Here is a 115343-nt window from a genome sequence, read left to right as displayed (position 1 = left end):
GGACAGCGCCAGGCCGTGGCCTGCCGCTACGTGCTGGCCGGCCACACCGTGCGCTTTGCCCTGGGCAGGTACGACCATTCCCGCGCCCTCACCATCGACCCGACGGTGCAGTTTTCGACCCTGACCGGCTCGCAGGCCGATAACTGGGGCTTCACGGCGACGTACGACAACGCGGGCAACATGTATTCGGGTGGCGTGGCGTTCGATATCGGCTACCCGACCACGGTGGGCGCGTTCCAGACCAACTTCGCCGGGTTGGCCGACATTGCCCTTATCAAGTACAACACCAGCGTGAGCGGCCCGGCAGCCCGGGTGTGGGCCACCTACCTAGGCGGCAGCAACACCGAGTTTCCGCACAGCCTGGTGGTGAACGGGCAGAACGAGCTGGTGCTGCTGGGCAGCACGTCGAGCCGCGACTACCCCACCACGGCCGGCGTGGTGCAAACCGGCTTTCGGGGCGGGCCGGCGGTGGCACCATTTGGGTCCACGAACCCGCTTTACTACATGCCCAACGGCTCCGACCTGATGCTGACGCGCCTGCGGGCCGACGGCGGGGCGCTGCTGGCCAGCACCTACCTGGGCGGCACCAGCAACGACGGCGTGATAAACGCCGGCACGAGCGTGACGCCGAATTACGGCGATGTTTTCCGCAGCGACGTGCTGCTGGATGGGGAAGGCAACGTGTACGTGGCGGCCTCGACCAACTCGGCCAACTTCCCGGGGCTGGCCGGCGGCTTCGGCCCGGCTTACCAGGGCGGCGCTTCGGATGCCGTGGTGTGCAAGCTATCGGCCGATTTGCGCACGGTGTTGTGGGCGGGCCTGCTGGGCGGCAGTGGGCAGGATGCGGCGTTTTCCATTCAGCGCGACGCGCAGGGCCGGGTATTTGTGTGCGGCGGCACTAATTCGGCCAATTTTCCGGCCTCGGCCGGCACCTACCACGCCACCGCCCTGGGCGGGCTGGCCGATGGCTTTGTGGCCCGCATCAGCCCCGATGGGCGCACGGTGGAGCGCGCGACTTACCTGGGCACCAACAGCCTCGACCTGGCCCAGCTGCTGCAGCTCGATGCGGCGGGCAACCCCTACGTGTTCGGCCAGAGCCTGGGTGCCTACCCCAACACGCTGGGCCTGGCCGGTACGGCCGGCGGCCCGCAGTTTATTCAGAAGCTCGACGCCGACCTGACCACCAGCCAGTTCAGCATCACCTTCGGCAACCGTAACGGCGGCGGGCCCAACCTGGTGCCCACGGCCTTTCTGGTCGACGACTGCGAGCGGGTGTACATCAGCGGCTGGGGCGGGGCCGACAACGCCGGCTACCTCAGCGGCAACACCTTCGGCTTACCCGTCACGCCCGGGGCCGTGCAGGCCCTCACCGACGGCTCAGACTTCTACCTAGCCGAGTTCGCCCCTGGTCTGACGCGGCTGGAGTACGCCACGTTTTTTGGCGAATTCGGCGGCGTGGGCGAGCACGTGGACGGCGGCACCTCACGCTTCGATAAACGGGGCGTGGTGTACCAGGCGGTATGTGCCAGCTGCCGGGGCACGCAGGGTTTTCCGCTGCCGCCGGGGGCGGGCACCTACACCATCCGCAACGGCAGCTCGAGCTGCAACAACGCGGCCTTTAAAATGAACTTTGAAATATTGCAGGCCGACCCCGGCCCGCGCCGCTTCGTGTGCCTGAATAATGGCCCCCTGGCTTTGGGCGGCACCCCGGCCGGCGGCACCTGGAGCGGCCCCGGCGTGCAGCCGGCCCCCGGCGGGGGCTTCCGCTTCGTGCCCACGGCGGTGGGGCCGGGGCAGTACGTCATCAGCTACGCGGTGGCCACCACGGGCATTTGCATAAGCACCCGCACGGTGCGCTACGTGGTGGCCCCGCCGGTAGTGCCCACCCTGGCCGCCGTGCCCGACCTGTGCACCACGCAGCCCTCGGTGGCGCTGGTGGCCACGCCGGCAGGCGGCACCTTCAGCGGGCCGGGCGTGAGCAACGGGCGCTTCGACCCGGCTGCGGCCGGCGCGGGCCTGCACACGCTCACCTACGCGGTAGTCGACTCGCTGGGCTGCGGCCTTATTACCCGGCAGGTGCAGGTAACGCGCCCGCCCACGGTGGTCGCTGGCCGCGACACCACGCTGTGCGCCGACCTGCGGCGGCCTTTCCAGCTGCTGGGGGCCAGCCCGGCCGGCGGCATCTGGAGCGGCCCTGGCGTAACGGCCGGCGGTTTCTTCAGCCCGCCCAACACCAACAACCGGGGCGGGGTGTTCATCCTCACCTACACCGTGCGCGACGGGCCCTGCCAGGCCGCGGCCACCCGCACGGTGGTGCTGGCCCCCGTATCGACCCAGAACGTGGGCCTGAACCTGCCCGTGTGCGCTACCCACCCCGAATACGTGGGCCTGGCCCCGTTCGAGGCAACGCTCACGCCGGTGCTGCTGGCCCCCAACGCCACGTACGAGTGGGATTTTGGCGATGGCAGCCCCCTGAGCACCGAGGCTACACCCACCCACCGCTACGCGCAGCCGGGCGTGTACCGCATCCGCCTCATGGCGCGCTACGGCAACTGCCAGGTGCTCACCGGCTTCGCGCCGATTGAGGTGGGCGAGGTGAAGGTTCCCAACATCATCACGCCCAACCGCGACTCGCTCAACGACACGTTTAAGCCGCGCTTCAGCTGCCAGCCCACTTCGCTGGAAGTGTATTCGCGCTGGGGCCAGCGGGTGTATCAGTCCGACGACTACCACAACGACTGGGACGCCCGCAACCTGCCCGATGGCATCTATTACTTCCTGCTCCGCGCCGCCGACGGCCGCTGCCAGAAAAGCTGGCTCGAAGTGCGGCGGTAGGATAGTTTGTCAATCGATAAGTCCGGTCATGCTGAGCTTGCCGAAGCATCTCTACCGCGTAAGTAATGAATTACTATTGCGGTAGAGATGCTTCGGCAAGCTCAGCATGACGTTCCAGCGGATTTCTCAACAACTTCACTACTACATCCGCATCTGCCCATGAAGCCACTGCTACTCGCTGCCGTTGCTGCTGCCTTGCTCGCCGGTCCTGCCCGCGCGCAAATGCCCACCCCGCCGCCACCGGCCGGGGCCACCCTGGAATTCGTGGCCAACCGGGGCCAGTGGGCCGCGCCCGTGCGCTACGCCGCCGAGCTGCCCAGCGGCCGGCTCTTCATCGAAGCCGACGGCCTGACCCTGGCCCTGCTGGCTGATGGCGGCCCAGGCCAGCACAACCACCGGGGCGCGGCCAGCCCCCAGCCCACGGCCGAGGCTGAGGCCCTGCGCGGCCACGCGCTACGCCTGCGCTTTGCTGGGGCCGGGCCGGCCACCATCGCCCCCGAAACCCGCACCGCCGAGCACCGTAGCTACTTCCTGGGCACCGACCCCGCCCACTGGGCCGCCGACGTGCCCGCCTACCGCGCCCTGCGCTACGACGGCCTGTGGCCCGGCATCAGCGCCCGCCTCTACGAGAGCAAGGAGCAGCAGCTGGAGTACGATTTCGTGCTGGCTCCCGGGGCCGATGCCGCCGCCATCGGCCTGCGCCACGAAGGGGCCGATGCCCTGGCGCTGGACGAGGCCGGCAACCTGGTGGTGCAAACCAGCGTGGGCACCGTGGTGGAGCACCCGCCCCAGGCCTGGCAAACCAATGCCGCCGGCCGCCGCCGGGCCGTGCCCTGCCGCTACGTGCTGGCGGGCAGCACCGTGCACTTTGCCCTGGGCCCGTACGACCACGGCCGCACCCTCACCATCGACCCGGTGGTGGTGTTTGCCAGCTACACCGGCTCGGCGGCCAACAACTGGGGCTTCACGGCCACCTACGACCCGGCGGGCAACCTCTACTCGGGCGGCATTGCCTTCGAAGTGGGCTACCCGACCACGCCGGGCGCGTTTCAAACCTCGTTTAAAGCCTTGGTCGACATTGCCATTATTAAGTTCGACACACACGTGAGCGGGCCGGCGGCGCGGGTGTGGGCCACCTACCTGGGCGGTAGCAGCGCCGACTTTCCGGCCAGCCTGGTGGTGAACAGCCGGGGCGAGCTGCTGGTGCTGGGCACTTCGGGCTCGGCCGACTACCCGGTGACGGCCAACGCGGCGCAGTTCCGGTTTGCCGGCGGCAAGGCCACCGACCCCTTCGGCTACGGCCCGCCCTACGACTCGCCCAACGGCTCCGACCTGGTGATTACCCGCCTCAACGCCACGGGCACGGCCCTGGTGGGCTCGACCTACCTGGGCGGCACCGGCAACGAGGGCCTGCTGCCGCTGGCTCCGACGACTTCGGCCGGCGGCACTACCCTCCAGCTGGCGCACAACTACGGCGACCCGTTCCGGGGCGATATTTTCGTGGACGCGGCCGACAACGTGTACGTGGCCTCGAACACGACTTCGGCCGACTTCCCGGTGGCCGCAGGCCTGGGCGGGACGTACCGCGGGGGCACTTCCGACGGCGTGGTGGTGAAGCTCGCGCCCGGCCTCGACGCGGTGCGCTGGGCCAGCTACCTGGGCGGCAGCGGGGCCGATGCCGCCTACTCGCTGCAAGTGGAGCCGACCAGCGGCGACGTGTACGTGGCCGGCGGCACGCTCAGCGCCAATTTCCCGACCACTACCGGCGCTTACCAGCCCACCCGGCCCGGCAACGTGGATGGCTTCGTGGCGCGCATTGCGGCCGGCGGCACCCGCCTGCTGCGGGCCACCTTCGTGGGCACGGCGGCCTACGACCAGGCCTATTTCCTGCAGCTCGGCACCGATGGCGGGGTGTACCTGCTGGGCCAGACGCGGGGCGCGTTTCCGGTGTCGGCGGGCCTCTACACCACACCCGGCGGTACGCAGTTTATTCAGAAGCTCGATGCTAATCTCGGGCAGGTGCAGCTCTCGACGGTGTTTGGCAGCCGCCTGCCGGCTAATGCGGGCCTCGTCAACCTCGACCCCACGGCCTTCCTCGTCGACCGCTGCGACCGGGTGTTCGTGTGCGGCTGGGGCGGCATGGTGAATGGCCGGGCCGACCCCACTTCCGGGGCCATGTGGCCTTACCTCGACGGCAACGGGACTACCGACGGCCTGCCCGTGACCAGCAACGCCGCCCAGGCCACCACCGACGGCTCAGACTTTTACGTGGCCCAGTTCGCGGCCGGCCTCGCCCGCCTCGACTACGCCACGTACTACGGCGACACCACGCCTAACAGCGAAGGCGAGCACGTGGACGGCGGCACGTCGCGCTTCGACCCGCGCGGCGTGGTGTACGAGGCGGTATGCTCGTGCTTTTCGAGCACCGGCTTTCCCATTCCGCCCGGGGCCAACACCTACTCGGTGGTGAACGGCAGCAGCACGCCGGGCTTCGCGGCCAACTGCAATAACGCGGCTTTCGTGCTCGATTTTCGCCCCGAAGTAGCCGACGCGGGAGCCGACCAGAACGTATGCGCCAACGCCGGCCCCCAGCCGCTGACCGGTAATCCTACCGGGGGCATCTGGACCGGGCCGGGCGTGAGCGGCAGCCTGGCCACGGGCTACGTCTTCACGCCCTCGGCGGCGCTGGTGGGCGCGCAAACCCTAACCTACACGGTGCCCAGCACGGGCTTGTGCACCACCATGGGCACGCGCCGCATCACGGTGGTAGCGCCGCCGCCGGTGGTTTTCACGCCGCTGCTGCAAAACCTGTACTGCACTGGTGCCCCCAACCCGGTCCCCGTCCGGCTGACGGCCACGCCCGCTGGCGGCACGTTCAGCGGGCCGGGCGTGAGCGGCAGCGCGGCGACCGGCTATTTCTTTACGCCCAGCTTGCCAACGGGCACCTACCAGCTGGCTTATGCGGTGACGGTGGGGGTGTGCACGGTGCAAACCAGCCAGACCGTGATGATTGCGCCGCTGCCCACCCCTACCGTGGCCAGCGATACCACCATTTGCTCCGGCAGCCCGGCGTTCGCGTTGCGCGGCAGCCCGGCGGGGGGCATCTTCAGCGGGCCGGGCGTGAGCGGCAGCGCGGCGGCGGGCTTCACGTTTGCCGCACCAGCCGGGCAGGCGGGGCCGTTCACGGTGAGCTACCGCTACACGAGCGCGGCGGGCTGCACCAGCCTGGCCGTGACCCGCCGCATTGCGGTGGCGGCCGTGCCGGTACTGGCCCCGACCCAGGTGCCGATGCCGTGCCCCGAAACGCAGCTCGCGCCCCTCACGGTGCAGTTCTCGTTGGGCGGCAATTCCGTCGGCTTCGTACTGAGCTGGGATTTTGGCGACGGCACGCAGTCGGCCGAAGTGAACCCGGTGCACTCCTACGCCACGCCCGGCACCTACCAGCCCCGGCTGCGGGTGCGCTATTTCCAGGCCCGCTGCGAAACGGCCGTGCAGCTGGCCCCTGTTACGGTGCTGGAGCGCAAAATCCCCAACATCATCACCCCCAACGGCGACGCGAAAAACCAGACGTTCCGGCTCGGGCCCGACTGCGCCGCGCACCTGCAGGTGTACTCGCGCTGGGGCCAGCTCGTGTTCGACAGCCCCGCCTACCACGACGACTGGAGCGCCCCCGGCCAGCCCGATGGCGTATACTATTACCTCCTCGCCTACCCCGACGGCCACCGCGTGAAGGGCTGGGTGGAGGTGCGACGTTAGAAGGAAGGCTCTTTTCCTCCGCTAGCGCCGGCGCGCCAGCGTCGCCAGCAGCCAGCGCACATCGGGCACGCCGGGCAGCAGGTCGGCCCAGGTGGCCCCGATAGCGCGGCGGTAGTAGCCGAACAGGTACAGCGTGGCGGCGGTGTAGGCCAGCGTCATGCTTAGGGCCGCCCCCACGATGCCCAGGCGCGGCACCAGCAGCAGGCAGCCGGGCACCGTGAGGGCTAGGCCCAGCAGCGTGGCGCGGTTGTTCACGCCGTAGCGGCCCACCCCAGCGAAATAGGTGCTGGCCTGCATGCCGGCCCCGTTCAGCAGAATGCCCGGAGCCAGGGCCAGAATCACGCCGTGCGCCGCCCCGAACTCGGGCCCGAAGAACGCAGCCAGCCACCCGGCCGGCACGGCGGCCAGCGCCAGCACCGCGCCCGCCGTGGCCAGCAGCGTGAGGCGGCTGCCGCGCAGCGCGGCGTGGGTTTGCCCGCGCTTGTCGGCCGCGTTCACCAGCGCCACGTACTGAATAAGGGCCGTACTGCGCGGAACCAGCCAAATAGCCTCGGCCAGGGCCACGCCCACCGAGAGCACGCCCAGCGCCGCCGGCCCCGCCAACGCCGCCACCGCGTAGTAGCTGAAGCGGTAGTTGGCAAAGGCCAGCAGGTTGCTCAGGTGCGCGCCCCGGCTGTGGCGGGCCAGCTCGCGCGCGCTGGCGCGGCCCCGGCGCGGGCTGGCCGCCCAGGCATCGGGCAGCCGCAGCAACAGTGCCGTGCTGATGCCCCACGGCAGCCCGTAGGCCAGGTAGTTGGCGTAGTAGTAGGCCTCGATGCGCAGCCAGTGCGCACCCGCGTAGGCCAGCGCCAGGGCCAGGGCCAGCAGCGCCGCCTGAACGGTGGTGAGCAGGTTGTAGGTTTGCTCGCGCTGCCGCCCCAGCAGCAGCATTATGTTGATGGAGAGCAGCACCTGAATTAACGCCACGGCTGCCAGGTGCAGCCCGTAGGCTGGCCCCACCGGCCGCAGCAAGGTGATAATGGCCGCCCCGCCCAGGCTCACGGCCGTGCCCCAGGCGTAGGCGGGCCGCAGCAGCAGCCACACGTTGCGGCGCGGCACCAGGTATATCAGCGACGAGCCGCCCACCAGCCCGGCCAGCAGCGCCAGCCCCGACACATCCGTCAGAAACAGGCTGACCTGCCCGCGCCCCGCCGCCCCCAGGTAGCGCGCCGTGAGCCACACCACCGCAAAGCCCAGCCCCGCCGTGAGGACCCGCGCCGTGAAGTGCCGAAGAATACGCTGAAGCATGAAGGGGGAAATTTGGGAGCGCAAGAACGGCACGCTGGTGTCGTCCGCCACGTGCCGCCCGCCATGCAGAGCATTCTCCCAAACCTAGCGAGCCAACACCGCCCGGTATAGCGCCCCAAAAGCCGCGCCCACCGCCGCCGGGGCGCACCGCGCCGCCGCATCGGCCCGCAGCCGGACCGGGTCGAAAACCACCGCTTTCGCCACTATCCGCGTCAGAGCCGATTCGAGCGCGGCCTCGTCATCGGGCGCTACCAGCAGGCCAAAAGTGTTTTCGGGCTCGAACAGCTCGGGTACGCCGCCGGTGCGGGTGGCCACCACCGGGCAGCCGCTGGCCCGCGCCTCCAGCAGCACGCAGCCAAAGGTTTCGGCCCGGCTGAAGGATACCAGCGCCGTGGCCCGGGCCATTTCGGCGGCCACCGCCACGTGCAGCAGCTTGCCCAGAAAGGCCACCGTGCCATCGGCCAGCAAGCCCAGCTCGGCAGCGTAGGCACGCAGCTTTGGTTCGTCGGGGCCGTAGCCGGCGATGCGCAGGCGCAGGCCGGGCCAGGCGGCCCGCAGCCGCGCCACCACCCGCAGCACGCCCGAAATATTCTTCACGCCGTCATGGAATGCCGAGACATGCAGCAGGGTGAATGGAGGAATGGGGGAATGGGGGAATGAGGGAATGGGTCGAAACAACTCGGTATCGACCACGTTGGCAATGACCACCGAACGGGCGTTCACGAAGCCCAGTACCGCCATGGCCCGCCGCAACCCATCTGACACGGTGTGCAACGCCGCTGCCCGCCGCACCACCGCCCGCGTGAGCACCCGCCGCAGCGCGGAAATACCCGCCGCCCGCTCGGGCAGGTACAGCGTCCAGTGCTCGGTGATGATGAACGGGATGCCGCGCGATACCCGCAGCGCCCAAGCAAACAAGCCCGTGCGCAGCAGCACGTGCACATGCACCAAATCGGGTTGCTGGCCGCTCCAGTGCCGCCGCAGCCGCCGGTAGCCGCGCCCCAGGCACCAGAAATACAGCAGCAGCTTCAGCGGCTTATCCAGTAGCGGCAGGCCGGTGGGCGCGGCGCGGTAGTAGTAGCGCAGCGTGGGTATTGGGCCAGTGAAGTCCTCTTCCGCATCAATGAGCCCCGGCAGCGGGCCCCGCGCCACGGTGGCAAACAGCAACGCGCCGTCCGCGCCGCCGTGGGCCGCGATGGCCGCTACGTGCCGAGCTACGAAGTCGCCATCCTGGTCGTCGTAGCGGTGCGGGTACCACTTGGGCAGGTGCAAAACGCGGGGCCTTCTTGACAAGGGCATCAGAATAATTGGCTCGGACAACGGCCCGCAAGGTACGGCCGCCAGCCGACGGCAGGCTCCAACGGGCTGCCCGGAAGTACTGACGGTTCGGTCGGCCCGCTGGTGGGCAAATTCCGGCGAGGTTGACTTGTCCGTGCCCTAGCGGGTAGCGGATGGCTGCACTACCAGCTCGGCGCTGCCGCTCAGCGGCAGGCCCCGGGTACTCAGGCCCTCGCCCGTTATCCGGAAGCGGCCCACGGCATCCGACGTATAGAAGGAGAGCTGGGCCTGCCCGGTAGCATCGGTTTGCACCATCGGGGCCCAGTAGAGGGTCGTGAAACGCGGGTCGGACGGAGCCGTGGACGCGGTGGCCGTTTCGTAGCGCGGCGCATAAAACTCGCGGGCCCGGTAGTAGCCCGGCACCTGCAGCGAGAGCACGCCGGTACGGGCCGCCGCAAACACGTCTTTCGGGTTAGTTGCGTACACCAAGCCCGTTTTGCGCGAATGTATTGCGACCACGCCGCCAGCGCCCTGGCTGCCGAACATGCCGGCCGCATTTTGCGTCAGCACGTCAATGGACTGGGTGTCGCTGATTGGAAATTCCGCGAATTCACTGGCCGTTACAATGTTGCCATCAATCAGATACAGCGCATCTTTTAGCTTGAAGCCCCCGGTAGATTGTTCCTGTATGGAGGCGATGTTGCGAATGTTGACGTGCTCGCCCGACACCGTAACGCCCGCCAGGCGTCCCTGCAGATAACTGGCTACCGTCTGGTTATTGCCGTTTTTAGCCAGCTCGCCCACTTGCAGCACCTTGGCGTTGCCCAGCGAATAAGGCCGCGCAACTCCATCATCGGCCTTGGTCCGGGTGCCGCGCACTTTCACATTGCCCAGCATAATGGTCGAGTGCGCGAGGCTTTTTTCGGCGGCGTGCTGCTGCTGGCTGGCGCGTACGTACGCGGCCAGTGCCGAGGGACCGGCCGGGCTCAGGAGCAGCGCATCGGGCAGCAGGGCCCCAACGGGCGGCGGGGCCAGCACCCGAATCAGCAGTTCCCGCTCGCCCTTCAGGGGTTGCGCCCGCACCATCACCTGGGTTGTGTCCAGGCCGTCGAGGCCCCGAAACTGGAAGCGCCCGCTGGCATTAGTCTGCATTTCGGCCTGGCGGGTGGGGTTGGATTGCAGGTAGGCCACGGTGCGCACGGCCGGCTGCCGGGCCGTTGTCATCACCTGCCCGCTCACGGTCAGGGCCTGTTCCGGCAGAAAATCCGGTCTTGCCAGTGGGCTGGCCAGCAAGGCCTTCCACACAAAGCGCCGCCAGCCCTGCGTAAGCAGCAAATCGTTGAGGGCCTGACGGATTTCCGGGGTTTGCGGCTCGCGGAAATAGTAACCGGGCGCTTCCACCGGCCCGGCCAGGTCGGAGCTCAGCAGCAGGTGCGATGCAATGGTGGGGCCATCGGCGGGAGCTGCCCCGGCAGCCACGGCCACCGAAAACTGCCCGGCTACCGGCTGGCCGGCGGCATCGGTGGCCGTCAGGCGCAGTTGCACGGCCTCGCGCGGGGCGTACGTTGTCTTGTTGGGGGTGAGGGTCAGCCGGACGCCGGGCGGGTTGGGCACAAACACCAGCCGTTCGCACTCCGCCGTGCCCTGCTCATCGAACAAGGTGAGGTGCGCGAGCCCCGGCTGGAACTTCGCCTTAGCTAGCCGCACGGCCACGGGCGTGACCCCCACGCCGGGCACCGAAACTGCAAAGCTCACCTGCCCGCGCACCTGAGCCAGCAGCATAGCTGGCCCCGCCGGGGCCGCTCCTGGCGCGGGGTGCCGCCGAATAGTGACCAGGAAATCGGTATCCGTCTCGCTCACGCGCAGCGCGTAGCCGGTGGGCTGGCTGGCGGGCAGAGGGTATTCGGCCCGTGCGCCGCCGGGCCCGCCCACCACCGCCCGGTAGTGCTGGCCGGCGGCGGGGGCCAGCCGGAAAGTGCCCATGCCCAAATGGCGGCTCTGGAAGCGGGCCACTTCACGGCCCTGCGCATCGAGCACCACGCCCTGCACGGCCACCCCGTGCCCCAGCCCGTCGACGGCGCGGAAGCCCACTTCGCTCTCTAGCTCGTCAACCAGGCTACCGCCCTCGGGGAAGAATTGCAGGTCGGTTTTAGCCGTTGGGGCCGGGCCGGCCGGAAGCTCGCCCTGCGCATCAAGCACGGCCAGGGGCCGGCTAAAGAAAAAATCGGGGCCGGCGTTGCGCATCCAGTTGGTGTAGGCACGGAGCTGGTAGGTGCCGGCGGCCAGCGTATCGGGCAGGGCCAGGTCGCCGGGGGCCACGCCGGCCAGCAGGTGCAACGTGCGCCGCGCCACGATGCGACGCTGGGGCGACACCAGCTCCACGTACAGGATTTTGCTCAGCGTGTCGGGCCGGTGCGAGTCGGCTTCGGCCAGGTAGGCTTTAAACCAGACGGTTTCGCCGCTGGCGTAGTAGGGCCGGTCGAGGTGCAGGTAGGCCTTTTCGGGCAGGGTAGTGGCGTAAAAGCCCAGCAGGCTTTTGATGATGCGGCGGAAGGGACTTTCCTCCGGAGGCACTCGAAAAGCAGCAAGCGTGAGCAGGCCGGCTATAAGGGCCAGCCCGCCCAGTAGGCGGTTCACTTTGGGAAAGGACATTTTGCAGGGAGTAGAATGGACGCTTAAAGATAGAGGCCTTCACCAATTTTGGCTGGATTAAGACCTGAACGGGGCTAACGTTGTATAATTGTTTCCTTTCCACTTTTCCGCCGGCCTCATGCTCCGTTCCTTTTTTGCCCCCGTCCTGCTGCTGGCCGCCCTGCTGCTGCATCTGCCGGCCCAGAGCCAAATCCGGCTCGATGGGCAGGTGCGCGACGCACGCACGCAACAGCCCCTGGCTTTCGCCACCGTGTTTCTGGCCAACACCACGTACGGCACCACCACCGACTCGACCGGCCATTTCGCGCTGGCCGGCCTGCCGGCGGGGCAATACGAGCTCATGGTGTCCTACGTTGGCTACGACCTCTACAAGAGTCTGTTCGACCTGCGGCAGTCGGTTACGCTCACGCCCGGCCTCCAGCCCGCCGCCCAGCTGGCTGAAGTAGTGGTTCGGCCGGCCCAAAACCGGCCGGCCGACTACCGGCAGTTTCTGCGGGAGTTCCTTGGGGCCAGCGCCCTATCGCAGCAGTGCCGCATCGAAAACCCCGCCGAGGTAGTGGTAGTGGTCGACCAGCGTCGCCAGGAGCTGGTGGCCGTGGCTCCCCGGCATTTGTCAGTTATCAACCAGGCCCTGGGCTACCGCATCACCTATCACCACTTCGATTTTCGGGTCGACTACACCAGCCGACGTATCACGTTTGTGGCCGCACCGATGTTCGAAGCGTTGAAAAGCACCAATGCCGGGCAGCAGCAGCGCTGGGAGGCCAACCGGCGCAAAGCCTACGCCGGCTCGCTGCCGCACTTCCTGCGCAGTGTGCGCGAAGACCGGCTCGCGCAGGAAGGATTTCGGGTGCAAACCATGGTCAGCGCACCCAACTCGGCGCCCATCCAACAGCGGATAAAGCAAGCCGGCGATTCGCTGGCGGCCGTTCTTACGCCCGCCCCCGGCATCGTGGCCCTCGTTTATCAGCCGGCCCTAAGCGCCGCGCAAATCAGCCAGACCGGGGCTGAAGCTGGCCAGGTGAGGCTCCAGAGTCATTTCGACCTGCGCGTTACCTATCAGGGCGAGCACCCCGATGCCCAGTACGCGGCCCTCGTATTGGAAGCCCGCCGCAGCGAGCTGCTGAACGTGGCCAAAAGCCAGTGGCAGGCGAACAAAGCTGAAATTACCCCGGGCCGGAACCAGCTTTACGAGCCCGTGCTGGAAGTATCGGAGCTGCACCTGCTGGGGCCGGCCGCCCTCATTCAGCCCAACGGCTACCTGACCAACCCGCTGAGCGTAAAAGTGGACGGCTACTGGGCTTTTGAAAAGGTCGGTGAAGCCCTGCCTTTCGACTACGTTCCCGCCCTGACGCGCTAAAGCCAACGGCACCGCTACCGGCGCTGCCAGCGCTACCCCAAAACAAAGCCGACCCTGAAAATCAGGGCCGGCTTTGTTTTGGCTTTCGCAGTTAGCCGGGATTAGCCACTAACCGTTAATCATTACCCGTTAGAACGAGTAGCGCAGGCCCAATTGGCCCTGCCAGCGCGAGGCCAGCTGGTCGATGGAGTAGGTAGCAGGCGTGCCGTAGGTGAAGGCCGGACGGTTGAACGTAGCGGCGCTGTAGCTGCTGGCAATGTTGCCCGCCGCATCGGCGAAGGCCACCTGCGTAAGGCCGGTACCCAGCGTCGAGTTGAAGGTGTTCGGCACGAAGTACTGACGGCCCCAGCTCTTGTTCAGCAGGTTGCCCACGTTGATGAGGTCGAGCGAAATCTGTAGGGTGTGGCCGCCCGAAGTCGTGACGCCAGCGGCGTTGGGCTCGATGCTGCCGAGCTTGGCTTCCACCATGAAGCGAACGTCGGCCTGGTTGTTCCAGGGCGTGCGGCCGGCGTTGCGCTCGGCATACTGGCCGCGGCGGGTGCTCAGGTACGAGTCGTTGCCCACAAACTGGCTGAAGGCGTTGTACTGCGCGCCGCTGGCATCGGTTACGAAGCCGCTGGGGTTGGCAGTGGTTTTAGGCACGGCCGTTACGAAGGTGATGTCGCTCGGGCCATTGGGAATGTAGGCCAGCTGCACGTTTGCCTGGCCATTGCTCAGGAAGTTGTTGTTGTACACCCAGGTGTAGGGCGAGCCGCTGGCGTAGGTCAGCACCGAGGTGAAGTAGCCGGTGAAGCGCTGGGCGAAGGTTTTGTGCAGGTTGATGGAGGCCACTACGCGGTGGCGCAGGTCGAAGTTGGAGAAGGCCAGGGCGGGGTTGTTCACGTTCAGGGCCGGGTTCAATTCCCAGTTGCTCTGGGGCGAGTTCCGGATGCCGTTGCTGATGTCGTAGCTGCGGCCGTAGGTATAGGCCACCGAGGCATCAATCAGGTTATTAAGCGTCTGGCCCACCGAACCGGTCAGCTGGTAGCGGTAGCCTTTCTGGGTGTTGGTCAGGAAGAAAGCGTTCGAGAAACCGCTGTTCACCTTGGAGCTGCCGCCGGCGGGGGCCGAGTAGCGCGGGCTTTCCGTGGGGCCCTGGCCCAGGTACGTCACGTTGTCGGTGAGGTTGATGTTCTCAAACTTCACGTCCTGCAAGGTCTTGGTGTAGAGGCCCTCCACCGAAAAGCGGGTGCCGGTTTTCAGCTTGTAGTCGAGGGCCAGCGACGAGCGCCACACCTGCGGCATCTTAAAGTCGTTGTCAATCAGGTTCACCTCGGTGGTACCGGACTTCAGGTTGTTGGGGTTGTAGGCGGCGGTGGGCAGCTGGCTGTAAATCTTGTTGGGGTCCGCGTTCAGGGTGTACACCGTGCCCGCGCCGCCGTTGGTACCCCGGATGTTGTTCACGTCCACCGAGTTGAAGTTCACCGCGTTGTTGTAGTAGGCGTAGCCGAACCAGGCAAACGGCACCCGGCCCGTGAACACGCCCGTACCGCCGCGCAGCACCACCGAGCCATCGCCCTTCACGTCGTAGTTGAAGCCCAGGCGCGGCGAAATCTGTACCTGCCCCAGGTAGCTGTTGTTGAGGTCTTTCCAGGCCGTGTGCGAGTACGTCTGGTTCAGGGTGTTGGCGTCGTTCTGCGGGTTATTCACCAGGCCGGTGTTCAGGGCGGGCTTGTTGGGCAGCGAGGAAATGTCGAAGCGAATGCCAGGCGTGATTTTCAGCTTGTCGGTCACGTTCCACTCGTCCTGCAGGTAGGCGCTGAAGAAGTTGATGTTGAACGCCGCCGACGGGTTGTTGTAGTTGTAGGCGTAGGAGTTGTCGCCCCGGGTGCCGTTGTTGTAAGTGCCGCGAATCCGGTTGGGCTTGTCGGCGATGAAGTCGGCCACGTTGTTGTATTCGATGCGGCCGTTCCAGGAGTTGATAAAGCCGTAGTCGATGTGGTACAGCTCGTTGTGCGTGCCCAGCGTGAGGGCGTGCGCGCCCTTGTAGAAGGTGAAGTTGTCGGTGATTTCGAACGTCTTCTGGCGGGTGTTGAAGATGCTGGCTTCACGGTCCGAGCCCAGCAGAATCTGGTTCGAGCCCACAAAGTTCTTGGCGGCGTCGGTGCCCACGTTGTTAATCTGCACGGCCGGAAACAGCGTGCTCTGGCCGCCGAGCAGGTCGCGGTAGTCGTGGATGTTGGTGTAGCCCAGAATCAGGTTGTTGGCAAACTGGCTGCTGAAGTTGCTCTTCACCTCCAGCACCGTCGAGTTCTGAATGTTGTTCTGGTTGTAGTCCTGCGAGCCAAACTTGAACAGACTGCCCGAGCGCTCCAGGTTGGTGGCCGTCGAGTTGATAAAATTGTGGCGTAGCGCGATGCTGGTCTTGTCGTTCACGTTCCAGTCGAGGCGGGCAAATACCTTGTTCGAGTTCGCGTGGATGTTGTAGTCGCCGTACTCGCCCACGTTGTAGCCGTAGGAATTCTGCAGCTTGTTGGTAATCTGCTGGGCCAGGTCCACCGACACTGGCGAGCCGGCCGTGCCAGCGCCATAGAATTGGGGCTCCTGGCGGCGGGCAATTTCGGCGTTGGTAAAGAAGAACAGCTTGTTCTTGATAATCGGACCACCCACCCGGAAGCCGGTCTGGTAGTCGTGGTAGGCCGTCCCGATTTTGCTGCGCGTCTCATCAATGCTGCGGCCGGTCACGTTCTGGTTGCGGCCGTAGCCATACACCGAGCCGTGGAAGTCGTTGGTGCCGGAGCGCGTCACGGCGTTAATCGAGCCGCCGGTGAAGTTGCCCAGCTTCACATCAAACGGGGCCACCGATGCCTGGATTTCCTGAATGGCATCGAGCGAAATGGGGTTGGCGCGGGCCGAGCCGCCGGGCAGGCCGCTGGTGCCGCTCTGGCCACCCAGCGAGGGCGAGAAGCCAATGGCGTCGTTGTTCACGGCCCCATCCAGGGTAATGTTGTTGTAGCGAAAGCTGGAGCCGGCAAACGAGTTGCCCGAGTTGCGCGGGTCGAGGCGCGTGAAGTCCTGAATGCTGCGCGAAATGGTGGGCAGCTGCTGCAGCGCTTCGCGGCCCACGGTGGTGCCGGCCCCGGTTTTGGTGGCCTGGGTGTTGCCCACCACCACTACTTCGTTCAGCTGCTGGGCCTCGGTGGCCAGCACAAAGTTCAGCTTGGTGGTGTTGCCCAGGGTCAGGAATACGTTGTCCACGGTCTGGGTTTTGAAGCCCACGTAGGTCACGGTTACCTCGTAGGGCCCGCCGGGGGCCAGGTTCGGAATCGTGAAGCGGCCATCGGGCTCGGTGCCGGTGCCGCGCTTGGTGCCGGTGGGCACGTTGGTGGCTACCACCGTCACGCCAATCAGCTCTTCCCCCTTGTCGGAGGTCACCTTGCCGGTCAGGGCCGAAGTCGTCACCTGCGCCTGGGCCCACGGCGACCACGCCAGCAGACTCAGCAAGAGAAGAATACGAGTAAAACGAGTAGGAACGAGCATAAAAGCGAGGGGGTTGATTGCGGGTGCAAAGTTCTGGGCCCCTAACGGCGGCCGGTCCTCCGGGGCCGTTGCCGAATTGTTGTATTTCGCGCCGGCTTATAACATTTCCGTAACATAGGCCCACTACGTGCCGTCAGGCTCCTTTCCCTCGGCTCATCAGCCCCCCAATCAGCATTAACATTTTATGAACGTCTGGTGAAGCATGAGCCCGGTCCTTACATTTGAACCGTTGCCCGCCGGCAACTTCGCCCCTGCGCTACCGTCGTCTGGGGCCGGCTGCCGGCCCTGGCCACTGCCTTTCCGCCCACGGCAGCGTCGTGCGGCTTTTCGCCCCCCCCCCCCGACCCCGGCCGGTATGACCATACGTTTGATGGAGGCCCGCCACTGGCCCCAGGTACGCGCTATTCACGAGGCCGGCATAGCTACCGGCAATGCCCGCTTTGCTACCCAGGTAACCCGGGGCCAAAGCTGGAACAAAGCCCACCTGCCCCATAGCCGCTTAGTGGCTCAGCACGCCGGCGGCGGCCTCCTGGGCTGGGCTGCACTGGCACCGTCCTCCAACGGGGGCAACCCGGCGGGCGTGGCCGAAATCCACCTTTACGTGGCCCCCGCGGCCCAGGGCCTGGGCGTGGGCCGGGCGCTGCTGGCCGGGCTGGTGGCCGCCTCCGAGGCCCACGGCATCTGGACGCTGCAGGCCACCATTTTCCCCGAGAACCAAGCCATGCAGCGCCTGTGCCGGGGAGGCGGCTTCCGGGTAGTGGGCCGGCACGCGCGCATCGGGCAGGTGCACGGCCTTTGGCGCGACACGCTGGTGCTGGAGCGCCGCAGCTCCGTGGTGGGCACCTTCAACAACAGCCTGCTGCCCGTATCGCAGCCGCGGCCGGCTGGCCCGCCTCACAGCGCCCGAAACCCGATGGGCAGCGTCACGCTCACCCACACGGGCCGGCCCTGAATCCGGCCGGGCGTCCACCAGGGCATGATGCGCACCAGCCGCAGGGCTTCCTCGTCGAGGCCGTAGCCGAGGCCACGCACCACATGCGGGTCGTGCAAGTGGCCCTCGGGGTCGACCACAAAGGCTACGTGCACCTTACCCGATACGCTGCGGTCGAGGGCCGCCGCCGGGTAGTTGATTTTCCGACCCAGAAACGTGAGCATGGCCGTGGTACCGCCCGGGAAGGCGGGCATCTCATCGGCGGCAAAGTACACCGTGGGCGCGGCCGAGGCCAGGGCCGGAGGAGCCGGCGCATGGTCGCCATCCGCTCGGCCAACTGGTAAAATGGAGGCCGTTTGCGCGGCGGTCGGGCCGGCCAGCATTACCAGCCCACCAACAAAAGCGTAAAAGTGAAGCATCATGCGGAAAGGGTAAAAAGCGCCTACACAAAGCTAAACCCTTGCCGATGCCAGCCGATGCGGGCGGCATTACGCTTGCATGAGCCCTGGATTACCATCTGTCTCGGGTTGGCATCCTGTCCGGATTTTATGTTCTTCGGCCCGGCGCGCCGCCCGCCCCAACGCAAAAGAGCCGGCCCCGGGGGGTCGGCTCTGTACTTGTGCAATGAGCGCAATTAGCAAAATCAACGGGGGACCCATGCTAACCGGCGCGGGCAGCCGCTACTACTGCGCCACCACGAAGCGCACCGATTGGGTGGTCTCCCCGGTCGATACCGTGGCCACGTACAGGCCAGCCTTCAGGCCAGCGGGCAGCGCAATAATTTGCGGGCCGGCGGCCAGCTTCTGGCCAACGGCTACCGTAGCTACCAGGCGGCCGGTGGCATCGAGCACGCGCACCGTAGCGGTGGTGGCACGGGCAACCGTGAAGGAGAGTTTGGCTGCGCCCGCGGTGGGGTTGGGGTACACGCCTAGCTCCAGCGACTTATCGGCGGCTTCCTTGGTGGCCAGCGTGGCCCCGGCGCGGTTGTAGCAGGTAATCTGGGGGTCGAAGTTGGTCCAGCCCGCCGTCCAGTCGGCACCGGGGGTACCGGCCGGGGCGAAGGCCCCACGGTAGGTGGTCGGCGTGAAGAAGGTGCCCACCAGCTTGGCATCGGTGAAGGCTGCGCCGGTGGCCAGGGGCGAAGTAGTCTGCGGCACAAAGGTCGGAGCCGTCAGGTTGAAATTATTGGCGTTCAGGTTCAGGGACGCCACCGTGGACGTGGTGTCGTTGTTAGCCCCCAGAAACTGCTTCACGTTGTAGGTGCTGCCGTTTACGCGGGTGGCCACTTTACCGGCGCCGAAGCCGGCGAACACGTTGTTTTTCAGCACCAGCGAGCCATTGGCGGCATTCACGGCGCTGTTGGTGGCCGAGAAGGGCGTGGTGCCCTCGTCGAGCAGCAGGCCCACCGGGTAGCCGGCCACCACCGAGTTGAACACGCTCAGGGCCGTGTTGCGGCGCAGGTGCATGCCGCGCTTGTAGTTGGTGTTGAGCGTGCCGGTAGTAGGAGCAATGAAGTTGCTCATGTTCGAGAAGATGGCCGAGGTCTGGGGCGAGTTGTTCGTACCCTGGGCGTCGTTGTCGCTCTCGAAGCCGTTGGAGCCGGAAGCGTCGGCCACGTTGGGGTCGCGCAGGGCCACGCCAAACTGCACCTTGCCGTGGAAGCCGTTGTCGGTGTCCCACTCATCGTCGATACCCCGGAAGGCAATGAGGTACTTGGCATTCACCGAGCCGCCGAACCACTCGTACGAGTCGTCGCCGGAATACGACACCTGAATGTGGTCGATGGTGGTGCCGGCCCCTACGCCGCCCAGCGTCAGGCCGTTGATTTCGTTGTCGGTGGTGAAAGCCACGCCGGGAAACTCGATGCGCACATACTGCAGCGTACCCGAGTTGTCGTTGTCGTCGGTGCCGCCGAAGAAGGCATCCGGCGTCAGGCCGCCCTCAATTTTGGGCAGGGGCTGCGTCGCCGTGCCGGGAATGTTCTGGGTGGCGCGGCCCAGCAGAATCAATCCACCCCAGTCGCCACGGGCCCGCGAGCCGGCCGGCTGGTTCGAGGTAAACACGATGGGCAGCGCCGCCGTGCCGCGGGCCTCGATGCGGGCCCCCTGCTTGATGGTGAGCGTGCCCTTCGAAGCCTGGTCACCCTTGATAATGGTGCCGGGCTGGATGGTGAGCGTCGCGCCGCTCTCCACAAACACAAAGCCTTGCAGCAGATAGATGTTGTTGCTGGTCCAGGTAGTGTTCGTGGTGATGCTACCCGACACCACAATGGGGGCCGGAGCCGTTGGGCAAGCCGTTTGGGCCTGGGCCAGCGGCGCGGCAGCCGCCACCGCCGCCAGGGCCATAAAAGAGGAGAGTACGAGCTTTTTCATAGTTTACGGGGTTGAAAAGTCAGGGATTGAAGGAATGGTGAATACCACTGCAAAGGTCCGGGCAGCCCCGGCTTGGGTGGTCCCCCCGGGGGTTACCATTGGGTTAGAGCCACGTTATTTTATCGTGTTGCCGCCCTGGCCCGTCTAAAACTTGTAGGTGAGGCCGGCCGTGGAATACTGGCCCCGGCGGAAACGTCCGAAGGCCCCGGTATCGGCACTGCTGATGCTGCCGCTGCGGTCCGAATCGTAGTACAGGCGGGTGTACTGGTTCAGCAGGTCCTGAATGCCCAGGCGCAGGTCGAGGTGCGGGCCAAAGCCTTTGGTCAGGGCCAGGTCGATAACGTGGCGCGGCATTTCGAAGATGGAGTAGTTCTGGCTGTTGCTGCTGGCGAACTGAATGCGCGGCCCAATCACGTTGTACTGGGCCGATACCTGCCAGCGGCGGTCATCATCCTGGTAAAAAACCCCGGTATTCACTACGTAGGGCGACTGGCCCTGCAGCGACCGGTTGTTGTCGACCGAGGTACCGCCCCCGTCCACCAGCGTCACGCGGCTCTTGATGGCCGAGGCGTTCAGCACGAAGGAGATGTGCTGCAGGAAAGCGTTTTCGGTCAGGCCCACCAGGCCTTTGCGGGCTTCCACTTCCACCCCCACGTCGTAGGCCCGGTCGGCGTTGCGGTAGCCCAGCTCCAGGGTCGAGCCGGTGGTCAGGTTGGTTACTTGCTCGATGGCATCGGTAAAGCGCTTGTAGAATACGCCCACCGACAGCAGCTCCGACTTCGACGGGTAGAACTCGTAGCGCAGGTCGGCGTTGTAGATTTTGGCCGTGCGCAGCTTGGGGTTGCCCACAATGTTGGCGTTGCTACTAAAGTCGTAGTAAGAATACTCCGCGATTTCGCGAAACTCGGGCCGGTTCACCGTTTGGCTGCCGGCCAGGCGCAGCAGGCTGCGGTCGTTGAAGTTGTAGGTCGCATTCAGCGAGGGCAGGAAGAAGTAGCGCTTCTCTTCGTAGGCATCCAGGCGCGAGCTACCCGAGCGCAAAAACTTGCGGTTGTACTCCATGCGCACACCGCCCGAAACGTTGAATTTGTCCGAAACCGGGGCCACGGCGCTCAGGTAGCCCGCCGCCAGGGTATTGTCGGCGCGGTAGCTGTCCTCGTCGCTGGTGCCTTCCTTCAGCAGGAAGCCGGTTTTGGGGTCCAGGTTCTGGGGCTGAAATATCTGCTCGATGGGCAGCTTCAGCAGGTCCTGGCGGAAGTTGTCGTTCGTCGAGGGCACGTAGGAGAAGTAGCGGCTCACGTAGTTCCGCTCCTTGTATTCGGTGTAGAAGCCCGCGCGCAGCTTGTACTGGTTGGCGCGGGTCGAGTCGCGGCCGGTCAGGCGCTTCTCAAGCTGCCCGCTGGCCATGTAGGTATTTTCATTCAGCTTCGAGAAGTAGGTCGAGTTATCCTGCTGCGAGCCCACCTGGCTCACCTCTACCTGGAAAGGGTCGGCCGCCTGGCCCGTGCTGGGCACGTCGCGGCCGGTGCGGTAGCGGCGGTAGTCGGGCTCGTTGCGGAATACGTAGTTGTAGCCGGTGTTCCAGGTGAGGGTGGTGCTGTTGGCGGCCCCCAGGTCGTGGGTACCCCCCAGCTGCCCCGAGTAGATGGTGCGACTCTGGTAGTGCAGGGCGTAGTTGTCGCGCTCGCGGCCGTTGCCACCCTGGGCATAGTCGATACCCGTCCGGTGCACCACTTCGTCGGTGCCGTACTGGTTCAGGAAGTTGCGGAAGTCGATGCGGTTGTGGTCGTTCAGGCGGGCCTGCCAGTTATGAATCACCCCCAGGCGGCTGGCCGTTACCGCCCGCAAGTCGTTGTAGTTGTAGATGTAAGAGCCACTGCCGGTTTCCAGGCGCTGGCGCAGCACATCGTACTGCTCGTGGCTGTTGGAGTAGGAGGCCGACGTCACGTTGCTGAGGTACAGACTACCAATTTCGAACTTGCGGGTTAGGCCCAGCGAAGCCCGCAAGTCGGGCCGGGCCGTACTCAGCAGCGGCTTCCACTCGTTGCGCAACTCGCTGGCGGCCGGCTGTAGCTGGTCGCGCGAGAGCGCATTGCGGCTGTCGAAGGGCTGGTCGCCAATCACGCCGGGCACTTTCCGCAGGCCGTTGTCAAAGCCCAGAAAGTCGGTCCCGCTCTGGCGGCTCTGCTGGTAGCCATCCTTAAACGTGGTACCCGAGCGGCCCCAGCCCGATACCGTGAAGCTGGTCGTGTTTTCGAGCACCGAGCTCTTGGTATACACTTTCACTACGCCGCCGCCGAACTCGCCGGGCAGCTCGGGTGCGCCCGATTTGAAAATCAGAATCCGGTCGATGACTGACGAAGGCAAAATGTCAAACGAAAACGAGCGGGTATCCACCTCGGCGCTCGGCGTGAGGGCATCGTTCAGCAGCACCGTGTTGTAGCGCTCGGCCAGGCCGCGAATCACAATAAAGTTGTTGTTCTGCACCGTCACGCCCGGAATGCGCTTCACTACCTCGGCGGCATCGCGGTCCAGGGTTTTCACAATCTGGTCGTTGCTCATGCCGCTCACCACCACCTCGCTCTTTTTCAGGTCCTGAATCAGGGCCACTTCGGTGCCGGTCTGCTTCACGCCGGTCACCGTTACCTCGGTCAGGCTGGTGGCGCTTTCCTCCATCGTGCCATTCAGCGTGGTGGTTTCGCCGCTTTTGATGACAATGCCCGGAAAGGTGAGCGGCTTGTAGCCCACGTACGTCATCGTGATGCTGTACGTGCCCGCATCCAGGGGCAGGCTGTAGGTACCGTCCACGTTCACGGGTGCGGCCATGGTACTGCCCGTTACCAACACTGTCGCGCCGATAATGGCTTCGCTGGACTTTTTATCGGTTACTTTTCCCACCAGCGTCCCCTGCTGCCCAAAGGCTAACACATTGGCCCACAAAAGCAAAAAACCCAGGAAAGAATAGCGCATAGACAAGGTGTTGGTTTGGTGAAGCAAAATTACCGGGCGGGTATTATGACAAAATCGCCTGCGCATTGTCGTATTGTTACGCTCCTCAACCCGGGTTTCGGCACTACCTGAAAGCCCCTACTTTTGCGGCCTTTTTGGCGGGGCGGCCCCCGGTGCCGGCGGCAGGCAGCCCGCGCGTGCGACCTTTGCGCTACCTCATCCGAACTCATTCCCTCCCCCATGCTGCTTTCCATGACCGGCTTCGGCCAGGCCCACCGCGAAACCGATACCTACGCCGCCACCGTCGAGCTCCGCTCCGTCAATTCCAAAACCATGGACCTGACGCTGCGCCTGCCGCGCTTCCTGATGCCCCACGAGCTCGAAATCCGCAACACCGTTACCAAAGCACTGTTGCGCGGCAAAGTCAACCTCAACCTCGAATTTGCCCGCCCCGCCGCCACCCGCGCCGCCGCCAGCCTCAACCGCGAAGCCCTGCTCGCCGCCTACCACGAGCTGCAGGCCGTGGCCCAGGGCCTGGGCCTGGTCGCCACCGAGGCCACCTTGCTGGCGGCCCTGCGCCTGCCCGGCGTCATCCCCAGCGCCACCGAGCTGCGCGAGGCCGAACCCGCCGCCGAAGAAATTACCTGGCCCGAGCTGCAGCCCCTGCTCACCGAGGCCCTGGCTGCCATGCAACAGTTCCGCCACGACGAAGGCCAGACCCTGACCACCGAAATTCTGGGCTACATCGCCACCATCCGCCAGCAGCTGGCCCACGTCGAGCAGCACGACCCGGCCCGTATCGAGCACGTGCGCCAGCGCCTGGCCGGCCATCTCGCCGAGCTCACCAGCCACGAGCAGTTCAACGCCACCCGCTTCGAGCAGGAGGTGTTATACTATATAGAGAAGCTCGATATTGCCGAGGAGAAAGTGCGTCTGGCGGCTCACCTGGCGTACTTCGAGCAGGCAATCCACCAGCCCGACGAGGCCGTAGGTAAGAAACTGGGCTTCCTGGCCCAGGAAATAGGCCGCGAAATCAACACCATCGGCTCTAAGGCCAACGATGCTACCGTGCAGCATCTGGTGGTAGGTATGAAGGAAGAATTGGAAAAGATTAAAGAGCAGCTCAACAATATTTTATAACCGCCTGCTTCCCGTTAGGGAAAGTAGGCACCATTCGCCGTGAAATTCCCGCCGTTCATCGAAAATCCAGGCAGTAAAATTGCATTAAAACAATAAATCTGATTGCGAAACAATTTTTATTTCAAACCCATCACCTCCGAATTCATATTATGGCACGTTTTTGATTAGTTATCCAACCTACCGATTATTAAGCCATTATTACTCCGTAATCGGATGGTAACTTGGCCAGGGAAAAATAATTCGCAATATTTGTAACCAGAAAGTTGGATTATTGAATATTGTATCTAACTTGGCTACCCGAAAACAGCTTTTACTACCCCACTTCTTATCCCCATTAGTATGAAATCTACACTACTACTTTGCATTTTGGGCCTCTTTCTGACGGCTGCCCGGCCGTTGTCCGAGATTGAGCTGGTGAAGAAGCGCGTACTCAGCGAGCGGGTTGAAATTCTGATTCCCAAGGGTTTCGAAGTAATGACCGAGCAGCAGATGGACTTCGCCTATGCCAAGGCGCAGAGCCGCCCCAGCGTTATCTTCACCAACAACAACCTCATCAGCCTGGCCTTCAATTACAGCGACAACGACGCCGACCAGGACATGGTGGACGTGTACGCGGCTTCATTTGGCAAGACTTACCACAAGCAGTACAAAGAAGCCACCTGGTTCGGCGACGGTGTGAAAAACATTAACAACCGCAAGGTTGGCTACCTCGAATTCATGAAGCCCGAAATGGGCCACGAAGTATACACGCTGGTGTTTTTCACCGATGTAGAAGGCAAGCTGATGATTTGCACCTTTAACTGCGCCGACCGCCAGAAGCCCGAGTGGGAGCCCATCGCTAAGCAAATCATGCTCTCGCTGAAAGCCAAAGGCTAAGCCACAGAAGCAACTCTACACAGGAAAGCGGTAGTTGAACTTCGGTTCGGCTACCGCTTTTTTATGTGTATTTACTCGTACGGCTATGCCTCTCCCCTATCGCTGGGCCGGGGCCGCGCCCAGCTCGTTCAGGAAATCGCGCACCAGCCCGTAGGCCCCATTGAAGCCGACCAACGACAGGGCTTTGGGCCGGTCGTTCACGTCGTGGTAGGCGGCGCTGCCGCCGCGCGTATAGAGGAAGAAGGCGGGCACCCCGGCCTCAGAAAACGGGAAATGGTCGGAGTTGGCGGCGCGGCCGCGTGCCCCCAAGGCGGACAGGTAATGGTGCGCGTCGTTGAGGGCGGTGAGGCGATGGTAAGCGCTTTCGAATACGCGGCCATTGACGACGGTAGCCCCTTTTTCGCCGGTACCGAGCAGGTCCAGGTTCATCAGAAACTTGATGCGCCGGAGCGGCACGAGTGGGTGCTTCACAAAGTATTCGGAGCCGACCAGGCCGGCCTCTTCGGCCCCGAAAAGCAGGAAGACGACGGAATAGGCGGGGCGGTTTTCGGGCCGGGCATAGTGGGCGGCCAGCTCCAGCAGCAGGGCCACGCCGCTGGCGTTGTCGTTGGCCCCGGGGAAGTACACGTGCGGGCCCATCATGCCCAGGTGGTCGTAGTGAGCTGATACGACCAGGAACGAATCGGGGCGCACGGTGCCGCGCACCACGGCGGCCAAGTTCTGCGTTTGGTAGCGGCGCAAAAGCAGGGCCCCTACGCGCACGGTAGCCCACACGGTGCGGCCCTTGGGAGTATCGGTGGCAGTATCCCCGAAAATGGCTTTATCGAGCCACAGCGGCACTTTGCTGGCCAGCACCTCCACGCGGGGCTGGGGGGCCTGCTCGGCGGCCAGCGAGGCCGTGAGCTTGGGCACCACGGTAATCCAGGCGGCGGCGTTATTGAGACGCTCGCGCAGGGCCGGAAACTGGGCGAGGCGAGCCGCATCGGCGGCGCGCAGCAGCAGCACGCGCTGCGGCCAGGCGGTGCGCAGGTAGCGGGCCCGCACGGTGGGTTGGGTGAACACCAGCGTATCGAGCAGGAGCAGGCGGGCTTTCACGTTGCCGGCGGCCGAGTTGGGGGCCGCGATGCAGGCCGTGCCGGCGGGCCAGCCCCACCCCTGCCCCCCACCCTCGGCCCGGATGGAAGCCGCCACGCCCCCCGGGAAGGTATTCACATCCAGGGCAAATGGTTGGGTGTAGCTGGGAGCCAGCGGTTCGAGTTTCAGGTCCTCAAAGCGCTGGCGGAGATAGGCGGCGGCCAGGTGCTCGCCTTGCAGCACGTAGCCCCGGCCGTGCATTTTAGACGAAGCCAGCGTTTTGATGGTGCGCTTCGCCCGCATTTGGTTCTGGGCCTGCGCCGGGGCGGGCAATAGCGCCGCGGCGGCCAGCAGCAGGGCCGCAACGGACGCAACCGGTGGGTAGCGGCGAGCAATGCGGGCGGCCCAAACCGGGGCCAGCCCCACGGCCAGCGCCGCGCCCAGGCCGTCGCTCAGCAGGTCCGACCATTCGCCGTGGCGGCCGAGGCGCATGGTCATCTGCAGCATTTCGATGAGGGCCCCAAACAGCAGGCTGCCCACGAGCACTACCGCGCCGACGTGGGCCGCCAGCCAGGGCCAACGACGCTGGCGGCGCATCGAAAACCCGCTCAGGCCGGCCAGCACGAAGAACACGCCCGCGTGGGCGGCCGTGTCGAACGACAACAGCTCCCACACGGGCGTGCGCGGCATTTCATCGGAAGGGGTGAGCGTGAGCACCAGCACCAGAGCGGCCCATAGCAGCGGCAAGGCCGCGTAGGGGCGCGGGGCGGGCGCGGGCGGCGGCAACTTGGGCGGGGTCGGCGAAAGCATAAACATCGCGGCGCACAAGCCAAAGCCGTGCTACAATTTACGCGCCCACCAGCTCGCCATAGGTTTCGGCCGTGAGAAGGTCGGCGAGCTCCTCGGGGTTGGCGATGGCGATTTTTACCATCCAGCCGTCGCCGTAGGGGTCGGAGTTTACGGTTTCGGGGGCGTCGGCCAGCTTTTGGTTCACTTCGAGCACGGTGCCGGTGATGGGGCTGAACAGGTCGGAAACAGTTTTCACGGCTTCTACCGTGCCGAATACGTCGTGCCGGGCCACCTCCTTATCGAGGGTATCGATATCGACGTACACAATGTCGCCCAGCTCTTTCTGCGCGTGGTCGGTGATGCCCACGTAGGCGACGTCGCCTTCAACGCGAATCCATTCGTGGTCTTTGGTGTAGTGCAGGGTGGCGGGCAGGTTCATAAAGAGTTAAGCGTTAGGAGTTGGGGGTTAAGAGTTGGCGTGGTGGCCATCGGCTCAGACTCAAAAGTAAGAACCAAATAACGGGACACGGCCAAAATACCTGGCTAACGTTTGACCTTCCAACTCTTAACGCTTAACTTATAACTCTTAACTCCTACTGCGTGAGGCTGTAGCGCAGCTGCATGCCGCCTTCGGAAGCCGTGTTGCGGAAGGCATTGCTGATGCGCGGCGTGGTCACGGTCTGGCTGTAGTAGAGCTGCAGGTTGAGGCGGGTATTGAGCAGGTAGTCGATGGTGGGGCGCAGCTGGAAGGTTTTGTTGCCGTTGGTAATCTGCCCCAGGGCATTGCCTTCGAAAGGGGCCGCGCCCTGGGTATTGCCGGCCTCGACGATGTTGATGATGCTACGCTGAATGGTGATGTTGTCGCGGATGCTGAGGTCGAGGCGGGCGGTGAGGTTGTTTTTGAGCACCCGCTGCTCGCCGCCGACGCGGAAGGGCAGCTTCAGGCTGTTGGTGGCGTAGCCGAAGCCCACCACGATTTCGTTGGTGTAGAGCTCGGTCACCTGGGCGTTGGTCACGTTCAGCACCACGGTGCGGTCGGTGCGGTATTCGAGGCGGCCGGTGGCCCGGCTAATCGTCTGGAAATTGACCCCGATGAGCGGGGCCAGCCGCTCGGCAATGCTTACCTGGCCCACCACGTAATACGGGATGAACTGGCGGTTGCTAGCGCTAATCTGGTCAGGGAAATTGGGCTCGACCGGGTAGGTCGTAGCCGTATTGTAGCTGCCGATGCTGTAGGTAGAAGCGTAGGCGTGGTTGAGCGTGAACGACGAGAAGTAGCGCTTAATGAGGGGCAGGTCGGCAAAGCCATTGTAGTCGACGCGCCAGTTGGGCAGCGGCAGCATGCTGAAGGGGTTGAACTTCTTGGCCGTGTAGCCGTCGGAGGAGCGGCCATGATAGGCATCGGTAAAACTCTGAATCAGGACATCCTGCGAGTTAAAGGTATAGCCAGGCGTAGCAGCCGTACTGTTTGGGTTGGCGGCAACGAGCTTGTCGCGCACGATGGCGCGGTTCTTCACGAATTGGTTGAATGCTTTCGACATTTCACCATTGGCCCCAAGGTCGCCAAACAGCGTCTGGATGGTGACGGTAGAGGTCTGGAACGAGCCGCTGCCCAGCAGCGGGTGTTGGGCTAAAATATGGCGGCCCTGCGTGTCAAACTTCGGCTGCAAAGTTACCGAGTCGAGCAGGTTGCGGTAGTACACCTGCTGGTTGCGGGCCAGCTGCCGGCGCGCATCCACCTGAATGTTGAAGCCGCGAATGGGTTCCAGGGCGGTGCGCAGGGTCAGGTTTTCGGTGAGCAGGTTGCTCAGGGCCGTGTTCAGGTACTCGCTGCTTTGGGTGTACCAACCGCGGCTGTCGGCAATATCATACAGCTGGTTCAGGTCGTACTGCCGGCCCACGATGAAGGGCAGGCCCGGGGCCGTGAAGCCCCTATCGAAGCCGAAGAGGGCGGTTTTGGGCAGGTAGCCGGGCAGCAGCGTACCGTTGGCCCGCACGTAGGTGAAGTTGATGGAGCGGGCCGTCATCAGCCCGCGCAGCACGGCTTTCACGAAGCGGTATTTCTCGCGGGTCGTATCGGCGGCGGCGGGCTTGCGGTTGCGGCTTTCGAGGTCGTCGGGGCGGGCAGGATTCAACAGGTCGACGGCGACGCTGCGCGGCCGGCCGGTGGGCGGCGGGGCGTTGTTGATGATGTTGAGAAACTTCACCTTGTTGTAAAGCTTCACCAGGTCAATCTTGCCGTTGGCGCTTAATTCGGCGTTGTTCTGCACGGTATTACCTAGGTTCACGTCCACGGTAGCTTGGTCGTGCTCGGGGTCGCCGTTGGGCACCGGGTTCACAGGCACGTTCATCAGGGTCGACGAGGCCTGCCAGTTGTAGGTAGCCGCGTAGCGGGCATCGGCGCTCAGCCAGTCGGTGAGCGGGAATTTATCGAGCGGCAGGCGGTAAGTCAACGCCGCCACCTGGTTGAAGTTGACGGTGCGGCCGCCGCGCAGCAGGTTGCGCTGCAAATCGTTGCGGTTGTCGATGGCTTCCTGGCTCACGCCGATGGTACGTCCCCGGCCTTCGTCGACCACGCCCCGGTTATTGGCGGTGTAGTCGAAAATCAGGCTCTTGGTCAGGTCCCACTTCAGGTCGTAGATGCGGCTGATGTAGAACGATTTCTGGATAATCGGCGCGATGCCGGACGTGCTGGGCAGCTCGCCGGGGTTCAGCACCCGCTGCAGGAACCGCTCGTTGTAGCGCCGGTCGATGTCGGTGCGGAACGAGAAGCGCGAGGGCAGCGGCGTGAAGTTAATCTGCTGGAAAATCTTCAGGTAGGGATTGTCGAGGGCCTTGATTTTGGCGAACGGCTCGTAGTTCTTGGGCGTGGTCTGGTACACGTAGGCCACGGCGGCGGTGTACGACTTGGTGTAGTCGCGGTCGGTGCGAATGTCGGAGTGCAGGCGGTCGGTGAGCGAGAAGCTCAGGGCCAGGTTTTCCACGTCCCAGGGTTTGGGCACGCTGGGCTGGGCCCCGGGCTTGGGCAGGCCGCGCTCCTTGCGCACGTTCAGCACCGAAATGCTGCGGCTGGTAGTCTGGTCGATGACCTTGCGGCGGTACTCGGCCTGGGCGGCGGTATTTACTTCGCCCGAGATGGGGTCCTTGAACTTCTGCAGGCTTTGCTCGAGTTTGGTGTCGGGGTCGAGCGGGTCGTAGAGGGGCGAGCGGGTTTCGCGGCCCACCTGCAGCAGCACCGGCACGCGCAGGCCCAGCTGCGGCGGCAGAAACTTATCCACGGCCACGGTGGTGTTCAAATCGCCCCGAAATACGTCGTCGATGGAGCGCTGCTGCACCTTGTCCTGCAGGCCGCCGAAGCCCACGCTCGTGAAGCTGCCGGTAGCCGTCACGTTGGCCACGTCGGCCAGCTTCACGTTCAGGCGGGCGGTGGCGGCGTAGCCGGCCTGTTGCTCGAAGTCAAACACCCGGAACTCATCGGCCCACAGGCTCACCGTTTTGGGCGAGGCCGACGGGTCGGAGCCGCCGGTTGGGTTCAGAATACCCAGCATCACGCCCTGCACGGCCGAGAAATCGGGGTTGCCCACAACGGTGATACTGGCCCCGTTGGGCAGGTTCACGGTGTAGGGCGTGAGCAGGTTGAGCCCGCCCGGCTGCTGGTTGCGCTTGGCCTTGGCGTCGATAAAGTCCTGGAAGGACACGTCAATGCGGTTTTCCTCGGGCCACACGGCGTCGGGCGTGGTGCCGGTGGTGGTCAGCTTCAGGGGCAGCGAGTATTCGTAGTAGTTCTGGGTGTAGTCGGTGCCGATGCGCAAAAAGGCGCGGGTTTCGCCGTCCTTGGTAGAGGGGTCGTCGGTATCGCCGTGCAGGTACAGGCGCAGGCGCTTGTAGCGCAGCAGGTTGATGGTGATGTTCTTGTAGGCGGCCTTGGCGAAGCCGTCGCGCAGGTTCAGCACGCTCAGGCGCAGGCTCTGCTCGTTTTGCAGGCGCGAGGTGCTGCTGCTGCCGTACTCCTGGTCGCGCTTGATGCCGGGCGGCGACACGTAGGGGATGCCCCCGCCGGCGGCCACGCCGTTCTCCTCCACGCTCACCGTGGAAATGCTGAAGGCATCGGCATCGGTTAGCGAGCCCTGGGGCGGCACGTTGCCCTGGCGCGAGTCGACGAGCGGGTACAGAAAGCGGCGCCACTGGTTGGCCACGAACTGGGGCTGCACCAGGCGCACCACCACCGGCTCCTGCCAGCCGGTCATGTACATGCGCAGAAAGCGGATGGACTTGAAGCCGAATGGCTGGCCGTTGTTGCCGCGAATGGCGTTGTAGCGCTCCCGAATCGGAATGCGGAACTGGTACCAGTTCACGCGCTCCCCCGAGCCTTCGATGGGCGTGGTCGTCACCTTATCGATGATGTAGTTCGAGCCGATTTCGAGCCCGCCGGGCTTCAGGCTCATCTTGTACTCGTAGTAGCGCTCCACGTCCTGCACCACGTTGTCGCGGTTCAGGTCCTCCTTGTCGGGGTAGGCCGTCGAGCTCAGCTGGCTGTTCTCCGGGGAGTTGCCGTCGTAGCCATTGTAGTTCTTGTAGCGGCCCAGCAGCTTGGTGTTGGCCGCGTCGTAGCTGGGGTCGAGGTGGTGGCGGAAGTTGTCGGCCGAGGGGTCGGGCAGGCCCACATAGGGCGCACCATACTGCGCCTGCTGGCGCTCGTTGTTGTCGCTCACCCCGTCGAGGCCCACGTCCTGGGCCGCCCGGGCCCCGGGGGCAGCATTGAAGGCATCGGTGAGGAACTGCTGCTTCGTGACGCGGCCGAAGGCCGTCGGGTTGGTGTTGTTGGCCACGTCTACCGGGTCGTTGGTCGTGGGCAGGCCGTTCTCGAACTCGTGCTGGTTCTGGTCCTTCAGCACGTCCTCGCTCACGTTGCCCAGGTTGATGACCAGGTCACCCCCGGTGGTATTGAACTTGGGCGTGGGGTTGTCGGGGTCGAGCACCACGCCGTTGGGCGTGCTGATGAACGGGTCGAGCATCCAGAATTCCAGGTACTCAATGTTGGCGTTGTCGAAATCGGTATCGAAGGTGATGGCTCGGCTCACGCCGCCGAACTTGTCCTGCGGCCGCTCGCCGGCAGCAAACTTCTTGCCGGCCGCGTCGATGCGGGGGTTGTAGTTGTAGGGCCCGCGCTCCTGCGGGTAGTAGGCCATGTCGAAGGTGTACTCGTAGCCGTTGCCCGTCGAGCCCAGGTCTTTGTTGGGGAACACCTCGTCGCGCTTCACCCCGCGCACGTAGTGGTTGATGAGGTCGGCCGCGCCGATGTTGGCCGGCACATTGGGGCCGCCGGTGTAGTAGCTCTGGTCGATGGTGTACCAGGCCAGGCGCGCGCGCTGGTAGGCGTAGGCCAGGCCCACGGCGTTGCTGCCGCCAATGGGCAGCGGTGTGCTGGCCAGTCGCCAGGCCGGAATGCTGGCCAGGCCACCCAGGGTGTAGGGCGTGCGCGCATTCTCAAAGTCGTCGATGTAGCTCACCCCGTTTTCGCCGTTGCCCAGCTGCGAGCGGCCCGGCAGCAGCTTGGCAAACTCCCCGCTGAAGGCAAAAGTCGAAATCTCCTTGGTCGACACGAACGGCAGCATGTCGAGGTACTTAGTCAGCACCCGGCTGTCCTTGCGGATGCTGCCGTCGAGGCCCACGATGGTGTTGTTGCCGGGCTCGTCGCCCACGTTCACGCGGTTGATGCCCGGGGCCTGGTTTTCGAGCAGGTGCAGGGCGGTCGCGCCCAGCGTTACGTCGCGGTTCAGGCGGTAGTCGAGGCGGGCCCCCAGCAGCTTGCGGGGCTGCACCTGCACCAGGGCATTTTTCTCGAATTCGACCCGCAGCTCGTTGGCCGAGTTCAGGTAGGCCGGGTTCAGGATTTTCACTTTGGCCTGGTCGTAGAACACCTGGTAGTCGGTGCCCTCGGTGAGCAGCGTTGAGCCCGAGCGCACCCGCACCGAGCCCTGGGCAATGCCAATGCCGGGCAGGTTGATTTCATCGGATGCCGCCCCACCCTGGAAGCGCCCGCGCAGGTAGAACTTATCCTTTTCCTGGCGCTGCTGGGCGTCGCTCTGGGTCTGGTTATACAGCTCCGAGTACACGTATTTCTGCAGCAGCTGGCGCTCCACGGCCGGGTTGCCGCCCTTGCGGCCGGTGGTATCGAACTGCGTGCGCAGGTAGGAGCCGAAGGGCTGCACGTTGGGGAAAATGATTTTGCCCAGTTCGGGGTCAATCGTCACGCCCGGGAAAAAGTCGAAGTTGCCGTCCGGATTACGGTCGTTATTGGGGTTCACGTGGTCGAGGTTGAGCACCTCAATCAGCGGGCGGTTTTGCAGCAGGGCCCCTTCTTTCAGCGACACCAAATCGACACCCGTCGCGTCGTCCTTGTAAATGATTTGCAGCTGGAAGTTGTCGCGGCTCAGCTGCGAGGCATTCAGGGGATAGATGTTTTTCATCATCAGGTCCCAGGTCGGCGTGTTGCGGGTGCTCACGCCCAGGTTCAGCGGGTCGAGCCGGCCGGGCTGCGCCAGCACGTTCACGCCGGGGTTGCTGGCCCGCAGCATTTTCAGAAACACCACCTGGTCGGCGGGCAGCGAGCCGTAGTCGTCCGAGGTTTCCCCCACTTTGTAGGTTTGGCCGTTGTAGAGGTAGGTGTAGCTCACGCCTAGCACCTGGTCGGGCAGCAGGGGCGTATTCAAGCTCAGGTAGCCGAGTTGGGCATTGAAGGTAAATTCGCGGCCATCGAGCTTGCGGGCCCGCACCCGCTCAAAGTCCACGTTCTTAACCAAGCCCGGGTTAAGGCTTTGCAAAAAGCCGTCGACCTGCAGGTTGTCGCGGGCCGCGACCCCGCCGGCCAGCAGCGCCGCGTATTCCCGGTTGGCCGCGTTATCGGCCGGGGTTTGCGGGGTAGCGGGCCGCAGGGGCAGAAACTCGTTCCGATACACGCGCACGGGCTCGGCCAAGTCCATTAGCGTCACCACGTTGCGCAGGCTTTCGGTGGTGCGGTTATCGTTGGTCACGTACACCTCCAGGCGCGTGATGGTTATGCCGTTGCTCTGGATGGTGGGCAGGTTGCGCAGGGCCTGGTCGTACTTTTCGCGAAAAAACTGCGACAGAAAGAAGTGCCGGTCCCGCTCGTACTGGCTGGCTTTCAGCTCGTACTGCCGGCTTTGCGCGCCATTCTGGATGCGCACCTCGTCGGCGGTGCCGCGCACGGTGGCGGCCACGGCCGTCACGCCCAAGCGGCCAAACTGCAGTTGGGTTTTGATGCCGAACAGGTTCTGGCCGCCCTGCACCAGCGAGTTGCCCAACGGCAGGCTCACGTTGCCCAGGTCCACCTTGCGCACGATGTCGTTGTCGTCGCCGGCGAAGTCGAACTTCATTTGGTTGTCGAAGTCGAACGAAGCCTTGGTGTCGTAGTTGAACACCAGCTTGAGCCGGGTGCCAATCTGCCCGGTCAGGTTCACGTTGATGTTCTGCTCGAACAAAAAGTCGCCCACACTCTGCTGGCGCAGGGTCAGGGCCGGGTTCTCGTTGCGGTTGAAGCGGGCCCCGAACTTAAGCGTGACCGCGCCCGCCGGCCGAATGTCGACGTAACTGCCCCCAAAAATGCGGTTGGCAATGGGCCCGAGGTAAATCTTCGGAATCAGGCGCTGGGCCTGGGGCGAGCCCGGCTTGGCCGCCGCCCCCGTGATGCCGCCCTTGGCCTTCTGCCGGTAGTAGTCGCCGATGGCCTGGCGGCGCTGAAACGCCTCGTACTCCTTGTAGCTCACCACGCTCGGGTCGCGGTAGTCCACGTCCTTGCCCACTTTTTCCTGCACCTCGAACTGCTTCAGGCTGTCATCGACGGCCACGCTCAGCTTCACGTTTTTGGGCAGCGGCAAAATCAGGGGCGACTCCCGCCGCGTCTGGCCCAGGGGGCTGCCCGGCCGGTCGCGCAACCGCACACGGGGGCGGCGGCTAGGCTGGTAGGGGCCGAGGGTGTCGGTGCGCGGGGTATCGAGGGCCAGGGTGCGCTGGGCGCGCAGCCACGCCCGGCTCAGGCGCGCCCCCGCCAACGGCGAAGCCGGGGCCCACCACGCCAGCAACGACGCCATGACAATTACCGATGCGGGAAGTAACTTCTGACCAGATTTCAAGCAGATAAGTGTAAGAACACGCGCTCCTTAGGCAGCGCGCATCAGGCACAGCATTTTCAATTTCAGCAGCAAGCCGCCCCGAACCAGCCCAAACCCGACGCGAAGAAAAAACTTCGCGGCACGGCTTAGTGCGACTTCAAAGCAAACTTAATCAATTCCTCCACGGTCAACTCGCTGCCGTGCTTGTGCTGAATCTGGTCCAGCAGCTTTTCAGCGGCGGCGCGCGCGAAGCCGAGGGTCACCAAGGCTTGCAACGCTTCGGCGCGGCGCGTATTGTGCTGGCGGGCGAGCGGCACAGTATCCACGCCGGCTTTGGTCAGCAGCTCGTCCTTGCGGAACTTGTCTTTCAGCTCCAGAATCACGCGCTGGGCAGTTTTTGGCCCCACGCCCTTAATGGCCTGAATAGCACGCACGTTCTCGTTCACGATGGCCTCGCGAATTTCACCCACGCTCAGGCTGCTCACCATCACGATACCCGTGCCCGGCCCGATGCCCGACACCGAAATCAACTGCATGAACAGCGCCTTCTCGCTGGGGTCCAGAAAGCCGTACAGTGTCTGCCCGTCTTCCTTGATGTGCTGGTAGGTGTAGATTTTGGTGGCCGCGCCCTCGGCCGGCAGCTTGGAGTAGGTGGCCAGCGAGATGCGGACTTCGTAGCCCACGCCGAGGATGTCGACAATGGCGAGGGTAGCGTCTTTGTAAGCAAGTTTACCGTCGAGGTAGGCAATCATAGAGCAGGGAAAAGAGAGAAGCGAAAAGCTGCGGGGCTAACACCGTTTCGCAGGATTTCATCTCCCAAATCTACTGGCTTTTCAGGCAAATTTTTTGGGTGAAACCGGGAAGGCTGGCCGGGCAAAAAAGAACGTCATGCTGAGCGAAGCCGAAGCATCTCTACCGCGCGAGTAAGTAGTTACTGCTGCGGTAGAGATGCTTCGGCTTCGCTCAGCATGACTTGCTGCTGTTCCTTAGCGCTTTACAGCGCCTTGCCGCCCTGCTGGGCATCCACCACCGCAATGGCGGCCATGTTCACGATGTCGCGCACGCTCGCCCCGAGCTGCAAAATGTGCACCGGCTTGCGCATGCCCATTAGCACCGGCCCGATAACCTCGGTACCGCTGATTTCCTGGAGCACCTTGTAGGCGATGTTGCCCGACTCTACGTTGGGAAAAATCAGGGTGTTGGCCCCTTTCTCGGCCAGCGGCGAGAAGCCGTAGTGCTCCTGCAGCAGCTGCGGACTCAGGGCCACGTTGGCCTGCATCTCGCCGTCGATAAGCAGGTCGGGGAAGCGGGCTTTGGCCAGCTCGGTGGCGCGGCGCGTCTTCTCGGGCAGCGGGCCGGCGTTCGAACCGAAGTTGGAGTAGCTGATAACCGCCACGCGCGGCACCGCGTCGAAGAAGCGCACGGCGCGCGCCGTGAGGCCGATAATCTCGACCATTTCCTCAGCTGTCGGGTTGATGTTCACCGTGGTATCGGCAAAAAAGTACGGCCCCTTCTTGTGCTGAATGATGTACATCGACGAGACGCGCTTCACGCCGTCCTCGGTGCCAATGACCTGCAGCGACGGGATAATGCTTTTGCCGTAGTCCTTGGTGAGGCCGGTAATGCAGGCGTCGGCCTCGCCGGTCTCCACCATCATGGCGGCGTAGTAGTTGCGCTCGCGCATCAGGCGGCGGCCTTCGTACAGGGTCATGCCCCGGCGCTGGCGCTTCTGGTACAGCAGGTTGGCGTACTCGTCGCGCTTGGCGTCCTGCTTCAGAATGTTGATGATTTCACAACCTTCGAGGTCGAGGCTGTTTTCGCGGGCAATGGCCTCAATCTTCTCCTGCGGCCCCAGCAGAATGGGCGTGCAGATTCCTTCATCGTGCAGAATCTGCGCGGCTTTGAGGATTTTGTAGGTGTCGGCCTCGGCAAACACCACGCGCTTGGGGTTGGCGCGGGCCGCCGAAGTGATGCGGTTCATCAGCTTCTGGTTCACGCCGAGGCGGGCGCGGAGCTGGTCCTCGTAGGCCGTCCAGTCGGTGATGGGCAGGCGGGCCACGCCGCTTTCCATGGCCGCGCGGGCCACCGCCGGGCTGATACTGGTAATCAGACGCGGGTCGAGGGGCTTGGGAATGAGGTAATTGCGCCCGAAGCCCAGCGTGTTGTCGCCGTAGGCTTTGTTCACGCTTTCGGGCACGGGCTCCTTGCTCAGCTCGGCCAGGGCGCGCACGGCGGCCAGCTTCATGGCTTCGTTGATTTCGGTGGCGCGCACGTCGAGCGCCCCCCGGAAAATGTAGGGGAAGCCCAGCACATTGTTCACCTGGTTGGGGTGGTCGGAGCGGCCGGTGGCCATTACCAAGTCGTCGCGGGTGGCCATGGCCAGCTGGTAGCTTACCTCGGGGTCGGGGTTGGCCAGGGCGAACACGATGGGGTTGTCGGCCATCAGCAGCAGCAGGCCGGCGGGCAGCACGTTGGCCGCCGACAGGCCCAGGAATACGTCGGCCCCGGTCATGGCTTCCTCCAGCGTGGTTACGGCGCGGCGGGTGGAAAACTGCATCTGAATGGGGGCCAAGTCGGTGCGCTGCTCGTTGATGACGCCGTCTTTGTCGAACACCACCACGTTGTCCTTATTCAGGCCCAAGGCCAGATACAGGCGCAGGCACGACACGGCCGCCGCGCCCGCGCCGCTCACCACCAGCTTCACTTCGTCAATCTTCTTGCCCACTACTTCCAGCGCGTTCAGCAGCGCTGCCGACGTGATGATGGCCGTGCCGTGCTGGTCGTCGTGCATCAGCGGGATGTTCATCTTCTCGCGCAGCTCCGTCTCGATGCGGAAGCACTCCGGGGCCTTGATGTCCTCCAGGTTGATGCCGCCAAACGTGGGCTCCAGCGCCTTCACGATGCGAATAAACTCGTCGGGGTCGGTGGCATCAATCTCGATATCGAAGCAGTCGATACCCGCAAACTTCTTGAACAGCACGCCCTTGCCTTCCATTACCGGCTTGCTGGCCGCCGGGCCAATGTTGCCCAAGCCCAGCACCGCCGTGCCGTTCGAAATCACGGCTACCAGGTTGCCCTTGGCAGTGTACTTATACACGTCATCGGGATTGGCGGCAATAGCCTTGCAGGGCTCGGCCACGCCCGGCGAGTAGGCCAGCGCGAGGTCGAGCTGGGTGCTCATGGGCTTGGTGGGCACCACTTCGAGCTTGCCGGCGGGCTCCTGCGAGTGGTAGTTGAGGGCGTCTTGCTTGTTTATCTTGAGCATGGGAATTCTGGTCGGGGAAACGGCGCGGCACGCGGGCATTGCGTCCGCAAGGTCCGGCTAATTCTGTCGAAATTAACCGTCGAGGCCGAATTTGGCGCAAAAAAGCCCCGCGCCGGAGTGGGCGCGGGGCATTACCACCCGGGTTTTCGGCGGCCGCTATTCCAGCTTCAGGTTCTCGAACGTGCCCGTTACTTTCACATTGCACAGCAGCGGAACGGGCGCGGGGTGCGACTCGCGCGGGTCGTGCACGCCGTCCATGGCCATCTCGAACGAGCCGGTCAGCAACCGGCGCTGGCTGTCGTAGGCCGTAATCACCACCTTGCCCACCATCGTGTTAGTGGTACTGAAAAAGAGCCGGCTTTTGAAGGAACCAGGGGCGTTGAGAATAGTATACGCGTACCGGGTTTCGACTACCGCGCCGGGGCTGTTCTGCCGGTCCTGCAGCCGGTACGAACCCGGCAGCATCGCCGGAAGCGCTGAAGCCGGTATCGTAAAACCGATGAAATCGCTGCCCTCGGGCACATCGAAGCCCAACGAGAGCGCCATAGCGTCCAGCTTGCCGGTCAGGCGCATCGACTGCTGCGTGTAGGTCAGGCCCGAGTCGGAGCCACTGCTGGCCGGGAAGGTGAAGGTGCGGGTCATTTCCGCCTGTGCTGCCGGCGCGGGGGCGACGGGCTGCGGGTCTTCTTTTTTAGAGCAGGCCGTGAGGACCGCGGCAGCCAGGCAGAGCGTAATCAGTTTGTTCATGAAGTTGGAAGGAATGATTGGGAAGGTACTTGCTAGTCCTTTTCCAACTCCTGTGCCAGACTATTCCCTTTTAGTTCCTGCTTCAGTATTTATTTTTTGAGCTATCGTAATGTCCATGCTCATCATTTCTCAGCTCTGCGGCACCAGCAGCTTCTGGCCCAGCTTCACATCGTCCGATTTCAGGTGGTTGAGCTCGCGCAACACCTGCACACTCACGTTGAAGCGGCGCGAGATGTTGAACAGCGTGTCGCCCTGCTGCACGCGGTGCACCTGCGGCGCGGCCGTGTTCATTTCGGCATGGTGGCCGAGACGAGCCCCGGCCAGCGCCACTTTCGCCGCCTCCGGATGAGAAGCGGCCGTTTCGCGGCGCGGCTTCGGGCGCGCGGCTTCAGAACCAGTCGCTTCGCCGGCCGTGGGAGCCTGAAAAATTAGCTTCTGCCCGGGCACCACCGTTTCCGATTCCAGCTCATTCCAGGCTATTAACTGAGCCACGCTCAAGCCCCGCTCACGGGCTAGCTTGGTGAGGTAGTCGCCCTTACGCACGGTGTACACGCCTTGTGTCGGCTTCAGGGCCGGGATTTCGTCAGCCGTTGCCGCCACTGCTGTTTCGCTGGCTTTCGGCTCGACAACCCGGGTTTTGGCCACGCTTATTTCGGCCGCAGCTGGTGCGGTAGCTTGGGCGCGTACTTCGGCCTTCGCGACTTCGCGGGACTGCGCCTGAGCCAGCTGGCGGGCGGCGGCGCGGGCCTGGACCTCGGCGGCGGCCTGTTGCACTGCCTGGCGCTGCCGGATAGCCACGAGGCGCAGCTCCTGCTGCTTCTCTTGTTTGATGAGCTCCTGCAAGCGGGCAACCTCGTGGGCATTGGCCGTAGCCTGCTCGCGGCGGGCCAGTACTTCTTCATCCACCACCGGCGCGGTGGGTGCGGCCGCCAAAGCCACCGTTTCGGGCACCGGCACGGCTTCGCGGGCCGGGGTGCGCGGGGCAGTGGTGGCGGGCAGCGGCACAAACACCAGCAGCTCGCGGCCGGGTTTCAGGGAGCGGTTTTTGGGTAGCTCGTTCCAGCGGCGCAGTTGGGCGGGGCTTACCTCGAACCGTTCGGCCAGGCTGGCCACGGTTTCGCCCCGGCGCACGGTGTGCGCCACCCGGCGAAAGTGCGGGGCGCTGGTTTCGGCGGCGGCGCGGGGGCCGGCGGTGGCGGCCAGCAGCGCGCGGCTGGGCCAGGGTTCCACGCCCTCCAGGCGGGGCGGCAGGAACGTAAGTGGGCGGGGCAGCTCGGCGGCGGGCTCGCAGTAGGCCAGCAGGGTGGCGCGGTCTACATCGCCCAGGTGCTCGGCGGCAGCGGCCGGAAAGCGCACCACGTAGGGCCGGTAGCCGGCGGGTAGCGCGGCGCGGCGCAGCTCGGGGTTGAAGCGGCTGAGGTAGAGCGAATCGGAGTAGCCGCAGGCCCGGCTCAGGCGGCGCAGGTCGAAGGCCTGGCCGCGTAGGCCCAGCGTATCCAGGGCTTCGGCGTACTGGTAGCGCAGCGTGGGCGTGCGCAGGCCGTGGGCTTCGGCGTACTTCATGCTGTACATAATGGCCGTGAAAGTGGGCACGTAGTTGCGCGTTTCGGCCGGCATGTAGGGATATAGGTCCCAGAAGGTCTTTTTGCCGGTGCGGCGCATCACGCGCTGCACGCTGCCCGCGCCCCAGTTATAGGCCGCCAGCACTAGCTCCCAGTCGTGGAAGATGCCATATAGATAGCGCAGGTGCTTGCAGGCGGCCTCGGTGGCTTTTTCGGGGTGCATGCGCTCGTCAATCCATTCATCGCGCTTCAGGCGCAGGTCGCCGGCCGTGGGGCCCATAAACTGCCAAAGGCCGGTAGCGCCCACCGGCGACTTGGCCGTGGGTATCAGGGCCGACTCCACCACGGCCAGGTACTTGAGGTCGGTGGGCAGGTTGTACTGGGCCAGGTACTTCTCGAAAATCGGGAAGTAGAAGTTCTCACGCTCCAACACGCGTTGCAGGTAGCTGCGGTTGCGGGCCGTGAACAAGGTCACGTAGGCCATTACCGAGTTGTTGAACTGGTGCGGCACCTCGGTTTCAAAACAGCCCACGCGGTCGCACACCAGGTCGCGCATGGTAGGCGGGGTGCGCAGCCACTCCAGCCGGGCCGAGTCGATGCTCGGTACGGGCACGGCCACCAGTGAGTCGGGCTGCAGTTCCAGCCGCACGCGAATCGTGTCGCCCAGTAGGGCCGGCAGCGCCCGGGTCACGGTATCGGGGCGGGGGGCGTGCTGGGCCTGAGCCCGGGCCACGGGCGGCAGGCCCAGCACCACCAGGGCCAGCCACAGCGCCCGGCCGCGCAGCGTTTTTACTTGCTTAATCCCTTGCTTCATAGCACTAAGGTAGGCGATGGATAAAGAACTTGTAGAGATAAGAGTACGCATTTATTCCGAAAACGTGACGTTCAGTCCCTTGCTTTTGCGAAGCTGCTGGCCGCCCCCCTACCCAACTGCCCCGCGCCGCCGGTACTCCCAACCCCACCCGCGCCGCTTTCCTGCCAACGAAAAAAGCCCGCAACACGAGGTGCTGCGGGCTCTTCAAGATTTTGAGGGAAGCTATTTTTTCTGCGTTTTCACGGTTTTACCCGAGGTCTTATCCTTCACTTCGGTTTCGTTTTTCTTCTCCTCGCGCTTGGTGGCGGGGTCGGTGTGCTTGGGGGTGTTGGTGGTATTGGCCATGATAGGGAAGTAAGGTTGATGGATGGATATGCCGCATACGGCATCTGGTTTCAGAAGGCCAATAAAATCCGCTTTTCTCCTCTTTCAATCCTGGTTTTGCCCCGTGCCCTTACCGAACGCCGGACGGCCCGGCTTTTTTATCCGCGCCTCCTCAGTCTGCAGGTTGATGTGGAGTAACCGCACCGCGCCCGGTGCCGCGTTTACCCCGCCGCCAGTACGGATGAGGGCCGCCCGAACAGGGTCGCGCTTCTGCCTCCTCGGCCCTGTGAGCGGCACCGCAGCTGAGACCCTAATAGCCCCGACCGGCCGCAGTAGCCAGACCCTGCGTAGTCAGTTGCGCAATCGTATTCATTAGTGACTAACCATAATTGAAAAAAGTTAGTCATGCATAACAATATTTCTTTGATATGTCAATATATCCTTTGAAATTGCCGGCCTACTCAGGTATCATTTTTTGTAAATTTTTTATTAAGCTGGCCACTTATCAAAAATATTGACAAAAAATACTGCTCTGAACACCCATCCTTTCATTCATCCCAATCCAATTCCCACAAATGAAAACAACCTTATTCCTTTCCGGCCTTGCGCTGGTTACTGCCACTGCCGCCCGGGCGCAGGTACTGCCCGACCGCTACCGCAGCGACATCACCAGCACCGTGACCACCACTACCGGGGTGGCCTTCAGCACCAATATTCCGCAGGTGAGCACTACCACCCTGCTCGGGTTCAAGCTCGCCAATGAGCAGACCTATGGGGCCGTGCACACGACCCTGCGAATGGACATCTACCAACCCCAGGGCGACACGCTTTCCCGGCGGCCGGTCATCATTTTCTGCTTCGGCGGGGGCTTCGTAAACGGCAGCCGCACCGATGCCGACATGGTGGCCCTGGCCCGCTCCTTTGCTCAGCGCGGCTTCGTGACGGCCAGTATCGACTACCGCCTGGGCATGAACCTGACGGACCCCGAAAAGGCTAAGCGCGCCGTATACCGTGCTTTGCAGGATGGCCGCTCGGCGGTGCGCTTCTTCCGCAACAACGCCCGTACTTACCGCGTCGACCCCAACCAGGTGTTCATCTCGGGGCACAGCGCCGGGGCCTTCATCGCCTGCAACAACGCCTACGTCGACCGCGAAGCCGAGCGGCCCGCCGCCACCTTCGCCGTCAACGGCTTGGCCGACCTGGGCGCGCTGGATGCCATCGGCGACAACCGCACCGACGCCCGCGGCCAGGCCGTGAGCGGCAAGGCCAATGCCGTGCTCAGCTTCGCCGGGGCCGTCGTCGACCCCAACCACATCGAAGGGCCCAACGACGTGCCCGTGGCCTTATTCGCCAGCACGAACGACCCCGTGGTGCCCTATTACACCGGCAAGCCGTTTGCGTTTCTCGACATCGTGCCCGGCTTCAACCTGCCCGTGGTGTACGGCAGCAGCCCCATCAACGCCCGCGCCAACACCGTGGGCGCACCGCACCTGCTCTACACGTACTACTTCCGGGGGCACGACGTGCACTTCAGCCGGCTCACCTTCCCGCAGTTCATTTACTCCGACATCGCGCCCCGGGGCGGCGATTTCTTCTATAACTACCGCCTCAAGCCCGCCACGGCCACCATCGGCGGCCCAGCCACGGTGTGCAGCAGCGCCCTCACCCAAACCTACGGCGTGGGCCCCGGCTACGGCTACTGCGATTGGCAGGCCACCGGCGGCACCATCGTGGCCCGCAACGCGGCCGCCAACAGCGTAACCGTAGCCTGGAGCGCCAGCGCCAGCACCCGCCGCCTCACGGCCACGCCCTACAGCCGCCAGCTGGCCCGGGGCTTACCAGTGAGCCTGACCGTGAGCCTGGGCAGCTGCCCAACCCTGCGAGCCGACAACTCGCTGGCCGATGGCACCGAGGCACCGGTTGCCGGCGTATTTGGGGCCTATCCCAATCCCACCACCGGCCTGCTGCACGTGCAGCTGAACGGGAAGCTGCGCGGGGCCGTTTCCGTGCGCCTACTCGATAAGTTTGGCACCGTGCGCGCCCGCGCCGAGCTAACCGACGCGGCCGCCACGCCCGAGCAGCTACTCGACCTGAGCAAGCTGCCCGCCGGCGTGTACTACGTGCAGGTAACCACTGCCCAGCAAGTACTGACGCAGCGCGTAGTGAAAGAATAGCGCGGCCGGGCGGCTTTGTGAAAGAAGCCGCCCGACCAGCATGGTCTGATTTAGGAAGCCAGCGGTAGGCCGCCGCCGGTTTTATGGATGAGTGACAACTTGAAGAGGACCGATGCGGTGTGCATCGGTCCTCTTCATTTTTTAGCCCCTCGTACATTAGGCCTCCACTCCCACCGTACGGCGGATGCCCAGCTTTTTCATCCGCGCCTCCAGCGTTTTCGGGTTGATATCGAGCAGTAGCGCCGCACCCTGCGCCCCGCTCACCCGGCCGCCGGTGCGGGTGAGGGCGGCCAAAATATGGTCGCGTTCCTGCTCCTTCAGGGTTTTGAGCGGCGCGAAGCTGCTGGCGGAATCAGTTGGTCGTGCCAGCGCCAGCGGCACGGCCCCAAAGCCCGCAAACTCCAGAAAGGAGCCCTGGCTGACGATGATGGCCTGCTCGAGCACGTGCTCGAGCTCGCGGATATTGCCGGGCCAGGAGTAAGCCTGTAAGGCCGCCAGGTCGGTGGGCCGCACCTGCCGGCTGGGTTTGCCCAGGCGCTTGCTCAGGCGCTGGATGAAGTGGCGCAGCAGGGGCTCAACGTCCTCGCGGCGCTCGCGCAAGGGGGCCAGCTCGATGGGGAAAACGTTGAGGCGGTAATACAAGTCGGCCCGGAAGCGGCCGGCGGCTACTTCATCGGCCAGCACGCGGTTGGTGGCGGCAATCACGCGGGCATCGGAGTGCAGCACTTTAGTGCCGCCCAGGCGCTCAAATTCCTTTTCCTGGAGTACACGCAGCAGCTTGGCTTGCAAGTCAAGTGGCAGCTCCCCGATTTCATCGAGGAAAATACTGCCGCCATTGGCCAGCTCAAACTTGCCGATACGGCGCTCGACCGCTCCCGTGAAGGCTCCTTTCTCGTGACCAAACAGCTCACTTTCGATGAGCTGGGCGGGCAGCGCGGCACAATTGAGCTTGATGAGAGCGCGGGCGTGGCGGGGCGAAGCGTTGTGCAGCTCGCGGGCCACCAGCTCCTTGCCGGTCCCGGTTTCGCCCGATATCAGGACCGTCGTATCGGTGGGGGCCACCAGGCCGATGCGGCGCTCGACCAGCTGCAGGGCCGGACTGTTGCCGATGAACGTGCCCGAATCGTCCCCGAAGCGGGCCGAGGTGTTGATTTCATCGACCAGATACGTCCGCTCCTGCTCGACCCGGGCCTTTAGCTCCTCAATCTGCTCGAAAGCAAAGAGGTTTTCCAGGGCCAGGGCAATCTGCGGCGACAGTGCGACAACCGTGGCCAAATCCTCGGGCCGGAAGCCGGTGGGATTGGGCGAGGCCAGATTAAGCACGGCCGCGCCATCGGCCCGCTGCCAGATGGGGGCGATGAGCAGGGCCCGGGTGCCGTATTCATCGTACACGCGGCGCATGAGCGGGTAGCGCCGGGCCAACTCGCGAAAGTCATCACCCAAATAAATCTGTGGGGTTTGCAGCACATCGTTCATCTGCTGGTACATCGCCGAAGCATCGAACTGATTCAGGCCCCGCTGCCGGTTCGGGTCGAGGGCTAATAAGGGGGCATCGAGCCCGGCACCCTGGCGCGAAAATTCGGCAAAGCCCTCGAACGGCTCCTGCCGCCCGGCCCGCTGCACCCGCAGGCCGAAGTAGTCGAACTGCACCACCTGGCTCAGGGCCTCGGCCACGGCCCGGAACAACGGCTCGCGCTGCTTGATGCTGAGCAGGGCGTTGGTGATGTTGAGCTGCAGGGTGCGCTCCTGCTCGCGGCGGGCTACTTCCTCGAAGGCCAGAGTGTTGGTCACGGCCACGGCAATGAGGGAGCCGATTTTTTCCAGCAGCTGCTCGTCGGCGGGCGCGAGGCTGGGGTTACGCCGCGAGGCCAGCGTGAGAAAACCCGTGAGGCGGCCACCTAGGTGCAGCGGCACGGCCGTGAGGTGCGTCACGCCCAGCTTTTCGAACTTGTTGTAGGGCGCGTAATGCGGATAGTTCGCCATGTACTCCTTCGGCGTGAACTGCCGCACCCGGGGGTCGGCCACGAGCACTTCGAGGGGCGTCCCGGCGATGGGCGAGAACTGCTCCAGGCCATCGGGCACGGGCGGCGCTTCGTCCGCGCCGTAGTAGTCGCGCAGAAATAAGCGCTTGTACTGCAGCGTTTCATCGAAGACGTTGATACCGATGAGGTCGAACGGGAATATCAGCCGCAGTTTCGTCGTGACCACCTTGAAAAGTTGGTCCTTATCGCGGATGGTGGCGATAGCCTCGTTGAGGTGCAGCAGCAGGGTTTCGTCGGTTGTAGGCACCAGTTCAACACAATTTTCCCGAAATATCAGGAGTTAAATTACAGGGATTCCTGATATTGAAGGAATAAAGCAATGATTATGTTTTCTACAGTTAGGCCCTTCTATAACGGGTTTTCATCCTAATAATCTGTTAATCAATGAAAAGAGATGAAATTTATTTCTCTCATTGGTGCTGGCACGTCTTTCGGTAAGAGCGGGGTACACCCTATGCCTCTTGGCCTTATGTTTTCTTCTCAATCTCTGAAGGGCTTTGCCGGTTTGTCGCTGTTCGGCGGCTTGCTGCTGGCCCGGCCGGCGCTGGCGCAAAACCAGCCCAGCGTGCCGGCTGCCGCCCAGGCTATTGGCCTAGCCAGCGACTCCCTGACCCTCGGCGCGACGCTGCAAGCCGTGCTCGACGCCAACCCCAGCATCACCAACCTCACCGAGCTGTCGAATGCTTCGACCAGCCGCCTGAGCCAGACGCGGGCCGGCTTCCTGCCCCAGGTGACGGGCACGGCTACCTACACCCGCATCGACCCGGTGGTGAAGCTGCCCTTTAATGGCGAAACGCTGCAGTTTGCGCCCAACAATAACTACGACTTTCACCTCACGGCGCAGTACCTGCTGTTCGACTTCGGCAAGAACGACGCGATAGTGAAAGTAGCCGAATCGCAGGTGCAAACGGCGCAGGACAACATCACGGTGGCCCGGCGCGACCTGGCCTTCAACGCCGCGCAGGTCTACTATAACATCCTGTTTATGCGCGAGAGCATTCGGGTGCAGGACCAGCAGATTGCTTCGCTGCAAGCCCACCGCAACGAAATGAACAAGCGCGTGCAGGCCGGCGTGAGCACCCGCTTCGATGTAACGACCACCGATGTGCGCATTACCCAGGCCCAAAGCACCAAGCTCGACCTGCAAAACCAGCTGCGCAACCAGCAGGTGCAGCTGGCCCGGCTGCTGCACAAGCCCGCGCAGGCCGACGTTCCGGTGAAAGGCCGCCTCACCTACGACCCGCAGCCCGTGAATGTGGAGGCCGAGGTGACGAAAGCCAGCAACAACCGCCCCGAAGTGAAGCTGGCCCGCGACGCCGAAAATACGGCCGCGCTACAAGCCCGCCTCATCGAAAAAGGCAACATGCCCAGCTTGGGCGCGGGGGCGCAGGTAGGTGCCAAAAACGGCTACATCCTGCCCGATATCAACCGCATCCGCTTCAACACAGTGGGCGTGGTGCAGCTGTCGGTGCCAATTTACGACGGCAACAAAAACAAGAAGCAGCGCGTGGAGGCCGAAGCCAACGCCCGCGCCGCCGTGGCCCGCACCGCCGACACGCAGGAGCAAATTAGGGCCGATGTGCACCAGGCCGTGAACAACATGGATTTCAGCCAGGCCCGCCACGCCAATGCCCAGCAGCAAGTAGCCCAGGCCACCGAGGCCCTGAGCAAAGCCCGCGACCGCTACCGCTACGGCGTAGGCCAGAACCTCGACGTGCTGGATGCCGAAACCCAGCTCTCGCAAGCCCGCCTGGCCCTGGTGCAGGCCGAGTACAACTACACGCTGGGCCAGTACCAGCTGCGCCGTGCCACCGGCGAGCAGATTTGGCAGTAAGTCTTTTCAATGGTTAATGATTAACGGTTAATGGTCAGTGACTGGCTACCTTTTTAACAGCTCCTCTCGCCTAACCTCGCTTTATTAATCATTAACCGTTAATCATTAACCACTAGAAATGACCATCCTTTGTCCGCTTGATTTCTCGGCCGCTTCGGCTGGCTTGGTGGCCTACGCGGCGGCCTTGGCCGTGGCGTACGGGGCCGAGCTGCGGCTGCTGCACGTATCGGAGCCGCAGGAGGACCCCACCGGCCAGCGGCCCGATGCCACCGTGTTTGCGCCCTGCAAAGCCCGGATGCTGGCCTTGCAGGCCCAGGCCCAGCAAGCGGGCGTGGCCCACGTGCACACCGGCATGGTGCGCGGCGAGGCGGCCCCGGAAATTGTGGCCGAAGCCGCTCGCCAACAGGCTGATTTAATTGTTATTGGCGCGCATGGCCAAACGGGCCTCACCCGCTTTCTGATGGGAACCACCGCCGAAATTGTGCTTCGCACCGCCCGGTGCGCCACTTTATTAGTACGCGCCCCGCTTCAATCCGAAACTGCAGTGACCCAGGCTTAATCCCTACCGCTGCCCTATTTTTTTCGTAAAACACCGCCCCGAATACTTACTACAATGGCTCAGACTCAAACCGCCCCCGACGCCCACAGCGCCCCCGCTCCCTACCCCAACGCGGCCTCAACCGAAGCCGAGCCGATGGAGGAGCCCAAAAAGCGCAACCCGCTAGTCCTGATTATCGTGGCCTTGATTCTGCTGGCCGGCGGCTACTACGGCTTCACGCGCTACCAGTTTGCCAAAGCCCACGAAAGCACCGACGATGCCCAGGTAGAAGGCGACGTGTACCCGGTGCTGCCCCGCGTGGGCGGCCCCGTACTCGAAGTGAAAGTGGACGACAACCAGTCCGTGAAAAAGGGCCAGGTCCTCGTGACCCTCGACCAGGCCGACTACCAGCAGCGCGTGAACGCCGCCGAAGCCGCCCTCTTCGCCGCCCAGGCCCAGGTAACAGCCGCCCGCGCCGGCGTGGGCACCGCCCAGGCCAACGTGCGCACCGCCCAAACCGGCATCGGCGTGAGCCAGGCCAACCAGGAGCGCCTCCAGAAAGACCTCAAGCGCAGCACCTTCCTGCGCAAGCAGGACATCATCCCGCAGAGCGAGTACGACGCCGTGCAGGCCAACCTGAAGGCCACCGCCGCCCAGCGCGCCACCGCCACCGACCAGGTGAGCGTGGCCCGCCAGCAGGTGGCCGTGGCCGCCCAGCAAATTGCCGTGGCCCAGGCCGTGGTGAAACAGCGCCAGGCCGACCTCGACAATGCCAAGCTGCAGCTTAGCTACACCAGCATCTTAGCGCCGCAGGACGGCATCATCAGCAAGAAGAACGTGCAGCCCGGCCAGGTAGTAGCGCCCGGCCAGCAGCTCTTCGGCATCGTGGGCAGCGCCCGCACCTGGGTGGTGGCCAACTTCAAGGAAACCCAGCTCGAAGACATGAAAGTGGGCCAGCCCGTGAAACTGGAAGTGGATGCCTACCCGAAAGAGGAGTTCCTGGGCCACATCGAGTCGCTGTCGGCCGCCACCGGTGCCCGTTTTGCCCTGCTGCCGCCCGACAATGCCAGCGGCAACTTCGTGAAAGTAACCCAGCGCGTCCCCGTCAAAATCGCCCTCGATAAGGAAGACGCTCAGCACCCGCTCCGCGCCGGCATGAGCGTGAATGCGGTGGTGCAGGTGAAGTAATTTTTCTACGTCTGTCATCCTGAGCGCAGCGAAGGACCTTACCAGGTCTGGGCAGTAATACCAAGCGGCGTGAACGGAATATGGTCCTTCACTGCGCTCAGGATGACAGACCTAAAAACAACACATGGAAACTGGTTTTAGAAAATGGATTATCGTGGTTACGGTAGTCCTCTGCGTGCTGCTGGAGCTCATTGATACCAGCATCGTGAACGTGGCCCTGACCCAGATGATGGGCAACCTCTCGGCCACGCAGCAGGAAGTGAGCTGGGTGGTGGCCTCCTACGGCATCGCCAACGTAATTGTGATTCCGATGACCGGCTTCTTGGCCGAGCAGTTCGGGCGCAAAAACTACTTTTTCTTCTCGGTGATTCTCTTCACCCTGGCCTCCATGGCCTGCGGGCAGAGCACTAATTTGTGGGAGCTGGTGGCGTTTCGCTTCATCCAGGGCATCGGCGGGGGCGCGCTGATGGCCACCTCGCAGGCTATTCTGATTGATACCTTCCCCCCACGGCAGCTGCCGCTGGGCCAGGCGTTGTTTGGCATGGGCGTCATTATCGGGCCCACCATCGGCCCCACGCTGGGCGGCTACATCGTGGACAACTACGACTGGCCCTGGATTTTCTACGTGAACGTGCCGGTGGGCATCCTGGCCGCACTCTTTACCTGGCTGTTCATCCGCGACCCGGAGCGCATCAAAAACGCCATTCCCCGGCCCCTGCGCGAGATTGACTGGGCCGGTATCGGCCTGCTGATTCTGGGCGTGGGCTCGCTGCAATTCGTGCTGGAGCAGGGCGAAAGCAACGACTGGTTCGACGACAACACCATTATCCTGTTCACGGTGCTGTCAGTTATTGGCCTCGTCGGCTTCATCTGGCGCGAGCTCACGGCGGCCCAGCCCATCGTCGATTTGCGCGTGCTCACCAAGAGCCGCAACCTGGCAGTGGGTGCGTTCCTGTCATTCGTGCTCGGCTTCGGTTTGTTTGCTTCGGTGTTCGTGTTTCCCATTTTCACGCAGCGCATCCTGGGCTTCACGGCGGCCCAAACGGGCTTCCTGCTGCTGCCGGGCGCGCTGGCTTCGGGCTTCATGATGCCCATGATTGGCAAGGCGCTGCAAGCCGGCGTACCCCAGAAATACATGATTCCGGCGGGCTTCACCATCTTCTTCCTCTTCACCTTCTGGATTGCCACGCGCATTACGCCCACGGCCGGCGAGAGCGACTTTTTCTGGCCGCTCATCCTGCGGGGCGTGGGCCTGGGCCTGATTTTCCTGCCTATCACCACCATGAGCCTGGCCGGGCTGGCGGGTAAAGACGCGGGCCAGGCCGCCGGCCTCACCGGCATGATTCGCCAGCTCGGCGGCTCGTTCGGGGTGGCCATCGTGGGTACCTATCTCGAACGCAGCATTGCCTACAACCGGGTCGCGCTGCTGCCCCACATCTCGCTTTACGACCCGGCTACGGTGCAACGCATTCAGGCCTTCACCCAGAACTTCGTGGCGCGGGGCTTCCCGCTGGAGCAGGCCCGCCGGCAGGCCTACGCCGCCCTCGAAGGCATCCTGATGAAGCAGGTTTCAATTATCACCTACGGCCAGGTATTTACGGGGCTCGGGTTTTTCTTCCTGGCCTGCCTGCCGCTGGTATTTCTCATCAAGCGCAATAAGCCCGGCCTGAAGATGGACATGAACGCGGCCCACTAATTGCCGGCCCGGATTCCGTCATCCGCCTGTTTCGTTAAGGAGCCCCGACACGCACCGTGTCGGGGCTCCTTTTTTGGTAGCTTCGCCAACTTATGACTCTTCGCCTTTTCAGCCGCTACGCGCTGGCTCTGCTATTTGTGGGCGCGGGCCTGCTGCATTTTGTGCGTCCGGCCACGTACCTGGCCATCATGCCGCCCCAGTTGCCCCAGCCGCTGCTGCTGGTGTACATCAGTGGTTTTTTCGAGCTGCTGGGCGGGCTGGGCCTGCTACCGGCCCGCTCGCGGCGGCTGGCCGGCTGGGGACTGCTGGCGCTGCTGGTGGCCGTGTTTCCGGCCAACGTGTACATGGCCCTCATTCACGAGCAGCTGCACATTCCGGGCTGGCTGGCCTGGGGGCGGCTGCCGCTGCAATTGCCGCTCATGTGGTGGGTGTGGCGGGTGATGCACCAGCGGTAGCGCCACTCTATATTGCGGCCGCATTTGCTCCTCCTTTTCCTTTCCCCATGTTTTTTATTCGTTGCGCAGCCGTCCTGGCCGGGCTGTTGCCCCTGCTATCGGCGCAGGCCCAAACCACTCCTACCACGCCACCAGTTCCGGGTTTCTCCTCGAGGGGCGTCGCCCACGATTCGCTTCAGAGCCAGGCTGCCCGCATTCGCGCTCAAGCCCTGGCCCGGGCCGCTGGGTTCGAATCGAGCCAAGGCAACTTCGGCGGCCCCCACCGCCGCACAAAAACCTACGCCGGTGTGCCGCAAGGGGTCGTGAACGCCATCGGCTTCAAAACCACTTCCCCCCTAGTTGAACGGCATGTCATCCGGCACCGCTACGGCATGGAGCTGGAGAAGCGCGTGTACTACGACCCCAAAGGCCACGTCATTCTCACCGAGCAATTCGAGAACCAGCAACTTGTTCGCCTATTGATGACGCACTACGATGCCGCGATGAACCTGCCCGTGGCGGAGTGGCTATTGGTGCGCGGCGATTACCTGCGCTACACCACGGCGGCGGTGTCGCTGGCTTACAGAAGCGACCGCCGCACGCAGTACTTCTTCCGGCCCCGCCCCACGCCCACTACTACCGGCGGCTTGTAGCACCGCCTACTACTCCCAACGCACATCCAGCAGGCGCAGCTGCACACTGCGCTGGCCGCGGTACTCATTCATCTCAACCGTATAGCAGGCGCTGAACGGCTGGCCTTCCTCAATCTGGGGCAGGTAGTCGGCCAGGCCGAAGCCGATGGCATCCAGCGCCGGTCCCTGGGCATCGGCCGAGGCGAGGCGCAGCTTGAGGTGGCCGACCCCCACCACGCGGGCGCTGTGGGGCACGGCAATCAGCCGCTGCGAAGCAAATACCGGGTTGGGATTACCCGGGCCGAAAGGCTCCATGCGGTTCAGCTCGGCAAAAAACGCCTCGGTGATGCGGCCAATGGGCAGCACGGCCGAAATCTCAACGGGCCGCACCAGGTGCTCGGTGGTGAGGGTATCGGCCACCACCTGCTCGAACTGCCGCTGGAATTCGGGCACGTTCTCCACCTTCAGGGTGAGGCCGGCGGCGGCGCGGTGCCCACCAAACTGGTCGAGCAGCGCCGAGCAGGACTCCAGAGCCGTGTGCACATCGAACCCCGCCACCGAGCGGGCCGAGCCGGTAGCCTTGCCATCGCGCTGGGTGAGGATGACGGTGGGGCGGTAATACTGGTCGAGGCAGCGCGAGGCCACGATGCCGAGCACGCCCTGGTGCCAGTCGGCCTTGTAGAGCACGGTGGCGCGGGCGTTTTGCAGCACCGGGTCGCCGGCAATCATGTCGAGGGCTTCCTGGGTGGTGTGCTGGTCCGAGCCGCGCCGCTGCTGGTTCATCTGGTCCACCACTTCGGCGGTATAGCGGGCCTCCTGCTGGTCGGGGGCCAGCAGCATGGCCACGGCCCGGCGGGCATCGCCCATGCGCCCCGCCGCGTTGATGCGCGGCGCAAAGCCAAATATCAGGCTGCTGATGCCCAACGCGCCTTCGCGCAGCGTGGCCAGCTCGCGCAGGGCAGCCAGGCCCGGGCGCAGCAGGTGGTCGTCCTCATTAAAGCGGCGCAGGCCGTAGGAGGCCAGCACCCGGTTTTCGCCAGTGATGGGCACAATGTCGGCCGCGATGCTCACCGTCACCAAATCCAGCAAATCGTGCAGCGGCTCGCTGGGTAGGCCCAGGTGTTCGCCCAGCGCCTGCATCAGCTTGAAGCCTACGCCGCAGCCCGACAGCTCCTTGTACGGGTATTCGCAATCGGCCCGCTTGGGGTCGAGCACGGCCACGGCAGCCGGCAGCTCCTCGCCGGGCAAGTGGTGGTCGCAGATGATAAAATCGACGCTCCGGCTGGCGGCGTAAGCCACCTGCTCCACGGCCTTGATGCCGCAGTCGAGGGCAACAATAAGCGCGAAACCATTGTCAGCCGCCGTATCAATCGCCTTGTGCGAGATGCCATAGCCCTCGGTGTAGCGGTCGGGAATGTAGTCGCGCAGCCGCTCCACGCCAAACAGCGGCGTGAGGTAGCTCATCACGGTAGCTACCGAGGTAATGCCGTCGACATCGTAGTCGCCCAGCACCATTACTTTTTCGCCGGCCTGCAGGGCGTGGGCCAGACGAGCCACGGCGCGGTCCATGTCGCGCATCAGCAGCGGGTTGGGCAGCTGGCGCAGGTCGGGGTGGAAAAAAGCTGCCGCCGCTTCGGGTGTGGTCAGGCCCCGCTGCACCAGCAGGGCCGCAATCTCCGGAGCAATAAAGAGGGCCTCGGTGAGAGTTTGAGCCTGGGTAGGGTTGGCTTGGGGGATATAATTCCAGCGCTTGGTCGCGGATATGGGCATCGGATACTTCGTCAAAATGGTGTCAAAAGTACGACCAATCCCCGCCCCGCGCCGGCCGCCGTACCTTCGGGGCCTACTTCTGCCCTGTCCGCTGCTCATGCGCAAGCTTCGCGAATTTTATAATCAATACCGCCAGTACATCGGTACCGACGTGCTCATGTACGGCACGTTTATTCTGGTATTGGCCCTGATGTTTGTGATTTTTGGGTAAGGGCGGTTTACTGAGAAAAAAAACGTCATGCTGAGCTTGCCGAAGCATCTCTACCGCGCAAGTAATTAATTGCATTGCGCGGTAGAGATGCTTCGGCAAGCTCAGCATGACGTTCTTATGACTACCACCTACCTCCTACTGCACGCCGTCGCCCCGCAGCTTGCGGAAGCGCTTGCGGGCCTCGGCCACGTAAATACTGCCGGGAAATTTGGTAATCACCTGGTTGTACAGCGCCTGGGCCTGGGCCTTGTCCTTCACATCTTCTTCCTGAATGCGGGCCAGCAGAAACAGTGCGTCATCGCTCAGCACGTCGGTTTTGGGGTTGTTGGTAATGCGCTCCAGCGTGGCCATGGCCCCGGCAAAGTCGCCGGTGCGGCGCAGCAGCTGGGCCTTGAGGTAGTACGTATCATCGGCCAGCGAATGGCCGGGGAAGCGCTCCAGCAGCGCATCTAGGCCCTTAATGGCTTCCGGAATTTTATTCTGAAACACCAGCTGCTCCACGGAAGCATAAGCCTTTAGGCCCAGGCCAAGGGTATCCTCCACGGTGTTGTCCTGAATCAGCAGCGAGAGCTGCATGGCGTCGTTAGCAATTTCGCGGGTGGTGGCTTCTTTCAGAATGTCGAGGTGGCTCTGGGCCAGCTTGAAATCGCCGGCGTAATAGCTCAGGCGGGCGTTGCGCAGCTTGGCCTCGTAGCCCAGCGGCGAGTCCTTGTGCGACTTCTCGACCTGCGAATACAGCAGCGTGGCCTCCCAGGGCTCCCCTTTCAGGATGTACAGGTCGCCCTGCGTCACCTTGGCTTCGTCCACCACCTCATCGCTGGCGCGGGGCATGTCGATGACTTCCTGGAGCAGCGTCATGGCCCGGGCGCGCTCATTCAGCTGGAAGGCGTAGAGGTTAGCCAAGCTGCGGATAATGGGCGCAGTGCCGGGGTTGCGGCCCAACTCGGCCAGCAGCTGGTCGTACTCGGTTACCAGGGCGCGCACCTTGGCGGGGTCTACCGGGTAAGTTTCGCGCACCTGGGCCTCGCGGGCCTGCAGCAGGCGCTGGCGGGCAGTCGTATAGTATGGGCCGCTACGGTACTCCTTGGCCACATAATCGAAGCCTTCGATGGCCGTTTCATAGTCCTTGTTCTGCTGGGCGATGGCGGCCAGCTCCAGCACGCGCACGCCGCCGCTGCGGGCGCGGCGGTCGAGCGCGCGGGCCTGCACCAGCGCCCCGGTAAAATCGTGCCGCTGCGTTTGCAGCCACAGCAGCAGCTCGCTGTAGGCGGCCTGGTCGGGGTGGTCCTGCACGGCACTCAATAACAGCTTTTCCAGCGCGTCGAAGTCTTTTTCGTCGTGCAGCGCATTCTGGAGCATGTTGCGCACGAAGGGCAGCTGCCGGTCGTCCTGGGCCACGAGGCGCAGGGTTTCGGCCAATACCTGGGGCTGGTTCTGCATCTGGGTATAGAGCCGGATGAGCTGCGGGGCGTACTCGGTATCGTTGTGGGCCAGGGCCCGGCCGCGCAGGTAAGTTTTTTCGGTCCAGGCGGGCAGCTCGCGGCGGCTGAACTCGGTGGCTACCGGCAGCACCTGCGCGGGCGCGAGCTGGGCCACCACTTTCTGCCACTGCTTGTCGGCGGCCGAGGCGTCGCCGGCCGTCTGGTATACCGCACCCAGCGTTACGCCCAGCGTGGCATCGTCGGGGCGCAGCTTTAGCGCTTTTTTGGCCAGCTTTTCGGCCTCCTTGTGGCGCTTCAGCGCCTGCAACGACTCCAGATACACCGGAAACACCGCTAGGCTCACCTGCTCTTCAACGGGCAGCTTTTCAAACAGGAATACGACTTTGTCGTGCTCGCCCCGGCGGGCGTAGTCCAGGGCCAGGCTGGTGCCGCTGGCGGGCAGCCCGGTTCCGGTTCGCCCAGGCTGTGCCAGGGCCGGCAGGGTTAGCGTAAGGGCAGCAGCGAGGAATAAGGAGGAAGGACGCATAAGCTTCAACTGTCAGGGCACCCGGTTAAAACCACGGGCGGGCGGTGGGTTGCAGGGGGGTAAACGTACGGATTAGCCCGCTTCGTTCATCGGGCTTTGCGGGCCGGGCCTTCTCTTCCATCCGGCCAACGCGCGGGCTCGCAGAGGCCCCCGCTACCGGCAACAAAAAAGGGCCGCCCCCGAAGGTACGGCCCTTTTCAAACGCTGGCTGCGCGCGGCTTAGAAGAACTTGGCGCGGTTGTCCTGCACGTTGGCGTGGGCCTTGATGGCTTCGTAAATCTTGCCGTCCTGCTGCTGGGCGCGCTGCTGCGCCAGCTGCGTACGCACGGCCTTTAGGTCGGTGGCGGCGGCGGCGGGCGCAATGCTCACCGGCTCCACCACCAGTACGCCCTGCTCGCCCTGGAGGGCGGCCGAGTGCTGGCCGGGCTTCAGCGCGAAGGCTTTGCCCACGGCCAGGGGCTCGAAGCCCACGTTAGCCAGGCTGCCCTGGCCGAGCATCACATCGGGAGCAGTACCCACTTGGGCGGTGGGGCCATACTTGGCCGCCATTTCTTCCAGCGTGCCGGTTTTGGGCAGCTTGGCCATAATCTGCTGAGCCTTTTCCTCGTTGCGTACCAGCGACGAAAGCTCGGGGCGCAGGTTGGCCACGGTGGCCGTGCCCTTGGTGCGCTCGTCGGTGAGGGCAGCAATCACAAACTGGTCGCCCACGGTGAATACATCTGACACCTCGCCCACTTTGGCAGTGGTGCCGTTGGCACCGTGGCCGAAGGCCCAACGCACTACCTCACGGGCATTTTGCAGGCCATTCACGGCGTTGGCGTTGGCATCGAGATTTTTGGCTTCCTGCTTTTGCAGGGTTTTGTCTTTAGCCAGCTCAGCGCGGAAGCTGGCCAGGTCGGTGATTTTGGCGCGCAGCTCGTTGGCGCGGGTGTTGGCCGCGTCGTAGGTGGCTTCGCTCGGGGTGATGGTCTTCTTCACCTCGGCTACCTGATAGGTTTGCTTAGTGGGCGCGGCCGTTACCTTGATGACGTGGTAGCCGAACGAAGTTTCCACTACGTTGGGCAGCAGGCCGGGGGCCGTGGCCGCGAAAATAGCTTTCTCGAACTCGGGCACCATGCGGCCCTGGCCGAACCAGCCGAGGTCGCCGCCCAGGTCCTTGGTACCGTCGGTACCGAACTGACGAGCCAGCGCGGCAAAGTCAGCCCCGTTCTTGATTTTGTTCAGGATATCCTGGGCCTTGGCTTTCGCGGCGGCCTTCGCTTCGGGCGTGGTGCCGTCGGCCTTGATGAGGATGTGGCTGGCGCGAGCCGCCGACTGCTTGCCGGTGCTCACGCCCGTTACCTTGTACAGCGTCGAAGAACCAGCTTCGGCATAGGGGCCGTAGATTTTACCCTGGGCCAGCGGCAGCTGCTTGCGGAGTTGCTCGGGCAGGTCGGCCGGCGTGCGGAAGCTCTTGTTCCAGGGCTGCTCCGAGTTAGCTGATACAAATAGAGAATCAACGGGGGCCGAGGCAAACTGGGTGGCCAACTCGGACATCGAGGCCTTCACGTTGGCGCTGTCCTCCTTCGAGGCCACTACCGGCACGGTCACGTACTCAATCGAGCGGCCGGCTTCCACCTTGTACTTGCTCTGGTTTTTATCGAGGTAAGCCTGCAGCTGGGCGTCGGTCACCTTCACGGCCGAGTCGGAAATGCTGCCGTAGGGCACGAACAGGTACTTCACCGTCGCCTTGGTGTTCTGGCTGTCGTTGAAGCGCTTGGCTTCGGCCGTGGTCACGTACACCGAGTTTTTCAGCAGGGCATTGTACTTGTTGGCGAGGCGCTCGGCGGGCAGGCCGGCTTCGAAATTGCGCCAGGCAATCTGATTCTCGGGGGGCAGCTTGTCGAGGTTTTTCAAATACTCAATCAGACGGGCCCGGTCGAACTGGCCGGTCGCCTTGTCGGTGAACGCCTGGCGGATGCCCGGAGCCACGTTGTCGCCCTGCACCATGTCCACGAGTTCATCGTCGCTCACGGTCAGCCCCAGCTTTTCCCACTCGGGCTGGAAAGCCAGCTTGTAGAGGGTCTGGTTCCAGGCCTGGTCGCGCAGGTAGCTCATGGCCTGGTCGTCGGGCTGGCGCTGCTGCTGGGCCACAAAAGCCTGCTTGGCCTGCTCCAGGGCGGCGTTGTAGTCATTGAGCTCTACTTTCTGGCCGGCTACTTCGCCCACCACGTTGTCGTTGCGGCCAAAGAGGCGATTTTTACCGCCCACCAAGTCGCCGCCCACAATGAAGAGCAGCATCCCGACGGCCACGGTACCTACCGCCCAGCCAGATTTTTCCCGAATCGTGTTAATTAAAGCCATTTACTTATGTAGAGAATCGAATCCGTGTTGGTCAAAAGAGGCGCAAAATAACCAGAATTTGGCCGGCAATCAAAGCATTACCCGATTTAAGTGGCCTGTTGGTGGCACCCATTACCAACAAAAACGTCATGCAGAGCGCAGCGAAGCATCTTTACTGCGGCAGTAAACAAATTTCACTATTGCGGTAAAGATGCTTCGCTGCGCTCTGCACGACGTTCTCTTGAAACCAGATACCTTCTCGCCTAGCGGCGCTTTTTAGTCGATTTAGCCGGGGTGCGGGCCTGCTTCTTGCTGGCCAGCTTGGCTTCCTGCTCGGCTACTTTGGCGGCCAGCCGCTCCTGCTGCCGCCAGTACAGCAGCGGCATCCAGCAGGCCATCGCCACCATAAAAATCCAGTAATTACGCATCAGGTCGTTGAGCAGCAACGTCTGGTAGATGCCGATGACCATGGCCACCACACCCACGGCAAACAACACGGTGCGCAGCAGGTCTTTGTCGAGTTTCATGGGAAGAAGAAAAAGCGGCCGGGCTACAGCCCCGCCCCCGTTTTGGCCAAAATACCGGTCGGCCGCTTGATGCTGTAGCGCGAAAAGTTCTGGTTGGCCGTCAGGCCGTAGCCGTCGATGTACTCAGTGGGCGTTTCCACCTTCACAAACATTGCCGTATCGGTGTAAACCAGCTGCTTGTTCTTATCGAAGAACATTTCCTCGGTGTGCAGGCGCTGCTGCTCGGGCACGTTGGTCACCCGCACGTCGCCGCGCATGGTGTAGAGGTTCTTGGCCTTTTCGTACTTGCCGTATTTAGCAGCCAGGGTATTGATAACGGTTTTCTTGCCATCGGCCGAGTAAAACGTCACCACCATGCCCTTCGGGTAAATCATATCGCTGTTTTCAAACTGCTGCTCCAGCGGAGCCGTCAGCTGAAATTTGAGCTTGGCCGAGTCGCTCACCAGCGTGCGCACGTTGGTGGTTTCCATCAGCGGGCCGGTGTATACCTGGGGCGGACCGACGGCAGCCTTTTTGTCGCAGGCTACGAGCACCAGCCCCGCCAGCAGGGCCGCGCCAAGTCTAAAGCCGCGCAGGATTCCAAAATCGAGCAAATCGGTGGAGCCGTTAAGTGAGTAAGTAGCCGCAGGCAGTGAATATTGCTGAACCAAAGTACCCAGACAGTCAACGATTTACCTGCCCACGCACTACCGATGCCTCAGTACTAAAACCGCTGACTATTGCAGGCGACGCTTAATGAACCAGCGGTTATTGAGCGTCACGCCCAACTGCCCGCGAATGTAGCTTTCCTGCACGTTGCTGGCTCCGCTGCTTAGCACGTCGGTGTTGCCCCGCTGGCCGTAGGTGAAGCCCAGGCTAAGGGTGGTCGACTCCACGGCAGAAGCCGTGGGCATTGGAAACGCGAAGCCCCAGCTCACCGACCGGTCGTAGAGGGTTTTGCCGCCGGGCTGGTAGGGAAGCTGGGCCATGCTCACGCCGGCCCGATACGTCACACGTTGGAAGTAATGCTCCACCGAGCCCGGGTCGGGCGAAATCTCACCACCCAAGCCGATGCGCATGGTGTTGCTCAGGGCCGGGCCGTTGTTGTTGAAGCCCGTAAACTTTGACCACTGCTGCTGGGCCACATCCAGGTTCAGGCTCCAGTTCTTGTCGTTGTCAAAGCTCACGCCCAACTGGGCCAGGCCGGGCACGTAGGTGCTGCCCCGGCCGTTGCTCAGCAACGTGGGCGCGCTGGTGAGGCTACCCGAGACGGCATCTTCCCGCTCCTGGGTGTTGGTTTGCTGGCCGCGCAGGTTGTGGCCGAAGCTGTATACGCCACCCAAATTCATACTCAGGGCTTTGCCCACCTTTTTCCGGTAGTGTGCCCCGGCCCGGAAGGCAAAGTCGGAATAGCGCGTGTGCTGGCGGTCCACCGATTTTGTCAGGGGGTCAAAGTTGTTCACAATTCGTACGGTGGTGCCCGTGGTTTCATCCACGGTGCCAAACAGGTACGAAGCCGTGAGGCCCAACGTAAAGTCCTTGGCAATGCGCACGCCCTGGCCAAAATAGGCTTCCGACACCCCACCATAGCCCTTGTACTGCTTCAGCGACTGCGAGCCGGCCTCGCCGGCCACGTCCTGCAAAATATTCGATTCGTAATCGACTGCGCTCAACGGTTTCAGGCCCACCGCCGCCGCCCACCGCGAAGCCAGCGGTACCGACAGGGCAAAGTAGCCCAGTGTGCCGCTGCCGCTGCGGCTCGAAGACGCGGCGTTTTTCACCGTCTTGTACTGCCCGGTATAGCCTGCCTCGAAAGTGGTGCGACTAGTATAGTAGAGCAAAGCGGGATTTAACTCGTTCACATTTATCGAGTTAGGAGCAGCTAGCCCGGTGCCGCCCATGCCCATCTGGCGTACCCCGCCGGTATTGGCGTTGAACTCGCCGAGGCCGATGCGCGAGTAGGGCGAGTTGCCCAGGCCCTGAGCTTGCGCGCCGCCAGCCGCCATTGTAGCTACGCCCACCAATACCACCGCCAGCACCCGGCCTTCCATCACTTTATTTGTCAACATGATACGCTAAAATCCGATTTAGTCCGAGCAGTACCAGCTCAGGAACGACAAAGATACGCTTTGGGAGCCGGGCTGCCAGAAAGACGGCATCGCCCCCGGTCAGCACCACCCCCAGGCCCGGGTGCCGCCGCTGATAGTGAGCCAGTAAGCCTTCTATTTCGGCTACCGTGCCGTTCACCACGCCACTCAGCAGGCTCCCGGTAGTGGAGTCGCCCACCAGCGGAATCGTTGCATCGGCCATGGGCAGCTCCAGCAGCGGCAGCCGCCCCGTGAAGGCGTGCAGCGCCCGCAGCCGCATGGCCAGCCCCGGCGCGATACTGCCACCGTGGTACGTTTCGTCGGCCGTAACGAAGTCAAATTTGAGGGCGGTGCCCGCGTCAATGACAAGCGTATCGCGGCCCGGCCGCAGCTTGGCCGCACCCACGGCTGCCGCCAGCCGGTCGGCCCCCAGGCTGTGGGGCGTGGCGTAGGCATTGCGCAGCGGCACCAGGGTAGTAGCCGGGCTGAAAGCCAGGATTTCGCCCGGCACCAGGTCGCGCAGGTCTTCGACCACCAGCACGGCGGCTTCGGCCACCGAGGCGACCACCACATGTTGCGGCTGCCAGCGCTGCACCAATTCCCGCACCTGCGCCGCCGTGAGGCCAGTGGCCATTTCGCGCAGCAGCGGGCCATCGAAAGCGCCGGCCTTCACGGCCGTGTTGCCGATGTCGAGGGCGAGGGTATGCATATTTATTGTGCTGGCTTGGCTGGTTAAAAAAGAACGTCATGCTGAGCTTGTCGAAGCATGTCTACCGCGCAACTAATTAGATTTAGTATTGCGGTAGAGATGCTTCGACAAGCTCAGCATGACGTTCTGGAACTCATTATCGAAACCGAACTTACAGGAAGTACTTCATTCGAATCACCTCCTGCTCGCTCAGAAAGCGCCACTTGCCACGGGGCAGGTCCTTCTTGGTGAGGCCAGCGTACTGCACGCGGTCTAGGGCCACGACCTCGTAGCCGAGGTGCTCGAAAATGCGGCGCACAATACGGTTGCGGCCAATGTGGATTTCAATGCCCACGAAGTGCGGGTTGCCCGCTACTACGGCCACATCGTCAACTACGGCCTTGCCGTCTTCCAGCTCCAAGCCTTCGGCAATCTTGCGCAGGTCTTCTTCGGCCAAAGGCTGGCTTAGCTCGACCTGGTAGATTTTCTTGTTCTTGTGCGAGGGGTGCGAGAGCTTCTGGGCCACTTCGCCATCGTTGGTGAAGAGCAGCAGGCCCGTGGTGTTGCGGTCGAGGCGGCCCACCGGGAAGATGCGCTCCTTCGAGGCACCGGCCACCAAATCCATCACCGTGCGGCGACCCTCGGGGTCTTCCGTGGTCGTGATGAAATCCTTGGGCTTGTTCAGCAGCACGTACACCGACTTCTCGCGGTTGAGGTTGGTTTTGCCGTACTGCACCGTGTCTTCGGGCTGCACTTTATAACCCATCTCGGTCACCACTTCGCCATTTACCTTGATTTCGCCGGCGGCAATCAGCGCATCGGCCTCGCGGCGCGAGCAGATGCCGGCGTTGGCAATGTAGCGGTTCAGGCGCGTCTCGTCGGTGCCTATTTCTTCCAGTTCCTCGCGGCGACGCTTGTTGCCCCGGGTTTTGTCCTGCTCGTAGTGCTTCAGGTTTTTGTAGTCGGGCGCTTCGCCGGGCTTCTCGCCGTACTTGGGCTTGTCGGCGCGGTTGTCGAGCACGGGGCGGGCCGGGCGCGGCTTGTCGGGGGTTGCCCCGTAGCCTGTGCCCGAGCGGCGCACACTGCGCTCCTGGGCTTTCAGGGCCTCACGGCGCTCGGCAAAGCTACCGGGGGCCGGCGTCCAGCGCTCGTTCGAGCTGCGTTTTTCGTAGCCGCCGGGGCGCTCACCGGTGCTGCGGCTGGCGGGTGCACCATCGCGCCGGCCAAAGGCACCGGGCGTGAACTTGTGGCCAAACGCCGCTTTATCGGCGCGATAGTCGGCATTGCCGGCTTCGGCGCGCTCGGTATTAAAGCTCCGGCGCTCGTCGCGCTCCGGCCGCTCGCTTCGCTCCTCGCGGGCCTGCGGCGGATTGGCTTCAAACGGCCGGGCAGCCCGGATGGGACGGTTCGGGCCGCGCTCCTCGTTGCGGTCGGCACCGCGCTCGAAGCTTTCGGTTTCGCGGGGCGTGCTGCGGCCGAAGCTGCCACCGGGACGCGGGGCGCGGTCGTCGGCCGATTCGTTGGGGTTGTCTTTCTGAAACTTGCGGTTACGCTCGCCGGGCATGCCACGGGGCACTGCCTTTTCGCCGTCGCGGCGGTAGGGCTGGCCATTCCAGTTCTCTTTGGGCTGGTACTCGCGGATAGGGCGGGCATCGGCCGACTGGCTGCGCTGCTCACCACGGTCGCTGTCGAAGCTGCGGCGCTCGGGGCGGGGCTCGGCGGTGCGGCCGTAGCTTGTGCCGGTGCGCTGCTCCTTGCCGCCAAAGCGCGGCTTATCCGACGCGGACCTTTGGTTGTCGTCGCGGCGCTCGAAGGGCCGGTCGCCGCCGGGACGGAAACCACTGCCGCCCGGCCGCGACCCACCGAAGCTACTACCGCCCTCGCGCTGGCCACCGCCGTAGCTGCTGCCATAAGGGCGCTTTTCGCCACCTTCAAACTTCTTACCACCAAAGCCTCCGCTTGGGGCAGGACGCCCAAACGAGCCATTAGCAGGCCGCCCGAAGGCACCGTTGCTGGCCGGGCGGCCGTTGCCGTAGGCTGGGCGGTCGCCGTTGCGGGGGCCGCGCTCGCTGCCGTAGCCGCCGCGGTCACTGCCGCTGCGGTCGTTACCGCCGCGCTCGTTGCTATTGCTGCGGCCGGCGTTGTTGCCGAAGCCACCGGGGCCACCCGTGCTGCGGCCGCCGCGACGGTCCGCTTTATCTTCTGAAAAATGTTTCTTGCCCATGGGGAGAAGTGTTGCGTGCCGTATCGCTACGGTACTGGTTTGGTTAAAACGAATCGGTACCGGGCAGTCGGTAGTCAGAGGGAGACAACACGGATGCTGCCAAAATCATTCTGACCACCGGCTGCCCGGTACCGAGGTATTGGGATGGCGCGCGCTTAGTCGCGGCGGGCCATTTTGGCTTCGATGGTATGCTGGGTGTGGGGCACGGCCCGCAGGCGCTCCTTCGGAATGAGCTTGCCCGTACCGATACACACGCCGTAAGTACCGTTCTTAATGCGAATCTGGGCGTTTTCGAGCTGCTGAATAAATTTCATCTGGCGCGAAGCCAGCTGGTTCATGCTCTCCTTCTCGGCCGTTTCGGCCCCATCCTCCAGCACTTTGGCCGACGATGCGGTGGTATCCGTACCCGAGTCGTTGCTGCGGTTCAGCGTCTCTTTAATGAACGACAACTCCTTCCGGGCGGCCGTCAGCTTGTCCTGAATAATCTGGTCGAACTCGTTGAGGTCTTCCCGCGAATAGCGAATGTTGTCTTCGTTCATTGAAAAAGAAAAAAGGAAATGGTAAGGAAAGGCAGACAATAATGCGGCCCCAACGCTTGCGGCTGCTGAATAGTTTGGCAGGGTTCGAAAGCTCGCCAACCCCCTTTTAGCTAGCCGATATGCGCTGGTTTTGCGGGTGCAAATCTACGCCCTAATACCCGCTTTTCTGGCCCGCTGCTAAAAGCCTAACATTTGGATGGCTGCCACGGCCGCTTCCACGCCTTTGTTGCCGTGCTTGCCGCCGGCCCGGTCCCAGGCCTGTTCCAGCGTGTTAGTCGTCACAAGCCCGAAAATAACGGGTTTATTGAACTTCAGCCCCACCTGCGTAATGCCCTGCGCCACGGCGTGGCAGATGTAGTCGTCGTGCTTGGTTTCGCCCTGGATAACCACTCCCAGGCAAATCACGGCATCAATCTCGTCGTGCTGGGCCAGAAACTGCGCCCCGAGCGTCAACTCGAAGCTACCGGGCACGGTGTTGCGAAAAATATTGTCGGCCACGGCCCCGTGCTTGAGCAAGGTGTCGTAGGCCCCGGCGCTGAGCACGTCGGTGATGTCGCGGTTCCATTCGGCCACCACCAGTCCAAATTTCCGCTCGCTGATGTCGATGAATGCGGAAGCGTCGTATTCGCTCAGGTTTTGCAGGGAAGTTGCCATAATTGATTATTCGGTAAAAAACAGTCATCCTGAGCGCAGCGAGAGACCTTATCACGGTTGAACGGTGGTCCGTTCGGCTGCAATAAGGTCCTTCGCCGTGCTCAGGACGACCACATGGTTCGAGCTGCTTATTTCTCCAGCTTGGCCTTGTACTGGCGGGCTTCGGCTACTTCCTGCGAGGCAGGGTATTCGGTGATAATGCGCTCGTAGGCTTTCAGGGCTCCTTCCTCATCCTTAGCTACTTCGCGGGCGGTGGCTTCCTTTAGCAGGTAGCTGGGCGAGAAGTACTCGTTGGCGTTGTGGTCGGCGGCTTTGGCGTAGAGGTCGGCGGCTTCCTTGGGCTTGTTTAGCTCCAGCTGGGCGTCACCCATCAGGGCGTAGGCACGGCTCTGCACCAGGTAATCGTCCGAGGTGAAATCTTCGAGGTAGTCGAGGGCGGCTTTGTAGTCCCCTTTTTTCAGCGAAGCCACCCCGGCATAGAAGTTAGCCAGGTTTCCGGCTTTGGTGTTGCTGTACTCGTTGGCAACCGTTACCAGGCCCGGGGCCTTGCCGTCGCCCTTAATGGCTTTCGTCAGCGAGTCAGCCTCCCAGTTGTTCACCGCCCGGAACATGCTGGCCTGGGCCTTCGAGTCTTGCTGGTTGCGCCAGGTATAGAAGCCAAATGCGCCCACTACGGCCAGCACCACCACGGCCAGAATACCCAGCAGCAGGTTGCGGTTGCTGCGCACAAAATCCTCGGTTTCGACCAAGCGAGCGGCCAGCGCATCCGGGTCTTCCAGCAACGGGTTTTCAGGCGCGAGGTTCTCGGCCGGTGCCAGCGGGTCGGCCGGCACGTTCTGGGTTACTTGCTGCCCCTGGCGGGCCTGCTGGCTTTTGCCAGTGTAGGGAATCTTCGACATAGTAAAGAAGCTGCTAGCCATTAGCTGTCAGCTACTAGCTTTTTATTAAAAATCAGGATTATCAGATTCTGTAAAGCTAACAGCTAAAAGCTGCCAGCTCACAGCGGTTCCGGTTTAGTCGTGGATGTAAGGGTAGTCGGCCTGCACGTACACGTCCTTGAACAGCTCGTCGGGCGTGGGGTAGGGCGAACGCTCGGCAAAGTCAACCGACTCCTGCACCGCCGCCTTGATGCGCTCGTCGATGGCTTCGAGGTCGGCTTCGGTGGCGAAGTTATTGGTCAGCAGCGTGTGGCGCACGCCTTCAATCGCGTCGCGGTGGCGGTAGTCTTCCAGCTCCTCCTTGGTGCGGTACTTGGCCGGGTCGCTCATCGAGTGGCCCTTGTAGCGGTAGGTCTTGAACTCGAGCAGCGTCGGGCCTTCGCCGGCGCGGGCACGCTCGGCGGCGCGGGCCACGGCCTCGTGCACGTCTTCTACGCGCATGCCATTCACTGGCTCCGAGGGCATATCGTAGCTAAGGCCGATTTTGTAGAGCTCGGTGACGTTCGAGGTCCGCTGCACCGACGTGCCCATGGCGTAGCCGTTGTTTTCAATCACGAAAATGACCGGCAGCTTCCACAGCATGGCCATATTAAAGGCCTCGTGCAATGCGCCCTGGCGTACCGCGCCGTCGCCCATGTAGCAGATGCAAAGCTTGCCCGTCTTGTTATACTTCTCGGCGAAGGCAATGCCCGCGCCCATCGGCACCTGGGCACCCACAATGCCGTGGCCGCCCATGAACCCCACTTCCTTATCGAACATGTGCATCGAGCCCCCCTTGCCTTTCGAGCAGCCGGTAGCTTTAGCAAACAGTTCAGCCATCACAGCATTGGGCGAGGTGCCCAGTGCCAGCGGGTGGGCATGGTCGCGGTAGGCGGTGATGTACTTGTCGCCCTTCTCCAGCGCCGATACCGCGCCCGCCACGCAAGCCTCCTGGCCGATGTATAGGTGGCAGAAGCCTTTAATTTTTTGCTGACCATACAACTGCCCGGCCTTGTCCTCAAACTTGCGCATGAGCTGCATTTGCTCATACCAGGTGAGGTAGGTTTCCTTGGAAAACGATGCGGCGGGCTGGGCCGGAGCCGGCGTTCCCGAGGCCTTCTTGCCTGGCAGCAGCGATTCGGATGGCACCACGGTTACCACTTCGTCGGCCGCATGCTGCCCTGCCGAACCAGGTTTTGCCTGGCCATTAGCAGCGTTAGCGGCGGTGGGTTTAGCCTCCTTGCCGTTGGATGCCTTTGAGGCGGCTGGTTTTTTAGAAGCAGCTTTTACTTTCGTATCCGCCATAGCACTGTTAAGGAAAGAAATAATTCGCGTTGGGAGGGCGAAATTACGTAAAACTGCTGGCAAATCCGCACCTTATGACTCTTGACTCTCTCCAGCTGCTTTTTTTTAAAAATTACGACGACGCGGCACTGCATCTATCCTCGGGCCTCAATTGCTTTATTGGCGATAATGGCAGCGGCAAAACCAACCTCCTCGACGCAATCCATTATTTATCACTCACCAAAAGCGCCATCTCCGCTTCTGATGCGCTTTGCATTAAGCAAGGAGCTGATTTCTTTGTAGTTAAGGGCTCTTTTACCAACGATTCTCCTGTAAGCCAAGAAGTTATTCAGGTGAGTTTGCGGCAGGGCCAAAAGAAGACCGTTACGCACGACAAGCAGCCTTATGAGCGCATGGCCGACCACATTGGCCGTTACCCCGCCGTGCTCATTTCGCCCTACGACACCGACCTCATTCGACAGGGCAGTGAGGAACGCCGCAAATACTTTGATAGCCTAATGGCGCAACTCGACCACGAGTTTTTGGAGACACTTATTTCTTATAATGCGCTGCTGCGGCAGCGCAATGCCGTTCTCAAACAAGGTGTCGGGGCCCACGGCTTTGACCGCGATTACCTGCTGGCCCTTGATGAACAGCTTGCGCCCTTGGGCCAGCAAATCACATCGCAACGGGCGGCCTTCCTTGCCGATTACGTTCCCATTTTTCAGCAGCACTATCGCCAACTGGCCGACGGCCGCGAACAAGTTATTCTTACCTACAAAAGCCAACTACTCGGTGTTGACTTTGCGCAGCTGCTCCGGGCCAACGAGCGGCGCGACTTCGTATTACAGCGCAGCACTACCGGCTCGCATCGCGACGACTTTGTTTTTCTAATGGATGAGATGCCGGTGAAGTCGCACGCTTCGCAAGGGCAGCAAAAGTCGTTTGCCATCGCCCTTAAGCTGGCCCAGTTCGAACTGCTCGCTGCCAGGCAGCAACACAAACCCCTGCTCCTACTCGACGATATTTTCGACCGGCTCGATGATAAGCGCATTGCCCGCCTATTGGAACTTGTAGCCGATGAAACTTTCGGCCAGGTTTTCTTAACCGATACTAACCTTGAGCGGACCGACCAGGCCCTATCTCGGGTTACCATTCCCATCCGTCGGTTCCGCGTTAGCAACGGCACGGTAGCGGCAGTTTAGCCGCTTGCCAGAGGCCTTTCGGCCGTCGGCCGGTGTACCTTTGCCTCTACTACGCCAGGGCCTCCCTTGCTCGGCGGCCGTTTCCATTCCTCTGTGAAAAAGCCTTCCGCCCCTACTCGCTCCGGCGATATCATTCCGCTTAAAGAAGGACTCGAAGCCTTGGTGCGCGCTTACCGCTTGCAGGGGAAATTAAATGAGGTAACGGTAGTATCGAGCTGGGAACGGGTGATGGGCAAAGCCGTTGCGCTTAAAACCCAGGAAGTCTACGTGAACAAAGGTCGTTTATTTGTTCGGCTCTCTTCCGCTCCACTCAAGCACGAGCTGCTCATGGCCAAAACGCGCGTTGCTGAGCTCATTAATGCCGAAGTGGGAGAAGTGGTGGTGAAGGAAGTCATCTTCCTGTAGGCATTCAATTCACCCCTCTTCGATTTTGTGGGCTGCCTTCTCTCCGGCACCAGGCACCATCTATGTTGGCATCATGGTTCTGATTCCAAAGGACTGAATTGCCTGGACATTCAGGTTAGCAGCTGTAGTGGGTATGCCCTATTATCAGGCCCAGTTCTCTTGACTTCCTTGCGCTCAAGGCTGCTGATTTCGGTCACGTTTTGGCGACGCTTGAATCCACTCTGCAGTCAACAACGGTGGTCTATCCCCCTGCCTGCTTTATAGGGTTGCACTACTGTTCTGTATCCTGGTAGCACTTGCTATTGCTTGGCAAAACAAAAATGTTTCACGTGGAACATTTTTGTTACTTCGGTCCATACACTTTCAACAGGAGCTCATTATAGGCCTCTAGCAAGGCTATGTACTTCCCCTGAAGCAATAAAAGCTGCCGGGAAGGGTCAGCATCAGATGATTGAGGAATTGTTACACGAGGTGTAACAGTAGAATTCGTAACGTTACGGACTGAGTTTGTTACAAAAGGAATAACTGACTGCTGTAACGTTGTAAAATCATTGGAAAAGTCGTGATTAATTATTTCACCAACTCTTTTTACAAAGCTGTAATCAATTGTTTCTTCCTTGAATTTACGATAGATGGTGGGCCGTGTAATACCCAGCTCGTCCACGATACGTGTAATCGAGATACCGCTGTTTTTGATGGCTTCCTGAAGTATTTCGCCCTGATGTGACATAAAATATGGCTTAGCGTAACGCTGATGCAAATATGTACAGAACGTATTCGTAAAACAAATTTGTAGCAATAAAATATGCTCGTTTACATTATTTCTTTGGACACAATTACAATAATTGTAGTGTAACGGACAATTTGTAACGGGGAATGTGTATCATTACATAGCGTTACATTTTGATTGTTTTACAATATTGCAGACAAACGCATTACGCCTAAATAAAAGCAGAAAGCCAACAAGAAGGATTTTGTACTATCGTCTGTCGCGCAAGAGGGCTAACAAACGGTCAGGATAGTCGGTAGTAATGCCGGCTAATCCCATAGGTAGCAAGCGTTCAAAATCGGACGGCTCGTTTACAGTCCAAGGCACGAGCCGCAAGCCGGGATATAGCGTACGGAGTTCGCTGACGGCAGTAGTTGTTACAGTACGCTGGTCGGGCCCGAGAGTGGTTGGGACGAAACCAAGCTCCCGCAGGCTTGGTAACCAAGCCTGCTCCTTCTCGATTAACAGACACGTGCGGAGCGACGGACGAACGAGATGGGCGCGACGAAGGATGCGCGGGTCGAAACAGAGAAGCGTTGTGCGAGCTAACACCTCGGCTTGGTCTAGCTCGGCCAGCACCAAATCGAGGAATTCGGCCGGAGCCGGGTGAAAGAGAAAATCGTCATTTGGCAGGCTTTTCACCTCAATAGAATAGGCTGGGAGGCGGCGACCGGGCTGCTCGGAGGCCCAGGCTTCGGTAGCTGCCAGCACAGCACGAAGCAAGGGCTTCAGCGCCGGCTGAGCTTGCTGCTCGGGGAAGTCAGGATGGAGGTGGCCGCAATCAAATTCGCGAATCTGACGATAGGGCATGTGGTAGAGATTATAGGTCAAGCCGGTATCAGGCGCAATAAGCTCGCCGGCTGGGCCTCGGCAGATGAGCGGATTGAGCCAAGGCTCGTGCGATATCACCACCTGGCGGTCGGCGGAGATAACCACATCCATTTCCAGCACGTCGACACCGAGCTCCAGGGCATGCAGAAAGGCAGGCAGGGTATTTTCGGGGCGCAAGCCACGGCAACCACGGTGGCCATGGACTTCGAGCCGCCGCGGGGGCAAAGCGGTATTATCGGGCATATAGATGGCAGGTGTTATTGAGAGACAACAGAAGTGTGGTGTACGGACAGCTTGAAGCGAAGGCAACCAGAATAACCTAATTGGGCATTTGAGTGCATTAGAGGGGAGAAAACCAGTGCTTTCAGGCCATTGCAGCCCTTGTGAAGCCTGTGAGGAGCAAGGCAAGGCCAGATTATGGCAATAAGCGTAAAGCCTGCGATTTGGGGTAATTTTACCCTTTCACCCGTCAGAAACCCTTTATGAAAAAACTGCTGCTTTTTGCGTTGCTACTGGCCCTAGTGGGCGGGGGCTATTATTACTACCGCATGATAAAGGCTGGACCAAGCGGCGCATTAGTAGCGGCCGCCGCGGCCGTGCAAACGCATGACATGGCCAGTTTCGAAAAATACGTCGACGTGAATAGCGTAACCAGCCACCTGGTGGATGACGTGGCGCAGCAGAGCTCCGCCCTGGCTTCACTGCTGCCCGGAGGAAGCCTTATGATGGGAGGTGCACTGAAACTGCTGAAACCTGCGCTGGCTAAAGCAGCCCACAACGAAGTAGAGCGCTACGTTGAGACCGGCTCGCTGGAAGCGGCGGCCGCTGCTGCTCCGAAGCGCCTGGTGAATATTTCCCTGACTGGCCTCGCTGGCAAAGTATTGAGCCCGGATAGTCAATTTAAAGGAGTGAAGTATACCCGTGAGGAGGGTGATAACGCATTCGTGGGCCTGGAAGTAACGCAGCCGCGCTACGATACCACAATGGTAGTAGAAGTGAAAATGCGCCGCCAGGGTGACCATTGGCAGATGACTCAGATTACGAACAGTGGTGAACTGCTGCGACGCGTGGCACAGTTGGAAAAGAAGCGCCTACTTAAGTAACAAGCTGCCATCCGGACAACAAAAAACCCCGACCAGGCTGGTCGAGGTTTTTTGTTTAATAAAGCGGCGCGTGGGTCGCTTAGCTACGGCCCGAGAACAGGAAATAAATGATGGAGCCACCAAAGGGGAAGAACCAGATGACAAGTCCCCAGATGATTTTCTTGCCAATGGACCAATCCTGCTTGATGAGGCTGATGAACGCAAACACAGCGAACAACAGGTACAGCACACCGAAGATGGTGAGCGAGCCATCGGCCCGGCGGCCGCTTCCACAGGCAGTAAGCAAGGTGGAGGCAAAAACGCTCAGCAGGAGGGCCAGCGAGGGGATTCGATTGCGAAGGGAGGAGAGAAGTTGCATTTCAGGTTGGGGTAAGAAGGTGAATAGGCCCCTGTACGCAAACCTGCTCAAATAGATGTAGCGAAGACTTGTTAATTAATTACAATATGCTGGTAATCAAAGTTTTGACTGCACAAACGCGCCTATTTGCTGAATAAATACTGGCCCGGCAGCCGGTATGAGCGCCAATAGCAGCACAACCCCATAGAGCGCGCCGTAGAAGTGGGCATCGTGGTTGATGTTGTCGCCCCGGCGGCGGCCCATGTACCAGGAGTAAGCCAGATACAGGAAGCCGAAGAGGAAAGGTTGGATAGGAAATGGAATGGGGAAAATGATGATGCCGCCCCCGTTATTGTTGACGGGAAACAGCAGGATACTGGCAAACAGCACCGACGACACGCCGCCTGAAGCCCCAAGGCTGCGGTAGCCGCGGTCGTCGCGGTGCTGGAAGTAGGTGGGCAAATCGGAGATGATAATACCACCCAGATAGAGCAACAGGAAGAGCGCGAGGCCCGGGCCATCGCCAAAGCCCGCCTTCAGGGTTTCCAGCACCACGGGGCTGAAGGAGTAGAAGGCGAACATGTTGAAAAGGAGGTGGGCCCAGTCGGCGTGCAGAAAGCCGGAGGTGAGCAGCCGGTACCACTGGCCTGGCGAGCGAGCCATGACGTAGGGCTGCATTATCCAAGAGTCCATGAGCTCTTGCCTGGACCAGGCGTAAGCGGAAATGAGGACCGTGAGGCCGATAAGGATGTAGATAGGATTGAGCACGGATAATGGGGATGTGGCACAAGCTTCAGCATGTGCATTGTGAGAGGGGCACAAGCTAAAGCCTGTGCTACGCGGCAAACGGAGCGCCTAGCTCTCGCGGTCCATGAGTTGCAGGGCGAGGCGATGCAGGGGCTCCTTGCGCCCATTAGAGGCCGCTACGCGCTCCAAGTGCTGAAGCGCATCCTGGAAGTAAGAATTGATAAGGGCTTCCGTCTGGGGGCGAATTTCGAGCTCATCGTAGATAGCGCGCACGGCCTGCACTTTGGCCTCGGCATCGGGCACAGGCTGGCCGATGTGCTGAACCAGGATTCCCTGCTGAGCGGCGCTGGCCTGGGCCTGAGCGGAGAGCAGGAGGAACGTTTTCTTGTCGGAGATAATGTCGCCGCCCACGCGCTTGCCAAAGGTGGCAGCGTCGCCATACACGTCGAGCAGGTCGTCGCGCAGTTGGAAGGCCAGGCCGATGTCGGTGCCGAACTGGCGCAGGTGCTCGGCATCTTCTTCGGAAGCACCGGCGAGGCGAGCCCCCAGCTCCAGGCAGAAGCCGAGGAGCACGGCGGTTTTCAGGCGAATCATGTCCAGGTACTGGGCGATGCTGACCCGGGCTTCGGTCTCGAAATTCATGTCCCACTGCTGACCCTCGCAGACCTCGGCGGCCGTCTGGCTGAAGCGGGCGAGGATGCGCGGGAGCAACGCGGGCGGCACGTCTAAGAACAGCTCGTAAGCGCGCACCAGCATCACATCGCCGGAGAGGATGGCGACGTTGGGGTTCCACTTTTCGTGCACCGTGGCCTGGCCCCGGCGCAGGGGGGCCTGGTCCATCAGGTCGTCGTGGAGCAGGGTGAAGTTGTGGAAGACTTCGGTAGCCAGGGCGGGCTTGATGATGCCGCCGAGGTCATCGGTGAAGAGGTGGGCCCCGAGCAGCGTGAGCAGCGGGCGGATGCGCTTGCCGCCCAGGCCCATGATGTAGCGAATGGGGGCGTAGAGGGTTTCCGGGGCCTGGCCGTAGTCGAGCTGGGCGAGGGCGGCGGTGATGCTAGCGGGGAAGTCGGCTGGGGTCATAGGTGGTGCAAAGAACGGGCTTACTTGTCATCCTGAACGCAGCAAAGCGGAGTGAAGGACCTTATCGAAGTAGAACGATTTACAGTAGATGATTACTGCTTGCTGTTCTAGCCTGATAAGGTCCTTCACTCCGCTTCACTGCGTTCAGGATGACAAAACTTGATTGATTATCGCCGCTTCCCTTTGAAGCCGCCGCCACCCTTGCTTCCGCCCTTGCCACCGCTGCCGCTATGGTCGCGGTAGCCGCGGGGTTCGTTGCCGCGCTGCTTGCGCTCGTCGGCTTCGCGGCGCTTCTCGGCATCGGGGCGGTCGTCGACCAACTCGAAGTCGATGGTACGGTCGAGCAGGTTGGCGGATTTTACGACCACCATCATCTCGTCGCCGAACTGAATGATGCGCTTGTTGCGGCGGCCCACGATGCGGTAGTTGTCCTTGTCGAGCTCGTACTCGTCGCCGGGAATGTCGCTGATGCGGACCATGCCCTCGCACTTGTTCTCCTCGATTTCGATGTACATGCCACGCTCCGTCAGGCCCGACACCACGCCCTTGAACGTGTTACCGATTTCATCGGCCATGTATTCGACCTGCTTGAACTTGATGCTGGCGCGCTCGGCGTTGGCCGCCAGTTTTTCGCGGGCTGAGGAGTGCTTGCACTCTTCTTCGACGGGGTCGACGGGTACGTTCTTGCCGCCGAGCAGGTAGTGCTCGAGCAGGCGGTGGGCCATCATGTCGGGGTAGCGGCGGATGGGCGAGGTGAAGTGCGAATAGTGCTCGAAGGCCAGGCCGAAGTGGCCGAGCGGCTCGGTGGTGTAAATAGCCTTGCTCATGGTGCGAATGGCCAGGCCCTGAAGCACGTTTTGCTCGGGCTTGCCCATTACTTCGGAGCTAAGGTTATTGAGTTCGGTGCTGATTTTCTTCGGGTTTTCGAGCTTGAGCTTGTAGCCGAATTTCTGGGCGAAGAGGGCGAAGGTTTGGAGGCGTTCGGGCTCGGGCGCGTCGTGGGTGCGGTACACCATGGTGAAGCGCGGCTTGGTCTTTTTGAGGTTGAACACGAACTCGGCCACCTTGCGATTGGCCAGCAGCATAAACTCCTCAATCATCTTGTGGGCGTCCTTACGCTCCTTCACGTACACGCCGAGGGGCTTGCCATTCTCGTCGAGCCGGAACTTCACTTCCTGGGTTTCGAAGGTGATGGCCCCTTGCTTGAAGCGCAGCGCACACAGCTTGTGCGCCATGTCGTTCATGATATTTATCTCCTCGGCGTACTCGCCATCCTTGCTTTCGATGCGCTCCTGGGCATCCTCGTAGCTGAAGCGGCGGTCGGAGTGAATGATGGTTTTGCCGAACCACGACTCGTAGAGCTTACCGGCTTCATCAAGCTCGAACACGGCCGAGAACGTCAGCTTATCCTCGTTCGGCCGCAGCGAGCAGAGGCCGTTGGATAGGCGCTCGGGCAGCATCGGAATCACGCGGTCCACCAGGTAGACGGAGGTGGCGCGGTGCTTGCCCTCGCGCTCGAGCTCGGTTCCAGGGCGTACGTAGTGGGTCACGTCGGCAATGTGGACACCGATTTCCCAATGGCCGTTTTCCAGCTTCTGAATGCTCAGGGCATCATCAAAATCCTTGGCGTCGGCGGGGTCGATGGTGAAGGTAGTGATGGCGCGGAAGTCGCGGCGGCGGGCAATCTCATCGGGCTGGATAATCTCGCTGATGCCCTCGGATTCGGTCTGCACTTCCTCGGGGAATTCAAACGGCAAGCCGAACTCGGCCATGATGGCATTTATCTCGGCCTCGTTGCCGCCGGCCTGCCCGAAGTTGCGGACGACCTCGCCGGTCGGCTGCCGGTTCGGGTCGGTCGGAAACTCGGTGATGCGGACCAGCACCTTGTCGCCGTTGTGCGAGTCGTGCAGCATATGCGGCGGCACGAACACATCGAAATACACCTTGCGGTTGTCGGCCTTCACGAAACCGAGCGTGCCTTGAATCTGGATGCGGCCCACCACTTCGGGGCGCACCCGCTTGAGCACTTCCACCACGTCGCCCATGGGCCGGCCGTCGCGGGAACCGCTGCGCAGGCGCACCCGCACCACATCGCCCTGCAGGGCAAACTTGAGCTGGTCGGTGAATACGCGGATGTCGTCGCCGCCATCTACGCCCTCGGGCACGACGAAGGCGAAGTTGGGCGTAGCCAAATCGACGGTACCAATGATGGTGTTGGAGGGGGCGCGCTCGGGGCGGTCGTCGCCATCCACGTAGTCGAATCCGGCCTCACGGCGGCGGTGCACAATGGGGTCGCGGCCGAACTGGTCCTGTACCGAAAGGTTGCGGGGGGGCTTAACCGCCGAGTCACCCTTTTTAGTTGATTTCTTGGCGCTGGACGGCATCAACGCCGCCGCGACAGCGTCGGTATCAGCGAGGCGGTATTCGTCGTTTTGAAGCAGCGTAATGAGGCCGTTTTTGCGCAGCACCTTGATGTGGGCAAAAATCTCTTCGCGCTGGCTTTTAGCCGTGACACCGAGGCGGCGCGAGAGCTGGCGGTAGGCGATGACTTTGGTGGGGTTGTCGGCAAATACTTGCAGGACCTGGTCCTGGGTGATGGCCGTGGCTTCGGGCTTTTCGCGCTTGGCGCGGGGAGCCTTGGGGTTTTCTTCGGGGGTATTCATGTAAAAAAGTAGCCGCCGAAAAGTTGATTGGTCGCAGGCGGCGAGAGCGGAAAATGAGGTTGGCGGCGGAGCCGCGCCGTTTAGTGAAACGCGAGCAGGGCCAGTAGGTTGTTTGTTAGGGTTTGGTAGGGTTTGGGTCGCGTTAGCCCATTATGCTAAGCGCACCCGAAGCATCTTTGCGACGCAAGTAATCAAATCGGCAGCAACGAAGGGGTAGAGATACTTCGGCTACGCTCAGCATGACAGGCTGCTAGTCCCTCTAAGTATTACGCCCGACTGGCTACAGCCGCTTCAATGTCGGCCAGACTATCCTTGGGAATAGCAGCCAGCAGACCCTGCGTGTATTCATGCTGCGGGTTGGCATAGATAGCCGCCGCCGGGCCGCTCTCCACGATGCGGCCTTGGTGCATGACCAGCAGCCGGTCGCTCATAAACCGGGCCACCGACAGGTCGTGGGTGATGAATAAATAGGTGATACCGAACTCACGTTTGAGGTCGTTGAGCAGGTTCAGCACCTGCGCCTGCACCGAGACGTCGAGGGCCGAAACCGACTCGTCGCAGACAATCAATTTGGGTTGCAAAGCCAGCGCCCGGGCAATGCAGATGCGCTGCCGCTGCCCGCCGCTGAACTCGTGCGGGTAGCGCTGAAAATGCTCGTCGCGCAGCCCCACCGTGCGCAGCAGCTCCAGCACCCGCGCCTTTTGCTGCTGGCGCGTACCACCCACGTTGTGCACCCGCATTGGTTCCCAAATAGCCTCGCCCACAGTCAGCATCGGGTTGAGGGCAGCATAGGGGTCCTGGAACACCAGCTGCAAATCGCGCCGACGGCGGCGCAATTCCCCGCTCGATAGCTTTGCCAAATCGGTTCCTTCAAACAGGATGCTACCCGCCGTTGGTTCCGTGAGGCGCAGCAAAGCCCGGCCGAGGGTGGTTTTGCCGCAGCCGGACTCGCCCACGAGGCCGATGGTTTCACCAGGATAGAGCGTGAAGCTGACGTTGTCGACGGCCCGAACGTAATCGGTGGCGCGGCGGAAGAAGCCTTTGCGGAGGGGGAAGTAGACATGGAGGTTCTGGACTTCTAATAATGGCGCGGTCCCGTTCGCCTCACCTCCCGGCCCATTCTCCGATGAAGAGGGGGAGCCTGACGATTTCGTTTCTGCTGCGGCAAGCTCCTCCTTCTCCATCGGAGAAGGGGGCTGAGGGGAAGAGGCGACCCGTGGAACATCCCCCAAAACGCCATGTTCCACGGGGAACGTTTTGGCGGTATCAGTTTTATCGTGTAACTGCTGGGCTTCTACATCGGGCGATGATTCCGCAAGTGCCTCATCTGGCAGCGGAAGCACCGGCGCAGGCTGGGCAAAAAGCTGGCCGCTGGCATCTTCACCCATGAAATCGGCCACCACGGGGAGACGTTTTTTGCCCACCGAGAGGCGCGGACGGCACGCCAAAAGGCCTTTGGTGTACGGATGTTGCGGATTTGAAAAAATATCCATCACCCTCCCCTGTTCCACCACCTTGCCCCGGTACATAACCAGAATGCGGTCGGCGATTTCGGCCACCACGCCGAGGTCGTGGGTGATGAAGAGGACGGCCGTATTGCGCTGGCGGCGCAGGTCGTCGATGAGGCGCAGCATCTGGGCCTGCACCGTCACGTCAAGGGCAGTGGTGGGCTCGTCGGCGATAAGCAGGGCCGGGCGGCAGGCCATGGCCATGGCAATCATGACGCGCTGCTTCTGGCCGCCCGAGATTTCGTGCGGGTAGCTGCCGAAGATGCTTTCGGGGCGCGGCAGCTGCGCCTCGGTGAATAGCTCGATGGTACGGGCCTTGGCGGCGGCCTCGGTAAGGTCGGTGTGGAGACGCAGGGCTTCCACCACCTGGCTGCCGCAGGTGTACACGGGGTTCAGCGAGGTCATCGGCTCCTGGAAAATCATGCCGATGTCGTTGCCGCGCACCTGGCGCAGGTCGGTTTCGGAGAGTTTCAGCAGGTCGGTTTCGCTCAGTTTTTCGGATTGGAAGATGGCCTGGCCGCTGGCAATGCGGCCGGGTGGCATCGGAATGAGCCCCAGCAGCGCCAGCGACGTCACCGACTTCCCCGAGCCCGACTCGCCAACAATGGCCAGCGTCTCGCCCCGGTGCAACTCAAACGACACGTTGTCCACGGCCCGCACGTCGCCGCGGTGGCTGGAGAAATCAATGGTGAGGTTGGAAACGGTGAGAAGGAGCTTGGGCACAGGCAGGTTTGAAGGCAGAATTTAACGGGCTAGCAGCAGGAATTCCCGGCCTGAATAGGCGGGCATTTCACACTGCCGTAGCTGCAAAAGACACAGCAGTCGCCCGCAAGCGGCTTGAGAACGGTGTGGCAGCTGGCGCACTCGTGAAAGTACACGCAGGCATCGATGGGCATGGTTTCTGTGGTTGTGTGGCCACAGTTGGGGCAAGTCAGCGTCGATTCCAGCAGCGTGGGGCTGGGGCTGTTGTCAGAGCAACAGGAAGAAGCTGAGGCGGCGCTGGCTTGGGATTGGGTCATAAATTTAGAGATAACACGCTTCTAAAGCAGATTCGGTATGCAGACCGCAGGCCGTGTTTTGGCCGGTTTTGGATACGCAAGAAAGTCATGCAGAACGTAGTGAAGCATGACGTGCTATAATTACTTCTCCTGGCCTCTCCCCTATCACGCCAGCTTATCAGCATCGGCAGCGACCAGCGGCTGGCTCTCGTTGGGAGCGTCCACCGGCTGCGATTCGTTGAAAAAGCGGCTCTGGTTTAGTAGAATCAGCACCACGCCGATGAAGATGGAGGAATCGGCGATGTTGAAGATGGGGAAGCCCCCGCTGTAGGAGCCACCGATGAGGGGCCAGGATTTGGGGAAATACCCCACGTACAGCGGCACGTAAATCATGTCGATGACCTGGCCGTAGAACCAGCGCGTGGGCGAGCCTAGCGGGGCATTATTGTAGATAATTCCGTAGAAAATCGAGTCGATGAGGTTGCCAAGCGCGCCGCCCAGAATCAGGGCCATGCAGGCGATATAGCCGGCGGCCACGCGCTGGCGGCACAAGCGGATGATGTAGTACACCAACCCCACCACGGCCACGCTGCGGAAGGCAGTGAGCACCAGCTTGCCGTACGGAGCGGGTAGCTGCGCGCCGAAGGCCATGCCGGGGTTCAGGGTGTAGTTCAGCTTGGCAAATTGGCCGAGAACGGGGATTTCGCCGGCCGAACCGGGCTGCATGTAGGTGTGCACGGCCCACTTCGAGAGCTGGTCGAGCACGATGATACTTAAGGCCAGCAGAAAAAATTTGGCGGCGGAATGCTGGCGGGCGGTCAGGGTTGGGTGCATTGCAGGCGGGATGGAGCCGCAAAGAACGGTGCGGAAACGGCACCCGCGTACGCCTCATCCCCTAGCCCCTTCTCCGAAGAGGAGAAGGGGAACTAGTTTTTAGCTTTAGAACAGACTAAAGTCTAGAACTAGTGCTATTCCCCCTTCTCCTCTTCGGAGAAGGGGCTAGGGGATGAGGCGCTGCGTGGGGCCGGCTCTTCCTGCTTGAAAAAACGGCTCTGATTAAGCAGAATAACGGCTACACCGATAAAAATAGACGAATCGGCGATGTTGAAGATGGGCCAGAGCGAGACGTACTTCCCTCCCAGCAGCGGCCAGTTTTGAGGCAGAAATCCCTCGTAGATGTCCACGTAGAGCATGTCGATAACCTGGCCGTAGAACCAGCGCGTGGGCGAGCCAAACGGGGCGTTATCGTAGATGATGCCATAGAAAACCGAGTCAATCAGGTTGCCCACGGCCCCGCCGAGGATAAGGGCCATGCAGGCGATGTAGCCAGCGGCGGCGCGCTGCTTGCAGAGGCGGATAATGTAGTAGCTCAATCCAAACACGGCCAGCAGCCGGAACCCGCTGAGCACCAGCTTCCCATACGGCGCGGGCAGCTCAGCCCCGAAGGCCATACCGGGGTTTAGGGTGTAGTGCAGCTTGGCCCAGTCTCCCATCAGGCGAATTTCGCCCGCCATGCCAGGCTGCATGTAGGTGTGCACGGCCCACTTCGAAAGCTGGTCGATTACGATGACGAACAGCGCCAGCAGGAAGAATTTGGCCGCCGTTTGCTGGCGATTGGTGAGAGTTGGGTGCATTCAGGCGGGGCCGAAAGTGGCGGGAGCAGCGGGGGAAATGATAGGCGAATCAGGAATGGATAGAGTAAAAGGAACGTCATGCTGAGCTTGTCGAAGCATCTCTACCGCTTCGTTTGTCATCCTGAGCTTGCGAAGGACCTTATCAAGGGCGACCAATTCATTCTCTGGTGATAGGATACTTCCTTCGTCAGCATGACAAATGGCGCGCTCAGCATAACCGTTCAAAGCACAACGTTCTTATCGACACGTTTTATACCTTTTATAACTGATTATCTGATGTTTTTAACGAACAAAGACGAGCTTATCGACTGTTTGTGCGGCGTAAGACTCGCCGGGAATTTCACTTCCCGGCGAATCATTCAGCATCAGGCAGTTGCGACCTCTAACAGAACCGGCACGGAGTAGTCGTCGAATTCGAGCACTGAGCCGCCGTTCACATCGGCGGCGAAGGTGAGGGCGAGGGCCTGCGTTTCGGTGCGGATGTAGTCGCCGAACGCGGCCACGGCAGCCGTTAGCTCGGGCTGCTGGTCGGCCAGGGTGACGCGGATTTTGTCCTGCACTTCCAGGCCCGAGTCTTTGCGCAGGTTCTGGAGGCGGTTCACCAGCTCGCGGGCGAGGCCTTCCTGGCGGAGCTCGTCGGTTAGGGTCACGTCGAGGGCCACGGTGAGGGGGCCGTCGGTGGCCACGAGCCAGCCGGGCAGGTCGTCGGTGCGGATTTCCACATCGTCGGGGGCCAGGGTAATGGGCTGGCCATCAACTTCCACGGCGAGGCTTCCCTCCTTCTCCAGCTTGCTGATTTCGGCGGCCGTCATGGCCTGGATGCGGGCACCCACGGCCTTCAGGCGCGGGCCGTATTGCTGGCCGAGGCGCTTGAAATTGGGCTTCACCGACTTCACCAGCACGCCGCTTTCATCATCCAGAAACTCGATGTGCTTTACGTTGATTTCGGCGCAAATCAGGTCCTCCACGAGGCCGACTTGCTCCTTGGTCGAGTCGTTCAGCACCGGCACCAGGATGCGCTGCAGGGGCTGGCGCACCTTCAGCACCGACTTTTTGCGCAGCGAATGGGCCAGCGAGCTGATGCGTTGGGCCAGCTCCATGCGCTCTTCTAGCTTGGGGTCAACGCGGGTGGCGTCGGACTCAGCAAGCAGCGTGAGGTGCACCGATTCGATGCCCTGGCCGCCGCTGAGGTTACGGTAGAGCCACTCGGCGAAGAAGGGCGCGATGGGCGACATGAGCTGCGCCACAGTCTGCAGGCACTCGTTCAGCGTCTCGAAAGCAGCGCGTTTGTCGGTCGTCAATTCGCCTTTCCAGAAGCGGCGGCGCGAGAGGCGCACGTACCAGTTCGAGAGCTGGTCGGTCACGAAATCCTGGATGGCGCGGGCGGCCTTCGTGGGGTCGTAGCTATCCAGGTGGCCCCGCACTTCCGATATCAGCGACTGCAGTTTGCTCAGAATCCAGCGGTCCAACTCGCTGAGGTCGGCGTGGGGCACGCGGGCTTTCTCATCCATTTCGAACGCATCCAGATTCGCGTAAAGCGCATAGAATGAGTACGTATTGAAGAGCGTGCCGAAGAACCGGCGCTGCACTTCGGTCACGCCGGCGGGGTCAAATTTGAGGTTGTCCCACGGTGGAGCGTTGGCAATGAGGTACCAGCGGGTGGCATCGGGGCCGTACTGCTTGATGGTGGCAAACGGGTCGACGGCGTTGCCGAGGCGCTTGCTCATCTTCTGGCCGTCTTTGGCCAGCACGAGGCCGTTGGCGATGACGTTTTTGAAGGCCACGGAGTCTTCCAGCATCACGGCCAGGGCGTGCAGCGTGAAGAACCAGCCGCGCGTCTGGTCCACGCCTTCGGCGATGAAATCGGCGGGGAAATTCTTCTGGAACTGGCCCTCGTTTTCAATCGGGTAGTGCCACTGCGCATAGGGCACGGCCCCGGAGTCGAACCACACGTCGATGAGGTCGGCCTCGCGGTACATGGGCTGGCCAGTAGGGCTGACGAGAAAAATATCGTCGACGTAAGGCCGGTGCAGGTCCACTTTTTCGGCGTTGGCGTAGGGGTTGTGGGTCATGACTTCGGCCGCGACGGCCTTGTCAATCTCCGCCTTTAATTCGGCGATGCTGCCGATGCAGATTTCCTCCGTCCGGTCCTGCGTGCGCCAGATGGGCAGCGGGGTACCCCAGTAGCGCGAGCGGCTTAAGTTCCAGTCTACCAGGTTCTCCAGCCAGTTACCGAAGCGGCCGGTACCGGTGCTTTCGGGCTTCCAGTTGATGGTTTTGTTGAGCTCGATGAGCCGGTCCTTCACCGCCGTGGTCTTGATGAACCAGGAATCGAGCGGGTAGTAGAGCACGGGTTTATCGGTGCGCCAGCAGTGCGGGTAGGTGTGCTCGTACTTCTCGACTTTGAAGGCCGTGCCGTCGCCCTTCATCTTGATAACAATGCTCTCGTCCAGCGTTTTGTAGTCGGCCCCGGTCTCGTCGTGGCCGTCGTAGTTTTTCACCCAGCGGCCCGCAAACTCACCCATTTGGGGGACGTAACGGCCCGTGCGGTCCACGATGGGGCCGAGCGTGCCTTCCGCATCCGGCACCATCAGGGCCGGGATATCGGCCAACTGCGCGGCCCGGAAGTCATCGGCCCCAAACGTTGGCGAAATATGCACGATGCCCGTGCCGTCCTCCGTGGTCACGAAGTCGCCGTTGATGATGCGGAAAGCCCGCTCCTCGCCTTCAAATGGCGTGAAATCGAACAGGCGCTCGTACTTGATGTCAATGAGGTCAGCGCCGGTAAAGTCGCCCAGCACGCGCCAGGGCAACACCTTGTGGTCGCCTTCGGCGTAGCCTTCCAGCGGCGCAGCAGCACCCTTTTCGTTGAAATAACGGCCCACCAATGCCTTGGCCAACACTGCATGAATGGGCCCGTATGTGTATGGGTTGAAGGTGCGGATGAGCTGGTAAGGAATGTTCTTGCCAACTGCCAAACCGGTGTTCGCAGGCAGGGTCCAAGGAGTGGTTGTCCAGGCCAGGATAAACACCTTAGCATCAGCACCAGCAGCGGCGAAAAGCTTCTCCGAAACTGGCCCGTGCTTCACCTTAAACTGCGCTACTACGGTCGTGTCTTTCACGTCCTTGTAGGTGCCAGGTTGGTTCAGCTCGTGCGATGAAAGGCCGGTGCCAGCAGCGGGCGAGTAGGGCTGGATGGTGTAGCCTTTGTAGAGCAAGCCTTTGTCATAGAGCTTCTTGAGCAACGCCCAGCAGCTCTCGATATATTCTGGCTCGAAGGTCACGTAGGGGTCGTCGAGGTCGACCCAATAGCCCATTTTCTCGGTCAGGTCGTCCCACTGCGCCTTGAAGCGCATGACGGTTTCCTTGCAGCGCTGGTTGTAGTCGGCGATACTGATTTTGTGGCCGATGTCCTCCTTCGTGATGCCCAGCTCCTTTTCCACCTGCAACTCGATGGGCAGGCCGTGGGTGTCCCAGCCGCCCTTACGGGGCACCTGCTTGCCCAGCAGCGTCTGGTAGCGGCAGAAAATGTCCTTCACCGTGCGCGCCATCACGTGGTGGATGCCGGGCGCGCCGTTGGCCGACGGGGGTCCTTCGTAAAACACGAACGTGGGCTGGCCTTCGCGGCTGCTCACGCTCTTCTCAAAGATGCCGTGCTCCTTCCACCAGGCGAGGATGTCCTCGCCGAGCTGGCCGTAGTTGAGCGGCTGCTTGTATTCGGGGTATTTCATGAATTGGGTTGTTATCAATTCCTTAGGACGTCATGCTGAGCGTAGCCGAAGCATCTCGCTCGCTTCGTTGCAGTTGATTTGATTACTGCTGCACGCGAGATGCTTCGGCTACGCTCAGCATGACGGGCTTTTTGAAGTTGTTCGTTCTAGATGGTGTAGTCGCCTTCGTAATCAGCGGCTTTGTGCATTTGGTTGAGGTTCAAATCTACTTCGTCGTCCTCCTCGTGGTACGACTCGTCGTAGTGCCGGATGAGGGCGTTGGTGCTCACGTCGTCTTTGCCGTGCTCGAAGGTTACAAGCAACGCAGGCAGCAGAATCAGGTTCGAGAAGTTGGTTATCAACAGCGATGCCGACATCAACATTCCCAGCGCCTTGGTACCGCCAAACTCGCTGAATGCGAAGATGCTGAAACCCACGAACAGCACAATGCTCGTGTATATCATGCTGGTGCCGGCCTCGCTCAGCGTCACCGATACGGCTTCGCGCACGCGCTGGCCGTTCAGGGCCATTTCCTGGCGGAATTTAGCCAGCAGGTGGATGGAGTTGTCCCCGTCAATCCCCAGTGCAATCACGAAAATGAGGGCCGTGCTGGGCTTAAGCGCGATGTTGAAATAGCCCATAATGCCGGCCGTAAGCAGCAGCGTCACGGCGTTGGGAATGAGGGCGAAAAAGACGGTTTTGACGGAGCGGAACAGCAGCAGCACCACCAGGCCCACCAGCCCGAAGGCCATAAACAGGCTGTCGCGCAGGGTGTGAATGACGTATTCGTTGCCCTTGGTGAAGATGATAGTCGTGCCCGTAGGCCGGATATCCATGCCTGTACCCTTGAAGATGCGATTCATCTCCGGAATGATTTTCGTGTTCATCAGCGTATCCAGGTTCTGGGAGCCGATGTCCGCGATTTTCAGGCTGATGCGGGCTTTCTGACTGGTGCTGTCCACGAACGTGCGCAGCAGCTTGCTGTTCATCCCCGCGCCGCCGGCCGAGCTGCCGGAGTTGGCCAGCGCACTGAGGATAAAGTTCTTTTCCGAGTTATCGGGCAGGCGGAAGAATCGGGGGTCGCCGTTGTAAAACGCCTGGGTGCTGGCCTTGAGGAAGGTGACGAGGCTGACGGGCGGCGACAGCTCCGGCTGCGTGCGCAGAAACTTCTCGAACTGGTCAATTTTCTCCAGGTTCCTGAGCTTAAACAGGCCCTTTTTCTTGTGGGTATCCACCTCGAATTCCAGCGGCATCACCCCGTTGAAATGGCTTTCAAAGAAGGCCAAATCGGAGTTCACGGAGCTTTTCTTGGGCAAATCATCCACCATGTACGACACGGTATCGATGCGCGAAATGCCGATGGCGGCTCCCGCCACCATCACCAGCGCCAATAGGTAAACCGTGCCGCGCCGGTCGAGCACCAAGTGGTCGAAAAACTCGAGCAGTTTGGTGAGCGGCGCGGCATCGAGGTGCTCCAGCTGCTTGGGCGTGGGCGGCGGCAGAAAGGTAAAGGCAGCCGGAATCAGGATGAAGCTGATGATAAAGGCCGCGAAAATGTTGATAGTGGCCACCAGCCCGAACTGGTAGAGGATGGCGATGTCGGTGAAGGCAAACACGATGAAGCCAATGGCCGTGGTCGTGTTATTCATGAGCGTGACGAGGCCGATTTTGCGGATTACCCGCGTCATGGCCAGCATCTGGTTGCCCGATTTTCGGTAGTCGTAGTGGTAGCGGCTCAGCAGGTAGGTGCAGTTCGGGATGCCGATAACGATGATGATGCTGGGAATCAGGCCCGTGAGCAGGTTGATTTTGAAGCCCAGCAGCACAATCGAGCCAATGCACCACACCACCGTGATGCCCACTACGATGAGCGGAAACAGCACCGCCGACCACGTCCGGAAGAAAGCCAGCAGCGTGATGCCGGTCACAATCATGGCCAGAATAGTGAAGAATTTCATCTCTCCGGCCACTTTCGTCGTCATCGTAGAGCGCACGTAGGGCAGGCCGGCGTAGTGCAGCTTGATGCCCGTTTTCTTTTCAAACTGCCCGGCGAAGCCCAGAATGTGGTTCATCACCGCCTGCCGTTTGGAGGAGTTCAGGTACTTCGGGTCCATCGTCAGGGCCAGCAGCGTGGCCCCGGTGCTGGGGCTGATGAGCTGGCCCTTGTAGAACTCCACGCTGTTCACCACGCGCATCAGACTGTCGAGCTCCTTCTGGCTGCGGGGCGGGTTTCGGAAAATGGGCGTGGCCTTGAAGCTGTTAGAAGCTGTGTCTTTATAGATGTTCAACAGCTTGCTCACGCTCAGTACGCCGTTCACGCCCTGCACTTTAGCCAGCGTATCGGAGAGCTGCCGGAATTCGTTGAAATTACCGAGCTTATAAATGGAGCTGTCCTGCAGGCCGATAACCAGCACGTTGCCATCCTCCCCAAACGTGTGCTTGAACTGCCGGAAATACTGCATGTCCGGGTCCTTCTCGCTCACCACCTGGGCGAAGTCGTAGGTCATTTCCACATCCTTGGCCTTCCAGGCCATGAAAATGGTGATAGCAGCCAGCAGCGCAATCAGCGAAAGGCGAAACCGGATGATGAAATAGGCGAGCTGCTCCCACATAGAATCCTTAGTATAAGTGGCAAAGTTACGTAAGCGCGGGGCCGCTGTGGTTGTAACACTGCGCTCGGCCAACCTATTTGGAGTAGGGTGCGGGGCTTGCTCCCGCCCACCGTTGCACGAATCCCGCACCAACCATTCAACGGCAGGCGGGGGCAAGCCCGCCCCTATCTGCTTTTGCGAAAGCATAAAAAGCCTCAATTCCTTGGCAGAATCGGGGCTTCTCAGTTGCATTAAACCCGCAGAAACCGAAGCTCCTACAGCTGCTCGAAGATGCGGCGGAAGCTCACGGCTTCGCCGATGTAGCTTTTCAGCTCCGAAATCGGCATGCGGGTTTGCTCGCGCGAGTCGCGGTGGCGCACGGTTACGGTTTCGTCCTCCAGGGTCTGGCCGTCGACCACGATGCAGAAGGGCGTGCCGATGAGGTCCTGGCGGGTGTAGCGCTTGCCAATAGCGTCGCGCTCCTCCAGCACGAGGCGGAAATCGAATTTCAGCGCGTCGAAGATTTCCTGGGCTTTCTCGGGCATGCCGTCTTTGCGAACGAGCGGGAAAATCGCGGCTTTCACCGGAGCCACAGCGGGGTGCAGCTTCAGCACGGTGCGGGTTTTGGTAGTTTGGGTGTCGCCCTCCCCTTCCGTGATGGTTTCCTCCTCGTAGGCGTTGCAGAGCGTGGCCAGGAACAGGCGGTCAGCGCCCACGGAAGTTTCTACTACGAAGGGTACGTAGTTGCCGTAAGCCTTGCCGGTGGCGGGGTCGATGTCGGCGTCGAAATACTGCTGCTTTTTGCGGCTCAGATTCTGGTGCTGGGTTAGGTCGAAGTCGCCGCGCGAGTGGATGCCTTCCATTTCCTTGAAGCCGAAGGGGAATTCGTACTCGATGTCGACGGCCGCCTTGGCGTAGTGGGCCAGCTTGTCGTGGTCGTGGAAGCGCAGCTTGGCGGCCGGCAGGCCCAGCGCCTCGTGGAAGCGGCGGCGCGACGCTTTCCAGGTGTCGTACCACTCGCCTTCGGTGCCGGGGCGCACGAAGAACTGCATTTCCATCTGCTCAAACTCCCGCATCCGGAAGATGAACTGCCGGGCCACAATCTCGTTCCGGAAGGCCTTGCCAATCTGGGCAATGCCGAAGGGCACCTTCATCCGGGCCGACTTCTGCACGTTCAGGAAGTTCACGAAAATGCCCTGGGCCGTTTCGGGTCGCAGGTACACGGGCGGCGCGTCCGAATCCACGGCCGAGCCTTGCGTGGAGAACATCAGGTTGAACTGGCGCACGTCGGTCCAGTTACCGGTTTTGGAAACGGGGCATAGGATTTTCTCGTCGAGGATGAGCTGGCGCACGCCGGACAAATCGTTGGCCGTCAGCAGGCGGCCCATCTCGGCGGTGAGGGCGGCGCCGCGGGCAGGGTCGCCGGCGTTTTCGTACTCGGCGGCTTTTTCTTCGAGCAGTACGTCGGCACGGTAGCGCTTTTTACTGTCGAGGTTATCAATTAGCGGGTCGTTGAAGCCGGCGATGTGGCCGCTGGCTTCCCAGGTGCGCGGGTCCATGAAAATGGCGGCGTCGATGCCCACCACGTTGCCGTTCAACTGGGTCATGGCCTCCCACCACAGGCGCTTGAGGTTGTTTTTCAGCTCTACGCCATTGGGGCCGTAGTCATACACGGCGGCCAGGCCGTCGTAGATTTCCGAAGACTGAAATACGAAGCCGTATTCCTTGGCGTGGGCCACAATATCCTTAAGCTGGGTGGTTTCGATTGCTGGGTTCATGCCCACAAAAGTAGGCCGATGCGGCGGAAGCCGAAACTTGTGCGTAGAAGGCGCGAAATCCGAAACGTCGGAGAACAAACGAATAAGAACGTCATGCTGCGCTCTGCATGACGTTTTACCCAACTTCACCCCGCCGTCATAATTCGGTAACATATCGGGGACCGCCCATATTCCTACCTTTGACCCATGAATTCATCCAATTTCCCACAAAACCGCCTTTTATGTTTGGTTTAGAACCTCACGTACTACTGCTTCTCGGCCTTTGCCTGCTGGCCGCCTGCGCATTTGAGTTCGTGAATGGCTTCCACGACACGGCCAACGCCGTGGCCACCGTCATCTACACCAACGCCCTGCGGCCTTGGGTCGCCGTGGTCTGGTCGGCGTTCTGGAACTTTATCGGCGTGTTTTCCGGTGGCATTGGCGTGGCCATGGGCATTGTGTATCTGCTGCCCGTCGAAAGTTTGGTCGATGCCAACGTGTACCACGGTATTGCCATGGTGGGCGCACTCATTCTGGCGGCCATCATCTGGAACGTGGGCACCTGGTACTACGGCATTCCGGCATCGAGTTCGCACGCGCTTATCGGCTCCATTCTGGGCGTGGGCATTGCGTATTCGCTGCTACCCGAGTCGCGCGGCACGGCCGTGAACTGGAGCAAAGCCAGTGAAACGGGTATTGCCCTGCTCGTGGGGCCGCTGCTAGGCTTTGCGCTCACCATCGGCATGATGTTTCTATTCAAGCGCTTCTCCCCCAGCAAGGCTATTTTTAAAGAGCCGCACAAGCGCAAGCCCCCACCCCTCTGGATTCGCCTGCTACTCATTTCGACTTGCACGCTGGTGAGCTTTTTCCACGGTTCCAACGACGGGCAAAAAGGCGTGGGCCTCGTGATGCTGATTCTGATTGGCATCGTGCCCTTTCGCTTCGCGCTCGATGAAAGCAAAAACCCCCTCGACCTGCGCGAGTCATTGGGTAAAGTTGAATACGTCATCAACCGCGTGAACCGCGCCGAGCTTAGCCCCAACGACCAAAAAGACTTAGTCGACATTCAGGCTAAGACAGCCGACCTAGACCGCATTTTCGCTGGCAAAACCAACGTGAAGGACCTGCCCCAGCAAACCCGCTTCGAGATTCGGCGCGACGTACTGCTGCTCTCTAACCGCGCCAAAAAGTTGCTCGGCTCGCCCAATGTGAGCCTGAGCACGCAAGACCGCAACCTCTACGACAAGGCCACGGCCAATATGAAAACCTTCACCGACTATGCTCCCTGGTGGGTGCTGCTGATGGTGAGTCTCTCGCTGGCCTGCGGTACCATGATTGGCTGGCAGCGCATCGTGAAAACTATTGGCGAGCGCATCGGCAAGGAGCACCTCAGCTACGCTCAGGGCGCAAGCTCCGAGCTGGTAGCAGCGGCCATTATCGGTATCGGCACACAAATGACGCTGCCGGCTTCGACCACTCACGTACTCACCTCCTCCATCGCGGGTAGCATGGTAGCCAGCCGCGGCGTGAAAAACGTGAACGCCGATATTGTGCGCAATATCGCGCTGGCCTGGGTGCTCACGCTCCCGGTTACCATGGTGCTCTCGGGCGTACTGTTTCTGTTGTTCCGGGCGGTACTCGGGTAGTAAGCTCGACCATTTAAAACACAAAAAAGGCTGTTCCATTGTGGAACAGCCTTTTTTGATGCGGGTACCTGCGACGCAGGTTTCAGGTTGGGAAGGTTGTCCCGAAACGGGGATAATGGCCCCGTTTTCATAGCTTTATCCACTTATCCACAGTCAAATGCAGCTGGAATGTGGATAAATCGCACTTACTTAGGCCACTGCACTTCCATGTCGTCGTTGATGAATACGCCGAAATTGACAAATTGCAGCTCGCCTTCTTCGAAGTATAAGTCAATCATCGACTTCTCGTAGGAGAGGCGCACCGCGCCTTCTTCCATGGTTTCCATTTCGGGCTCGGCCTGCTTGTTGCGGGCCATTAAGGCCTTCACCTGGTCGATGCTCTGGCCGTAAATGGCTTCGCCGTAGAGGCGCATGCCGGGGTTGTCGGTTTCGATGCAGCTGAGGCGGAAGTCGTCTTCGCGGTCGAAGTAAAGCGAGAGCAGGTACTCCTCCTCGTGGTAGTTCCAAGCCTGATGTTCGAAATCGTCGTCGTCGTCCGACTCTTCAATTTCCTCGGGCTCACCCACGAGGGTACGCACTTCGTCCATGGTCGCGCCGAAGCGCAGTGGGCCCATGCCGGTGCCCAGAATAATTTCGTTTTCCTCGATGCTGGAGGGTTGGGGAGTGCTCATGGAGTTGGGATAAAGGGTAGTTGCAAAGGTAATGTTGGCGTTTGGTTGTTGGTGCTTGATTCCGCCTGCTATCCTGAATGCAGCGAAGGACCTTATTAAGGCTAGAGTTCCATTTAACAAATTTCGCGCAGCCGTGATAAGGTCCTTCGCTGCGCTCAGGATAACAGGCAAGTAAGCTGCCTTATCCCCCTACTTCCCATATTTCTCCATAAACGCGTCCTTTTGCCGAATGTATTCGGGGTGGGCTTTGGCCTCGTCCCACTTGCGCTTGAAAATGGCGGCGGCCTCGACTTTATCCACATCGGGGTGTGGGTTACGGGGCAATTCGGGGCGACCGTGGGCACCACTTTGCCCTTTTTTGTCGGCTGGCACGGGGCCGGCGTACTTCTTGCCACCGGCGTGGTTGGCATAGCGTCGGGCCCGGGTATAGCCCATCTGGATGAATTTGCGGGCCATATCGGCCCCCACGAAGTCGTGGGCCTTCAAATAAGCCTCAAACAGGCCGTAAATCGTTTCGGACGACTCCTGGGCTGCCGCTGCATCTTTGAAGCGCCAGTGGGGCAGGATTTCGGCCTTGTAGGGCTGTACCAGCAGCACGCCCTGCTCGCCCCGCCCCACGCGGTACAGCTCGGGGTGCTGGCGAAAATCGAGGGAGTGGAAATCGAGGGTATAATCGAACGGCATGGGGAAAAGCGGCTAAGCGTTGTGCATAAGCTATACGGAATCGCGCAAAAACGGCAAGCCTGTTTTCCCGAATCTTAAATCCGGACACCTGCATTTGCGCATAGAGTGCTTTTACGCTTTTTAGGAATCTGAAACCCTTTGCTCAGGATTCAAACCCGTGAACCAGGATAAATCCCTGAAGCGGCACTCGAACCTTTCACCCAGGACTAAAACCCTTGATTCGGGACTTAAACCCTTGACTCGGGTTTTCCCCAGTCTTACTTTTTGATTAAATTTTTTTCTTAAAACCTCTTTTTATTTCCACTCATTAGGTCGGTTGATAAGTGGAAAAGCCAATAGGGTTATCCCCAGTGTGCATAACGTGGGGGGAAAGCAATGTCTTTTCCACCCGCTATACACCCGCAATGTGGAAAATAATGACTTGTTAGTAAGACACTTATATCATTTTTCAACATCTCCACCAGCTTTCCCCAAATTCAATTTCCCACAAAAAACCGGGGTGTGGGAAGGGATTTTGGCGGGGGAAAGTTATCCCCGGTTATCCCCGGTCGATTTGCCCTGTGCGGGCAGCCTTCCTTCCAAAAAAACTTCTGCCCCACTTATCCCCGTGTTACCACGATGTTTCCCCTGAGTTATCCCCGAAGCCCAGCTGATACCCTAAGCACTGTGGAAAACTTCGTGGAAAACGCGGGGAAATCCGTCAAAAACCACCCTCAGTAATTGGAAAAAGGGTTGAGTTTTCCACTAATGTGGAAAATAAGAGGGTATATCGGCAGTTTCCGAGTCGTGCCGGATTGGGTTGGTTAGGAAAAGGGGAAGCGCTGAGCCGCCCAAGCCTAAGCCAGCGGGTTTGGAGAGAATCAGTTGGTTCAGGGTCCCAGGTTAGCGTTATGAGCGCATAAGGGTAGGGTACGGGGCTTGCCCCCACCCATCGTTGACCGGAATCGTTGCACCAACGGGAATGATGGGCGCAGCTCCTACCCCAAACAGTTGTCAAGCCCATAGGGCCGCAACGCTAAAACGAGAGCCCTTCTACGACATCGAAGCCCGCGCTGATTTTTAGCGTTTTGGGATACAGAAACACGGGTTCGGGCGCTAGCAGCAGCTTCGGGTCGCCGCCGCGCCAGCGGCCGTCGCCATCGGCGTCGATGAGCACGCGCAGGCGGTAGGTGCCAGGCGGCATATCCGTGAACAAATAAGTGCCCTTGGGCGATGCCAGACTGGCCACGACCTGGAATTTATCGTCGAGTAGTTGCAGCTCAAAGCTCTTCTGCTTGGTACTGATGGTACCGGAGAGGCTGGTCGACACATCCTGCTCGCTGAGGCCGAGTCGCAACGGTTTCAGGCGCAGGGGCTGGCCGGTGATGGTTGTGATGGCCGTGCTGTCGAGGATGATGTCGAGGCGATTTTTAGCCTTGGCATTAAAGCGCACGGCCAACTGGGTACGGTCGGGGCTAAGGGTGCCATCGGCGGGCAGGCGCAGTGGGCGGCGGCGCACCGAGTCTTCGACCAGCGTACCAAAAGGCTTATCAGATGCAATGAGCACGGGCACGGCAAACTGAAACTTCACCTGGCCTTCGGGAAACACGGTGCGTGGAGACCCTTCCACGGTGTAGAGCGGCGGGTTGGCTACTTTTTTGGCGGTGGCCGGGGGCACCGGAAACTTCAGCTGCAGGGTGTCGCGGCTGCTGTTGCCGGTGCTATCGGTGGCCGTGAGCAGGTAGCGGCCATCGCCGACGGCGGGTGTTTTATACAGCACTACGGTCCGGCCGCGCTCAATTAGCTGAGTGGCTTCGGCCACGGCCGTGGCGTTGGCCGCAGCGGGCAGCTGTGCCAGGGTGGCGGTGCGCAGGCCTTCGCCGTAGCTCAGGCGCAGTTGGGTGGGGCTGGGCGTGCGGGTGGTGAGCAGGGGCGGCCGCTGGTCGGGCTGGGTGAGGACCATAGGCACCGCCGCGCCGGTACTACCGGCAATGGTGATGGGCGCGGGCAGGTAGGCAATTTTTTCGCCGTCGTCGTAGCGACCGTTGTTGTTTTTGTCGGCTACGGCGTAAAGTTGGTAATCCCCGCCCTTGAGGAAATTCAGGCTGAATTTGCCCTCCTTATCGGTCAGCACGGTGTAGTAGGGGCGGCCGCGTCGCACGCCCAGCGTGTCGGCCACGCGGTAGAGGCCAATGCTGGCCCCTTCTACGGTGCGGGCCGTGAGCACGTCGGTGAGCGTGCCGCTCACCTTGCCCGAATCGAGCTCGGGGCCGGTGCTGAAGGTGAGGGAAGCATTTGCGGCCGGCAGCGCCTCCGTAATGTCCACCACGCCCTCGCGAAAATTGAAGCTGTAGGTGGTATTCGGGTCGAGCGGCTTTTCGAAGAGCAGCGTGATGGAGCTGCGGTCCTCGCGCAGCTTGTAGGGGTTGTCTTCGGGCAGCTGCGGGGTGATGAGCAGGTTTTTGCTCAGGTCTTTGGTGATGACGGGCTCCGAGAAATTTAGCCGCACAAACTGCTGCTTCACGTTGCGGGCGGCGCTGTCGGGCGAGCTGCTGATGCGGCGCGGTGGGGTGCGGTCGCGCGGGCCACCCAGGGGCGGGGCCACGGCGGCGCAGCTTTCGAGCAGGGCAACCAGCGCCAGCAGAACCAGCAATTCAGCGCGAACGGACATTATACAATAGCAGCGTAGTGAGCGTGAGAACAACAATGGCCACCCCGATGCGCAGCCCCGTACGGCGCGTTACCTCGGTGGTAGGCTCGGCGGGGTTAACGACCACAACGTGGCGGGCAGTATCGGCTACAAAGGTCGGCGGCGGTTTTTTGACGGAATCGGGCGACGGCGCGGGGGTGGTTTGGGCATGGGCAGTAGTGGCCAGCAGGCCCGCCGCCACCAGTAGCCGCCACCGCGCCGCTGCCCGCATCAGGTGCCGGCCGGGGTGCGCCGCCCGGCCACGTACAGCAAGCTCGAATACTGCCCCTCGTGCTCCTGGGCATAGGCATTGGACTTATAGCCGGCCTTGAGCACCGTGAGCAGGCCGCCGGCGCGCTCGGCCTTGTGCTTCTCACTAAGCATGCTTACATAATAGGCGTCCAACGGCATGGGCAGCGTCTGAGTAATGGTCAGCTTATGCTTTTTAAGCAGTTGAGCCATCGTTTTGGGCGCGAAGTGATAAAGGTGGCGTGGTACATCGTAGGCGGCCCAAAGTTCGCGATAGTGCTGGGCATCAAGGCTTTCCACGTTGGGCACGGCGATGAGCAGCACGCCATCGGGTTTCAACAGGGCCACCAGCTGGGCCAGGGTTTCGTTGAGGGTGTGCACATGCTCCAGCACGTGCCAGAGTGTGATAGCATCGAACGTAGCGGGTTGAAACTGGGCCAGGCTCTCCTGCCCTATCGGCTGGCCGAGACGCTGGCTGGCTTCGACGCGGGCGCGGGCGTTGGGCTCCAGGCCCGCCACCTGCCAGCCAGCCGATTTGGCGGCGGCCAGAAAGTGGCCCGTGCCGCAGCCATAATCCAGTAGCTTGCCCCGGCGCGGGGCCAGCTTGTTCAGCAGCCCCACCTTGCGGCGCATCGTAAAAAACCGGGCTACTTTGTAGGCCTGGTTTATCAGCCCGGCAGCCGCGCTGTTGTGCGACACGTAGGCGTCGGACTCATAATACTTACCAATCTCAGCCTCATTTGGCCGCGGGTTGGTGAACTGAAAGCTGCACGCCGCGCACTGCACGATGGCGAAGCTCTCGTGGCTCACCGTCCGGTCTTCCACCACCAGCTTGTTTTTGAAGTCAGTTTTGCCGCAAACCGGGCAATTATCAATTCGTTCGTACGACACTCCTTTTTAATTAAAAATTAAAAATTATGAATTAAAAATTATTGGGCTAGCTGGCGGAATCTCGATTCCCCGTGCTCAATTTTTAATTTTTAATTCTCAATTTTTAATTCATTTCACCTGCCCAAATATACCATCAGCACCGACACATCAGCCGGCGAGATGCCGCTGATGCGCGAGGCCTGCCCAATGGTTTCGGGCTGAATCTTGAGCAGCTTTTCGCGGGCCTCGTGGCTGAGGGCGGGCATGGCGCGGTAGTCGAGCCGGCCCTGAATCACGAAGTTCTCCAGCTCCTGCATGCGTTCGGCCTGCTGCTGTTCTTTCAGCAAATACGTCTCGTACTTGATGTTGATGATGGCCTGCTCCAATGCTTCCGCATCATAAGCAGTCAGGGCTTCATCCAGCGTGGGCAGGGCGCGGCGCAGGTCGGCCAGCTCCACGTTGGGGCGGCGCAGCAGGTTCACGGCGCGGGTCTTTTCATGGATTTCGGCCGAGCCGAGCTCCGTCAGTAGCGGATTGATTTCGGCGGTTTCGATGGCGAATTTCTGGAGCAACTCGGCTATATCAGCCGTCTGCCCTTGTTTCATCCGCACGCGTTCGAGGCGCTCATCCGAAGCCAGGCCCAACTCGTGGCCCAGCGGCGTGAGACGCAGGTCGGCGTTGTCCTGGCGCAGCAGAATGCGGTGCTCGGCCCGGCTCGTGAACATGCGGTAGGGCTCGTCGGTGCCCTTGTTCACCAAGTCATCAATCAGCACGCCGATGTACGCCTCGCTCCTTGTGAGCACGAATGGCTGCTTACCGTGCACTTTGTTGTGCGCGTTGATGCCGGCCATCAGGCCCTGGCAGGCCGCTTCCTCGTAGCCGGTGGTACCGTTAATCTGGCCCGCGAAATACAAGCCCGCAATCAGCTTGGTTTCGAGGGTGAGCGCCAGCTGCGTGGGCGGGAAAAAGTCGTACTCGATGGCGTAGCCGGGCCGAAACATCTTGGCCTTCTCGAAACCCGCGATTTCGCGCAGGGCGCGGTACTGCACGTCCTCCGGCAGCGAACTCGAAAAGCCGTTCACGTAGCATTCCACGGTGCTCCAGCCTTCGGGCTCCACGAAAATCTGGTGGCGGTCCTTATCGGCGAAGCGGTTGATTTTGTCCTCCACGCTGGGGCAGTAGCGCGGTCCCAGGCCCTTGATGCGACCCTGGAACATAGGCGACTTCTCGAAACCCTCGCGCAGAATGTCGTGCACCCGCTCGTTGGTGTAGGTGATGTAGCAGGGGCGCTGCTGCGTCAGGCGCGGCGTGTCGAGGTAGGAGAATTTGCTCGGCACTTCGTCGCCGCCCTGCGCTTCCATTTTAGAGTAGTCGAGGCTGCGGCCGTCCACGCGGGGCGGGGTGCCGGTTTTCATCCGGCCAGCTTCGAAGCCCAACTCCACCAGCTGCTCCGTAATGCCGCGGCTGCCCTTCTCGGCCGCCCGGCCACCGCCAAAATTCTTCTCGCCGATATGGATGAGGCCGTTCAGAAAAGTACCGTTGGTGAGCACCACCGACTTGCCGCGAAACTCGATGCCCAGGGCCGTGGTTACGCCCACGCAGGTGTCGTTTTCCACCACGATGCCGGTCACGGCTTCCTGCCAGAAATCGACGTTGGCGATGCCTTCCAGCGTTAGGCGCCAGGCTTCGGCAAAGCGCATGCGGTCGCTCTGGGCACGGGGGCTCCACATGGCGGGGCCTTTCGAGCGGTTCAGCATCCGAAACTGAATCATGGTTTGGTCGGTGATGATGCCCGACTGGCCACCCAGCGCGTCGATTTCGCGCACAATCTGACCCTTGGCCACGCCGCCCATGGCCGGGTTGCACGACATCTGGGCGATGGTGTTCATGTTCATCGTCACCAGCAGCACTTTCGAGCCCAGGTTGGCGGCGGCGGCGGCGGCCTCGCAGCCGGCGTGGCCCGCGCCCACTACAATGACGTCGTATTCTTCTTGCTGAAACATTAGGAACGCGAAGTTTCGCGGAATTTAAAATGGAAGTCTCGCCAAGGCGATAGAAGCTAGAACCAAGCTTTGCGAAACTTGATTTCAACTTGACGAAACCTAGCGCGAAAAAAGTCCGCCCGGCATTGACGGCTACAAAATTACGCAATTCAAACCCCGCATCTCGTTTCGGATAAAGCGAGTTAGCGGTTGCCGAAAGGCGCTTGATACTATACTTCGCCCCGGCGCGTTGGGAAGGCCCACGTTAGTCTACCCAATGAACCTTATTCTTTCCCGGTCCCTTCTCGCTGGCTGGGGCGGCCTTTTATTGGCCCTGACGGGCTGTATCGACCAGATAAGTGCCGACTTGCCCGCGCCGCCGAAGGTATTGGTTGTTAATTCTATTCTGACCCCGGATAGCCTCTTTCGGGTGCAGGTGAGCCGTGTGACCAGCGCCACCGATGCTTCTTCGCGGCTGCTTGCTGTGGCCCAGGTTTCGCTTCTGACTCCCGGCGGGGCCATGGAAATGTTGCGCAGCCAGGGCGATGGGCTCTATTATTCCCCCACCAAACCCGTTAGCGGCACCCCTTACACGTTGCAGGTGGCCGCGCCCGGCTACCCCAGCGTGAGCGCTACGGATACGGTGCCGGTCCTAGTGCCCATTCGGGAGGCGTGGTTTTCCTTTCCTACAGGCACCGACCGCAACAACGAGCTGCTAGGTACCATTGTGGTGCGGTTCGATGACCCGGCGCAAACTGCCAATTTTTACGAAATCAGTGGGTACCAGGAAAGCCAGTTTTTAATCCTAGATGCCCGCGGCAACGCCGCCCTGACGGCTGAAGACGACAGCGGACTAAATTCCAAATCACTGGTGTTTTCCGATAAGCTTTTCAATGGTCGCAGCTTTGAGCTACGAGCATCTTTTCTGACGCATGGCCACAGTTCCGGCGGTTTCAACAACGGCCAACCGACGGGACCCACGACCCGTCCGCCGCGCTTGGTGCTGCGGTCCATCAGTCGGGCGTACTACCAGTACCGCAAAAGCTGGACCCGGCATCTTTACAACCAGGGTAGTAAGGGCGACACCTACGACCTGAACCAGCTGCTTTTTTTAGGCGACCCCAGTACGATGTATTCCAATGTGGATGGCGGCTATGGCGTGGTGGTCGGCTATTCCGCGCAGTCCGTCATACTCCCTCTGCGCTAGCCTGGAGATGACTATAACTTACCGAACCAGATTAGGCTGGTCGCTCCTAGCCATCGGCCTCGCCATATCTGCCCCGGCGCAGGCCCAACTGGCCCGCATCACGCTTAGCGGCTTCGTCCAGGACGCCCGAAGCGGGGAAAAACTGCTCGGCGCGGCGGTGTACGTGGCCAACAGCCCGATGGGCACCACCACGAATACGGCCGGCTTCTACTCCCTAACCCTGCCAGCCCAAGATACCGTGCGTCTCACGGCCAGCTACCTGGGCTACCAGCGGGCCAGCATTACCCTTGCGGGTCGGCAAACAGCGGCGCATTCTTTCGCCCTGGCGGCTGATAATCAGTTGACCGACGTGCAGGTGACGGGCCAGCGGGACGCCCCACTGGAACGCCGCGTCGAAATGAGCACCCTTCATATTCCGGTCAGTCAGCTACGTCAGCTACCGGCCCTGCTCGGCGAGCCGGACGTGTTGCGCGCCTTCCAACTTATGCCCGGCGTGCAGTCGGGCCGCGAAGGTAGCGGGGCACTTTACGTGCGCGGCGGCTCGCCCGACCAGAACCTGACCCTGCTCGACGACGTGCCCATTTACTACGTGAGCCACATTGGAGGCTTTCTGTCTGTGTTTGATGCTAACGCCATTAGCGATGTCCGGCTGATTAAGGGCGGCTTCCCGGCGCGCTACGGCGGGCGGCTGTCATCAGTGCTGGATGTGCGGCTCAAAGAAGGCAACAAACAGCAGCTGAGCGGCAACGCGGGAATTGGCGTACTCGCCACTCAACTTTCGCTGGAAGGCCCGTTGAAGAATGGCAAAACCACGTTTCTGGTATCGGTGCGGCGCGGCAACCTCGACTTGTTTTCGCGGGTGGCCAGCCGTATTTCTTCCAATGGCAACAGCGTGGTGGGGTATTCTTTCTACGATGCTAGCCTGAAAATCAGCCACCAACTCACGGTCCGGGACCAGGTTTTTGCCGCCGTATACTTGGGAGGTGACCGGCTATTTCTGACCCAGAAGCCACAAACCATTGCCAATCCACAAGGCGATTTTCGGTATCAGGGCGAGAGCAACCTGCGCTACAGCAACGCCCTGGCCTCGCTACGCTGGAACCGGCAGTTTTCGCCTAAGCTCTTCGGTAACGCCACCGTGGCCGCCACTCGGTTTAGGTACGAAAACGGCCAGTCGTACCACTCCGAAGACGACTCGCCAACGGGGCGTAGCGAGGACAGCCAAGCCCTTTTCACGTCTGGCGTGCAGGATATACAGGCAAAGACCGACTTTGACTACTACGCTAGCCCAGCGCAGCAGCTCCGGTTTGGTAGCACGGCCATCTACCACGTCTTCACGCCCGGCGTGAATTCCTTCACCACCAAAACCAGCACCATCGCGGTCGATACCGCCTTTGGGAGCCAGCGCGTGAGTGCCCGGGAAATGGCTCTCTATGGGGAAGATGAAATCCGGGTCAACGCCCGGCTGTCCGCCAATATCGGCTTGCGGGCAGTCGCCTATTCGGTGGCGGGCCGCACCTTTGGCGGGGTGCAGCCGCGCCTGCTGGCCACCTATCTGGTGGGCGAGCATACGGCCCTGAAAGCCTCGTTTTCGGCCATGCAGCAGTACCTGCACCTCCTTTCCAACAACGGGGCCGGGCTACCCACCGACCTCTGGGTGCCCGCCACCGCGCGCATCGCGCCGCAGCGGGCGCAGCAGCTGGCGGTGGGTGTGGCGCACACCATCGTCGCGTGGGGTGTTGAAGTGAGCGCGGAAGCCTTCCAAAAGTCGCTGCACAACCTGATTGAATTTCGGGAGGGAGCCACGTTCTACAACAGCTCCCAGGACTGGCAGGACAAAGTCGTGACCAGCGGCAGGGGGCAGGTGCAGGGCATCGAGTTGCTGGTGCAGAAGAAAACTGGCCGTTTCACTGGCTGGGTCGGCTACACCCTGGCCCGTAATGAGCGGCAGTTCGACCAGCTTAATAGCGGCCAGTGGTACCCTTACAAATTCGACCGCCGCCACGATGCGTCCGTGGTCCTCATCTACCAGCTGCGCCCGAGTATCACACTCTCCGCCACCTGGGTCTACGGTACGGGCAACGCCATAACCCTAGCCGAGGGCAACTACAACGTCATCGAGCAAAGCTATGGGTACGGGCTTCGTTCCAACGTCGCTTCCGACCGCTACGTTTATCAGGAGGCGGAACTCTACGGTCCCAAAAACAGCTTCCGAATGCGCGCCTACCACCGCCTGGATGTGAGTGCCACGTTCACCAAGCCAGTCCGGCACGGCGAGCGCATCTGGCGGGTCGGGGCTTACAATGCCTACAGCCGCAACAACCCATACTACATCTATTACAGCCTAGATGCCGCCCGGCAAAAGCAGCTCTATCAGCTAAGCCTGTTCCCCATTTTGCCCGCCATCAGCTACGAGCGCAGCTTCTGATTGGGCAGCGTTCGTTGACTGCAGACTCTGGGGTAAACTGTTCAACGACGGGCGGAAGCACACCTCGCACCCTACTCGCTCGTATCCCGCAAATCTTCGGGTAGCCACTCGGCGAAAAGCTCGGCCGAATTGGCCTGCACGGCCTCCCGGGAGTATGGCCGCCATTGGCCGCTGATGCTATCGAATACCTCCGTAGCCGCCGCGCAGGCAAAAAGCTTGTAGTCGAATTTGGGGTAGTCGTGCACCAGGTAGCCAGGGTAATAATAGTCGAGGTGCCGGCGGCGGGCGTAGTCGGTTTTCAGCAGCAGCAGGTACTTGCCGAGGCTGTGCTTGTGGTAGGCCGGGTCGTAAAAATTGAGAATGCCGGCCAGCGTCCGCTCGCCGTAGTCGAGCACGCCGGCGGCGATGAGGCGGCCCTCATCGCGCAGCTCAATGATTTGGGTGTTGAAAACGTTGTGGGTGGCCTCGCCCAGCAACACAGCTTCGATAGTGGGCGCGGCATCGAAGGTGATGGCGGCGAGGTAGCGGGCGTAGAGCTCCTCGTACTCGGCGGTGAGCCGGAATGGGTGGACGGTGGCCGTGAAGCGGGCATTGCGGCGCAGCAGGCGGCGCTGCTCGGGCCCCCATGCCACACGGGCGAGGTCAATTCGCAGCCAGTGGGCGGTATAGAGGCGGCCATCGAAGGGTACGAACTGGCAGGTGAACAGGTCCTGCTGCATCCGGTAGTAGCCCTGAGCCAGATAATAATCCAGCGCTTCGCCCCGAATAACGGGAAATTCGGCAGAAGAAGAGGCGGCCATGATGTGTAGACAGCAGCGGATAAAAGCACGTCATGCTGAGCTTGCCAAAGCGCCTTTACCGTGTAAGTGTTTAATTACTATTGCGGTAGAGTTGCTTCGGCAAGCTCAGCATGACGTGCTTTATTCGGTATTCAAGAACAACCGGCTAAAAACTGCGAAGCGCCAGGCAATAATCCTCCTTAGCGCGCATGGCCGTCTGGCTCAGCAGGTCTTTGTCGTGGTAGCCGAGCAGGTGCAGCACCCCGTGAATCATAACGCGGTGCAGTTCGTCGCGAAACGGGATGCCGAGGTCGTGGGCATTATCGCGCACCCGCTCCACGCTGATGAAAATATCGCCTTCGAGCATATCGGCGTCATCGGAATTATCAAAGGTGATAACGTCCGTGAGCGTGTCGTGGGCCAGGTACTCCACATTGAGGCGGTGCAGATAGTCGTCGGAGCAGAAGATGTACGTGAGCTGCACAATGCGGTGCTCGTGCACCCGGGCCACGCGCTCAATCCACTCCAGCAGTCCTTCGGCGTCGGAAAGCTCGAAGTCGGGCGCGTCTTCCACCATGAACTCGATGCCGGGGGCTTCGTGGTGCAGTTCGCCGGGCGGGAAGTTTTCGTGGTGGGGCGGGCCCGTCGGCGGGGTGCTGTTCATGCGGAGTCAGGCCGCCTTAAGCGGCGATTTGGTCGGCGGTCGGGGCTTCGTCGGCGGGGGCGGAGGTGAGTTGGAAGGTGAGCAGCACGCAGCGGCCTTCCTTGCTGAATTCCACTTCATCGGCCAGGTGGCGAATGAGGAAGATGCCGCGGCCGCCTGGGTTTTCCAGGTTTTCGGGGGAAGTGGGGTCTTCGAGGTTATCGTAGTTGAAACCAGTGCCTTCGTCCTCAATCTCAAATTTAAGCATCTGTGGCTCCACGTAAAGCGACAGATAGACGTTTTTATCCTTGTCGAACTTATTGCCGTGCCGGATGGCGTTGTTCACCGCTTCGGTAACGGCCACCATGATGTTGCCGTAGATATCGTCCTCAATCTGAAAGGTATCCTTAGAATTATCGATGAAGCTCTCAACGACGCGGATATTTTCGACGAGCGACGGAATCTGAATTTTTACCTGCTTCATAAGGTGGTTTGATGGGAAGAACGGCAGCTCTTTGGGGCGGCAAAAATAGTCTTTTAACGGCAAAGCACCACAACTATTTCTGCTGCCCCACCGGGCTTGGTTCTAACAGTACACTAATTGGTTAACGAAACCGCCAGCCGCTTGGATGGAAAGCCGGGCGGATTATTTGATTTTCTGGAAATACTCGCCCACCTCACGCTGGTAGTACGGGGTCAGGTTCGGGGGTGTACTACGTAGCAATTCGGTCTGACGTTCTTTGCTGACGCGGTATTTATCGAACGCCGGCGGAAAAACCGGTGGTTTATACTGAGCCGCCTGGGCCTCGCGCTTGGTGTCCTGGTCGCGCTCGCGCGCCGATTTTTCCACTTCCAGCAGGCGGGTAAGAATTTGCTGCTGGCGCATCATCGTCTCCTCGGTCAGGCGCTTATTCACGAGGTCGGTTTCGGTTTGCTCCATCATTTTTTTGATATCGCCGGTACCGCCCGCGCCCTGGTCGCCTTTGCCGTCCTTACCATTCTGGCCACCCTCTTTACCGTCTTTCCCATCCTTGCCGTCCTTGCTTTGCCCCTGGCCGGGCTGCCCCCCGCCCTGGCCCTGCGAGCCGCCGGGCTTGCCGCCCTGCTGCAACTTGTCGAGCTGCTGCATGGCCTGGCGCAGCATCTGCTGCTGGCCGGCCAGCTTGGCCAGCTCCTGCGACATTTCGCGGCCCGATTTCCCCGATTTCGACAGCTGCTGAATCTGTTCGTTGAGCTGCTGCTGCATTTTGCCCATGTTGCCGGGGCCGGGCTTGCTGCCCTGGCCCTGCCCTTTGCCCTTGCCCTTTTTCTTGCCCGGCTTGCCCTGGCCGTCTTTGGGCGCACCCTTGCCGGCCTGGGCTTCCTGCTGCATCTGGTCGAGGGAGCTTTGCAGCATCAGAGCCAGGTTGTTCATGCTGGTCATGGCCTGCTGCTCGGTGGCGGTGGCGCGGCCCAAATCGCGCTGCTGAATGTGGGTGAGCGACTCGTCCATGCGGCCGTTCATTTCGCCCACTTCGCGGGTCACGAAGCTCTGAATCTTAGGCTCCTTCTTGGCCAGTGCGTACAGCGAGTCCTGAATAATTTTAGCGTCGTCGCGCAGCTTGCGCTGGGTCTGGCCCAGCTGCACGAAGCGGGGGTCGGACTGGTCCACTTTACGGAAATCCTTCATTAGCTGCTCCTGGTCGAAGCTGAGGGTAAGCAAATTATCCAGGATATTGCGCAGGTCGTCGATGTTCTGCTGGGCCTGGTCGCTCTCCTCCTCGCTCATCTGGTCGCGCATTTTCTGCGCCATCTTCTTCATGCGCTGGGCGGCGCTTTTCTGCTTGCCGGCGGCTTTTTTATTCTGGTTTTTGCCCAGGCTCTGCTGGCTCTCCTGCATGTCCTGGTCCGTCTGCTCCTGGTCGGGCTTCTGCTCGTCCATGCCGTTCTGGTCGCCCAGCTCTTTATCCATCTGCTTCAGGTCCTGCAGTTCTTTTTTCAGGTCTTCGAATTCCTTTTGGTTTGCGGCCTGCTCTTGTTTCAGCTGCTCCTGCTTGGCTTTCTGGTCCTGGTTTGAAGCCTTATTTTCGGGGTTTTCCTTGTCGTTCTGCTCGGTTTTTTCGGCCAGCTTTTCTTCCTGTTTGGCGAGCTCATCGAGCTTATTGGCGGTTTCCTCGGCCTTCTGCTCCAGCTGCATCTGCTTGAACATCTCCAGGGCGCGGTCAAGCTCCTTTTGCAGCGTGTCTTCCTTGTTTTCGAGTTGCTGCAGTAGCTTCTGCATCTCGGCGTCGGGTTGCTTCTGCTCTTCCAGCAGCTTGCGCAGCTTCTCGTAGAGCTTCTTGGTTTCGGGGTCGAGCAGGTCGTTCATCAGCTTCTTCAGCTCTTCGGCCTTTTTGGCCAGCTCCTCGCTTTTGGGGCTGGCCTGGTCCTGCTTCTGCTGCAGCTGCTCAAACATTTTCTGCATCTGCTCCATCTGCTGGTTCAGCTGGTTTTTCTGGTCCAGCATGTTTTCCAGCTGCTTGCGGTCCTGAAAGCTCAGGTCGCGCTTGGTCTTGAGCTTGTCCTGGGTTTTAGCCAGCTCGCGCTCCAGCTTTTCGCTCTGCTTGGCGGCCTGGCTCATCTGGCTGGCAACCGACTGCGCCTGGGCCTGCATTTCCTGGCGCAGCTCGCGGCGGCTGGGCAGCCGGAACTCGACCGGCCGGGTGCGCGTGGCTTTGGGGCCGTGCACACCGTCGTTGTCCCAGGCCTCCACGTAATATTCGAGGCGGTCGCCGGGCTGCATATTCAGCGCGCTCAGGTTCCAGGTGTAGGCGTAGGTGCCGGCGCTTTCGCGGGGCAAGCCCAATGGTGTAGCCCCCTGGCGGCTGGGGGCGGCATTTGGCCCCTGCCCGGCGCGGCGTAGGGCGTAGTGCAGCTCCAGGCGGGTCAGGCCATAGTCGTCGCGCACGGTGCCGCCCAGCGCCAGAAAGCGCCGCGTCACGGTATCCGAAAAAGCTTCCAGCGTGAGCGAGGGCGGCAGGTCTGGTACGGCCGTGAGCTGGTAGGAAATCGGGTCGCGGTTCAGGCTGGCCGGATTTTTCAGCCGCAGCAGATAAGGCTGTGAGCGCAGTACCCGCCGGGTGGCCACGAAAGTGCCATCGGTACCGGTGGCGGCCAGCGTCTCATCGGGGTTCTGGAACATCAGGGCCAGCTCATCGGTGGCGGCCGTGGCAAATTCCCAGCGTACCATGCTGCCCTCGGGCACCGTTAGGTTGCCGCCGTTCTCGATGGTTTCGGCCGGCTTACCAGTGTAGGGCGGGTAAGTGATATTGACTTTAAAATCGCGCAGGTTGGGCCGTTCCAGCACCGTGAGCTGGTATTCGGGCGAAGCAAATCCTGCGCCCTTCAGCTGAAAGCGCACGTCGCCCTGTGGCTGCTCAAATGTGTAGTGAAACTCATCGCCGCGTCCGGCTACCTTGCTCAGCCGTTGCTCGGTGTCGTCGAAGGTGATGTTTACCTCGGCCGGCAAGGCCGCGCCGGCCACGCCCACGTCCAGCGTAAAATCTTCGCCCCGAAAGGCGGTCAGCTTCGTGTTTTTAATCAAAAACTGAAACGGCGCGGGCGGCGAATATGCCCGTTTGTAATGCCAGATGCGCCCGGTACCCTGCACCAGAACGCTGGGATAAAACGCCAGCAACGCCAGTAAAACGGCCGCCGGAATGGCCGCGTATTTCCACAGCGGCTTGCTCTGCTGCTGGATATTGATGCCCTCGGCAAACGAATACTGGCCGAACTGGGCGGCGCGCTGCTCCAGGCTGGCCGCAATCAGGGCATTGTCGCGGGCTTGCCCCTGCAGCTGCAGGGCATTGACCAAGCGGTCCTGCACTTCCGGGAAAATCTCGCCGACGCGGCGGGCGGCCTGCTCGTCGCTCAGCAGCCGGCGCAGGTTGGTGAGGGCGGCCAGGGGCGTCCAAATCCAGCGCGCAAAGCTGTAAACCACGAGGCCGATGAAGCCGAACAGCAGCCCGGCCCGCACCACGGTGGGCAGGTAAAGGAAGTATTCGAGCCCGTTGAAGGCCACGAAAAATGTGAGCAGCAGTCCGCCGGCCACCAGCAATCCACGCACCAGCAGGTTCAGGTAAAACTTGCGCTTAAAGGCCTCCAACTCCGTCCGTACCCGCGCCAGGGCGGGGTACTCGGCTGCCGCAGCGCCGCGCTCCATCAGCATCGCCATAAATCAGTTCTTAGTTGGGAAAGATACACCTGAAAGAGGACGCTTGGTTCGTTTTGCGAAGGTCGGAGCGGGGATATGTCTGTCATCCTGAGCTTGCGAAGGACCTTTTCTTTGTTGAGCACGTCGTTTGGTAGTGATGAGTTCCTTCGCAAGCTCAGGACGACAGATGTGTGCTCATTCCCTACCCCAATTCTACCCAGGCCGGGCAGTGGTCGGAATGCACTACGTCGGGCAGCAGGCCCGCGCCGGTCAGGCGCGGTTGCAGGGCGGCATCGGCCAGCCAGTGGTCGAGGCGCCAGCCCACGTTGCGGCCGCGCGAGCCGGCCCGGTAGCTCCACCACGAGTAGTGTCCCGGGGCTTCGCCGTGGTGGTGGCGGAAGGTGTCAATCAGCCCATCGGCCAGGAAATCCCTGAACCACTGCCGCTCCTCCGGAGTGTAGCCGGGGCTGGTTTGGTTAGCCTTGGGATTGTGCAGGTCGATTGCCGTTTGGCAACAGTTGAAATCTCCGCCAATAAGCAGCGGCGGCGTGCTGCCATCGGTCCGCAGCTTCGCCACATAGTCGCGGAAAAAGTGCAGCCACGCTACTTTAAACGCCTGTCGTTCCGGCCCGCTCGTGCCCGAGGGCATGTAGGTGTTCAGCACCGAAACACCCTCGAAGTCGAGCCGCAATACGCGGCCTTCCTCGTCGTAGCAGCTCTGCCCGCAGCCGTGCACGACAGCTTTAGGCACCACTTTCGAGAAGGTGGCCACCCCACTGTAGCCGGGCTTTTGGGCCGGGTGCAGGTAGGCATGGTAGCCGAGGTTTTCGAAGCCGGAAACGTCCATCGGCTCGCGGCTGGCCTTTATTTCCTGAAGGCATAGCACATCGGGCGCGGCCTCGGCCACCCAACCCAGCAGGCCCTTGCTCAGGGCTGAGCGCAGGCCGTTGACGTTGTAAGAAACGATTTTCATTCAGTTGTATAAGATTGACACAGCTCGTCGTGCTTCGGCTACGCTCAGCATGACGTTCAACTGGCGCAAAAACCAATCACAAGTCGTCGCCTGGGTCCAGCGAGAAATACTCCAGCGCGTGCCATTTCAGCATGCGCTCCTGCTCCTTCAGGTTGGCGAAGGGCACGGGGCGTAGCAGCCGGTAGTGCGGCCAGCCGTCGGCGTCGACGTGCGTCAGCTCGTAGTGGCCGCTCAGGCTGAAAAGCCGGCAGGTGGCAATGTGCATCAGGTCCTGCTTCTGCTCCTTGGTGAAGGTCGTGATGCCCTGGTTCAGCTCCTGAATTCCGATGAGCAGCAGCATGGCGTTCAAGTCGGGGCGCTTATCGAAACGGGCCTCCATCTCCACCATCAGCGTTTCCCAACGGGCGTCGAAGTCGGCTTCGGCCTCCGGGTGCTCGGCGGGAGCGGCGTGGTTCAGGTCTTCGCTCATGCGGTGGGCTGGCCGTCGTGTTCGGCTTTATGAGCGGCCAGTGCCGCGCCATCGTGGGCGGTTGCGCCCGCTTCCGACTTTAGAATTTCCCAGTATTCTACTGCGCGGCGAAAGTGCGGAATCACGATGCTGCCGCCGATGATATTGGCAATGGCAAAAATTTCATAAATCTCCTCGTCGGTGAGCTTTTCCTCAAAGCATTTGCCGACGTGGTATTTGATGCAGTCGTCGCAACGCAGCACCATGGAGCAGGCCAGGCCCAGCATTTCCTTGGTTTTCACGTCGAGCGCACCGGCCGCGTACGTATTGGTGTCGAGGTTGAAAAACCGCTTGATGACTTTGTTGTCGGCTGCCAGAATGGTAGCATTCATCCGTTGGCGGTACTCGTTGAATTCAGTTACTTGAGACATGTTTTGGGGAGGGACTTAGAAATAAAGAACGGTCATGCTGAGCGAAGGCGCAGACGCAGTCGAAGCATCTCGCGTGCAGCAGTAATCAGTACAATAACAACGGAGCGGTAGAGATGCTTCGACTGCGGCTGCGCCTCCGCTCAGCATGACCGTTCTGATTGAGCATGATAGCAAACAATCGGCTACATTGCTCCCTCAAAATTACTCCCAAACCCTTCCCCTTTCTACCATCATGCTCCGCACCCTGTGGCAGGATTTCGTCGGCCTCGTTTACCCGCGTCTGTGCCTGGCCTGCCGCGAGCCCCTCGTGACCGGCGAAAACCACCTTTGCACCGGCTGCCGGGCCGAACTGCCCTACACCGACTACCACCTGCTGCCGCCCGACCAGAACCCGCTGGGCCGACGCTTCTGGGGCAAGCTGCCCATCCGCCACGCCCTGAGCTACCTGCGCTTCGTGCGCCACGGCCGGGTGCAGCACCTGCTCCACGAACTCAAGTACCAGGGCCAGCGCGACGTGGGCACCGCCCTCGGCCAGCTCTACGGGACCGAACTGCACGCGGCCGGTATCGCGGCTGATTTCGACCTCATTATCCCCGTGCCGCTGCACCCGCGCAAGCTGGCCCGGCGCGGCTACAACCAAGCCGCTGCTTTCGCCACTGGCCTGGCTACCGGCCTGCGAGTGCCGGCTGCCAATACTGCCCTGCGCCGCAACACCAACACCAAAACGCAAACCAAAAAGAACCGGGCCCAGCGCTGGGAAAACGTGGCCACCGTATTCGAAGTGGAAAACCCCGCCGCCATTATCGGCCGCCGCATTCTTGTGGTCGATGACGTGCTGACCACTGGCGCTACCCTCGAAGCCTGTGGTGCGGTGCTACTGGCGGCCGGCGCGGCCGAAATCAGCATCGCCACCATTGCCTGCGCTTAGCAGACTATGGAAAGGAGTGTGGATTTTGTTGTTTGATTCAATCAATCAGGTAATTACATTTGCTTTATCCATCCACCAGTCCCTTTCTTCGTATGAGTAAAAACTACCCCTCCCTCTCAAAAAATGCTAAATCCCGGTTTGGGCGCGTAAAGCTGCTTTTAGCAATGCTGTTGGCAACTGGCCAGCCTGCCACTGCGCAGGCCCCCATGCAGTGTACGGTACTAGGCTCGCCGCTGCCTGCAAATCCCAGCTCCAAAGCGGCGATGGGTGCTGGCACAGCGGCGGGTGCTACTGCCTGTACCGACGTCCAGAACATTCGGGTAAACGTTCATTTTTTGCAGCACGACAATGGCGCTGGCAACTTTGGGCCTTTCGATGATGGCCGGCCCGGCACCCCCGGCACCAACGACACGGGATATAGCTACGCGCAGGCGCTCATCAGCGACTGCAACAGCAACATGGCCCAGAACCCGCCCCTGCGCCTGGCCCCCGGCAACACCCTTACTCCCATTGATAAGCGCATCCGGTGGGTGTTGGAAGACGTGTATTTTGACCGAAACAGCACGTATCGCGATGGCGCAGGCACGCAAAATTCACCCTTCCACGATTACACCTCGTTGTGCGTCCGGGCTGACTCTGTTATTAATATCTTTTTGGTCGAGGAAACTCAGTGGCCTTATGTTGGCCCGATAGGGAACAATAACATCAACCAGCCTTCTGTTACGTCTCCACTGGCGCATCGAGGCTACGTTTGGTCGACCAGCCAGGCCAACTGTAACTCGGGGGTTGCTCCCGCCCAAATGTATGCGGTAGTAGCCAGTCCTTGGACCAATTACATATTGTTTAGGGGCTTAGGAAGCAAAAATCAGGAATAGGGGCGTAACTTCTTGTTATGCAACCCACTAACCGCTACTATAAGTGCAGCAAACTTTCGGAGGTCAAATTTCGCTACTTGCTGCGGCTCTTTGCCCTGGATTTGACCGCCTCGGACGCGGCTCGGCTCACAGGGCTGAGCATCCGCGCCGTCAATGCGCTCTACCTGCGGTTGCGCCACCGATTTCTGGCCTGGAACCCCGTGCCGGCCGAGCTGGCCGGGGCCGTCGAGCTCGACGAAAGCTACTTCGGCCCGCGGCGCGTACGTGGCAAGCGGGGTCGCGGAGCCAGCGGCAAAACCATCGTCTTTGGCCTGTTCAAACGCGGCGGCCAAGTCTACACGGAAATCGTCCCCGACTGCTCGAAAAAGACGCTGCAAGCCATTATTCGCGGTAAAATTGACGTCTCGGCCATGGTCAACACCGATGGCTGGCGCGGCTACGACGGGCTGGTGGACGTGGGCTTCGACCGCCACTTCCGCGTCCGCCACGGCCAAGACGAGTTTGTGCAAGGGGCCTCGCATATCAACGGCATCGAGTCCTTCTGGAGCTTCGCCAAAGCCCGTCTCCAGCAGTTCAAGGGCGTGCCCAAACACACCTTTTTGCTGCATCTGAAAGAGTCCGAATTTCGCTTCAATCATCGCTACGAGGACCTCTATAAATTGCTCCTTAAATTACTTCGTCAACTGCCCCTGTAAACCGGTTTGCTTCCTAAGCCCCTTGTTTAATAAAGGGTCCTGGGAGCTGGCTTCAACCGTCAACCATGAGCTGTGCCACGTGCTGGGCCTGAACCATCCATTTCAATACAATGATTTCGCCTGGGGCGAATGCGCGGATGCGCCGATGAACGCCAACTGCTGGACCCTGAGCACGCAGCCCGGCAATACCGACTGCTCGTCCTGGAGTCAGGTATCGAATAACCTGATGGATTATAACACCTTCCAGACATCGCTCGCTCCCTGCCAGATAGGTATTATTCAGAACAACCTGAACACCTGCCTGGCCGGCCGCTACGTGTACAAGTGCAGCAACTGCCTGCCGGTTACGGCCACGTTTGACGTTACCTGCGATAGGGGGTGCAAGCCCACGCCCGTGTGGTTGGAGAGCCGGGCGGCAGCCAACTACGATTGGTACCAGCTGAGCATCGACCGATTATATCATGGCATCGCCTCGGCTGGCGAACACTTTGAAACCGCCGTTTATGGGCAAAAGCTGGGGCGAGCGCAGCTAAACGCGCTGTATCCGTTCCGGCCATCGGGCACCTACCGCATTAAGTTGGTAACGGGCTCTTACTGTAGCGCGAGCACCACCGCCGTGCAGGTGCGCTACCTCCGTACACCCGATTGCCCCTGATTCCGTCTGGCCCTGCGGCTTGCGCGTCTTGTGCAGCGCTACTGCCCAGGCCAGTTTGGTTTCCTACCGTTCCTAACTGCTTCCTTCCGTATCAATCATGAAACATGCATCTACGCAGGCACTACGGGTGCTTATAGTCGTTCTCATCACGGCCCTGACCGCTGCCGCACAGGCTCCTCCCGGCTGGGGTTGGGTAAACAAACTGGGTACCTACGTGCCCAATACCACCAATGCCAACGGTGTGGCGGGGCTGGGGCGCGATGCTGCCGGCAACCTGTACTTGCTGGGCACCTATGTGGGGGCTCCGCTCCTGGGGGGCACCCCTACCACGAGCCAGGGCGGGGCAGATATTTTCCTGGCCAAGTATGCGCCTACCGGCGCGTTGCTGTGGCTGCGCACCATGCAAAGCACCGGCGATGACAAGGCTCAGGCCCTGGTAGTAGAGCCCAGCGGGCGTTGCACCGTGGCTGGTTACTACGGTGGCCCAACGGGCGGCAATCTGGCATTCGGCGATTTTAATAGCACCACCATGCTGCCCGGGCCGGCCGTGCTCAACTTGGCCGCGACGGGCGGCTACTACGGGGCACTGACGTTTGTGGCTACTGTCGACGCGAATGGCGCATTATTATGGGCGGATACACCGTCGCCCGCTTACGGCGGATTAAATGTGCAAGCCCTTCACCGCGACGGTAATGGCAACTGCTACGTGTCGGCAAATACCAATCCGCAGGGTACACTGGTCGTTAATGGACAAAACTACCCGGCTATTGGAACTACTGATGCCGTGCTGTTAAAGTATCTGCCGACCGGACAAATAGATTGGGCACGCCGGGTGGGGGTACCTAGAGGTAGTGGTTACAGCGGTGAAGTCTACACCGATGCCGCCAATGCGGTGTATTGGCTAGTAGGTCATAATGGCCCAATAACTATTGACCAAACAACGGTTGGAGTGACTTCAAACACTGGTAATATGAGTGTGCTAAAGCTGTCAGCAAATAATCGGGTACGTTGGTTCAAAAACAACTTGTTAAGCGTAGGAAGCCAAAATGTGGTTTCTCAGCTATTGGGTGTGGATGTAAGTACCAATGTATTGTATTTGTCTTGTTACAGTACAGGTGGTTCTGTTGCGTTTGCCGGTGGTAATCCTGTCGCCGCAGAGCCTAATGCACTAACTGCTTTCGTTGCCCGTTGCGATACTGCCGGCAATGTACAATGGGTGAAACCATACATGTTTTCAACCAACGTGCCGGGAGGCTTGCCAGGACCGCGAGGGGCGGGCATCCGTGGTTTTGCAGTCATTGGCAATGGTTTCACAATGACAACTTCCACAGTCAGTTATAATCAAACTACTTATTATGGCGGTTCCAAGAGCTATGGCCTTGCAGAAGGAGGGTTACCCTGTGTGCTTCATTATAATACCATTACCAGCCAAGCTGAGTGGATTCGGATAGGAGGAACGCCATCATTGGTCGGACAAACGACTATTGGGAGCACCGTAACTAATTCGGTTGCCGACAATTCGGGCAACGTCTACGTCGCGGGCAATTTCACCGGCACTGCGCAGTTTGGCACAACTACTATTCAGTCCACCTCCACCAGCCAGCCCGAAATCTTTCTGGCTAAGCTTGACCAAAGCATTGTCACGGCCACCGCGGCCGGCAGCCCCGCGCAGCCGTGGAGCATCTTTCCGAACCCCAGCACCGGAGTTGTGCAGTTGCGGGGCCTGCCCGCCTCGGCCCACGTTCAGGTGCGCGATGCTATCGGCCGAATTATCCAGGAGCTGCCCGCCCTAGGCACTACTAACGCCATCCCCGAGCGGGTGCTTGGCGGGCTGCTCCCTGGCCTCTACCTCTTGCAGATAACCAATACCCGGGAGCTGTATCGCACGCAAAAGCTGCTGGTGCAGTAGCGGCTAGGCCAAAATGCCAGCCTTGGCAACCATCACAAAAAAAGGCCGCTCCTAATAATGGAGCGGCCTTTTCTGTAATATAGCTGAAATTACTTGTTCGAGCCAGCGTTAATCATGGCGCAACGGAAGCCGATGGTAGCCGTCGACGAATCTTCGGCCATGAAGCGGCGGGTGCCGGGCGAGAGCCAGTAGGCCACATCGCGCCACGAACCGCCTTTGTAAACCCGGACGTGGTCGTCAATCAGCGACTGGTAGCCTTTCTTGTCGTACTTGTCGGCGGGGTCAGCCACGCCATTGCGGCGGAAGGGGTTCAGGTCTTCCACGTCCTGGAACGACAGCGGACGGTACACGTCCTGCACCCATTCGTTCACGTTGCCAGCCATGTTGTAGAGGCCGTAGTCGTTGGGCGGGTACGAGTAGATGTACTCGGTAATCATGGCCCCGTCGTTCAGGCTGCCGGCGATGCCAGCGTAGTCACCACGGCCACGCTTGAAGTTAGCCAGGAACTGGCCCTGCTTCTTGCCGTAGGCGTTGCGGGTCGACTTGCCATCCCAAGGGTAAATGCGCTTCTCTTCCTGGTTTTCATTGCCCGTTTCCTGCGTGCCAATGAGGGCCTGAGCAGCGTATTCCCACTCAGCCTCGGTAGGAAGGCGGTAGTTGGGCAGGGTGTTGCCTTTTTCAATGGATGGGCCACCTTTACCATCGCTCAGGCCACCAGCCGTAGTCGTGCCTTCCGCCCCTTCGGCGGGGGCTTTGCTTTTCTTTTTGAATAGCCCGCTCAAGCCACCCGACTTGGAGTCACCGCCCGAAGCGAGTTTCTCGTTCACTTTGGCCGTACGCCAAGTGCAGTAGTCGTCGGCCTGCAGCCAGCTCACACCCACCACGGGGAAGTAGCGAAAGCCGGGGTAACGCAGGTAATAAGTTACGTAGGGGTCGTTGAACGACAGGTCGCGGGCCCACACCGTGGTGTCGGGCAACGCCGACTTGTAGAACTCCTCGGCCGAGTCGGTGCGGATGAAGTGCAGGTATTCGAGCCAGTGAATGTTGGCTACTTCGGCTTCGTCCATGTAGAACGACGCGATAGTGACCGTGCGCTCGATGTTGTCGTGCGACATGGTCACGTCTTCCTCCTGCGAGCCCAGCACGGTGCGGCCACCTTCGATAAATACCAGACCCGGGCCTTCGGGAATCTTTTTAAAGTTGGCGACGGCCATACCCTTCTCCGTATTGTACTCAATACCCGTTGTCGAAGAATATTTGCCGGGCTTCGTAGCAGTAGCGTGCCCGTTCTTATTACAGCCACCCAGGGCCGTTAGGCCCATAGCTGCCAAGCACAGATAATTAAGTAATTTCATAACAAAGTTAAAATGAAGATGTGTTCGGAAGGGTTAGCAGGGGCAATCAGGACACAATAGTACAAAAAATTAAAATGCGGGACAAGGGGCTACCGGGTAAACCCTCCTTTTTAAGCGACGATGGGCATTTTCTAAACGGTCAAAGGCGCGCAGAGCCAGGGTAATTTCGTGGGCACCACCCAAGTCGGCGCTCAGGCGGCTCAAGCCCACGTCGTAGCTGTAGCCGAAGCGCAGGCCACCGGCCTGCAACCCGACCACGGCCGCGAGCACGTGCTGCCGCGTAACGCTGCCGGGCAACGAAATATTGCGGTATACGGCCCCGGCCGTGATGGGAGACGCCGTAACGTACAGGCCGGCTTCGGTACGCG

80 protein-coding genes (2 of these 80 only partly in view) are annotated in these 115343 nt (G+C 61.3%); 24 read left to right on the top strand and 56 right to left on the bottom strand.

All coding sequences use genetic code 11. The features are described 5' to 3' along the window. Both ABIB44_RS07460 and ABIB44_RS07455 read left to right on the top strand, forming a co-directional pair. Window positions 1-2835, top strand: partial view of a DUF7948 domain-containing protein gene (locus tag ABIB44_RS07460; RefSeq protein WP_354584006.1) — the 3' portion only. The gene continues 663 nt to the left of window position 1, outside the view; only the last 2835 of its 3498 coding nucleotides appear in the window; its start codon lies off the left edge, out of view; the stop codon is at window positions 2833-2835. A gap of 159 nt (window positions 2836-2994) precedes the next feature. Beyond that, a complete protein-coding gene (locus tag ABIB44_RS07455; RefSeq protein ID WP_354584005.1) occupies window positions 2995-6591 on the top strand; it encodes a DUF7948 domain-containing protein in 3597 nt (1198 codons plus the stop codon). 21 nt (window positions 6592-6612) lie between these two features. On the opposite strand, the gene ABIB44_RS07450 is transcribed toward ABIB44_RS07455, so the two are convergent. The 3 genes from ABIB44_RS07450 to ABIB44_RS07440 all read right to left on the bottom strand — a co-directional run bounded on the left by ABIB44_RS07450 (window position 6613) and on the right by ABIB44_RS07440 (window position 11808). After that, on the bottom strand, window positions 6613-7878 hold the full coding sequence (locus ABIB44_RS07450) for a lipopolysaccharide biosynthesis protein (protein ID WP_354584004.1): 1266 nt from the start codon (window positions 7876-7878) through the stop codon (window positions 6613-6615). Between the two features lie 84 nt (window positions 7879-7962). Next, entirely contained in the window at window positions 7963-9171 is a 1209-nt protein-coding gene (locus tag ABIB44_RS07445; RefSeq protein ID WP_354584003.1) for a glycosyltransferase, read from the bottom strand. 144 nt (window positions 9172-9315) lie between these two features. Continuing rightward, complete coding sequence (locus ABIB44_RS07440) at window positions 9316-11808, bottom strand: MG2 domain-containing protein (RefSeq protein ID WP_354584002.1); 2493 nt, start codon at window positions 11806-11808, stop codon at window positions 9316-9318. Window positions 11809-11926: 118 nt separating this feature from the next. Here ABIB44_RS07440 and ABIB44_RS07435 point away from each other — a divergent pair, with 118 nt between their 5' ends. Further along, window positions 11927-13168, top strand: coding sequence for a carboxypeptidase-like regulatory domain-containing protein (locus ABIB44_RS07435; protein ID WP_354584001.1), 1242 nt, complete (start codon window positions 11927-11929; stop codon window positions 13166-13168). A gap of 129 nt (window positions 13169-13297) precedes the next feature. Here the strand turns inward: ABIB44_RS07435 and ABIB44_RS07430 are convergent, their stop codons facing one another. Then, window positions 13298-16687 (bottom strand): TonB-dependent receptor, encoded by a 3390-nt coding sequence (locus ABIB44_RS07430; RefSeq protein ID WP_354584000.1) that lies wholly within the window; start codon window positions 16685-16687, stop codon window positions 13298-13300. A gap of 355 nt (window positions 16688-17042) precedes the next feature. Between ABIB44_RS07430 and ABIB44_RS07425 the strand changes: the two genes are divergently transcribed. Then, window positions 17043-17639 (top strand): GNAT family N-acetyltransferase, encoded by a 597-nt coding sequence (locus ABIB44_RS07425; protein ID WP_354583999.1) that lies wholly within the window; start codon window positions 17043-17045, stop codon window positions 17637-17639. Here ABIB44_RS07425 and ABIB44_RS07420 read toward each other — a convergent pair. From ABIB44_RS07420 to ABIB44_RS07410, 3 genes are all read right to left on the bottom strand, one after another. Next, window positions 17582-18040 (bottom strand): energy transducer TonB, encoded by a 459-nt coding sequence (locus tag ABIB44_RS07420; protein WP_354583998.1) that lies wholly within the window; start codon window positions 18038-18040, stop codon window positions 17582-17584. The two genes, ABIB44_RS07425 and ABIB44_RS07420, sit on opposite strands and share 58 nt — an antisense overlap. Before the next feature lie 261 nt (window positions 18041-18301). Then, window positions 18302-19990, bottom strand: coding sequence for a T9SS type A sorting domain-containing protein (locus tag ABIB44_RS07415; RefSeq protein WP_354583997.1), 1689 nt, complete (start codon window positions 19988-19990; stop codon window positions 18302-18304). 144 nt (window positions 19991-20134) lie between these two features. Further along, window positions 20135-22960 (bottom strand): TonB-dependent receptor, encoded by a 2826-nt coding sequence (locus ABIB44_RS07410; RefSeq protein ID WP_354583996.1) that lies wholly within the window; start codon window positions 22958-22960, stop codon window positions 20135-20137. A gap of 219 nt (window positions 22961-23179) precedes the next feature. On the opposite strand from ABIB44_RS07410, the gene ABIB44_RS07405 reads away from it, so the two are divergent. Next, window positions 23180-24079: a YicC/YloC family endoribonuclease gene (locus ABIB44_RS07405; protein ID WP_354583995.1), complete on the top strand. Its 900-nt coding sequence runs from the start codon at window positions 23180-23182 to the stop codon at window positions 24077-24079. Between the two features lie 339 nt (window positions 24080-24418). After that, window positions 24419-24955, top strand: a complete 537-nt coding sequence (locus ABIB44_RS07400; protein ID WP_354583994.1) for a hypothetical protein — start codon at window positions 24419-24421, stop codon at window positions 24953-24955. Window positions 24956-25051: 96 nt separating this feature from the next. Here the strand turns inward: ABIB44_RS07400 and ABIB44_RS07395 are convergent, their stop codons facing one another. The 8 genes from ABIB44_RS07395 to ABIB44_RS07360 all read right to left on the bottom strand — a co-directional run bounded on the left by ABIB44_RS07395 (window position 25052) and on the right by ABIB44_RS07360 (window position 41683). Then, window positions 25052-26839: a VanZ family protein gene (locus ABIB44_RS07395; protein WP_354583993.1), complete on the bottom strand. Its 1788-nt coding sequence runs from the start codon at window positions 26837-26839 to the stop codon at window positions 25052-25054. Window positions 26840-26876: 37 nt separating this feature from the next. Beyond that, window positions 26877-27257: a glycine cleavage system protein GcvH gene (gene gcvH, locus ABIB44_RS07390; protein ID WP_354583992.1), complete on the bottom strand. Its 381-nt coding sequence runs from the start codon at window positions 27255-27257 to the stop codon at window positions 26877-26879. A 154-nt stretch (window positions 27258-27411) separates the two neighbouring features. Continuing rightward, entirely contained in the window at window positions 27412-34929 is a 7518-nt protein-coding gene (gene sov / locus ABIB44_RS07385) for a T9SS outer membrane translocon Sov/SprA (RefSeq protein ID WP_354583991.1), read from the bottom strand. A 167-nt stretch (window positions 34930-35096) separates the two neighbouring features. Next, on the bottom strand, window positions 35097-35702 hold the full coding sequence (gene ruvA, locus ABIB44_RS07380) for a Holliday junction branch migration protein RuvA (RefSeq protein WP_354583990.1): 606 nt from the start codon (window positions 35700-35702) through the stop codon (window positions 35097-35099). A gap of 242 nt (window positions 35703-35944) precedes the next feature. Next, window positions 35945-38215, bottom strand: coding sequence for an NADP-dependent malic enzyme (locus ABIB44_RS07375; RefSeq protein ID WP_354583989.1), 2271 nt, complete (start codon window positions 38213-38215; stop codon window positions 35945-35947). Window positions 38216-38371: 156 nt separating this feature from the next. After that, window positions 38372-38962, bottom strand: a complete 591-nt coding sequence (locus ABIB44_RS07370; protein ID WP_354583988.1) for a hypothetical protein — start codon at window positions 38960-38962, stop codon at window positions 38372-38374. Window positions 38963-39091: 129 nt separating this feature from the next. Further along, window positions 39092-41338: a LysM peptidoglycan-binding domain-containing protein gene (locus tag ABIB44_RS07365; RefSeq protein WP_354583987.1), complete on the bottom strand. Its 2247-nt coding sequence runs from the start codon at window positions 41336-41338 to the stop codon at window positions 39092-39094. Window positions 41339-41560: 222 nt separating this feature from the next. Beyond that, window positions 41561-41683: a hypothetical protein gene (locus ABIB44_RS07360; RefSeq protein WP_354583986.1), complete on the bottom strand. Its 123-nt coding sequence runs from the start codon at window positions 41681-41683 to the stop codon at window positions 41561-41563. Between the two features lie 554 nt (window positions 41684-42237). On the opposite strand from ABIB44_RS07360, the gene ABIB44_RS07355 reads away from it, so the two are divergent. Further along, the gene (locus ABIB44_RS07355) at window positions 42238-43836 is read left to right on the top strand and encodes a carboxylesterase family protein (protein WP_354583985.1); all 1599 of its coding nucleotides are present in this window, start codon (window positions 42238-42240) and stop codon (window positions 43834-43836) included. Window positions 43837-43992: 156 nt separating this feature from the next. Here ABIB44_RS07355 and ABIB44_RS07350 read toward each other — a convergent pair whose 3' ends face one another. Then, the gene (locus ABIB44_RS07350; protein ID WP_354583984.1) at window positions 43993-46125 is read right to left on the bottom strand and encodes a sigma-54-dependent Fis family transcriptional regulator; all 2133 of its coding nucleotides are present in this window, start codon (window positions 46123-46125) and stop codon (window positions 43993-43995) included. A 222-nt stretch (window positions 46126-46347) separates the two neighbouring features. On the opposite strand from ABIB44_RS07350, the gene ABIB44_RS07345 reads away from it, so the two are divergent. From ABIB44_RS07345 to ABIB44_RS07320, 6 genes are all read left to right on the top strand, one after another. Continuing rightward, a complete protein-coding gene (locus ABIB44_RS07345) occupies window positions 46348-47712 on the top strand; it encodes a TolC family protein (RefSeq protein ID WP_354583983.1) in 1365 nt (454 codons plus the stop codon). 118 nt (window positions 47713-47830) lie between these two features. Continuing rightward, window positions 47831-48271 (top strand): universal stress protein, encoded by a 441-nt coding sequence (locus ABIB44_RS07340; protein ID WP_354583982.1) that lies wholly within the window; start codon window positions 47831-47833, stop codon window positions 48269-48271. A gap of 54 nt (window positions 48272-48325) precedes the next feature. After that, the gene (locus ABIB44_RS07335) at window positions 48326-49438 is read left to right on the top strand and encodes an HlyD family secretion protein (protein WP_354583981.1); all 1113 of its coding nucleotides are present in this window, start codon (window positions 48326-48328) and stop codon (window positions 49436-49438) included. Window positions 49439-49562: 124 nt separating this feature from the next. Further along, entirely contained in the window at window positions 49563-51134 is a 1572-nt protein-coding gene (locus tag ABIB44_RS07330) for a DHA2 family efflux MFS transporter permease subunit (RefSeq protein WP_354583980.1), read from the top strand. A gap of 92 nt (window positions 51135-51226) precedes the next feature. Then, complete coding sequence (locus tag ABIB44_RS07325; protein ID WP_354583979.1) at window positions 51227-51589, top strand: DoxX family protein; 363 nt, start codon at window positions 51227-51229, stop codon at window positions 51587-51589. A 47-nt stretch (window positions 51590-51636) separates the two neighbouring features. After that, window positions 51637-52221 carry a hypothetical protein gene (locus tag ABIB44_RS07320; RefSeq protein ID WP_354583978.1) on the top strand — a complete coding sequence of 195 codons (585 nt, stop codon included), beginning with the start codon at window positions 51637-51639 and terminating at the stop codon, window positions 52219-52221. Between the two features lie 9 nt (window positions 52222-52230). Here the strand turns inward: ABIB44_RS07320 and recJ are convergent, their stop codons facing one another. From recJ to pdhA, 12 genes are all read right to left on the bottom strand, one after another. Continuing rightward, window positions 52231-53970, bottom strand: coding sequence for a single-stranded-DNA-specific exonuclease RecJ (recJ, locus tag ABIB44_RS07315; RefSeq protein ID WP_354583977.1), 1740 nt, complete (start codon window positions 53968-53970; stop codon window positions 52231-52233). Window positions 53971-54316: 346 nt separating this feature from the next. Then, the gene (locus ABIB44_RS07310; protein ID WP_354583976.1) at window positions 54317-56149 is read right to left on the bottom strand and encodes a tetratricopeptide repeat protein; all 1833 of its coding nucleotides are present in this window, start codon (window positions 56147-56149) and stop codon (window positions 54317-54319) included. 219 nt (window positions 56150-56368) lie between these two features. Further along, window positions 56369-58492, bottom strand: a complete 2124-nt coding sequence (locus ABIB44_RS07305; RefSeq protein ID WP_354583975.1) for a peptidylprolyl isomerase — start codon at window positions 58490-58492, stop codon at window positions 56369-56371. A 242-nt stretch (window positions 58493-58734) separates the two neighbouring features. Beyond that, on the bottom strand, window positions 58735-58998 hold the full coding sequence (locus tag ABIB44_RS07300; RefSeq protein ID WP_354583974.1) for a hypothetical protein: 264 nt from the start codon (window positions 58996-58998) through the stop codon (window positions 58735-58737). Window positions 58999-59021: 23 nt separating this feature from the next. Further along, the gene (gene lptC, locus ABIB44_RS07295) at window positions 59022-59591 is read right to left on the bottom strand and encodes an LPS export ABC transporter periplasmic protein LptC (RefSeq protein ID WP_354583973.1); all 570 of its coding nucleotides are present in this window, start codon (window positions 59589-59591) and stop codon (window positions 59022-59024) included. Between the two features lie 123 nt (window positions 59592-59714). Further along, on the bottom strand, window positions 59715-61046 hold the full coding sequence (gene bamG / locus ABIB44_RS07290) for a BamG family beta-barrel-assembly machinery protein (RefSeq protein ID WP_354583972.1): 1332 nt from the start codon (window positions 61044-61046) through the stop codon (window positions 59715-59717). Then, window positions 61033-61773 carry a type III pantothenate kinase gene (locus ABIB44_RS07285; protein ID WP_354583971.1) on the bottom strand — a complete coding sequence of 247 codons (741 nt, stop codon included), beginning with the start codon at window positions 61771-61773 and terminating at the stop codon, window positions 61033-61035. Before ABIB44_RS07285 ends, bamG begins: the two co-directional genes overlap by 14 nt. Before the next feature lie 151 nt (window positions 61774-61924). Further along, window positions 61925-63976: a pseudouridine synthase gene (locus tag ABIB44_RS07280; protein WP_354583970.1), complete on the bottom strand. Its 2052-nt coding sequence runs from the start codon at window positions 63974-63976 to the stop codon at window positions 61925-61927. Window positions 63977-64131: 155 nt separating this feature from the next. Then, complete coding sequence (locus tag ABIB44_RS07275; RefSeq protein ID WP_354583969.1) at window positions 64132-64515, bottom strand: TraR/DksA family transcriptional regulator; 384 nt, start codon at window positions 64513-64515, stop codon at window positions 64132-64134. 177 nt (window positions 64516-64692) lie between these two features. Continuing rightward, window positions 64693-65169 carry a 6,7-dimethyl-8-ribityllumazine synthase gene (gene ribH / locus ABIB44_RS07270; protein WP_354583968.1) on the bottom strand — a complete coding sequence of 159 codons (477 nt, stop codon included), beginning with the start codon at window positions 65167-65169 and terminating at the stop codon, window positions 64693-64695. 128 nt (window positions 65170-65297) lie between these two features. Further along, window positions 65298-66068, bottom strand: a complete 771-nt coding sequence (locus ABIB44_RS07265; protein WP_354583967.1) for a tetratricopeptide repeat protein — start codon at window positions 66066-66068, stop codon at window positions 65298-65300. 114 nt (window positions 66069-66182) lie between these two features. Continuing rightward, window positions 66183-67391, bottom strand: a complete 1209-nt coding sequence (gene pdhA / locus ABIB44_RS07260; RefSeq protein WP_354583966.1) for a pyruvate dehydrogenase (acetyl-transferring) E1 component subunit alpha — start codon at window positions 67389-67391, stop codon at window positions 66183-66185. Window positions 67392-67465: 74 nt separating this feature from the next. Here pdhA and recF point away from each other — a divergent pair, with 74 nt between their 5' ends. Together recF and ABIB44_RS07250 are read left to right on the top strand one after the other, a co-directional pair. Then, on the top strand, window positions 67466-68575 hold the full coding sequence (gene recF, locus ABIB44_RS07255; protein ID WP_354583965.1) for a DNA replication/repair protein RecF: 1110 nt from the start codon (window positions 67466-67468) through the stop codon (window positions 68573-68575). A 93-nt stretch (window positions 68576-68668) separates the two neighbouring features. Further along, window positions 68669-68980 carry a DciA family protein gene (locus ABIB44_RS07250; RefSeq protein WP_354583964.1) on the top strand — a complete coding sequence of 104 codons (312 nt, stop codon included), beginning with the start codon at window positions 68669-68671 and terminating at the stop codon, window positions 68978-68980. A 343-nt stretch (window positions 68981-69323) separates the two neighbouring features. Here ABIB44_RS07250 and ABIB44_RS07245 read toward each other — a convergent pair whose 3' ends face one another. Beyond that, window positions 69324-69710, bottom strand: a complete 387-nt coding sequence (locus tag ABIB44_RS07245) for a helix-turn-helix domain-containing protein (RefSeq protein ID WP_354583963.1) — start codon at window positions 69708-69710, stop codon at window positions 69324-69326. A gap of 249 nt (window positions 69711-69959) precedes the next feature. Continuing rightward, window positions 69960-70823: a glycerophosphodiester phosphodiesterase family protein gene (locus tag ABIB44_RS07240; protein ID WP_354583962.1), complete on the bottom strand. Its 864-nt coding sequence runs from the start codon at window positions 70821-70823 to the stop codon at window positions 69960-69962. 239 nt (window positions 70824-71062) lie between these two features. Here ABIB44_RS07240 and ABIB44_RS07235 point away from each other — a divergent pair, with 239 nt between their 5' ends. Then, on the top strand, window positions 71063-71683 hold the full coding sequence (locus ABIB44_RS07235; RefSeq protein ID WP_354583961.1) for a hypothetical protein: 621 nt from the start codon (window positions 71063-71065) through the stop codon (window positions 71681-71683). 79 nt (window positions 71684-71762) lie between these two features. Here the strand turns inward: ABIB44_RS07235 and ABIB44_RS07230 are convergent, their stop codons facing one another. From ABIB44_RS07230 to ABIB44_RS07180, 11 genes are all read right to left on the bottom strand, one after another. Continuing rightward, window positions 71763-72041, bottom strand: coding sequence for a PLD nuclease N-terminal domain-containing protein (locus tag ABIB44_RS07230; protein ID WP_354583960.1), 279 nt, complete (start codon window positions 72039-72041; stop codon window positions 71763-71765). 96 nt (window positions 72042-72137) lie between these two features. Then, on the bottom strand, window positions 72138-72788 hold the full coding sequence (locus ABIB44_RS07225; protein ID WP_354583959.1) for a rhomboid family intramembrane serine protease: 651 nt from the start codon (window positions 72786-72788) through the stop codon (window positions 72138-72140). Window positions 72789-72875: 87 nt separating this feature from the next. Beyond that, window positions 72876-73847, bottom strand: coding sequence for a polyprenyl synthetase family protein (locus tag ABIB44_RS07220; protein ID WP_354583958.1), 972 nt, complete (start codon window positions 73845-73847; stop codon window positions 72876-72878). Between the two features lie 167 nt (window positions 73848-74014). Next, window positions 74015-76510 (bottom strand): ribonuclease R, encoded by a 2496-nt coding sequence (rnr, locus tag ABIB44_RS07215; protein WP_354583957.1) that lies wholly within the window; start codon window positions 76508-76510, stop codon window positions 74015-74017. A gap of 266 nt (window positions 76511-76776) precedes the next feature. Beyond that, window positions 76777-78747 carry an ABC transporter ATP-binding protein gene (locus tag ABIB44_RS07210; protein ID WP_354584430.1) on the bottom strand — a complete coding sequence of 657 codons (1971 nt, stop codon included), beginning with the start codon at window positions 78745-78747 and terminating at the stop codon, window positions 76777-76779. A 23-nt stretch (window positions 78748-78770) separates the two neighbouring features. Next, entirely contained in the window at window positions 78771-78968 is a 198-nt protein-coding gene (locus ABIB44_RS07205; protein ID WP_354584429.1) for a GDCCVxC domain-containing (seleno)protein, read from the bottom strand. A gap of 213 nt (window positions 78969-79181) precedes the next feature. Further along, a complete protein-coding gene (locus ABIB44_RS07200; protein WP_354583956.1) occupies window positions 79182-79850 on the bottom strand; it encodes a lipoprotein signal peptidase in 669 nt (222 codons plus the stop codon). Window positions 79851-79984: 134 nt separating this feature from the next. Continuing rightward, window positions 79985-80650 carry a lipoprotein signal peptidase gene (locus ABIB44_RS07195; protein WP_354583955.1) on the bottom strand — a complete coding sequence of 222 codons (666 nt, stop codon included), beginning with the start codon at window positions 80648-80650 and terminating at the stop codon, window positions 79985-79987. Between the two features lie 365 nt (window positions 80651-81015). Beyond that, complete coding sequence (gene ileS, locus ABIB44_RS07190) at window positions 81016-84381, bottom strand: isoleucine--tRNA ligase (protein WP_354583954.1); 3366 nt, start codon at window positions 84379-84381, stop codon at window positions 81016-81018. 146 nt (window positions 84382-84527) lie between these two features. Continuing rightward, window positions 84528-86972: an efflux RND transporter permease subunit gene (locus ABIB44_RS07185; RefSeq protein WP_354583953.1), complete on the bottom strand. Its 2445-nt coding sequence runs from the start codon at window positions 86970-86972 to the stop codon at window positions 84528-84530. 254 nt (window positions 86973-87226) lie between these two features. Beyond that, window positions 87227-88729, bottom strand: a complete 1503-nt coding sequence (locus ABIB44_RS07180) for a glycine--tRNA ligase (RefSeq protein ID WP_354583952.1) — start codon at window positions 88727-88729, stop codon at window positions 87227-87229. 221 nt (window positions 88730-88950) lie between these two features. Here ABIB44_RS07180 and ABIB44_RS07175 point away from each other — a divergent pair, with 221 nt between their 5' ends. Then, window positions 88951-90354 (top strand): inorganic phosphate transporter, encoded by a 1404-nt coding sequence (locus ABIB44_RS07175; RefSeq protein WP_354583951.1) that lies wholly within the window; start codon window positions 88951-88953, stop codon window positions 90352-90354. Between the two features lie 185 nt (window positions 90355-90539). Here ABIB44_RS07175 and ABIB44_RS07170 read toward each other — a convergent pair whose 3' ends face one another. The 6 genes from ABIB44_RS07170 to mnmG form a co-directional block, all read right to left on the bottom strand. Then, the gene (locus ABIB44_RS07170) at window positions 90540-91025 is read right to left on the bottom strand and encodes a hypothetical protein (RefSeq protein WP_354583950.1); all 486 of its coding nucleotides are present in this window, start codon (window positions 91023-91025) and stop codon (window positions 90540-90542) included. A 189-nt stretch (window positions 91026-91214) separates the two neighbouring features. Next, the gene (locus ABIB44_RS07165) at window positions 91215-91709 is read right to left on the bottom strand and encodes a DUF4385 domain-containing protein (RefSeq protein ID WP_354583949.1); all 495 of its coding nucleotides are present in this window, start codon (window positions 91707-91709) and stop codon (window positions 91215-91217) included. A gap of 1015 nt (window positions 91710-92724) precedes the next feature. Beyond that, window positions 92725-94359, bottom strand: a complete 1635-nt coding sequence (locus tag ABIB44_RS07160; RefSeq protein WP_354583948.1) for an Ig-like domain-containing protein — start codon at window positions 94357-94359, stop codon at window positions 92725-92727. After that, the gene (locus ABIB44_RS07155) at window positions 94343-94609 is read right to left on the bottom strand and encodes a hypothetical protein (protein ID WP_354583947.1); all 267 of its coding nucleotides are present in this window, start codon (window positions 94607-94609) and stop codon (window positions 94343-94345) included. Before ABIB44_RS07155 ends, ABIB44_RS07160 begins: the two co-directional genes overlap by 17 nt. After that, window positions 94609-95517, bottom strand: coding sequence for a class I SAM-dependent methyltransferase (locus ABIB44_RS07150; RefSeq protein ID WP_354583946.1), 909 nt, complete (start codon window positions 95515-95517; stop codon window positions 94609-94611). The genes ABIB44_RS07155 and ABIB44_RS07150 overlap by 1 nt, the downstream gene beginning before the upstream one ends. A gap of 113 nt (window positions 95518-95630) precedes the next feature. After that, window positions 95631-97499: a tRNA uridine-5-carboxymethylaminomethyl(34) synthesis enzyme MnmG gene (gene mnmG, locus ABIB44_RS07145; RefSeq protein WP_354583945.1), complete on the bottom strand. Its 1869-nt coding sequence runs from the start codon at window positions 97497-97499 to the stop codon at window positions 95631-95633. A gap of 256 nt (window positions 97500-97755) precedes the next feature. Here mnmG and ABIB44_RS07140 point away from each other — a divergent pair, with 256 nt between their 5' ends. Further along, on the top strand, window positions 97756-98685 hold the full coding sequence (locus tag ABIB44_RS07140) for a DUF4249 domain-containing protein (RefSeq protein WP_354583944.1): 930 nt from the start codon (window positions 97756-97758) through the stop codon (window positions 98683-98685). Window positions 98686-98692: 7 nt separating this feature from the next. Beyond that, complete coding sequence (locus tag ABIB44_RS07135) at window positions 98693-101113, top strand: TonB-dependent receptor (RefSeq protein ID WP_354583943.1); 2421 nt, start codon at window positions 98693-98695, stop codon at window positions 101111-101113. 71 nt (window positions 101114-101184) lie between these two features. On the opposite strand, the gene ABIB44_RS07130 is transcribed toward ABIB44_RS07135, so the two are convergent. From ABIB44_RS07130 to ABIB44_RS07100, 7 genes are all read right to left on the bottom strand, one after another. Further along, the gene (locus tag ABIB44_RS07130) at window positions 101185-101913 is read right to left on the bottom strand and encodes a GNAT family N-acetyltransferase (RefSeq protein WP_354583942.1); all 729 of its coding nucleotides are present in this window, start codon (window positions 101911-101913) and stop codon (window positions 101185-101187) included. 145 nt (window positions 101914-102058) lie between these two features. After that, a complete protein-coding gene (gene ybeY, locus ABIB44_RS07125; protein ID WP_354583941.1) occupies window positions 102059-102556 on the bottom strand; it encodes an rRNA maturation RNase YbeY in 498 nt (165 codons plus the stop codon). A gap of 16 nt (window positions 102557-102572) precedes the next feature. Continuing rightward, window positions 102573-103019, bottom strand: coding sequence for an ATP-binding protein (locus ABIB44_RS07120; protein ID WP_354583940.1), 447 nt, complete (start codon window positions 103017-103019; stop codon window positions 102573-102575). A 162-nt stretch (window positions 103020-103181) separates the two neighbouring features. Then, window positions 103182-106727, bottom strand: a complete 3546-nt coding sequence (locus ABIB44_RS07115) for a DUF4175 family protein (protein WP_354583939.1) — start codon at window positions 106725-106727, stop codon at window positions 103182-103184. 181 nt (window positions 106728-106908) lie between these two features. Further along, window positions 106909-107679 carry an exodeoxyribonuclease III gene (locus tag ABIB44_RS07110; RefSeq protein WP_354583938.1) on the bottom strand — a complete coding sequence of 257 codons (771 nt, stop codon included), beginning with the start codon at window positions 107677-107679 and terminating at the stop codon, window positions 106909-106911. A gap of 76 nt (window positions 107680-107755) precedes the next feature. After that, window positions 107756-108148: a hypothetical protein gene (locus ABIB44_RS07105; protein ID WP_354583937.1), complete on the bottom strand. Its 393-nt coding sequence runs from the start codon at window positions 108146-108148 to the stop codon at window positions 107756-107758. Then, window positions 108145-108558, bottom strand: coding sequence for a carboxymuconolactone decarboxylase family protein (locus ABIB44_RS07100; RefSeq protein WP_168671646.1), 414 nt, complete (start codon window positions 108556-108558; stop codon window positions 108145-108147). The genes ABIB44_RS07105 and ABIB44_RS07100 overlap by 4 nt, the downstream gene beginning before the upstream one ends. Before the next feature lie 232 nt (window positions 108559-108790). Between ABIB44_RS07100 and ABIB44_RS07095 the strand changes: the two genes are divergently transcribed. The 5 genes from ABIB44_RS07095 (at window position 108791) to ABIB44_RS07075 (ending at window position 113620) form a co-directional block, all read left to right on the top strand. Continuing rightward, window positions 108791-109486, top strand: a complete 696-nt coding sequence (locus ABIB44_RS07095; RefSeq protein ID WP_354583936.1) for a ComF family protein — start codon at window positions 108791-108793, stop codon at window positions 109484-109486. 92 nt (window positions 109487-109578) lie between these two features. After that, the gene (locus ABIB44_RS07090) at window positions 109579-110361 is read left to right on the top strand and encodes a hypothetical protein (protein WP_354583935.1); all 783 of its coding nucleotides are present in this window, start codon (window positions 109579-109581) and stop codon (window positions 110359-110361) included. Between the two features lie 17 nt (window positions 110362-110378). Beyond that, window positions 110379-111056, top strand: coding sequence for an IS1595 family transposase (locus ABIB44_RS07085; RefSeq protein WP_354583934.1), 678 nt, complete (start codon window positions 110379-110381; stop codon window positions 111054-111056). Between the two features lie 22 nt (window positions 111057-111078). Beyond that, window positions 111079-111711, top strand: a complete 633-nt coding sequence (locus ABIB44_RS07080; RefSeq protein WP_354583933.1) for a M43 family zinc metalloprotease — start codon at window positions 111079-111081, stop codon at window positions 111709-111711. A 97-nt stretch (window positions 111712-111808) separates the two neighbouring features. Then, window positions 111809-113620, top strand: a complete 1812-nt coding sequence (locus ABIB44_RS07075) for a T9SS type A sorting domain-containing protein (protein WP_354583932.1) — start codon at window positions 111809-111811, stop codon at window positions 113618-113620. Between the two features lie 89 nt (window positions 113621-113709). Here the strand turns inward: ABIB44_RS07075 and ABIB44_RS07070 are convergent, their stop codons facing one another. Next, window positions 113710-114975 carry an SUMF1/EgtB/PvdO family nonheme iron enzyme gene (locus tag ABIB44_RS07070; protein ID WP_354583931.1) on the bottom strand — a complete coding sequence of 422 codons (1266 nt, stop codon included), beginning with the start codon at window positions 114973-114975 and terminating at the stop codon, window positions 113710-113712. Window positions 114976-115044: 69 nt separating this feature from the next. Further along, on the bottom strand, window positions 115045-115343 hold the end of the coding sequence (locus tag ABIB44_RS07065) for a PorP/SprF family type IX secretion system membrane protein (RefSeq protein ID WP_354583930.1). It continues 709 nt past the right edge of the window; the window shows 299 of its 1008 coding nt (coding positions 710-1008); its start codon lies off the right edge, out of view — the gene reads right to left on this strand; its stop codon occupies window positions 115045-115047.

It is taken from the genome of Hymenobacter sp. UYCo722 (assembly GCF_040547115.1).
In the GTDB taxonomy this organism is placed as follows: Bacteria; Bacteroidota; Bacteroidia; order Cytophagales; family Hymenobacteraceae; genus Hymenobacter.
The sequence above is the reverse complement of the archived record's forward strand: the minus strand, read 5'-3'. Positions and strand labels throughout refer to the sequence as shown.

Bases quoted from the DNA above. Each gene is read 5' to 3' on its own strand.
- ABIB44_RS07340 (WP_354583982.1), top strand. From the start codon at position 47,831: ATGACCATCCTTTGTCCGCTTGATTTCTCGGCCGCTTCGGCTGGCTTG.
- ABIB44_RS07085 (WP_354583934.1), top strand. From the start codon at position 110,379: ATGCAACCCACTAACCGCTACTATAAGTGCAGCAAACTTTCGGAGGTC.
- ABIB44_RS07345 (WP_354583983.1), top strand. From the start codon at position 46,348: ATGTTTTCTTCTCAATCTCTGAAGGGCTTTGCCGGTTTGTCGCTGTTC.
- ybeY (WP_354583941.1), bottom strand. From the start codon at position 102,556: ATGAACAGCACCCCGCCGACGGGCCCGCCCCACCACGAAAACTTCCCG.
- ABIB44_RS07130 (WP_354583942.1), bottom strand. From the start codon at position 101,913: ATGGCCGCCTCTTCTTCTGCCGAATTTCCCGTTATTCGGGGCGAAGCG.
- ABIB44_RS07275 (WP_354583969.1), bottom strand. From the start codon at position 64,515: ATGAACGAAGACAACATTCGCTATTCGCGGGAAGACCTCAACGAGTTC.
- ABIB44_RS07335 (WP_354583981.1), top strand. From the start codon at position 48,326: ATGGCTCAGACTCAAACCGCCCCCGACGCCCACAGCGCCCCCGCTCCC.
- ABIB44_RS07375 (WP_354583989.1), bottom strand. From the start codon at position 38,215: ATGCTCAAGATAAACAAGCAAGACGCCCTCAACTACCACTCGCAGGAG.
- ABIB44_RS07320 (WP_354583978.1), top strand. From the start codon at position 51,637: ATGTTTTTTATTCGTTGCGCAGCCGTCCTGGCCGGGCTGTTGCCCCTG.
- ABIB44_RS07420 (WP_354583998.1), bottom strand. From the start codon at position 18,040: ATGATGCTTCACTTTTACGCTTTTGTTGGTGGGCTGGTAATGCTGGCC.
- recJ (WP_354583977.1), bottom strand. From the start codon at position 53,970: ATGCCCATATCCGCGACCAAGCGCTGGAATTATATCCCCCAAGCCAAC.
- ileS (WP_354583954.1), bottom strand. From the start codon at position 84,381: ATGAAATACCCCGAATACAAGCAGCCGCTCAACTACGGCCAGCTCGGC.
- ABIB44_RS07230 (WP_354583960.1), bottom strand. From the start codon at position 72,041: ATGCAACTTCTCTCCTCCCTTCGCAATCGAATCCCCTCGCTGGCCCTC.
- ABIB44_RS07235 (WP_354583961.1), top strand. From the start codon at position 71,063: ATGAAAAAACTGCTGCTTTTTGCGTTGCTACTGGCCCTAGTGGGCGGG.
- ABIB44_RS07305 (WP_354583975.1), bottom strand. From the start codon at position 58,492: ATGGCTTTAATTAACACGATTCGGGAAAAATCTGGCTGGGCGGTAGGT.
- ABIB44_RS07115 (WP_354583939.1), bottom strand. From the start codon at position 106,727: ATGGCGATGCTGATGGAGCGCGGCGCTGCGGCAGCCGAGTACCCCGCC.
- ABIB44_RS07395 (WP_354583993.1), bottom strand. From the start codon at position 26,839: ATGCTTTCGCCGACCCCGCCCAAGTTGCCGCCGCCCGCGCCCGCCCCG.
- ABIB44_RS07430 (WP_354584000.1), bottom strand. From the start codon at position 16,687: ATGCTCGTTCCTACTCGTTTTACTCGTATTCTTCTCTTGCTGAGTCTG.
- ABIB44_RS07170 (WP_354583950.1), bottom strand. From the start codon at position 91,025: ATGAGCACTCCCCAACCCTCCAGCATCGAGGAAAACGAAATTATTCTG.
- ABIB44_RS07410 (WP_354583996.1), bottom strand. From the start codon at position 22,960: ATGCGCTATTCTTTCCTGGGTTTTTTGCTTTTGTGGGCCAATGTGTTA.
- ruvA (WP_354583990.1), bottom strand. From the start codon at position 35,702: ATGATTGCCTACCTCGACGGTAAACTTGCTTACAAAGACGCTACCCTC.
- ABIB44_RS07220 (WP_354583958.1), bottom strand. From the start codon at position 73,847: ATGACCCCAGCCGACTTCCCCGCTAGCATCACCGCCGCCCTCGCCCAG.
- ABIB44_RS07100 (WP_168671646.1), bottom strand. From the start codon at position 108,558: ATGTCTCAAGTAACTGAATTCAACGAGTACCGCCAACGGATGAATGCT.
- ABIB44_RS07370 (WP_354583988.1), bottom strand. From the start codon at position 38,962: ATGAACAAACTGATTACGCTCTGCCTGGCTGCCGCGGTCCTCACGGCC.
- ABIB44_RS07245 (WP_354583963.1), bottom strand. From the start codon at position 69,710: ATGTCACATCAGGGCGAAATACTTCAGGAAGCCATCAAAAACAGCGGT.
- ABIB44_RS07155 (WP_354583947.1), bottom strand. From the start codon at position 94,609: ATGCGGGCAGCGGCGCGGTGGCGGCTACTGGTGGCGGCGGGCCTGCTG.
- ABIB44_RS07435 (WP_354584001.1), top strand. From the start codon at position 11,927: ATGCTCCGTTCCTTTTTTGCCCCCGTCCTGCTGCTGGCCGCCCTGCTG.
- ABIB44_RS07140 (WP_354583944.1), top strand. From the start codon at position 97,756: ATGAACCTTATTCTTTCCCGGTCCCTTCTCGCTGGCTGGGGCGGCCTT.
- ABIB44_RS07405 (WP_354583995.1), top strand. From the start codon at position 23,180: ATGCTGCTTTCCATGACCGGCTTCGGCCAGGCCCACCGCGAAACCGAT.
- ABIB44_RS07195 (WP_354583955.1), bottom strand. From the start codon at position 80,650: ATGCACCCAACTCTCACCAATCGCCAGCAAACGGCGGCCAAATTCTTC.
- ABIB44_RS07120 (WP_354583940.1), bottom strand. From the start codon at position 103,019: ATGAAGCAGGTAAAAATTCAGATTCCGTCGCTCGTCGAAAATATCCGC.
- ABIB44_RS07165 (WP_354583949.1), bottom strand. From the start codon at position 91,709: ATGCCGTTCGATTATACCCTCGATTTCCACTCCCTCGATTTTCGCCAG.
- ABIB44_RS07285 (WP_354583971.1), bottom strand. From the start codon at position 61,773: ATGCATACCCTCGCCCTCGACATCGGCAACACGGCCGTGAAGGCCGGC.
- pdhA (WP_354583966.1), bottom strand. From the start codon at position 67,391: ATGGCGGATACGAAAGTAAAAGCTGCTTCTAAAAAACCAGCCGCCTCA.
- ABIB44_RS07425 (WP_354583999.1), top strand. From the start codon at position 17,043: ATGACCATACGTTTGATGGAGGCCCGCCACTGGCCCCAGGTACGCGCT.
- ABIB44_RS07070 (WP_354583931.1), bottom strand. From the start codon at position 114,975: ATGAAATTACTTAATTATCTGTGCTTGGCAGCTATGGGCCTAACGGCC.
- ABIB44_RS07280 (WP_354583970.1), bottom strand. From the start codon at position 63,976: ATGGGCAAGAAACATTTTTCAGAAGATAAAGCGGACCGTCGCGGCGGC.
- ABIB44_RS07265 (WP_354583967.1), bottom strand. From the start codon at position 66,068: ATGTCGAAGATTCCCTACACTGGCAAAAGCCAGCAGGCCCGCCAGGGG.
- ABIB44_RS07110 (WP_354583938.1), bottom strand. From the start codon at position 107,679: ATGAAAATCGTTTCTTACAACGTCAACGGCCTGCGCTCAGCCCTGAGC.
- ABIB44_RS07200 (WP_354583956.1), bottom strand. From the start codon at position 79,850: ATGCACCCAACCCTGACCGCCCGCCAGCATTCCGCCGCCAAATTTTTT.
- ABIB44_RS07175 (WP_354583951.1), top strand. From the start codon at position 88,951: ATGTTTGGTTTAGAACCTCACGTACTACTGCTTCTCGGCCTTTGCCTG.
- ABIB44_RS07310 (WP_354583976.1), bottom strand. From the start codon at position 56,149: ATGCGTCCTTCCTCCTTATTCCTCGCTGCTGCCCTTACGCTAACCCTG.
- ABIB44_RS07360 (WP_354583986.1), bottom strand. From the start codon at position 41,683: ATGGCCAATACCACCAACACCCCCAAGCACACCGACCCCGCCACCAAG.
- ABIB44_RS07160 (WP_354583948.1), bottom strand. From the start codon at position 94,359: ATGTCCGTTCGCGCTGAATTGCTGGTTCTGCTGGCGCTGGTTGCCCTG.
- bamG (WP_354583972.1), bottom strand. From the start codon at position 61,046: ATGTTGACAAATAAAGTGATGGAAGGCCGGGTGCTGGCGGTGGTATTG.
- ribH (WP_354583968.1), bottom strand. From the start codon at position 65,169: ATGGCAACTTCCCTGCAAAACCTGAGCGAATACGACGCTTCCGCATTC.
- ABIB44_RS07325 (WP_354583979.1), top strand. From the start codon at position 51,227: ATGACTCTTCGCCTTTTCAGCCGCTACGCGCTGGCTCTGCTATTTGTG.
- mnmG (WP_354583945.1), bottom strand. From the start codon at position 97,499: ATGTTTCAGCAAGAAGAATACGACGTCATTGTAGTGGGCGCGGGCCAC.
- ABIB44_RS07440 (WP_354584002.1), bottom strand. From the start codon at position 11,808: ATGTCCTTTCCCAAAGTGAACCGCCTACTGGGCGGGCTGGCCCTTATA.
- ABIB44_RS07180 (WP_354583952.1), bottom strand. From the start codon at position 88,729: ATGAACCCAGCAATCGAAACCACCCAGCTTAAGGATATTGTGGCCCAC.
- ABIB44_RS07365 (WP_354583987.1), bottom strand. From the start codon at position 41,338: ATGAAGCAAGGGATTAAGCAAGTAAAAACGCTGCGCGGCCGGGCGCTG.
- ABIB44_RS07330 (WP_354583980.1), top strand. From the start codon at position 49,563: ATGGAAACTGGTTTTAGAAAATGGATTATCGTGGTTACGGTAGTCCTC.
- ABIB44_RS07400 (WP_354583994.1), top strand. From the start codon at position 24,419: ATGAAATCTACACTACTACTTTGCATTTTGGGCCTCTTTCTGACGGCT.
- recF (WP_354583965.1), top strand. From the start codon at position 67,466: ATGACTCTTGACTCTCTCCAGCTGCTTTTTTTTAAAAATTACGACGAC.
- ABIB44_RS07450 (WP_354584004.1), bottom strand. From the start codon at position 7,878: ATGCTTCAGCGTATTCTTCGGCACTTCACGGCGCGGGTCCTCACGGCG.
- ABIB44_RS07105 (WP_354583937.1), bottom strand. From the start codon at position 108,148: ATGAGCGAAGACCTGAACCACGCCGCTCCCGCCGAGCACCCGGAGGCC.
- ABIB44_RS07075 (WP_354583932.1), top strand. From the start codon at position 111,809: ATGAAACATGCATCTACGCAGGCACTACGGGTGCTTATAGTCGTTCTC.
- ABIB44_RS07240 (WP_354583962.1), bottom strand. From the start codon at position 70,823: ATGCCCGATAATACCGCTTTGCCCCCGCGGCGGCTCGAAGTCCATGGC.
- ABIB44_RS07185 (WP_354583953.1), bottom strand. From the start codon at position 86,972: ATGTGGGAGCAGCTCGCCTATTTCATCATCCGGTTTCGCCTTTCGCTG.
- ABIB44_RS07355 (WP_354583985.1), top strand. From the start codon at position 42,238: ATGAAAACAACCTTATTCCTTTCCGGCCTTGCGCTGGTTACTGCCACT.
- ABIB44_RS07415 (WP_354583997.1), bottom strand. From the start codon at position 19,990: ATGAAAAAGCTCGTACTCTCCTCTTTTATGGCCCTGGCGGCGGTGGCG.
- sov (WP_354583991.1), bottom strand. From the start codon at position 34,929: ATGGCGTCGTTGCTGGCGTGGTGGGCCCCGGCTTCGCCGTTGGCGGGG.
- ABIB44_RS07300 (WP_354583974.1), bottom strand. From the start codon at position 58,998: ATGAAACTCGACAAAGACCTGCTGCGCACCGTGTTGTTTGCCGTGGGT.
- gcvH (WP_354583992.1), bottom strand. From the start codon at position 27,257: ATGAACCTGCCCGCCACCCTGCACTACACCAAAGACCACGAATGGATT.
- ABIB44_RS07090 (WP_354583935.1), top strand. From the start codon at position 109,579: ATGAGTAAAAACTACCCCTCCCTCTCAAAAAATGCTAAATCCCGGTTT.
- rnr (WP_354583957.1), bottom strand. From the start codon at position 76,510: ATGAATACCCCCGAAGAAAACCCCAAGGCTCCCCGCGCCAAGCGCGAA.
- ABIB44_RS07455 (WP_354584005.1), top strand. From the start codon at position 2,995: ATGAAGCCACTGCTACTCGCTGCCGTTGCTGCTGCCTTGCTCGCCGGT.
- ABIB44_RS07095 (WP_354583936.1), top strand. From the start codon at position 108,791: ATGCTCCGCACCCTGTGGCAGGATTTCGTCGGCCTCGTTTACCCGCGT.
- ABIB44_RS07135 (WP_354583943.1), top strand. From the start codon at position 98,693: ATGACTATAACTTACCGAACCAGATTAGGCTGGTCGCTCCTAGCCATC.